Below are 114261 nucleotides of genomic sequence, written 5' to 3'. Positions count from 1 at the left end.
GCCCGGCGGCGCAACCAGTGCGGCCGCCCGGCCGCCCGCCGGAAGCCCCCGCAACGAGGCGGTTTTCGGATTTCTGACCGATTCGTTCACCGCGACCCGGTGGACAACCTGGTGGCGCAAGTAGAGTTTGCCGAGTGACCACCGAATCGACGAATTCCGGGCCGTCGGAATCGCGGCCCTCCGCAGGCGACACCAACGATTCGGCGCCCCGGGGGAACTTAAGGCCGTCGGACGCGCCCGTACTCGGACCGCGCCCGGTCTACCGGCCTCACGTGGACGGTCACACGGCGCATGCGTTCCGCCGCCCCTCGGGCCAGGCCGGTTCATTCGGCGAGCAGCCCAAGTCGACCGGTTCGGGCGTGCCACAGGTCGGCCCGGAACTGCACAACAGCCCGCCCGACGCCGTACTCGCCGAGGCCTTCGGTCGCCCCGAAGGCTCCACCGAACTTCTGCAGCGTGATCCTGACGCCGACGACACCGGCGCACCGGTGGCCGGTCCGGCCGATCCGTGGCGCGATCCCGATGCCGCCGCACGTCTCGGCGCGCCCGCCGTCGCCACCCCGCGGCCCGCACCGCTGCCGCAGGCGCGGAAGCTCTCGGCCAGGGAGGTGCTCTTCGGCTCCCGGGTGGCGCCCAAGGCGCTGGCCCTGCTCGCGGCCGTCGCGCTGGCCATCGGCGTGCTCGGTGGCCTGGTCGGCCGGTTGACCGCGGAGGCGACGTCCCCGTTGACCTCGCGCAAGGTCACCCTGGAGCAGTCCGGCGAGGTCGAGCGCCCGCACGGCCTGATCGCCAAGGTGGCCAATGCGGTGCTGCCCTCGGTGGTCTCGATCCGGGTCACGGTCGGTGACAACGGCGCGACCGGTTCCGGTGTGGTCATCGACGGTGCGGGCTACATCGCGACCAACAATCACGTGATTTCGATGGCGGCACAGGACAAGTCGAACCGAGCCGCCATTCAGGTGACCTTCTCCGACGGCAGCCGGGTGCCCGCGAATATCGTCGGACGCGATCCGAAGACCGATCTAGCGGTGCTGAAGGTCGATGTGAAGAATCTCACTGTCGCCAATCTGGGTAAGTCCAAGGACGTCCAGGTGGGTGACGACGTGCTGGCGATCGGTTCGCCGCTCGGCCTGAGCAAGACCGTCACTTCCGGCATCGTCAGCGCCCTGCACCGTCCGGTCGCGCTCTCCGGTGAGGGCAGCGATACCAAGGCCGTCATCGACGCGGTGCAGACCGATGCCTCGATCAACCCGGGTAACTCCGGTGGCGCATTGGTCGACATGGAGGGCCGGGTCGTCGGCATCAATACCGCGATCCGCAGTGAGACCGGCGGTTCGGTCGGCCTCGGCTTCGCGATTCCGGTGGATATGGTGACCAATATCGCGCAGACCCTGATCCACGACGGTCAGGTGCACCACCCGAAGATCGGTCTCAGTGCCCGCAGCAAGCAGGTCGCAAACGATGTGATGAGCGGCGCGGCGGTCGCCGACGTGGAACCCGGCGGACCGGCGGCCAAGGCCGGAATCGTCGAGAACGATGTCATCGTGAAGATCGGCGATCGCGAGGTGACCGGCCCGGATGAGCTGGTGGTCGCGGTGCAGCAGCGCAAGATCGGCGAGACGGTGAACGTGCAGTTGATCCGCGATGGCAGGCAGGTGGACGTGCCGGTCACGCTGGAATCGGACTGAGCCGCGGATGGAATCCGGAGCGGCCCGGCAACGTCGGCCCAGGTAGCCTGGACCCGTGTTCAGCAACATCAGCTGGGGCGAGATGGTCATCCTCCTCGTCGCCGCCCTCGTGATCCTCGGCCCGGAGCGACTGCCCGGGGCGATTCGCTGGACGACGCAGAGCCTGCGCAAGGCTCGCGACTACGCCAGTGGTGCGACCCAACAGCTGCAGCAGGAGCTCGGACCGGAATTCGAGGACCTGCGCAAGCCGCTGGCCGATCTGAACGAGCTGCGCCAGATGTCGCCGCGCCAGATGGTCACCAAACATCTTCTGAATGGCGACGATTCGGTCTTCCGCGACTTCGAGAAGGCGATCCCGGATAAGCGGGACCTGCTGGGCGCCAGCAGCGGCATGCCGGACTACCCGATGCCCAAGCTCGAAAAGCCCTTGGAGCACAACGAACGTCCGCCGATCGACACCGACGCGACGTAACTGTGTTGGATTGGCCGCGCCTGCGGCGCGGCGTGTTCGCGGCCCCCTGGTGTCTCGAACGTCGCTCGTAAGACTCGCTCTGTTGTGGTTGCTAAGGGCTGCAACGGGTCTGTTGTGTCAAGAAGACTAGACGCTTGATCGTGTCGAGATGTCTAGACTTCGCACATGTCGGCCGATGACGTGGCGCGCGTTTTCGCGATCGAAGATAAAGTCGAGCGACTCAAGGCGGCCACCGATGGGGTGGCGGCGGCCCAGCAGACCATCAACGAACTAACCCGTATCCGCAGGGCGGTGATCAGGGAACTTCATGCCGAAGGCTGGACCTTCGCCAGAATCGGTGCGGCGGCGGGACTTTCCCGCGCGCGGATCCATCAGGTGAGTACCCAGGGTCCCGCACCGGAAGGTCTGTTTTTCGGGCACGGATCGCTCACGGTAATCGCTCCGGAGGTGCGCGGTGGCCGAGTGCTCGGCGCACCGGATCCGAATGCGGCACAACGACTGGTGGAGCTACTTCGCGAACTCGGCTTCACCGCAACGGTCGAACACTTCCTGCCGGGCCGACCCGTCGACCTGAATCGCGACGGACTGATCGTGCTCGGCGGGCCCGAACTCTCGCCGAGCATTCGCCAGCTCATCGCGGCCGATCCGCGGCTGCGGCGCGCGGTGGCGCGAGCCGGGGATGTCCGGCGCGGCATCGAAGATCGGGCAGCCCGGCGGGTGTACCGGCCGGGCGGTCCGGAACCACACGATATCGCCTATGTCGCGCGTCTGCCGCGTCCCGACGGACGCGGCACCGCCCTGATCATCGACGGCCTGCACCCACCCGGCTCGCTCGGCGCAATCCGTTTACTCGCAACGAGATTGGCCACGCTGCACGAACGCGCTGCCACACATCTGTTTTCGGTGCTGGTCGCCGTCCGCTACGACCGTTCCACGGGTGAACCGGTCGATGCCGATCTGCTCACACCGGTGTATCGGCACGACGCCGAGCCCAGATCGATCTCTGGCCTTCGACGCTGAGTTGTTCGACTGCCGGAAACCTTTTGGCAACCAAGCAGAGATCGGTACCGCGCACGGCACCGGGATTCAACGGAGCCGCGCGACATTTCACTCGCACCCGAAGAACCCAGGTAGCTCACATCAGTTCGCAATGAAACCGTGATGTGCCACACATCACCTAGACCTTCCATCTGGGCTCGACAACCGTGATGCTGAGTTAGCTATCCGATAACTATGATGGTAGGTGGGTTTCACATGGAGGTTCCGCGTCCGATGAGCACGCGTACTGCACTCGGGTCGGAGGTCGAGCTCGAAGCGGGCGGTCCGACAGCGGAACCCGTGACCACCACCCATCGGCTCACCTACAGCAATCGACTCGAGGTCTTTATCGGTCCGGACGACTCCGTGCTCAACTTCCTGCGCCCGCTACGCAGGCTGGACGGATTCGATTCCTACTCGGTGAATCTCACGCGGCTGCCGCATCCGATGCCCGCATCGGAGATCACCGCGACGCTCAGCGCCGCGCCGGGCAGGAACTACGTGGAGTGCATAGGGTCGGCCGACGTGCTGGCCATCGAGCTGCGAACCGAGGAGGACGGGATGCCGCGCCGGTACCGGCTCGGCCTGCCCGGCGAGCGCGTCGGCTACCCGGGCGTCGGCGTGCCGAATGGGACCGAGCTGTTGCGCGTGTACCCCGACGAGATTTTCGACGCCGAACATGCGGCGAAGGTATTCGCGACCTACTTCCACACCGGCGATATCCCGGCGGGTTTCCAACTTCGTGAGGTTCTCGATTGATGCGCGACGTCTGGTGTGGACAACCATGAATGTCATCGTGATCGTGAGTGTCGTACTTGTTGTCGTGGTGATCGCCGCGGTGGTCATCATGCTGGTGCGGGCGCGTCCCACCCGCACTCATCTGACCGTTGCCGATCTGCAGGCGCGGCTGGCCGAGGAGGATGAGCGGTTGCATCCGGACGGTGTCGAGCACACCGCACCACAGGAACTCGGGCGCAGCGCATAAGAACTGGTCGGTAGTTAGGCTTGATGCCGGCGACGACGAACGGCTCCGCCCGGGAAAGGATCGGTGGCCGTGCGCACGATGCTCGAACAGTTGGTGCAGCTTGCCGATCGGGAGCCGGTGGCGTTGGCCCGCATCGTGGATGCGACCGGGCCCGGGCCGCGCGAATTGGGCGCGGCGATGGTGGTTACCGCGGGCGGCGAGGTGTTCGGCTCGTTATCGGGCGGATGTGTCGAGGCCACTGTGGTCGAGTCGGCTCGGGAAGTGCTGGCCAGTGGAAATGCGGTATCGGATCGGTTCGGATATGCCGAGGCCGACGGTTTCGCGGTGGGGCTGACCTGCGGAGGTGAGATCGAGGTGTTCGTCGAACGCGTCGATGACTCCCGACTGCCGGTGCTGTCCGCATTGCGTACAGCGATCGCGGCGGGCAAGCCGGTTTCGCTGGCCACCACCCTGGACGCCGCTCCGGACTGGAAACTCTTGCGTCCCGGCGCTTCCGAGCCATGGCGCGGCGTCGACCGCGACGCACGGGCGCTGCTCGCCGCCGGACGCAGCGGCCTGGTCGGCTCGGACGAATGCGAAACGGTCCAGGCCCCGCGCCCCCGCGTCTTCGTCCAGACCTTCGCCGCCCCGGCCCGCATGATCCTGGCCGGCGCCAACGACTTCGTCCGCGCCCTCGCCCGCACCGGCCGCCAGCTCGGCTACCGCGTCACTGTGGTCGACGCCCGCGAAACCTTCACCACCCCGGCCCGATTCCCCTCCGCCCACGAGGTGGTCGTCGACTGGCCCCACCGCTACCTGAGCGCCGAACACGCCGCCGGACGCATCGACGAACGCACCGTGGTCTGTGTCCTCACCCACGACACAAAATTCGATGTGCCGATGATCGTGGCGGCATTGGGCATCCAGGAAATCGGTTTCGTCGGCGCACTCGGCTCCCGACGCACCCACACCGAACGCACCGAACGCCTGCGCGCCGCCGGAATCACCGACGATCAGCTGGCACGCCTGAAAAGCCCACTCGGCCTTGACCTCAACGCCCACACCCCCGACGAGACCGCCATCTCGATAGCTGCCCAGATCCTCGCCGAACGCGGTGGGGCGTCAGCGCAGCCGCTGAGGGACACGCTCGGCCCGATCCATCATTGACCCCTCCGCAATCGACTGTGCCCCTTCCCCAGTCGGATGCCATAGCCGATGCGTGCCGCGAACACCGAATCACCCTCGCTCGCACCGGAGTACGGCTATTCCACCACTGATCGGCGCGCTGTGCGGTTGGGCCGGCCATCCAGCAGTGTCTTCTGCAGCGCGGCGCGTTCGTGCCACGGCAGCAGCGTGGTCACCTCGTGTACAGCGGCGCACAAGCCCGTGATCGCTGTCCTCAGCGTTGGGGCATGCCATCGGTTCAGCCGACTGTCCAGGGCCGCAGTTTTTCCGGATTCCGGATCGCCCAGATGCGAGTGATCCGGCCGTCGGCGATGTCGAAGGCGTACACCGACACGATGGTGTCGGCGAGCTGCGCCACCAGGCCGGGTTGACCGTTTACCGTGCGCTCGAGCAGTGTTACCTCGGGACCTCGGGCGGCGATTTCGATCCAGGCGCGCGCAACCTGCTCGCCGCCGATGATCGGGTGGCGGAAGGCCGGGGCCAAGCCGCCGCTGTCGGCGGTCGCGGTCGCGGTCGGATCGAGTAAACCGATCAGGGCCTCGATATCGCTTGTCTCCCAGGCCCGTTTGAAGTCCCTGACCACCTCGGAGCGCTGGGTGCTCGATGGGCCCCGCGATGTGTCGATGCGGCGGCGGGCAGAGGAAGCGAGCTGGCGGCAGGCAGCGGGAGTGCGCCCAACGATGTCGGCGACCTCGGCGAAGGAGTATCGGAAAACGTCGTGCAGCACGAACGCCACGCGCTCGGCCGGTGTCATGGAATCGAGCACGACGAGGAAGGCCATACTGATCGACTCGTCGAGGGTGACGCGGTCGGCCGGGTCGGCAGGGGCGGGCCCACCGAACCATTCCGAATGGCCGGGAATCGGCTCCGGAATCCATTCGCCCACATACCGTTCCCGCCTGGCTCGCGCCGAGCCGAGCAGATCGAGACAGATCCGGCCGGCGACCGTCGTCAACCAAGCGCCCGGCACCGCCACCTCATGGCGCTGCCGCTCGGATAGCGCGTACCAGCGCACATAGGTTTCCTGCACCACATCCTCGGCTTCGGCGAGCGAGCCGAGCAGCCGATAGGCGAGATTGATCAGCTGACGGCGTTCAGTGATCACGGAGCGCAGTTGTGGATCGGTCATGGTGTTCGGCTCCTTCGGTCGATATGTCTCTCACCGAATCCGACGAAGTAGCGGCCCGAACTGTGAGACGACCTGACATTCCGACCGCCTGCATCGTCGGGAGGTAGTGACAGTTTCAGCAGAGCAGGAGTTGCGAACATGATCAGAATCGCCATTATTCTCGGCAGTACCCGGCCCAATCGCAACGGTCCGCAGGTGGCCCAGTGGGTTCTCGACTCGGCATCGCGCCGCAGTGATGCCGAGTTCGAACTGATCGACCTGCACGACCACCCGCTACCGCATCTCGACGAACCAGTGCCGCCGATGTTCGGGCCGTCGGTCCATGAACACACCCGCGCGTGGGCCGAGCGGATCGCCCCCTTCGACGGCTTCGTGATCGTGACCCCCGAGTACAACCACGGCCTCCCCGGTGTGCTCAAGAACGCCATCGACCACCTGTTCCGGGAATGGGCCGGCAAGGCGGTCGGATTCGTCTCCTACGGTGCGGGCGGCGGCGTCCACGCGGTGGACCAGCTGCGACTGATCTGCAGCACGCTGAGCATGGCTGGTGTGGGCCCCCAGGTCACGATCTCGCTGCACCACGATTTCGAGAACTTCACCACCTTCACCCCCGGCGACCGGCACGTCACAGCCCTGAACACGCTGCTGGATCAGCTCGTCGCATGGAGCAACGCGCTCGCGCCGCTGCGTCAGCCCGGCACCGATACCCCACACACCATTGAAGGAGCCGATCATGACGACACCGAACGACTTTCAGTCACTCGCTGACCGGATCGAAACGCAACGCGAGGTGGACGAGGCCAAGGTTCGCCGGCAAATCGACAAGATAGTCGCAGCACTGCGAGCCAAGGATCTCGAGGCCCTCGAGCAGGTGTACACAACCGACGTCGTGTCATTCGATATCGAGCCGCCGCTCCAGCATGTCGGGATAGTGGCGAAACTCGAGAATTGGGCGAAGGTGTTCGCGGTCTTCGAAAGCGTGAGTTACGAGGTCCGCGACCTGACCCTCACGATGGGCGATGAGGTGGCATTCGGGCACACCTTCGCTCGTCTCAGCGGCACATTGCGAAACGGGACAGCGACGAGCGGTATGTGGGTCAGAGTCAGCTACGGTCTCCGGAAATTCGACGACACGTGGTTGATCGCGCATGACCAGGTCTCGGTGCCGCTCGACATCGCGAGCGGCAAAGGAGTGGTCGACCTCGAGCCGGTGACGAAAGCCTAGGCCGTCCTGGCACGAAACCCACTGCAGCTCAATACATCTGCGACGCCCATCTGGCGCATCGCCGCAAACGAAGGAACCCCGGGCGCGCCCGGGGTTCATCGTTGCTTCAGGCCGCAGCCCAGGCCGGGCGCAGCGTATTCATCGGCGGGCGATCGGCGAGGGAGACCTCCGTGTTGTGCGCGGTGAAAGCATCGCCGATCAGCGGGAACTGGGTCAGCGCCGCACCGGAGTCCTGGACGCCGCTGCGACCGAGCACGGTGCCGAGGATCTGGCGGCTCATTACGCCGAGGTCGGCGAGCGGGCGGTTGCGGTGGGTGCGTACGCCGAGATTCACCTGACCGATCGCGGATAGGCCGCGGCGGTCATAAGTGTCCAGGAGCAAACCGATCTCGACGCCGTACCCGGGGGCGAACGGCACCGAGGTCAGCAGTTCGCGGGTGCCCGCGTATTCGCCGCCGAGCGGCTGCAGCACCTGCGACAGCTCCGGACGTAATGCGGCGAGCAGCGGGCGGGCCACGAGTTCGGTGACACGACCACCGCCGTGTGCGTCCACGGCGCCGGCCTGCCGCAGCGGCCTGCGGTAATACGCCTTCACCAGATGCATATCGTCGACCAGCAGCAGCGGGCCGAGCAGCTTCGGCACGAAGGCCGGATCCGGGTCGATGAGATCGGAGTCGACGAAGGCGATGACATCGCCGCTGGTCACCGCCAGCGAGCGCCACAGCACCTCGCCTTTGCCGGGCAGCGGATCGAGTTCGGGGACGGCCTGTTCCCGACTGATCACCTCGGCGCCCGCGGCCAGCGCACGTTCGGCGGTGGCATCGGTAGATCCAGAATCGAGCACGATCAACTCGTCGACCAGGGTGCCGAGCAGCGGTCGAATGCTGGCCACCACATCGGCGACGGTGTTCTCTTCGTTCAGTGCGGGCAGCACCACCGAAACGGTGCGTCCACGTTTGGCGGCGATCAGTTCGTCGACCGTCCAGTCCGGGGTGTCCCAGGTATTCGTCGTCGCCCAGAGCGGGCTGTCGTGGTGGTGGAAATTCATACCAGACCTCGCAGGGTTCGTGCGGGGGGCCGGATGCCCTGTATCGCGGCGATCATGTCCACGACGCGCCGGGTTTCGGCAACCTCGTGCACTCGGAAGACTCGGGCGCCGGCGGCCGCCGACCATGCTGTTGCTGCCAATGTGCCCTCCAACCGTTCGGATAGACCGACACCTAAAGTCTCCCCGATAAAATCCTTGTTGCTCAGCGCCATCAAGACTGGCCATCCGGTATTTACAAGAACGTCTATTCCCCGCAACAACTCGAGCCCGTGGTAAGTGTTTTTGCCGAAATCATGGGTCGGATCGATCAGAATCGAATCCCTGCGAACCCCGGCCGCGGCCGCATCTTCTGCGGCGCGCAGCACGGTTTGCGTTACTTCTGCCACCACATCGGCGTAGCGCACCCGATGCGGACGGGTGCGCGGGACTGCCCCGCCGGTATGGCTGCACACGATGCCGACGCCGCGATCGGCGGCCACGTGCACCAACTCCGGGTCGGCGCCCGACCATGTGTCATTGATCAAATCCGCGCCCGCGGTGACGGCCGCCTCGGCCACCTCGGCCCGCCAGGTATCGATGCTGATCAGTAGCTCCGGATACTTCTCCCGGATCGCCGCGACGAACGGGACCACTCGACGAGCCTCTTCCGTCGCATCGACCAGGGTGCCCGGACCGGCCTTCACCCCGCCGATATCGACCAGATCGGTGCCCTCGTCGACCGCGCGCGCGACCGCGTCCATGGCGGCCGCGTCGGTGAAGGTGGCGCCCTTGTCGTAGAAGGAGTCGGGGGTGCGATTGACGATGGCCATGACCAGCGCCCGATCCGTCGCCACCGGCTTGCCGCACAAAGTGGGAAGCGGCGCTGCGGTGGGGCTGAACATGCCCCGACTGTACCTAGTCCTGTAACACGGCCCCAGGGAACGGGTTGTGGACGGTGCATTCTTGGGACGCGCAACAACGGATTTCGCCAGTACCCGGGCAACTTGTCGAGTGCGTCCACAGCGCCGCCGCGCGATCGGCGCTAGTTCTTCGGCGCGCGAGCCGCGGCGACGTCGGCGGCGTATTCGTCGTACGCCGGGATGTAGCCGTCGGTCCGACCTGCGAGCACGTACAGCTGACTGTCGGCGTCGGGTGCGTAGCCCTGCTTGCGGAGTTCGACCTTGCGGCTCTTGAAGGTGGAGGTCTGCTCGAGTTCGGCGACGACCCGGATGAACAGCGGGACCGCATAGCCGGGCAACCGAGAGTAGGCCAATTCAGCGAGCGCGCGACCGTCGAACTCAGCATCCGGGTACAGCGTCACCGCCGCCATACCCGCCTTGCCGTCGGTGCCAGGGATATCCACGCCGAAGACGACCGCCTGCGAGATCGGGTCGGATTCGGCGAGCACACCCTCGACCTCGGTGGTGGCGACATTCTCACCCTTCCAGCGGAAGGTATCGCCGAGCCGGTCGACGAAGGCGATGTGATGCCAGCCCTGATCGCGGACCAGATCGCCGGTGTCGAACCAGGCGTCGCCGTCGGTGAAGCCGTCGCGGACCAGCTTCGCCTCGGAGGCGGCTTTATCGGTGTAGCCGTCGGCGGGCGAACGATCGGTGACCTTGGCCAACAGCAGACCGACCCCGCCGCCCGGCACCCTGCGCAGTCGACCGTCCCTGTCGCGCTTGGCCTTTCCGGTCGCATCGTCGTATTCGACGATGGCGTAGGGCAACGGCCCGAAGCCCGCTGTGCGATCCAACCCGAAGGCATTGACGAAGGCGATATTCACCTCGCTGGCGCCGTAGAACTCGACGATCCGGTCGATGCCGAAACGGCTCTTGAACTCATCCCACAGCTCCGGCCGCAGACCGTTGCCGACGGCGAGCCGCACCCGGTGCTGCCGATCGGTCGGCTTGACCGGCTGATTGACCAGGTAGCGGCAGAGTTCACCGATGTAGATGAACGCGGTCGCCTGCTCCCGGATGATTTCGTCCCAGAACCGGGAGGCGGAGAACTGCCTGCCGAGTGCGAAGGCGCCGCCCGCGGCGAGCACCGACGACAGCGCGACGGTCAGCGCGTTGTTGTGATAGAGCGGCAGGCAGCAGTACAGAGTGTCGTTGCCGCGCAGGCGAATTCCGAGTCCACCCAGTCCGGACATGCTCTTGGTCCAGCGCAGATGTGTCATCACGCTGGCCTTGGGCAGTCCGGTGGTGCCGGAGGTGAAGATAAGGAAGGCACGTTCCTTCGCGGCGACCTGCGCGCAGCTCGGCGGATCGGCCGGGTCGGCATCCTCGGCCGCCTTGTGCAGCTCCTGCGAAAAAAGCACATCGGCAAGGGGTTCGGCGAGCGAGTCCAGTGCCGCCTGGCATTCCTCGCCGACCACGTTGAGCACACTGTCGAGCAGTCCGAAGCTGTGGGCGAGTACCTGGTCGCGCTGGTGGTGATTCAGCAGGCCTACCGTCGCACCGAGTTTCACGGTGGCCAGCACCACGAACAGGGTTTCCGGACGGTTGGTCATCAGCACGCCGACCACATCACCGCGCTGCACGCCACGGTCGGCCAGCACTCGCGCGTACCGGTTCACCTGTGCGTTGGCCGCACCGTAGCTGACGGTTTCGCCCTCGTACTTCAAGAACGGCCGGTCCGGATGCCGGTGCGCGTTGCGTTGGAAGTACAGCCCGACCGAAGATTTGTCATCCGGTCGCACCGTCATGCCGAGCGCGCCGCGCAGCATCGATGGTGCGTCGAATGCCATGAGCGGCAACCGCTTCGCGATATCGAATAGGCTGACCTTCTGGCGGGCGGGAGTGCTCAAGCGTCAGTTCTCCTCGTCGAGAGTGGTTCCCGGCTCCGGTGTCACCTCGGATGCCTGCACCGGTTTCAACGCCGCGAAGGCCGCGGGCAGATCGTCGACCACGGTGATCCTGGCCATAGCCGGCTGGGACACGAACTTCCGATCGTAGAGTTGGTCCAGCCAGTCGAACAGACCCCGATAGAAACCATTGGGATCGAGCACAACCACCGGCTTCTCGTGTTGGCCCAGATAACCGCCGGTCCAGGTTTCGAAGAATTCCTCCAGCGTGCCGATGCCGCCGGGCAGAGTGAGAAAGGCGTCGGCGCGGTCCTCCATGACCTGTTTGCGCTGGCGCATGGTGTCGGTGACGATCAGCTCGTCGGCATCGACATCGGCTACTTCCTGGTGCACCAAGTGTTTCGGGATCACCCCGACGGTGTGCGCACCGCCCGCGCGGGCACCGGTCGCGACCGCGCCCATCATCGAGACGTGACCGCCGCCGGAAACCAATTGCCAACCGCGCCTTGCGATCTCGGTGCCGACCCGGGCGGCGAGGGCGAGCATTGCCGGATCGGCGGTGCTGGCCGAACAGTAGACGCAGACCGCGTATCCGGCTTCACTCACCATTGATCCTCCGTCCCGAGAGCATCGGTGTCGGTGGCCCCGTCCGCGGTGGCCAGGATGATCTGCACGACCTCCTCGACGCTATCGGTCACATGCAGCAGGCCGAGGTCGCCGGGTGAGATCTTGCCGGAGCCGCCGAGCGAATCGCGCAGCCAGTCGACGAGTCCGGCCCAATACTTGCTGCCGAACAGGATGATCGGGAAGCGGGTGATCTTGTGGGTCTGCACCAGGGTGAGCGCCTCGAACAGCTCGTCAAGGGTGCCGAATCCGCCCGGCAGGCAGATGAATGCCTGCGAGTACTTCACGAACATGGTCTTGCGCGCGAAGAAGTAGCGGAAGTTGATGCCGAGGTCGACCCATTCGTTGAGGCTCTGCTCGAACGGCAACTCGATGCCGAGTCCGATCGAGTACCCGCCCGCCTCCGACGCGCCCCGGTTCGCGGCCTCCATCACGCCGGGTCCGCCGCCGGTGATCACCGCGAAACCGGCCTGTGCGAGCGCACCGCCGATGGCCATGGCGGCGTGATACTCCGGATGACCCGCCGTCGTGCGCGCCGAACCGAAGACGGTGACCGCGCGCGGCAGTTCGGCCAGCGCACCGAAGCCCTCGACGAATTCGGCCTGGATCCGCAGCACCCGCCATGGATCGGTATGCACCCAATCGCTCGGTCCGTGCCGGTCCAGCAGGTTCTGGTCGGCGGTGCCGCCCGGCTTGCGATCGCGGCGGAACATGATCGGTCCGCGGAATTTGGGTGTCGACTTCGGCGTGCTTGCGATCTCGTTGTCGGCGGCTTCGGTGGACATGGCGCCCACGCTACCGGGATACGCCGGTGAGGTAGCCGCGCAGCACCTCGGCGACCGAGCTGATCTGGGCGACCGGGACGTGTTCGTCGCGCTTATGCGCGAGATTGGGGTCGCCGGGACCGAAGTTCACCGCCGGGATGCCGCGGGCGGCGAAGCGCGCGACATCGGTCCAGCCGTATTTGGCGCGCACGCTGTCAGCGCCGACCACGCTGATCAGATCCTTGGCGGCGGGGGCGGACAGGCCAGGCAGTGCGCCCGCGGCGGCGTCGGTGAGCTCGAAATCGAGCTCGAGTCCGTCGAATACCTCGCGCACATGCTCGGTGGCCTGGGTGACGGTGCGGTCCGGGGCGAAGCGGAAGTTCACGTCGACCTCGGCCTCGTCCGGAATCACATTGCCCGCAACGCCACCGCCGATACGGACCGCGGACAGGCCCTCGCGATAGACGCAGCCGTCGATGTCGACCTCGCGGGCCTTGTAGTCGGCGAGCCGCTGCAGCACCGGGGCCAAGCGGTGAATCGCATTGTCGCCCTTCCACGATCGCGCCGAGTGTGCCCGCATGCCCTTGGTCGCGAGCCGGGCGCGCAGCGTGCCCTGGCACCCCGCCTCGATGACACCACCGGACGGTTCGCCGAGGATGGCCAGATCGCCGACGAGCCAATCCGGGAGGTCGCGCTCGATGTGGTTGAGACCGTTGTACTTCGCGGAGATCTCCTCGCAGTCGTAGAAGATCAGCGTCAGATCGTGCACCGGTTCGGCGATGGTCGCGGCCAGATGCAGGAAGACCGCGTCACCGGATTTCATATCGACGGTGCCGCAGCCGTAGAGCCGGCGCTCCCCCGCCTCGTCCACAAAGGTGCTCGGCACATTGTCGGCGATGGGCACGGTATCCAGGTGACCGGCCAGGATGACCCGAGTCGGCCGACCGAGATCGGTGCGGGCGAGCACCACGTTGCCATGCCGCAGCACCTCGAACCCCGTTGTCTGCTCGCGCATCGCCCGCTCGACGATGTCGGCGATAACCACCTCGTTCTGCGACACACTCGGGATGTCGACGAGAGCCGCGGTCAGCGTGATGGGATCGGCGCGCAAGTCGATGGTCACGCGCCCCAGCCTACGGTTCTCCGGTCGCACCCGTCGCCATCGCGGCGGCGATACGGTGTTCGGTATGCACCCGGCCCATCGGCGCAATCGGTTACCGCGCCGCTATCGGCGACGGCCACACGATACGGCGACGGTTTCGGTCGCCGGGGCCGACATCGTCGTAGTCGGCTTCTTCTCCGCCAGGGAGCCGGACTACGCGACGCGCATGGACGATGCCGCGAGCGCGGTCGCCACCCTCGGCGGTCGGGTCGTCGCGACCTTCACCCAGCGACGCGGGGTCTCGGCTGGCGGCGCCCGCCTGATGGCGCGGCCGTTTTCACCCCGGACGCTGTTCAGCGCCGGAAAAGTCGGCGAGATCGCCGCGGCCTGTGCGGAACTCGCTGCAGATGCGGTAGTGGTCGTCAACCAGCTCACTCCACACCAACGCGCGGTGCTGACCGAGGCTTTCGGGCGCTCGACGATCAGCCTCGCGGAAATGTGACGGGCCGGGTGGTGGGTAGCGGTCGACGTGGCTCACCATGGGCCGCGATGGGTGGGTAACCTCTGATGACGTGAGGGAGCGAAGCGAGCGAACAATCAACACAGCGCGCCTAATGCGCACGACGGAGCCGAGCGCTAGCGAGGCGCAGTCGTGAGCATTCAGGGAGCAGCAGCAGTCGGTATCGCCAATGTGACCGCGGACGGGACCGTATTGGATACGTGGTACCCGAATCCGGAGTTGGGCGCGTTCGGTGACACCGGCACGAAGCGCCTGGACGAGGCGCCCGCGGAATACGCGGCGCTGCTCGGATTCGACGAGGCGCGCGGGGTCGATGTGATCGCGGTGCAGACCACGATCGCCGATCTGTCGGCCGCTCCCGTGGACGCGCACGATGTGTACCTGCGCCTGCATCTGCTCTCGCATCGGCTGGTCAAGCCGCACGAGGTGAGTCTGGACGGGCAGTTCGGGCTGCTCAGCAATGTGGTGTGGACCAACCACGGTCCGGCCGCGGTGGAGGGTTTCGAGGCGACGCGCGCGAAGCTGCGCGCCCGCGGCCCGGTCACCGTGTACAGCATCGACAAGTTCCCGCGGATGGTCGACTACGTCGTGCCGTCGGGTGTGCGCATCGGTGACGCCGACCGCGTCCGCCTCGGTGCGCATCTGGCCTCCGGCACCACCGTCATGCACGAGGGCTTCGTGAACTTCAACGCGGGCACGCTCGGCGCCTCCATGGTCGAGGGCCGCATCTCCGCGGGCGTCGTGGTCGGCGACGGCTCCGACATCGGCGGCGGCGCCTCCACCATGGGCACCCTGTCCGGCGGCGGCACCACAATCATCTCCATCGGCGAGCGCTCCCTGCTCGGCGCCAACTCCGGACTCGGCATCCCCTTCGGCGACGACTGCGTCCTGGAGGCCGGTCTCTACCTCACCGCGGGCACCAAGGTCACCACCCCCGACGGCACCGTGGTCAAAGCCGCCGAGCTCAGCGGCCAGAACAACCTGCTCTTCCGCCGCAACTCCACGACCGGCGCCGTCGAGGTCGTCCACCGCAAGGGCACCGGCATCGAACTCAACGCCGACCTGCACGCCAACGATTGAGCTAGGCTCCCCCGCCTCGCTGCCCCGCCTCTCCGAACCTTTAGGCGCCGGACTCAGTCGCGGCAACAATGACGTTGGCAGGCAGCGGTGGAGCCGTGGGGCAAGTTAGCCCGTCCCCTACGAGTTACCAGTGTGCTCTCTAAACGCACCGCCGCTGGTCATGGTGCCGACAGTACCGAGTGTTCTGTGGCCAATTGCCATCTAGTCGTCAAGAATTCGGCCGACGTGTGTGGGGCCGTGCTGACTGACGCGGTGTCTTGGTCTCGCCCGGTCGGCCGGGGCCATCGAGGAGGGCGGGATGCAGTGAAGACGGGAGCATGGGCCCGGCGCGCGCCGCGTTCGGTCGCGGCCGGTCGTCGGTGAGGTGTGCGGGGTTCCATGCGGCGGCGGAGAACGGTTGAGGGGTGGCACCGCTTGGCGGTGCCCTCCGGGGAACCCTGCCCGCACCCGAACACCCCCTCCACGGCTGAGCAACGCGGTCATCGCCCACTCCTTGACCAACGACGTCATGATGTTCGGGTCCTGTCGCGAAACGGCGTTTCCGAGCCGGAAGCGACCTCACCGACCGACATCAGCATCTCGAATAGCGGCCTGGATTCTGCATGTTCGCCCCTCGATCACTCACGCAAGGACCACACGATGAGCATTGGTAAGAAGATCGCGCACAGGTCGCTCGTGAGTATCTATCCACTGAATTCGCCGCTGCAGGGAGAACCCGAGTGACCGTCCTCCGCCGCTGACACGTCGCCTCTTGGGGACTCGTCTCAGGGTTATGGTGCCGGCGTTGAAAGCTGTTGCAGGACAGCGTGGGCTGCGGTGACACGGGCGTCGATGGGAAAGTTCTTGTTCGCAAGCATGACGATGCCGATCCGTTCGTCGGGCACGAAAGCAGCGTACGCGCCGAACCCGGCAGTGGAGCCGGTCTTGTTGAACAAGGTCGGACGCGAGGGAGATTGCGGGGTGATGGACGTGGCCGGGTTGGGCTTCATAGCCGCGATGGAGTTGCCGACCAGTAGCCGCTCGAGGTCGGTCGGGTAGGGGTATTGCTCCCAGCCGAGCCCTTGGGTCATCTCGCCGACGTCGAAATATCCGACATGCGTTCCCTCGACAGCATCACGCAGGGGCGGTTCGAGGGTATCGGGCGCAATGTTGGCCTCGATGAAACGGAGCATATCGGTGGCAGAGGACTTGACGCCATAGGCTTCGGCATCCAAAACGCCTACGTTCACACGGACCGGCGTGTTGCTGTCGTCATATCCCCATGCGTAATCGTCCATCTTGGCTTGCGGAACGTCGATGTAGCTATGGGACAGCTCCAGATTCGGGAAGAGCTGACCTTGAATCAGGTCGGTGAAATCGCCGTTCATCGCCAGGGCGCTGAGATAGCCGAACAGTCCGATGCTGGGGTTCGAGTACCGCCGCTGCCGACCGGGAGCGGCATCGGGCGTCCACTGCTGGAAGTAGGTCGGCATCTGGGCTTTGTCGGTGACCTCCGGCGGAAATTGCAGGGGTAGCCCACCTGCTGTGTAGGTGGCCAAGTTCAGCAGCGTGGCCTTGTCGGTGGCACTCCCGGCCAATTGCGGCAGGTAGGTACTGGGGTGATCGTCGAGCGAGATCCGGCCGAGTACTCGTGCATAGGACCCTAGTGTTGCGGTGAACGTCTTACTGATCGACCCGATCTCGAAAATGGTGTCGGGTGTAACGGGAGCGCCGCTTTGCCGGGAGGCAACGCCATAACCGAAGTAGTGCTGTTCGCCGTCGACCGTCACTGCTACGGCCATACCGGGTACGTTGTACTTGGCCATGAGCGGTTGAAACGCACGGTCCACGGCGGCGGCGAGAGCATCGGAGCTTCCGGCGCAGGCAGCCGCGCTGACGAGCGTGCAACAGAGGGCGATCACCATGAGCAATGGCGCGACGGCTTTGGTGATGGCCCTCAATCAGTGTCCCTTCCCACAACAAGCAAGCCCGGTGATTTTGGGTCCGCCCGAGTCGAAACCCTACCTAATCTGCCCGCGTGAACCGCGACGACCCAGTCGCTTCCGTAGTACTCGGTAGTCCAAACCAAGACCGCGTTCGTGGCAAGGGCATGGGTTGGCGACGCCGACCATGCCCAGATCATCCGCCGCTAGCCACCTGGCATGTTTTTCCCCGGCTAGAACTTGCGTCGAGCACCGATCGCCTGTTTCAGAATCCTTTTCTCTAGTTCGTTCTGGCTCAGGCGATCCACCCGTGTGAGCTGCAATTCGGCAGCGACGGCGAGCAAACCTTCGCGGTCGAGGTGCTGCGCGCGGAGATATGCGGCCCCCTCCTCCTCGGCCTCTGTTCCCCGCAGGTGCGCGGCGATGCTCGCCACATCCGTGATTGCTGCCGACGGTGCTTCGGTTGGCGGCTGGGCCTGGTGCGAGCTGGCCTGCTCGGCTGCCGCGTCGTCAACCGGATCACGCGGAGCAGTCACTGGAGTTCGCGGCGCAGCCGCGGGCGGCTCAACTCGTGCCGGGCCGTCGCCAGCCAGCCGGTCCACGAGTTGAGCCTTCGGCAGCTTGCTGTAGCCGGTGAAGCCGAGCAGCTTCGCCACCTCCTGCAACCCTTTCACCGGCAACCTCGCCGCGTTCAAGTAGATCTTGCGTTCCGGCCCTGACGGCAGCCGTACAAGGTCCGCCGCGGCCTGCCTCGGCTCAGCTCACGGCGTTATGGTGCCGATGGAAGCCGGGCGCGTATCCGGGCCAGCTGGCGGGACCAGCACCTGCGCGTCGTCGTTGTGCAGGACGGCCAGTTGTGCCGGCCCCGTGGTTGCCAACGGACACTGCGCGATCGGCAGCGCTCAGACCGGATACACCTCCACGATGACCAGGCGTTTTCCGGTTGCCCATGTTTTGCGTTTCCTGCCTAGGGCACGAACCTACAACAGGGCCAACTGCAAGGGTTCGACGCCCATGCGACGGCAAACTGCACGCTTGTCCGATCGGCTCATGTCCGGCATGGTTGCTGGCCAGCCGTCGAGGCTTGTCATCAAACCCGCCATTAACGGCTGACGTCAACCAACGACACCCGCGCACGCCAACGCTAGTAATCGATATCACAGCCAGAATTGGGCAGAATTTCAATGTATCCGCAGCTCAGAGGCTCACGGAGCCAACGACACCCAACGCTGACAACTCTTGACAACGACACCCATCGCACACTATTTCGATGCGAGTACATGGAGTTACCCATGTACCTACGAAACCATTTGTCTCGTTGATCCGGACACAGTACTTGCGCGACAGGCCCTACCCGTGGGTGACGGCGGCCTCCAGGCCGAAGGCGATTACTCGGGTGGGGTGGATGCGGATCTTTTCTCGGGAGACGCCGGAAATGTAGGGCTCTACGTCGGTCAATTGTTCTGCGGTGCCGCGGATTTCGAGGCAGCGGACGCGCCAGGGTTGGACGGAGGCGACGTCGTCGACGACGAAGGCGATGCGGTTGTTGGTGGCGATATTGCGGAATTTCCAGGACTTGCCCATATTCCAGCCCGCGATGTCGATGGTGCCGAGTTCGGCGTTGTAGCGGAAGCCGACCGGGCTGTTCTGGGGTGAGCCGTCGGGGCGTACGGTCGCCAGTCGGCCCAGGCGCTGGGTGGTCAGGTACTCGATCTGTTCGGGTGTCAGTGCTGCGCTCATACCGGCGACCGTAGAACCTGAACCGAAGTAGAGGTCAAGTTGTTCAGCCGAGCAGCTTCTTCTGCACCTTCCCCATGGCATTACGCGGCAGCGAATCCACCACGCGGACCTCGCGCGGGCGCTTGTGCACCGAAAGCTGTTCGGCCACATGCTCGATGAGCGCCTTCTCGATGGAATCCGGTGCGGCACCGCGCAATACGACGTACGCGACGATCCGCTGTCCCAGATCGGCGTCGGGGAGTCCTACTACCGCGACCTCGGCTACATCCGGATGTCCGAGCAGTACGGTCTCGACTTCGCCCGCGCCGATGCGATATCCACCGGACTTGATGAGATCGACCGATTCCCGGCCGACGATGCGGTGGAAACCATCGGCATCGATCGCCGCGACATCGCCCGTCTCGAACCAGCCGTCCTCGGTCCAGCATTCGGCGGTCGCCTCGGCCCGGTTGCGGTAACCGTCGAACAGCATCGGACCGCGAACCTGCAGGCCACCGATGCTCTCACCGTCATGTGGGACATCCGCACCGGCCTCGTCCCGCAGCCGGGTCTGCACACCCGCGACGGGCGTGCCGACCCAGCCGGGACGGCGCTCCCCATCGAACCGAGTGGACAGCGTGATCATCGTTTCGCTCATCCCGTACCGCTCGATCGGCGCGTGCCCGGTGAGTTCGCGCAGTCGCTCGAATACCGGCACCGGCAACGGCGCACTACCCGAGACGAGCAGCCGCGCACCACTCAATTTCCTTGCGGCATCGAGATCTTCGACAACGCGCGACCACACGGTGGGCACCCCGAAATACAGCGTGCCACGCGCGTCCGCATATGCCTGCGGTGTCGGTTTCCCGGTGTGGATCAGCGGGCTGCCCACCCGCAGCGGCCCGAGCACACCGAGGATCAGCCCGTGCACGTGGAACAGCGGAAGACCATGCACCAGAACGTCATTCGGCGTCCACGCCCACGCATCGGCGAGCGCGTCGAGCCCGGCGGCAATGGCACCACGATTGAGCACGACCCCCTTGGGCAGACCGGTGGTCCCTGAGGTGTACAGCACGAATGCCGGTGCGGCGGCGTCGGGTTCGGGATAGGTATGCCATGAGCGCGCGTGTACGCGCACCGGAACCACCGGCAGCTCCGTCCGCTCCGGCGCCTCGCCCAACCACGCCTGCGCACCGGAATCGGTGAGGATATGCGCCAGCTCGGCGGTTCCCGAATCCGGTGGCACCGGCACCACCGTCACCCCGGCGATGAGACAGCCGACCACCGCGAGCACAGTGGTGACGGTCGGTCGCGCCAGTACCGCAACACGATCGGCACGCGCGATGCGCTCGGCCACCGACGTTGCCGCACCGAGCAGATCACTGCGCGACAGTGTCACCCCGTCGATGGTGACGGCATCCGGTATATCCGCTCCTCCGGCGACAGCGAGCGGATTGAGCGAGCGAAGCAGCAGCGGCGGACCGAACGACATTCGCTCACGCTACTTCGGCACCACACCGCACCACCAAGCTCCCCCTCGACGAGAACGTGACGGTTGACACACCCATGAGACGGTGAGAACGTCTAAGCAATTCCTTCTCAACGATGAGTACGGGGTCGACAATGACCAGCCCGTTTCGTAAACCCGAGCCCACACCCGCCGAGGACGCGTTCGATATCGAGCGATACCTCGAGGGTGTCGCCGCATTCTTCGGCGGAACGGCGAATGTCATCATGCAGCTCAGCACGCTGCCGGTCGGCTACGGCGTGCTGGAGAGCACCGTCGACAGCGGCAAGGTCATGCTGCACCCGATCAAGCGACTGCGCACCACCCTTACCTACCTCTCGGTCGCCATGCTCGGCACCGATGACGAACGCGACGCCTACCGCGAGGCCGTGAACCTGTCGCATCACTCGGTCAAGTCGACCGCGGCGAGTCCGGTGAAGTACAACGCCTTCGATCCCGAACTGCAGCTCTGGGTGGCCGCCTGTCTCTATTGGGGCGCCCGCGACCTCTACGAGCGCATGCACGGACCGATGGACGACGGCGACGCGGAGGCCTTCTACCGCTACGGGTCTCGACTCGGCACCACGCTGCAAATGCGTCCGGAAATGTGGCCCGCCGACCGTGTCGCCTTCGACGAGTACTGGACCGAACATCTCGCGAAGACCACCATCGATCCCCCGATCCGCGACTACTTCAACGATCTGATCGATCTGAAGATGCTCCCGCGCCCCGCCCGCTTACTGTTCGCCCGGTTCCAGCGCTTCGTGGTCACCGGCCTGCTGCCCGTGCATCTGCGCGACCAGATGGGCATGACCTGGACCGCGGACGACGATCGGAAACTCGCCAGAATCATGCGCACCACCGGCTCGATCACGGCCCGAATGCCGAAGCAGGCCAGGCTGTTTCCGATCAACGCCTACCTGTGGGATATGCGCATCCGCAGGCGGTTCGGCCTGCGACTGGTGTGATTGTCACAGCCGGAACGAAACGACCACGTGGTCGCGGGCGAACTTGCGGATCGCGGCGTCGTCGTCGAGCGGAAGGACCGTTTGCGGGGTCAGCGCCAAGGACAGCGCCGTTCGCGCGATCATCTCGGCGACCGGCTCCGGATCGTATTCGGGCAACTTGCCCTCCCCCTGCAGCCGGGTGATGAATTCGGCCACATAGTCGCGGCCGAGTTCGAGCACCGGCGCACCCTTGACCGTGAGATACGGCAGCACGATCTCCGGCTCGGTCTTCAACAATCGGTCGAGCAGCTTATTGCCGCGCAGTCCGTTCAGGAAGGCGACGAACAACTCCACGATCTGATCCTCGGCACCGGCGTCGCGATCGACCTGCCGCTGCTGCGCCGCATCCACCTCCGCCACGAATTGCCGCGCCTGCCGCATCCCGACGGCCTGGATCAGATCGGATTTGCTCGCGAAGCGCCGGTAGAGGGTGGCCAGCGACAGGCCACACCGCCGCGCGACTTCCACCATGCTGGTCCGCTTGATACCGAAGTCCAGGAACGCCAGCAGAGCGGCATCCAGCACCCGCGTCTGGTTGCGGTCCTCCGGGCCAGTGCTGCGCACCAGCGCCAGCAGTCTGGTCAGCGTCGCCATAACTTCCACCCCTGTTCCGCTCCGATGACACGATGACACCGCTAGCATCGCATGCCGTCAGTCGGCGCCACCCACAAACGCCCCCGAAAGCGTGATTGACACCACCGCGAGGCAATGAGAAGGTTTATGTAGAACCTTCTCATCCATCCGCCTTGTCGCGGATGGCCACAGAAAGGCGAGGTCAACGATGACCGAACCCCTCCGCAGCGCCGATCACCTGCCGATTCCCGACCGCGTCGGCCCCGCAGCCGTCGAACCCATCACCCCGGAAACCGTCGAGGAGTACGTCGACGGAGTCGCGGCCTTCCTGGGCGGCGCCGCCAATGTGATCATGCAGCTGAGCCTGCGTCCGGTCGGGCGCGGCGTACTGGAGAGCACGGTCGACAGCGGCAAGGTCACGCTGCACCCGATCAAACGGCTGCGCACCACCCTGAGCTACCTCGCGGTCGCACTGATGGGCTCCGATGAAGAGCGTGCGCTGTATCGGGAGGCGGTCAACGAATCGCATCGACCGGTCCGCTCGACCTCGGCGAGTCCGGTGAAATACAACGCCTTCGATCCCACACTGCAACTCTGGGTGGCCGCCTGCCTCTACTGGGGCATCGACGACCTCTACACCCGCATGCACGGACCGATGAATCCCGATGCGGCCGAGGCCCTTTACCAGTACTGCGCCCGGCTCGGCACCACATTGCAGATGCGACCGGAGATGTGGCCCGCCAATCGTGCGGAATTCCAACGGTATTGGGACGAGAACCTGCCGAAGCGAGGTATCGAACCCGCCCTGCGCGACTACTTCGACGACCTCATCGATCTGAAGATTATGCCGCGCCCCGTCCAATTCGTCTTCGCCCGGCTCCAGCGGTTCGTCGTAACCGGCCTGCTGCCACAGCATTTGCGCAATGAGATGCGAATGACCTGGTCCCAGCGCGATCAGCGCCGCTTCGATCAGCTGCTGCGGATGATTTCGGCGGTGCACACTCAGCTGCCGAAGCCGGTGCGAATGTTCCCGTTGAACGCCTACATGTTCGACGTTCGCCGACGCATTCGGCTGGGTAAACCGCTCGTATGAGGGGACCGTTTGACACGCTATCGAGGTGATGAGAAGGTAAATACCAATTCTTCTCATCACCTTTCGATTGCCGCCGATCGACCCCCGTGAAAGACGAGGCCAACGATGACCTTGCCGCTACCCGTGGAGCCACCCGATCCCGGACCGACCTGTCGCTACGGCACCGTCGACAACTTCGCGATGGACGAATTCTGGAGCGGTGTCGCGGCCTTCCTCGGCGGAACGGCGAATGTCATCATGCAGCTGAGCCTGCGGCCGGTCGCGTACGGCGTCATGGAAAGCACGGTCGAATCCGGCCGGATCGATGTGCACCCGTGGAAGCGGACGCGCACCACACTGACCTATCTCGCGGTGGCGCTGATGGGCACCGAAGAGGATCGTGCGAACTATCGCGAGGCCGTCAACGGCTCACATCGCGCGGTGCACTCCAAGCCGGGCGCCGCGGTCAAATACAACGCCTTCGACCCGAAGCTGCAACTGTGGGTCGCCGCCTGTTTGTATTGGGGCTTGGTCGATCTGGAGGAGCGGCTGCACGGACCGATGGACGAGGACACCGCGGATGTGCTCTACCAGTACGCCGCTCGGCTCGGCACCACCCTGCAGATGCGACCGGAAATGTGGCCCCGCGACCGAAAGGCCTTCCAGGAGTACTGGAATGCCACTCTCGCGACCAAAACCGTAGATGCCCGCACCCGCACGTACTTCAACGATCTCATCGATCTGAAGATGGTCGCCTGGCCGTTGCGCATATTCGGCCCGCTGCAGCGGTTCTTGGTGACCAGTCTGCTGCCGCCGCACCTGCGTGCCGAGATGCGCATGAATTGGAGTGAACGTCAGGAGCGCTTCGCGAACCGATTGCTGCGCGCGATCGGCGCCGTGCACCGCATACTTCCCAAGCCCGCCAGGCTCTTTCCGATGAATCTCTGTCTCTGGGATATGCGCAGGCGGCATCGTCTCGGCAAGCCGCTCGTCTGAGCTCACCCACTCCGCCGGCTGCCATCCCGCTGTGCTCACCCACCCCGCCGGCTCCGCCAGCCGCCATCCCGCTGTGCTCACCCACCCCGCCGGCTCCGCCGGCTGCCATCCCGCTGTGCTCACCCACCCCGCCGGCTCCGCCGGCTGCCATCCCCCTAGGACTTGCTGACCAATGCGCGCAGAAAGAATGTGAGGTTGGCCGGACGTTCGGCGAGGCGGCGGGTCAGGTAGCAATACCACTGGCTGCCGTACGGCACATACACCCGCATGGCATTGCCCGCGGCGGCCAGCCGCAACTGCTCGGGATCGCGGATGCCGTAGAGCATCTGGTGCTCGAATCGGTCTGGGCCACGGCCGGTTTCGGCGGCCAGCTGTTCGGCGGCGCGGATGAGCACCGGATCGTGGGTGGCCACCATCGGATAACCGGCACCGCCCATCAGGATCTTCAGACAGCGCAGATAGGAATCTGTCACTTCGGCGGAGCGCTGATAGGCGACAGTATGCGGTTCCCGATATGCGCCCTTACACAAGCGGATTCGCGATCCGGACAGCTCGCGACAGTCTTCCTCGGTGCGATGTAGATAAGCCTGCAATACCGCACCGAGCCAGGGGAATTCGGCACGCACTGCACGAACCGTGGTCAGCGTGGCTTCGGTGGTGGTGTGGTCCTCCGCGTCGACGGTGACCCACACTCCGGCCTGGGCCGCCTTGGTGCACAGAATGCGCAGATTATCGGTGGCGATGGCCGGGCCGTCGGCGGGCAGCGCCTGCCCGAGCGCGGAGAGTTTCACCGACACCTCGGTGCGGGCCGCGGCATCTCGGAAGCCGTTCACGGCCGCCAGATCGTTGATCAGCGAAAGATATTCGGCCACCGTGGCATCTGCCTGCACCCGGTCGATGGTGTTCTCTCCGAGGAAGTCGACGCTGATCAGCCGACGGCTCGCGAGCAGCTCCCGCACCACCGGAATCAACTCGTCACGGCCCGCACCGGCCACGAAGCGCCGGACGATCTCCGCGGTGACCGGCGTCCCGGTGACGATGCGCTTCATCCGTGGCGACGCGGAGGCTGCGAGAATGACCGGCCGCAGTGGATTCATTCCGACCCCATGTGCGGATACCGGTAATCACCCGGCGGCACGAAAGTCTCCTTGATCGTGCGTGGCGCGACCCAGCGCAGCAGGTTCAGCGGCGAGCCCGCCTTGTCGTCGGTGCCCGAGGCGCGCGCACCGCCGAAGGGCTGCTGACCGACGACCGCGCCGGTCGGCTTGTCATTGATGTAGAAGTTGCCCGCGGCGAATCGCAGTGCGGCCGAGGCCTGTTCGACGGCCTTGCGGTCCTGGGCGAAGATCGCGCCGGTGAGTGCGTAGGGTGCCGCCGACTCCACCTCGGCCAATATCGCCGCGTAGGAGCCGGGCTCGGCATCGTCGTAGACGTGCACGGCGAGGATGGGACCGAAATATTCGGTGGCGAAGGCGTCGTCGTGCGGATCGTCCACCACCAGCACCGTGGGCCGGACGAACCAGCCTTCGCTGTCGTCGTATTCGCCACCCGCCGGGATGGCGATACCCGCCGACCTAGCACGTTCGATCGCGGCCACATTCTTGTCGTAGGCGCGCCGATCGATCAGTGCCCCACCGAAATTCGTCAGATCGGCGACATCGCCGTAGCTTAGTCCACGGGTCAGTTGCAGGAAGTCGTCACCGATCGTGCGCCAGACCGAGCGTGCGATATAGGCGCGCGAAGCCGCCGAACATTTCTGGCCCTGATATTCGTAGGCACCGCGAATCAGCGCGGTACGCAAGGCATCCGGATCGGCCGACGGGTGCGCGACGATGAAGTCCTTACCGCCCGTCTCACCCACTAACCGTGGATACGAATGGTATCGGCCGATATCCGCGCCGACCTGGGACCACAGGAACTGAAATGTCTTGGTGGAGCCGGTGAAATGGATGCCCGCCAGCCGCGGATCGACGAGCGCGACCTCCGACAGTTCGGCACCGTCGCCGGTCACCATATTGATCACACCCGGCGGCAGCCCGGCCGCCTCCAGCAGCCGCATCGTGTAGAAGGCCGCGAGCGTCTGCGTCGGCGAGGGCTTCCACACCACGGTATTGCCCATCAACGCGGGCGCCGTCGGCAGATTGCCCGCGATGGCGGTGAAGTTGAACGGAGTGATCGCGTAGACGAACCCCTCCAGCGGGCGGTAGTCCATCTGGTTCCACACGCCTGCGCTCGACTGCGGCTGCTGCTGCAGAATCTGGCGCGCGAAGGCCACATTGAACCGCCAGAAGTCGACCAGTTCGCACGGCGCATCGATTTCGGCCTGCTGGACCGTCTTGGATTGACCGAGCATGGTCGCGGCGGCGATCGTCTCCCGCCACGGCCCGGCCAGCAGATCCGCCGCGCGCAGGAAGACGGCCGCCCGTTCGTCGAAGGCCGTGCTGCGCCAGCCGGGCGCCGCTGCGATCGCGGCCTCGATGGCGCCGTGGGCTTCCGAATGCGTGGTGTCGGTGTAGGTGCCGAGCACCTGCCGATGCCGATGCGGGGCGACGATATCGTGCCGAGCGCCGATGCCCGGCCGGTGCTTGCCACCGACGACCAGCGGAATGTCGATGGATTCGGCGGCGATCTCGGTGAGCTTGGTGATCAGCAGTTCCCGCTCAGGGCTGCCCGGCGCGTAGGAGTGCACCGGCTCGTTGCTGGGGATAGGGACTACCGTGACAGCGTCCATACCCCAAGGCTAACGCCGTTCCCCGGTCATCGGGCACGACCGCGGGACGTGTCAGGCCAGACGTTGCGCGGCGGCCTCGATGCGTTCGTCGGAGGCAGTCAGCGCGATGCGCACGTACTCCCCTGCGCCCGGTCCGTAGAAGTCGCCCGGTGCGGCGAGGATGCCGCGCTCGGCCAACCAGTCCAGGGTGGTGCGGCACGGTTCGCCCCTGGTCGACCACAGGTAGAGGCCCGCTTCGGAGTGATCGATGCGGAAACCGGCTTCCTGCAAGGCCTTTCGCAGCACCTCGCGACGCGCACGATAGCGCTCACGTTGCACGGCCTCATGGGCGTCGTCACCGAGTGCGGCGGTCATGGCCGCCTGGATCGGGAACGGCACCATCATGCCGGAGTGCTTGCGCACCTCGAGCAATTCGGCGACGAGTTCCGCATCGCCCACCACGAATCCGGCTCGGTAGCTGGCCAGGTTGGAGGTCTTCGACAGCGAGTGCACCGCTAGCAGGCCGGTGTGGTCGCCGTCGCACACCTCCGGATCGAGGATCGAGACGGCGCGACCCTCCCATGCCAAGCCCAAGTAGCACTCGTCGGAGGCCACGATCGCGCCGCGCTCACGCGCGAACTGAACCACCTTGCGCAGATGCTCGACACCGAGCACCTTCCCCGTCGGGTTCGATGGGGAGTTCACATAGATAAGAGCGGGCGATTGCGGACCCAACTGGGTCAGGCCATCCGCTCGCACCACTTTGGTCCCGGCCAGCAACGCACCCACCTCGTAGGTCGGGTAGGCGACCTCCGGGATGACGACCAGATCGTCCGCGCCGAGCCCGAGCAGCCGCGGCAGACCGGCAATCAGCTCCTTGGTGCCGATCACCGGCAGCACCGCGGCCGGGTCGAGTCCGGTGATCCCGTAGCGCCGCTTCAGTGCATCGACGGCCGCGACCCGCAGTTCGGGCGTGCCGTGCGTAGTCGGATATCCGGGCACGTCGGCGACCGAACTCAACGCCGCCCGGATCAGCGGGTCCACCGGATCGACCGGGGTGCCGACCGAAAGGTCGACGATCCCGTCCGGATGCGCGGCGGCCTCGGCCTTCACCGATGCGATGGTGTCCCATGGAAAATCGGGCAGCAGAGCGCTGACCCGGCGACGCGGTGACACAGAACTCACTCAGTACCTAATTACTCATTCAGTCGCCATCGGCGGCAGCTCTTTGATGAACGGCGGGTCGTAATCCACCTTGCCGACCTTCGTCGCACCGCCGGGCGAACCCAGCTCGTCGAAGAAGTCGACATTGGCGTTCACGTAGCCGCCCCACTGGTCCGGGGTGTCGTCTTCGTAGAAGATCGCCTCCACCGGGCACACCGGCTCACATGCACCACAGTCCACGCACTCGTCGGGATGGATGTACAGCATGCGACCACCCTCGTAGATGCAGTCCACGGGGCATTCTTCGATGCATGCCTTGTCCTTCACGTCAACGCACGGTTCAGCGATGATGTACGGCACTGCCGCTCTCCTAGTCTGTCCTCACGGGGATAGTCCGCCCAGCGTCACACTAGCCCGGCAGCCCAGGTTACTCCCGGCCAGCCTGCCCTAACCAACTTCGTCCCGAATACCACTCGCTGGATATGAAACGCCGCTGACATCCGCGCCTTTGCGAATCGTCCGAGCGCGACGACCGGGAATCTGGTATCGACTAGCCCACCGTCAGTGGCAACACCGCGGAGATCTTCCGTGGTGGTACCCCATAAGTAGTGGTCCGTTCGCGCACCGGGCGACCGATACCCTCGGCGATCTCGGCGAGTTCCGCGACGGTCTTGGCGGAACCGTGTTGCGATCCGGCCATGCGGGAGATGGTCTCCTCCATCAAGGTACCGCCCAGATCGTTGGCGCCGCCGTTGAGCATCATGCGGGTGCCCGCTGTGCCGAGTTTCACCCAGCTGGTCTGAATGTTATCGATGCGGCCGTGCAACATGATCCGCGCGAGGGCGTGCGCCGCTCGGTTGTCCCGGATGGTCGGGCCCGGTCGCGCGGCACCGGCAAGGTACAGCGGTGCGCTCTGGTGCACGAACGGCAGCAGCACGAACTCGGTGAAACCGCCTGTCGCGTCCTGGATTCCGCGCAGCACCCGCAGATGTCCGACCCAGTGCTTCGGGTTGTCGACGTGGCCGTACATCATCGTGGAACTCGAACGCAGGCCGACCCGATGCGCGGTGGTGATCACCTCGACCCATGCGGAGGTCGGCAGTTTGCCCTTGGTGAGCACCCAGCGCACCTCGTCGTCGAGGATTTCCGCGGCCGTGCCGGGAATCGTGTCCAGCCCGGCTTCCTTCAACGCGACCAGCCAGTCGCGAATGCTCTGCCCGCCGCGGGATGCGCCGTTCACGATCTCCATCGGGCTGAACGCGTGCACATGCATCGATGGCACCCGCTGTTTGATCGCGCGCACCAGATCCGCATAGCCGGTGACCGGGAGGTCCGGATCGATGCCGCCCTGCATGCAGATTTCGGTCGCGCCGTCGACGTGCGCCTCCCAGGCGCGGTCGGCGACCTCGTCCATGCTCAGGGTGAAGGCGTCGGCATCGCCCTTGCGCTGGGCGAACGCGCAGAAGCGGCAGCCGGTGTAGCAGATATTGGTGAAGTTGATATTCCGGTTCACCACGTAGGTGACATCGTCGCCGTTGACGTCGCGGCGCAGTTGGTCGGCGAGAGCAGCCACCGCATCCAGCGCTGGTCCCTCGGCCGTTGCCAGCGCCAGGTACTCGGCGTCGGTGAGCCCGGCCGGATCGTTTTCGGCGGTGTGCAGCGCGGCGAGCACATCGGAATCCAATCGCTCTGGTGCCGCGACGGCGAGGTCACGAGCCTGTTCGCGAATGGTGTCCCAGTCGCCGAAGGCCCCGACGACATCGGTGTCTGATCGGCGGCCCTCGGCTCCGTCGGGCGCGAAGCGCGCTGTGCCGATGGCTCGCTCGCTGCGCTCGCTCACGCCGCGGCCGAGTGCGGAATCGCTGCGGCTCTCGGTGTTTCGGCCCTCGGTATCGATCGAGGTGTTGAGGTCGACGCGGCCCGCGGATTCCCACGACTCGTCCGGTTCCTGCCAGGGCAGGCCGACTGGGAGCGCATCGGGATTCGCCAGACCGGTGTTCGGATCGGTGAGTGCGGCGACGTGTGCGCCGATGCGCGGATCGACCCACGGGTTGCCCGCGCGCACGTATTTCGGATGCGCCGAGGTGCGTTCGACGAGTCGGTAGCCCGCGGCCTCGGTGATTTCGCGCAGCGTATCGAGGTTCGGCCAGGGCCGTTCCGGATTCACATGGTCGGGGGTGACCGGCGAGACGCCGCCCCAGTCATCGATTCCCGCATCGATCAGCGCCTGGCATTCGGAGTGCGACACCAGATTCGGCGGCGCCTGCACTGGAACGTCCGGGCCGAGCAGCAGCCGGGTGACCGCGATGGTGGCCCGGAACTCCTCCATGCCGGCGTCGGGAACATCGCGCATGGCGGTGTCGTCCTTGGCGCGGAAGTTCTGGATGATCACTTCCTGGATATGCCCGAATGCCTTGTGCTGCTTGCGAATCGCCATGATCGACTCGGCGCGCTCGGTCAGCGTTTCGCCGATGCCGACCAGAATGCCGGTAGTGTAGGGCACCGAAAGCCGGCCGGCGTCGGTGATAGCGCGCAACCGCACCGCCGGATCCTTATCCGGACTTCCGTAGTGGCAGTTGCCCTTTTCGGTGAACAGGCGGGTGGCGGTGGTCTCGAGCATCATGCCCATGGACTGCGCCACCGGTTTGAGCCGCGAGATTTCCTCCCAGCTCATGACGCCCGGATTCAGATGCGGCAGCAGACCGGTCTCCTCGAGCACCATGATCGAGACGGCGCGCAGGTAGTCCAGCGTGGAGTCGTAGCCGCGTTCGTCGAGCCACTGCGCGGCCTCCGGCCAACGGTCCTCAGGCCGGTCACCGAGGGTGAACAGGGCTTCCTTACAGCCGAGCTCGGCACCTCGGCGCGCGATTTCCAGCACCTCGTCGGGCTCGAGGAACATGCCCTTGCCCTCGGCGCGCAACTTGCCCGGAACCGTGACGAAGGTGCAGTAGTGGCATTTGTCCCGGCAGAGTTTGGTCAGCGGGATGAAGACATTGCGCGAATAGCTGATGGTCTTCGGCCGGCCCGCCGATTCCAGTCCGGCATCGCGCACCCGGGCGGCACTGCGAGTCAGGTCGACGAGGTCGTCACCGCGTGCATGCAGCAGTACGGCCGCCTCGTCCACATTCAGTGTCACCCCGTCGCGGGCCCGCCGCAGCGCACGGCGCATTGCCGACGGCGTTGGCGGTGCGGACGGGACGCTCGGGGTCGCTAGCTCGGTCACGCCCTCGATCATGCGCTACACATCCTGGGCTGTCTCCCTCCAGTGCTTGTGAGCGGTGATAACTGTGCGGTCTCACGCAGTATTCCGATACATCCGGGCGAATTATTCCCGTGCAGGTAGGCGGGTTGCGGCGGACGAAGAAGACGGCCGCGCCGTGACGTGGAACCATGGCAAGCATGTCGCAGCCGCGCACGATCATGGCCGACCCGGCCTGGCGTCCGAGCACCAAGGCCAAGCTCTTGTGGACGATTCAGGCCGCGGTCGGCTGGGTGATTCCCGTCGTGGCGCTGATCTTGTGGGTTGTCGTCGACTCCGGGCATCGCGGTGCGCAGCTGGTGGTCTTCGCCGTGGCGCTCGTGCTCGCGGCGGTGAGCATCGGGGTGGTGCCGCTGTGGCGGTTCGCGGTGCATCGGTGGGAGGTGACCGATGAGGCGGTGTACACCCGGGTCGGATGGTTGACGGTGGAGAGCCGGGTGGCGCCCATCTCCCGGGTGCAGACCGTCGATACCGAGCGCGGGCCGCTGGAGCGATTCCTCGGGCTGGCGACGGTGACCGTCACGACGGCGTCCTCGGCCGGTGCGGTGCGGATCTCCGCGCTCGATCTGCCGGTCGCCGAACAGATGGTCACGCGGTTGACCGAGATCGCCGCCTTGCACCGCGGGGATGCGACGTGAGTTCGTACGAGACCGATCTCGCGCCGGAGACGGAGCAGTCGTGGTTGCGGCTGGATAAGCGAATGTTGTTGGTACACCCCGTCAACGAGGTCGTAAGGTTCATTCCGGTGCTGATCGGGTCGGTGATCCTCGGCACCAATACCGGTAACCCTGTCTGGGGGCTCATCGCGTTGGCGGTGATCGTCGGCTTCGCGCTGACGCGCTGGTTCACCACTACCTATCGGGTCGGGCCGACAGACGTCGAGTTGCGGACCGGGTTGATTCAGCGCAAGAAGCTGTCGGTACCACGGTCGCGGATCCGATCGGTCGATATCGAGGCCGATCTGTTGCATCGGGTGCTGGGACTCGCGGTGTTGGCGATCGGGACCGGGCAGCACGCGGATTCGGGTGAGAAGTTCAAGCTCGATGCGTTGGATGCGGATGTGGTGCCGGAGTTGCGGGCGGCGCTGCTCGCCCATACCTCCGGTTCGCCGGAATCTACTGCAGGACCAAAGGTTCCAGATCTACGGAAGGACCGGCCGGTGTCCGGGAACGCCCGGGAGATCGGTCATTGGCAAGCGAGCTGGGTGCGTTACGCGCCGCTGTCGCTGACCGGTTTCGCGATCATCGCACCCGTCGTCGGTTTGGCAATTCAGTACGGGTTCGACCAGATCGTAGTCAGTTCGGACGCGGTGCACAGCATCGAGGACGGTAGTGCGGCGCTCATCGCCGTCGCCATCGGACTGCTTGTCGTCGCGATCGTGGTGATCGTGAGCCTCGCGGCCTGCGCACGTTATCTGACAACGTATTTCGGGCTGCGGGTGCTCGATGACGACCGCACATTGCAGCTGCGCCACGGACTGTTCACGACCAGACAGATCACCCTGGATCTGGCTCGTTTCCGCGGCGCGACCGTCAACGAGCCGCTGCTGCTCCGCATGGCCGGTGCCGCCGAACTCGAAGCCATCATGACCGGCCAGAGCCCGCGCCAGAAGATCCTGCCCCAGGCGCCGCGCTCCGCGATCGAACGCACCCTCGCGGAATTGCTCGCACCCCGAGGCGCCCGACGTCCCGGTGCCACGAACGAACTCGCGTGGGCCGAAGATTCGGTGGGCCGAGCGCCGCAGCCGGCGCCGACCGCGAGCCACGCGTCGCGCGCAACGGTGAGCACCGCGCCGCTGATCGCGCACGGCCCGGTCGCGCGCCGCCGCCGGTATACCCGCGCGCTGAGCCCGATCGTGATCCCCGCGGTCGCGATGCTGTACTTTTCCCTTGCCGGAGTGGACTTTTCAGCATGGTGGTGGCTGCTGCCCGCACTCGCGGGCCTGATCGCCGCCGCGCTGGCCGCCGACCGTTACCGCGGCCTCGGCCACGCCGTTCTGCCCGCCACCGACAGCAGTCCGGCGTGGCTCATCACCCGTTCCGGCTCGCTCGACCGCGATCGCGACTGTCTCGAAGCCCCCGGCATCATCGGTTGGACTGTCCGCCAATCCTTTTGGCAGCGCCGCTCCGGCATCGCCACCGTGGTTGCCGCCACAGCAGCCGGTAAGAAGCGCTACCTCGTCGTCGACATCCCCCTCGAACAGGCCTGGGACCTCATCGAATCGGCAACGCCTGGCCGCCTGGGCACCCGCTGACCCCGCCGATCGAGTTCACGCATACCCGGTGAGCGCCGCGCACAGGCCATAGCTCTTGCGAGGTGCTCACGCGCTGTGCGGCAGGTTGCCTCCGGGATCGAATTGGCCTTGCGGCCGGGCAGGTCGGCGAGTCCGAGCGCGCTGTCCGCACCCCACGAATGTCCGATCGCGGTGGCATCGGTGAGATCGAGCTGTCTGAGACCGTTCGCTCCGAGAATTGAGCGCGACCGCGCGCCGATCCGACTCGCGCGGTGTCGCTGACCGATTGCCGGCACCGCGCCGAGTTCAATGGTGAGCGTGGTCGAGACCCCGATATCACCGACGCGGGAGTTGCCCATCGCCGATCGCCGCGTGCGGCGGATGCAGCGGGGCGACAAATATCGACTGACCGCGATCGGCGGTTTGGCGGCGTTATCGCTGGATGCCCTGTCGAGCGTGGCATACGGTCCCGAGGCGATCGTGCTGGTTCTGGTTGCGGCGGGCGCGGCGGCGGTGTCGTGGACATTGCCGGTGTCGCTGGCGATCGCGACACTGTTGCTGGTGTTGGTGCTGTCGTATCGGCAGGTTATCGCCGTACATCCGGATGGCGGCGGTTCCTATGCGGTGGCGAAGAAGGATCTCGGTCGCGGTGCCAGTTTGCTCGCGGCGGCGAGTCTGGTGGTGGACTATGTGCTGACCGTCGCGGTGAGTCTCGCGGCCGGTGCGGCCAGTTTGGCCAGTGCGTTTCCGGTGCTCGCCGATCATCTGCTGCTGATTACGCTGAGCGGGCTGGCGCTGCTCACCGTGATCAATCTGATCGGGGTGGCCGAATCGGCGAAAGTGCTGATGGGGCCGACACTTCTGTTCATCGTCGCGATTCTCGCGGTGATCGTGGTCGGGATGTTCCGCGCGACACCGGTCGCGGTGATCGGTACCGATCCGGGGCCGATCGTGCCATACGACACCGTCGGAATTCTGTTGCTGCTCAAGGCATTTTCGGCCGGGTGTTCGGCGTTGACCGGGGTCGAAGCGATTGCCAATGCCGTGCCGTCGTATCGGTCGCCCGCGGTGCGACGGGCCCAGCACACCGAGGTCGCGCTCGGCGTGCTGCTGTGCACGATGCTGCTCGGTTTGGCGCTGCTCATTCGTCGCCATCACGCAGTGCCGCGCGGCGGCGTCACCCTGCTCGCGCAATTGTCCGCGGCGGCATTCGGGACCGGATGGCCATTCTACGTGACCAGTCTGGCGGTCACGCTGGCGCTGTGCCTGGCCGCGAATACCAGTTTCGGCGGACTGCCGGTGTTGCTGTCACTGCTGGCGAAGGATCATCGGGTCGCCCACTTGTTCGCGCTGCGCTCCGAACGTCCGGTGTTTCGCTATGGCGTTGCGGCCCTTGCCATTCTGGCCGCCACCGTGTTGCTGGTCGTGCATGCCGAAACCCACCGCGTGCTACCGGTTTACGCCGTCGGCGTCTTCATCGGGTTCACCATCAGCCAGACCGGGCTCGTGCGGCACTGGTACGAGCAGCGTGGAGCCGGTTGGATTCCGCGCGCCGTCCTCAACGGCTTCGGTGCGGTGCTCACTGCCGTCGCCGCCGTGGTTCTGCTCATCGAGAAGTTCAACGAAGGCGCGTGGCTACTGCTGATCATCGTGCCCGCGTTGATAACCCTGTTCGCTCGCACCGAAAACTACTACCGCAGCGTCGCCGATCAACTCAGCCTCGGCCGAATCCCTTTCCTCCCACCGCAATCCCCGGATCAAGAACCGATGCTCATCGTGGTTCCGGTGGTCGCGGTCAGCGAGGTCACCGCTCGCGCCCTGCGCACCGCGCAGGCCTTCGACGGCGAAATCGTCGCCGTCGCAGCCGAAATCGACCACGCCGCTACTCGGCGACTCAGCGCCCAGTGGAAGCAGTGGGATCCAGGTGTCCCCCTCACCGTCCTCCCGAGCCCGCGCCGCAGTCTCATCACCACGCTCGTCGGCTACGTCCGCGCCCGAACCCGAACCGGCCGCCAAGTCACCGTTCTCCTGGCCCAGGTAGAAGCCGCCCACTGGTACCACCGTCCGCTCCACAACCCACGCGGCCCCGTCCTGGCCGCCGCCCTCCGCGCCCGCACCGACGCGGTAATCGCCACCCTGGCCATTCGCCTCGACTGAGTCCGCGTTGCGCCCGCAGGCGTTGCCGCGATACCCGAATGTCAGGTCCGAATGAACCGGGGGGTTAGACATGATTCGACGGCGGTCCATCCATGCCACGGCGATCGCGGCGATGCTGCTCGGCGCGGTCGGCTGCGGGGCCGACGACCCGGCGCCGCAGCACCCGGACCTGTACGCCTACGGCAGCGACCGCGAATTGATCGTCGCGGACGGGACGACGGTGCTCTCACGAACGCCCGGGCAGTTCACCTCCGCCGACGAGATCCGTTTTACTCGAGACGGCAAATACGTTGTCCGCAACGAGTTTCCGGGCAGCAACGATCCTGCCGGGATAGTTGCGGTGAATGTGGCGGAGCCCGGCGAGGTGCGGCGATTGCAGTGTGGGTGCGACAGAGTCTTCCCGACGCAACTCGGCACCATCGCGTGGCAAGCGTCCAACGGCTCCATCATGCGTGCCGATCTCACCGCGCCGAATCCGGAGCCGACGGTCTGGCGCACCCTGCCCACCGCCGTCCCACCGGAGGGCTCGCGCTACAGCGTCCGACTCCTCGCCACCGAGGGCGATCGACTCATGTTCAGCCGCACCGAATTCCGCTTCCTCGACCATTCCGTCCACCACGAATTGTTCACCATCGAGCCCGACGGCACGACCGGCTCGCTCGGGGAGACACCAGCGGGGACCGAACGCGTCATCGACGCGGCCTTCAGCCCCGACGGCACCTCCATCGCCGTCTCCGGCGATGCCCCGTCCCCCGGCCGAAACCCCTACCGCTGCCGCCGAACCACCTTCACCCTCGTCAGCACCAAGCAAGTCGGCATGACAACCAGAATCCCCGACTTCGAGAACTGCACCACCCCGACCAAGATCCGGTGGGATAACAACACCGGCGCAACAGTCACCATCACTCAACGCGCCGAATCGGAAGACCTGACGGCCGGACAGACAACACGCTGGCAAGCCCGAGGCGGCCTCTGGTTCCCCACCGGCACCCCAACCGCCGATACAACGTCAACCGCCACCGGCGCAGAACTCGAACTCACCCAGCCCAGCACCGAATCCGCCCACACCCTCTACCGCACAGTCGACGGCACCCGAACCGAACTGGCCGGCAACATCACCGCCATAGCCGTCCCCTAGCCGCGACAGAAGAGTCAGTGGGTGCTGAACAGACCAGCGTTGCTTCGGATGTAAATGTAGAGGAGGGGCGGGACAAGGCCACAGAACAGGAGCAGCAGGGTGCGCCAGTCGCTGCCCAGCATGATGTCGCCGCCGGGGCCGGTTATGGAGCAGGTCAGGAAGCCGAGGGTCCAGGCGGCCACGGGGAGGAACATTGCGCTTACGCGGTGGGTGATGGAGCGGACTCCCATTACCAGGAGGACGTTCACTACACCGGCCAGCACTGCGGACAGGGGGAAGGCGACGGTGTTGATATAGATCGGAAGGTAGAGGACCTCGAGGGCGAGGGTGATCAGGGCGTCCAGGACCAAGACCGCGATGATCACCGGACCCAGGGACAGGTTTTCGTGGGCGCCGTAGGTGCGGTCCGGTGCCTTGTCGAAGGTGACGCTCACAGCTCCGCCTCGCCGGCGTTCGGCTCCGCCGTGCGCGGCGGCGCGCTGTGTTGATGGTTCACTCGCTGACGCTCGCTCACGCGACCGGCGGGAAACCGAGGAGGGTCAGCAGGTGGCTCTGCATATCGACGAACGCGTACAGCACCGACATGTAGAGGTCGTGCTGTTGCTGCGCGCCAGGGCGCAGGCTGTCCACGAAGGCAGCGATGGCGTTCTGCAGATCCCAGTTGTACATGGTCGGAGTCTAAGCCGAAATCACTCGCCTTCAATCGGGATGTTCGCGACGACCGGGAATTCTCCGGTATAGCCCTTGCGCATCTGGGCGATCGCGAGCACCCGTTTGCGGGCGGCGAACCATCCGATGATCAGCGCCGGGATGAGCACCACGAGCGAGGCGACGGTCCAGGTGCCGACCGGATAGTCGACGCCGGTGAGCACCACCACGAAGAACAGGAATACCAGCGTGATCAGACCGGTCCACGGCGCACCCCACATGCGGAACTGCGGCCGCTGGAGTTTGCCCTGCTTGCACCGGCGCCACAGCTGCAACTGGCACAGCACGATGGTGGCCCAGGACGCGATAATGCCGAGCGAGGCGATATTCAGCACGATCTCGAACGCGCGCTCGGGCACGATGCCATTGAGCGCGATACCGCAGAGCGCGATCAGGCTGGTCAGCATGATGCCGCCGTAGGGCACGCCGTTGCTGCCCATCACCCCGGTGAACTTGGGCGCGCTGCCGTTCATCGACATCGACCGCAGAATGCGCCCGGTGGAATACAGGCCCGCATTCAGACTGGAGAAGGCGGCCGTCAGCACGACGACATTCATAATGCTGCCGATGCCGGGCACCCCGAGCATGGTGAAGAAGGTGACGAACGGGCTCTCGCCGGACTTGTAGCTGGTGTAGGGCAGCAGCAGACCCAGCAGCACGAGCGAGCCGACGTAGAAGACCGCGATCCGCAAGATGACCGAATTGATCGCGCGCGGCATGATCTTCGCCGGACTCTCCGTCTCCCCCGCCGCGGTGCCAACCAATTCCACGGCGGCATAAGCGAATACGACACCCGAGGTGACCACGACCAGCGGCAGGATCCCGGTCGGGAACAGTCCGCCGTGATCCGCGACGACGCTCGGACCGGTCGCCGCACCCTTGACGGTGAATCGGCCGATCAGGAATACCGTGCCGATGATCAGGAACGCACTGAGCGCGGCCACTTTGACCAGCGCAGCCCAGAATTCCATCTCACCGAACCACTTGACCGAGACCAGATTGACCCCGAGTACGAGCACCAGCGCGATGAGCGCGAGCACCCACTGCGGTATGTGAGTGAATCCGGCCCAGTAGTGAAAATATTGGGCAATCGCGGTGGTGTCGGCGATACCGGTCATCGACCAGTTCAGGAAGTACATCCATCCGGCGATGAATGCGGCCTTTTCACCGAAGAATTCGCGGGCATAGGAAACGAACGAACCGGACGACGGCCGGTGCAGCACCAGCTCACCCAGCGCGCGCAGAATGAAGAATACAAATACACCGCAGACCGCGTAGACCACGAAAAGCCCTGGTCCCGCACTCTCGAGCCGACCACCCGCACCGAGGAACAGACCGGTGCCGATCGCGCCGCCCATGGCGATCATCTGCAGCTGACGCGGTTTGAGACTCTTGTGGTACCCGTGGTCCTCGATGCTGAGGTGAGCTTTGTCGCCGACCGCTGTCATGAACCGCTATGCCCTTCGCATCGATGTCCAAAATCACAAAGACGGTACCCGCCGCCGAAAACGGCAACGACAGCAACCCTCAGGCAACGATCAGGGATTACAGGCCCGCGTACAAGTCGTGTTCACGGCCGTCGGCCCCGACCGGACCGCGCGTACCACGGACCAAGATGAAGTGCTCCTCCGGAACTACCGGCTGCGCAACATTATTGGACAGCGCGAACTCGCGCCCCGACGGCGCGACCGTCACCTGCGTGGCATGCGCCCGCAATGCCGCCCGCTTGGCGGCCAGCGAATCGGATACGTCGATGGTGGTCGTCACCGTGTGACTCGGCACGCTCGCGAGTTCTCCCGCAGCGGGCAAGCGCCAGCCGCGCGGCAATGCGCCGGGCAGCCCCTCCACGGTGCGCCGCGCCAGCGCCTCGGTATGCAGACGCAACATATCGGCGTCGGTGACCGTCCAATAGAGCTTCGGGGTGTCCCAGCCCTGCTCGGCCGCCGCGGTCACCGCCGCCGAGGTGACCCAGTGCGCCCGGATATGGTCCGGATGCCCGTAACCGCCGCGCGGGTCATAGCTGATCACCACCTCCGGCCGCAGTTCCAGCACGATCGCGGTCAGCGCCTCCACCGCAGCGGCACCGGAATGTACGAAGGCCCGCGGATTCTCAGCCGCCGCCGTGCCCGCCATACCGGAGTCGCGCCAGCGGCCCGCACCACCGAGGAACCGCGGCGGTCCGGCCTTCAGTGCGGTCAGCGCCTTGGCGAGCTCCGCGATCCGGTAGCCGCCCAACTGATCGGCGTGCTCGGCGGCCAGCTGTGCCCATTCGTCGCCGATCACCTCACCCTCTTCACCGAGAGTGCAGGTCACCACCGTCACCGGTACGCCGCGGCGGCGGTAGTGCGCGATGGTGCCCCCGGTGGTGATGGACTCGTCGTCCGGATGGGCGTGCACCAGCAGCAGTCCACCGGTCATGGGATCCTGCGCCACATCGCCGCATCGCCGAAGATGCCGACCTGAATGGCACCGCTCAACGACGCACCGTCCACGCGCGGGCCGGATGCGGCGACCACATTGTCCTGCACGATCGGCAGCACCGTCGCCAATGCCCACAGCCGCGGCTCGGCATCGGCCAGCGCCCGGCCGAGCTCGACACCGCGCAACGATTCGTCGATCGAGGGCTGCAGTCCGGGATCACAGATGCCGGACAGATTGCTCGGTGCCTTCTTGGCCGCCTCGATGGCGGTCTGCGAATCCCCGTTGGCGGCACCGGTATCCACCGGCGGGCAGCCGTAACGCGATGCGAGCACAGTGGCCGGATCCGAACCGGCGACCTCCCAGCCGACGATGGCGTCCACGCCGCTCTCGGTGAGTTCCTTGCCGTAGAGAGCATCGGCCGCGAGACTGCGCACGCTGGCATCGATTCCGGCACTGCGCAATTGGTCCGCGGCGGTATTGGCGACGGCGAGCGCGGTGGCGTCACCGGTTACCGCGCCGATCCGAATCGCAAGTGCCTTACCGTTTTTCGCGACCGAACGGGGCTGCGGTGCGGGTGAGGTAGGCGACTGCACCGGCGGCGTCTCCGGCGCCCGACCGTAACCCGCCTCAGCCAGCAGTGCGAACGCCTCCTCGGCGGACGGCCGCGGCGGCGCGGTCGGTGCATATCCGGGATCCGACGGTGTCAAGATCTGCGCGCGCACCGGCTCGACCCAGCCGCCGGTCTGCCCGGCGACGGTGGCCAGCAGCGTCGGATCCATCAGCGCGGTCACCCCGCGCCGCACCCGCGGATCACTGAGATCGCCACTGCGCCCATTGATTACGAACTGCAGCTCACGCGACTGCGGCATGATCACGGTGCGCACCGACGGGATCGCCGCCAATTGCGCCTGGGTCGCGACACCACCGTGCACCAGCGCCATCTGCGCGTCACCGGTGCGCAGCGAATCGGCCAGCTGCGCGGGAGTTCCGCCGCGGCGCAACAGAATCTGATCCGGAGCCGCGGGTGTACCCCAGTACCGATCATTGCGTTCGAGCAGGATCTCGTCGCGTCCGCGGTCGGTCGATTTGATCCGGAAGTTGCCGCCCGACACCTGAACGCCCTCGACCAAACCGGTGGCGAACCCGCCGGGCTGATCCTTGATCAGATGCGAGGGCAGCAGATTCGTGAACAGCTCACGCCAGGCCGGATACGCCTCGGTCATCGTGACGGTGACCGTCTTGCCGCCACCGGAGGAGCTGATATCGGCAATGTGCCGATAACCCGCCGGATCTACGACACCCGGCTGGGTGATCATCTGCTGCCACAGGAACCGGAAGTCCTCCGCCGCGATCGGCGCGCCATCGGACCAGTTCGCCTGATTGCGCAGCGTGTAGGTGATGGTGAACGGTTCCTGCGCGGTCACCTCGGCCGAGACCACCAGTGCGGTATCCGGCACCCATTCGGTGGCGCCGGGCACGCCCGGATTCGGTACCGGCCGGAACGGACTCGGCAGAACCATCGAACTCACCGCGGCGGTGGCCGGTGACTGATCGGAACGCAGGTGCGGATTGAACCCGATGCCGATGTCGTCGATGGCCACCACGACGGTGTTCTTGCCGGGTTTGGCCGGTGTCGTCTTCGGGCTGTCGGTGCTCTCGATCGGCGGTGGCGGATTCGCGGTGCAGCCGGCGAGCACCACGGAGGAGGCCGCCATCATGATCAGCATCGCGCGTCGTATAGCCCCCGAACTCACGTGCGGCACTCTACTTGGCCTCGCTGTCGCTCGGCCAAGTAGACCGTGACCTTGCCGAAATGGCCCCATGCCTTACAGCGCAGCCCGGTCCCGAGCCTTCCGTCGCGACAGTTCGCGACCGCGTTCGGTGGCACCGAGGATGACCTTGCGCACCCGCACGATCTCCGGCGTGACCTCGACACATTCGTCGGCGGCACAGAACTCCATCGCCGCCTCCAGGTCGAGCTGCAGCGGCTTGGCGAGCGTCTCCATCACATCTGCGGTCGAGCTGCGCATATTGGTCAGCTTCTTCTCGCGGGTGACATTGATATCGAGATCTTCGGCGCGCGGGTTGATGCCGACGACATGACCCTCGTAGGTGTCCGCACCCGGCTCCACGAAGAACTGACCGCGATCGGCCAGCTGGATCATGGCGAACGGGGTCACCGAGCCCGCGCGGTCGGAGACCAGCGAACCGGTGTGGCGGGCGCGGATCTCACCGGCCCACGGGGCGTAGCCGTGCGAGACCGCGTTGGCGATACCGGTGCCGCGGGTTTCGGTGAGGAAGTCGGTGCGGAAGCCGATCAGGCCGCGCGAGGGAACGATGAACTCCATCCGCACCCAACCGGCGGCGTGGTTGTTCATCTGGACCATCTTGCCCTTGCGGGCGGCGAGCAGCTGGGTGATCGCGCCGAGGTACTCGTCGGGGCAGTCGATGGTCAGCTCTTCGTAGGGCTCGTGCACCTTGCCGTCGACCTGCTTGGTGACCACCTGCGGCTTGCCGACGGTCAACTCGAAGCCCTCGCGACGCATCTGCTCGACCAGGATGGCCAGCGCCAGTTCACCGCGACCCTGCACCTCCCAGGCATCCGGGCGGCCGATATCGAGGACGCGCAGCGAGACATTGCCGACCAGCTCGGAGTCCAGGCGCGACTTCACCATGCGGGCGGTCAGCTTGTGGCCCTGCACCCGGCCGACCAGCGGCGAGGTATTGGTGCCGATGGTGACCGAGATGGCGGGCTCGTCGACCGTGATGCGCGGCAGCGCAACGGGATTGTCGATATCGGCGAGGGTGTCGCCGATCATGATCTCCGGGATGCCCGCGATGGCGACGATGTCACCGGCCACCGCGACCTCACCGGGCTGCCGCTCGACACCGATGGTCTGCAGCAGCTCGGTGATCTTGACCTGCTTGACGCCGTCGGCGTGCATCCACGCGACATTCTGGCCCTTGCGCAGCTCACCGCTGTAGATGCGGACCAGCGCGAGGCGACCGAGGAAGGCCGAGGCGTCGAGGTTGGTGACGTGCGCCTGCAGCGGCGCGGTCGGATCGCCCTTGGGCGCCGGGATGTTCTCCAGCAGCACGTCGAACAGCGCGTCCAGGTTCTCCGCGGCCGGCGCGCTGCCGTTTTCGGGACGTTCCTTGGACGCCTTGCCCTCACGGCCGGAGGCGTAGAGGACCGGCAGGTCCAGCGCGAGTTCGGCGGCCTCGGCGGCCTCGTCGTCCAGATCGGAGGCCAGGTCGAGCAGCAGATCGTGGCTCTCCTCGACGACCTCTTCGATGCGGGCGTCGGGACGGTCGGTCTTGTTCACCACCAGGATGACCGGCAACTTCGCGGCCAGCGCCTTGCGCAGCACGAAGCGGGTCTGCGGCAGCGGTCCCTCGGACGCGTCGACCAGCAGCACGACACCGTCGACCATGGACAGACCGCGCTCGACCTCACCACCGAAGTCGGCGTGGCCGGGGGTGTCGATGACGTTGATCACGGTGACCGAACCGTCCTGGTGGTGCCGGTGCACCGCGGTGTTCTTGGCGAGAATGGTGATGCCCTTCTCGCGCTCCAGGTCACCGGAGTCCATCACACGATCGACGAGCTCGGCGCGTTCGGCGAAGGCGCCGGACTGGCGCAGCATGGCGTCGACCAGCGTCGTCTTACCGTGGTCGACGTGGGCCACGATGGCGACGTTGCGAAAATCGCGTGCAGACGACACGCCTCAATCCTCCTGCTGTTGGTATAGATGCCGGCTGCATCCGATTTCGGCGTGATCGAGACCCTGCGTGGTTACGCAGGCTTCCACCTCCGGGTTCTGACGATCCCGCCAGGCACCCTGCAAACAGGTGGAGAATCGATACTCACCGGGCATTGCGGCCAGTTACACAGTACCGGCATCCGAGCGGCTCGCAGACCACGCACTCCGCTAAGGGTATGCTAACCAATCATGGGCAAGGTCAAGGCGAAGAAGGTTTCTAGCCTCAAACCGAAGAAGAAGTGCTGTCGCAAGAAGACGCGCTGCTTGAAGTGCCCCGTCGTCATCATGCGGATGAAACGCTTGGAAGCGGCCGGTTGCTGCGGTAAGGAACTGAAGAAGGGCCTCAAGAAGGCCCGCGCCGCCTGAGCGACGAATGCGGATTCCCTGATGCCTTTGCGCCCCTCGGGGTACAACTCGGATATGAGCGAACGCAGTGAGCGAACAGACAACACAGCCGCCCGAGCGGTCATGCTGGAGCCGAGCGCCAGCGAGGTGCAGGCCCTAGTGAGCGAACGTAGTGAGCGAACAGACAACACAGCCGCCCGAGCGGTCATGCTGGAGCCGAGCGCCAGCGAGGTGCAGGCATGAGCGCTCCGAAACTAACTGAGGCAGAACTCGCCGAAGCTTTGACCGAACTGTCGGACTGGACCCGATCCGGCGACACCATCACCCGCACGATCGAGGCCGCGACCTTTCCCGCGGGCATCGAACTCGTGCGTCAGGTCGCCGAAGTCGCCGAAAAAGCGAACCATCACCCGGATATCGATATCCGCTGGCGTCGGGTGACCTTCGCCCTCTCGACCCACGACTCGGGCGGACTCACCGCGCTGGACGTGTCGCTGGCTCGCGAGATAGATCGGCTTGCGGCGCAATCCGATTGACCATGCGCCCGGACCAGATCACCCAGCCCAAGAGCACCAGCACGCCGAGCACGTCCACGGCGCCGAGCCAGGACAGCACCCCCGGCCGCGAGATGGTCCAGATCGACGGCTGGGCGAACGAGAGCACCCACGGCACGCCGACGAGGGTGGTAACCAACCAATATCCGGCGAGTATCCGAGCGCCGGGCGCCTGCCGCAGCGGCCCGTACACCAACCACATCACCGTGGGCAGCAGCCACACGAAGTGATGCGACCAAGAGATGGGCGAAACCATCAGCCCGAACAGCTGCACGATGATCAGGGTGCCCAACCGATCGTCGGGACCCAGTGCGCGCCAAGCGAAGAAGGCCAGGACCGCGACCACCACGACGGACGCCAGCCACCACGGCCCGGATTGGACGTCATGACCGAGCAGACGGCTCAGCGCACCGCGTAGGGACTGATTCCAGACCGAGCCCACCGGACCGATCCGATCCGCATCACCGAGCAATGTGCCGAAGTACCGCTTGGCCTCCTTGTGGTTGATCAGGAAGCTGACCCCGACCGTCGCACCGAAAACCACCGCCGACCACACCGCGGTCCCCCACCGCCGCCGCGCTACGAAGTACAGCCCCGAAATCGCCGGTGTCAGTTTGATTCCCGCGATCACCCCGATCAGGCCGCCGGACAGCCACCATCGCGAACTGCGCACCGCGAGCATGGCCCCGACCACCAGGAAAACATTGACCTGGCCGTAGTCGATGGTGGTCCGCACCGGCTCCATCCAGATGCCGATCGCGGTCCACCAGACCGCGGCGGTGCGCCACCGCGGCTCGCGCATCCGCTCCGCGCCGAGGATCAATTCGAAGGCGATCCACACCACCACATACAGCGCGACGACAATGGCCAGCAGCCAGAGCACCGCTATCACGGTGAACGGAAAATAGTGCAGCGGGAAGAAGACCAGCGCCGCGAACGGCGGATAGGTGAACGGCAGCGGGAAGTCCGGGGTCTTCTCGGCGTAGGTGAAGTCGTAGAGGCGGTCGGTGAGCAGGGCCGCCGAACCGTCGACATAGACGTGCAGATCGACGAGATTCATCCCGTTCTTCGTCAGCAGCATCCACAGCAGCCTGGCCAACACGGACAGACCGAGCACCGGCACAGCCAATCGGAGACTTCGGTTCAATTCGCAGGCTTTCGAGTCGGTTCCGGGAAGGCTGCGACTAGCCTAACCGGCGCCGTGAGAGATCCCATCAATCCCCTGGACCGACCCCGGCGTGCGCGCCGAGCCCGGAGACGGTAACTTGCGTACCGCAACCGCCGATTATCACTGATAACATTTGCATCACCTTTCACTCTGGCAACAGGGGAAAAGCGCTAGCGTCTGATAACACTGATCGTCCACAACAGAAGTAGGGGCACGGCGGCTGTACAACACGGCAGTCATGTCCCTAGAGTGACCCCGAAACGATGGCTTTTTGCATCGCTCCTGTGATGTACCCGAGGTTAAGGACGGCTAGACAAGTGCTTCGCACCCGAGGAACGCGGATTGCCTTGTCCGCGCTCGCCATCGCAGCGAGCGCGTCGCTCGTTGCGCCGTCGACGGCAGTCGCGGCACCGGCCCCCGCGCCCGTTGCACCGAGGAACACCATTCCGATGGTTCCCGAGGGCGTCCCGATCGATACGCTCGCCTCGCTGGCCCCGGCCATTGTCGGCGCCATCGCCGGGCCAGCCGATGCCAAGCCCATCGCGGATGCCCCGAAGAACGCCATCCTCGACCAGGTCCGGGCGCTGCTCAACGCGCTGAACCTGCCGCCGCAGATCAAGTCCACGCTGGAACGGATCATCACCTTCCTGGACGGCAGCGGCGGCGGCGGCCCCGAGGTCCCGCAGGGCGGCCCGGCCATCGCCCAGTTCCTCTACCCGAGCATCGGCAAAGGCTGCATCGGCGACGGCGCCGATTCGATCGGCACCGCACTCGCCGTCCCCGGCCCGGCCGAGCTGCCGCCGCCGGGACCGCAGGCCGGTCAGACCGGATTCGTATTCACCGCGCTCGGCACCAAGTCGCCGACGCCGGAGCAGAATCCGCCGATGACGGTCCAGTGGCTGAACCTCGACACCCGTCAGTCCGGCGTCCAGCCGCTGACCGATGAGGCGCACATCAACCCGGACGGTCCGGCCACGCTTTCGGCGATCGTCAATACCGGCTCGGGCCGGGTCGTCGCGGTCGTCGGTGGTTCGCTGACCACCCAGGCCGCAGACGCCGCCCCGCGGACCTGCTCGTTCCTGCCGATGCTCGGCTTCTTCACCGTCGCCTAGCTGGTGGTTTTCGAAGCCCGGTGCACCTGAGGGGTCACCGGGCTTCGCTCTTTGTCGACACACGTGGTGCGAATCGCCGCGATAACGCGCCGTCTTGCAGGGACTGTGGTAGACCGAAGTCATGGCGACTGTCGATGATTCGCTTCGGGCCGGTCCCTCGATCCATCCGGGTCATTCGATCCGGAGCAGGCGTTCGCGTCGATCGATCCTTTCCATCCGCTCGGAAGGCTCGATTCTGTCCATCGGCTCGGCCTACTCGATCCTATCGATCGGCAGCGTGGGCTCGGTGCTGTCCATCGGGGCCGTCGGATCCTTCGGATCGGTGATCTCGTCCTTCTCCATCGGCAGCCTCGGCTCCGCCTTCTCCGGCATCTCCCGCTGGTCGTTGTTCTCCTGGCGCGGCGACCACGAGGCACCCGACAACCGGCCCATGCTCCGGGTGGTTCCCGACGACGAACCCGAACTCCGCCTGGCGCCCACCTGCCACTGCCAGACCTGACGCACCGTCACCACTGGCCGTATTCGGCGGCGAGGATGTTGTTGACGTCGACGCCGATGCCGTCGATGGCCCGTTTGTCGATCTCGATCTGGTGCAGATGCGCGGACGGGTGTACGAACCCCTTGGGCGTCCCCCAATTGTGCTGCCAGTACCAGGAACCCAGGCCCGCGGCGCGTGCCAGTTCGATGGTCGGCGCATTGGCGTAGATGCCGACGTTCTGTTTGCCGAGCACCGACTCCCAGCCGAGGATGTACGGCGCGATCATGGTCGCGAAATCGGCCGGGGTCGGATTGTCGTCGATGGAGGCGTAGATCGGCCGGTTCTCCGGACCGCCCGCGGCCAGATGCAGTTCCAGGCCACGATCGGCATGCTTCTTGCCCGCATCCAGGCCACCGCGCCAGTCGGCGGTCGAGCCCTTGCCGAACTGGTAGTTCGACACGATCGTCAGCCCGGCGGCGTGCAGTTGATCGACCTCCTTGGCGCGCAATGGCTTCCCCTCCATCCATTCGGCGCCCGGACGACGATCGGAGACGTAACGGATGACGCCGAGGTGACCGTCATCCAGGATCGCGCCGGCGGACGGAACACCGCCCGCGTAATCGACGAGGGTGCCGAGCACACCGGCCGCCGAAGCGCGGGGCGCGGCGATCCCGACGGCGGCGGCCGCGGCGGTGTAGGCGAACAGCTGGCGGCGAGACACAGAAATGGAACGCATCGCAGGACTCCTTCGCGCAAACCCGACATGGACAGGTAGCGTGCCCGGCGCACCTTCCCCAAGGTTCACTCGAGCGCCGGGAGCCTCGAACGTGCACTCATTTCACCATATTCACATTGGAACCGCCAGACCCACTGGAAACAGAATTCACACTTGTCACACAGGTCAAGGACTGGTCTAGGCGATGCTGTCGAGCCGCGCCGCGACATCGATCGTGCGACCCGAACTGTCGCTGAGCTCCTCGCGCACCACCCCCGCAACCTGCGCGACGACCTGCTTCTTGATACCGGCCAGCACACCGAGCGTCGCCGCCCGCATCCCGCGCGCCTTGAACTCCAGCCGCAGGTCATCGGCCGCGGGCGGCGGCACATCGACGACGATCAGCAGCGGATCGGCCGCCCGCGCGGTCAGCACCAGTGGAATCTCGACATCGGCGCGATACTGGTTGGCCTTGAGCACATCGACGGTGATATCCAGGCTCACCGGCAGTGTCAGATCGAAGGACACCGGCTCATCCGAACGATCCGTCAGCTGCGGCGTTCGAACATTGCCCTGCACCGTGACGGTGGCGGAGTCGCGCGGTCCGGCGCGCAGCGGCCCGACCTCGATGGGACGGCCCGCCATCCGCTCGACGAATTCGAAGACCCGATCGCGCGTCACGATGCGGGAGAAGAACTGATGCCCGAATTCGTCGTAGCCGATCCAGTCGAATTCGGCCTTGCCGACGTGCTCGGAACGGACGCCGTCGATGATGGCCTCGACGTCGAAGACCCGGCCGCGCCGCGCCTGCGGTTCGGCGAGCATCGCGTTCACCCGATTGGCGACCTCACGCTGCACCACCCCGGCGATCGGATCGAGCAACCATTCCCAGGCCGAATCGATGGCCTGGGCGCGCAGCACGAAGCTGACATCACGCGAGGTGATCGGCGGGATATCGATGACGATGAGCAGCGGATCCGCGGTGCGCGCATGCAGCGTGAGATCGATTTCGGCGACCGCCTCCAGCCGCATTTTCCGCCCGCCGAGCAGCACCTTCACCGACATCGTCAGCGGCACGGTCACCTCGAAGGTGATATGCGGGCCGTTGCGCAGAATGACCGGCTTGCCTACCTTGCCCTCGGCCATGAATCCGGCCAAACCCACTGGTCCGAGGGAGAACGGGCCGATTGTGATGCCGTGGTCGGTCATCGCGGAAACGGCGGCCTCGATCCGTTCGGCCGTCACCGCGTGGGTGACGAACCGTTCCCCGAAGTCGGCGTAGTCGATCCACACGGGATTGTCGGTCTTTTCCTCGATTGGCAGCATCAGAGTTTCCGAAACCCTCACCTCTCAACGGACAACCGACACGGTACGCGACGCAGATTTCGGCGAGGTCGGGCCGACATCCCCCCACCCAGAGGTCCCTGTCCTGCTGATGAGGGGGTAGCAGGACAGGGACCGGAAGACGGCGCTGCCGGGCGCCGCCTAGTCAATGGTAAGTGCTAGCGGAGGACCCGCCGACAATGCATAGCCACTGGGAAGACCGGCTGAGTCCCAACACTATTCACAAACGACCGAATCCCACCACCTCCGGCACCTCCACCAGTGCGAAACGATGGATCGCGACCTCCCCGAATTCGTTGCCGCCGATGGTCGTCACGGTCCCGTTCGCGGCCGTGAGCACGAAATTCGTGTGCTGGCCGAAGGCGCTTTCCCCGGCGTAGAGCAGCACGTCACCGGTGCGCGGCTGATAGCCCGAACCGGTCGGCGTGAAGCGATCCGCCCCCCGGTAGTACTCCTGCAGCGTGTACACACCCGGAATCCGCCACGATCCGGAATTCGGATTGGCCAGCGGCGCACCTGCCTCCCGCAGCACCCAGCTGACGAAGTCGGCGCACCATGGTTCATCGGAACCTTCGCTGTACTTAGGACCGTCGCCCTGTGCGTTGAATTCGCGTTCGAGAACCGCGACGATCCGTCCCTGCACGGGGTCCAGCCCGGATCTGTCGATCGCGGGAAATACGGTCACGCGATCTCCAGCGATTGCGGGTTGTGCGCGATCCTGCCACCAGCGCACCCCGGCCACACCTGCCGCGACCAGCGCAACCACCAGCAGGCCGAGCACCGGCCACACATACCGTCGCCGCTCGGCCACCGCATGCTCCGTCATAACTCCCCCTCCAGTTTCAGCTCTTGGTCATTAGGACGAACGGTCCCGGCCCGCGGTTCCCGCGAATGTGGTTGGGGTTTCAATTGGATGGGTACCGGGCAGTCTCTCGAAGGCATGACGGCGGTTGACGATTGCCGCACCGCGAATTCTGTCCCGGTCGAGCGGCCGACGCGATAGTCTCCGAGGACACCGGGCGACGGGGAGGTAAGGCCCTGGACACACTGTGGACATTCGTGGTGCATCGGCGCGCACAGCTGGTCACCGATTCGTATTTGCATGTCTCGGCGGTGCTGCAGTCGATATTGCTCGCGACGATCGTGGCCGTGCTGATCGGCATCCTGGTCTACCGCAGCCCATTCGGATCCTCGGTGGCGACGGCGCTGGCCAGCGCCATACTCACCGTTCCATCGTTCGCGCTGCTCGGGCTGCTGATTCCATTCCTCGGACTCGGTGTCGGACCGACGATTACGGCGCTGGTGCTCTATGCCCTGCTGCCGATTCTGCGCAACACCATCATCGGGTTGGCCTCGGTGGATCCGGCGATCGTGGACGCCGCGCGCGGGGTCGGCATGAATCGGCTCCGGGTGCTCGCGCGCATCGAATTGCCGCTGGCCTGGCCATCGATCCTGACCGGGATGCGAGTCAGCACCCAGATGATCATGGGCATTCTGGCCATTGCCGCCTATGCCAAGGGACCCGGACTCGGCAATCTGATCTTCTCCGGCCTGGCCCGGCTCGGTAGTCCGAACGCGGTGCCGCAGGCGCTGGTCGGGACGATCCTGATCGTCGTACTCGCGCTGATCCTCGATGGGATCTTCGTCATCGTCGGGCGACTCACCACCTCGAGGGGACTACGTGACTGATACCGAAATCCGCGGCGACAGTACGGCATCGGCGGTATCCGGCGTCGAGATCGTGCTCGACGATGTCACCAAACACTATCCTGGCCAACGTGATCCGGCCGTCGACCGGGTTTCGCTGACCATCCCGGCGGGCGAAATCGTCGTCCTCGTCGGGCCGTCCGGCTGCGGTAAGACCACCACCATGCGCATGATCAACCGCCTCATCGAGCCGACCTCGGGCACCATCACGATCGGCGGACGCGATGTCACCGGAGTGAATCCGGACCAATTGCGCAGGGGCATCGGCTATTCCATCCAGCAGGCGGGGTTGTTCCCGCATCTGACGGTCGCGAAAAACGTTGCGACAGTGCCCGGTCTGATCGGCTGGGACCGCAAGAAGGTCGCCGCGCGGACCGACGAAATGCTCGAGCTGGTCGGCCTCGATCCCGATACCTACCGCGGCCGCTATCCCAGGCAGCTCTCCGGCGGCCAGCAGCAGCGCGTCGGGGTGGCCCGCGCTTTAGCGGCCGATCCGCCGGTGCTACTGATGGACGAGCCGTTCGGCGCGGTCGATCCGATCACCCGCGGCCTGCTGCAGGACGAGCTGCTGCGCCTGCAATCCGAACTGGGTAAGACCATCGTGTTCGTCACCCACGATTTCAACGAGGCGGTGAAGCTCGGCGATCGAATCGCGGTCCTGGGCAACCAGTCCCGCATTCTGCAGTACGACACCCCGGCGGCGATCCTGGCAGATCCCGCGGATGAGACCGTGGCCGGTTTCATCGGCGCGGATGCCTCGCTCAAGCAGCTCACCCTCACCCGGGTCCGCGATGTCGAACTCGGCAGTTGCCCGACGGCACTGGAGACCGATTCGGTCGACAGTATCCGTGCCGCGCTGGCGGGCCGGGATTGGCCGTGGGCGCTGATTCTCGACGCGCAGCAGCGGCCATTGCGTTGGGTGTCGAGCGAGCAACTGGCACAGGCGAATTCGTTGCACGATGTCGGGTCTTCGGTCGGTGAGCAGCTGTCACTGCAATCGACACTCCAGGATGCGTTGGAGGCCTTGCTCGCCGAGCAGACCGCAACCGCGGTCGTCACCGGTCGGCGCGGTGAATACGCCGGTTTGATCACGATCGACACGCTCGTCGGCCATCTGTCGGCCATGCGCGCCACGCATGCGGGCGCGGAGACGGATGCGACGACATGACCACGGCGACCACCGCACCCGCCGCTACCTCGCCGACGACACTGCGTCGGGCCGAACGCATTCGGCTGCTGGTCCAACCGGCGCTCGTGCTCGTGCTCACCGCGGGTGTGCTGATGTGGGCATTCCGGCGCGATCTCACCGTCACCCAGCAGGCCAGTATCAGCGTTTCCAATATCGCGACCGTCACCTGGCAGCATGTGTTGATCACCGCGACGGTCGTGGTGATCGTCGTCGCGGTGGCGGTACCGCTGGGCACACTGCTCACCCGCCCCGGATATCGCCGTCTGGCACCGCTTTTCGTCGGCATCGCCAATATCGGCGCTGCCGCACCCGCGATCGGTCTGATCGTGCTGTTCTACCTCGCCACCCGCACCACCGGGTTCTGGATCGGCGTCGCGCCGATCGCCTTCTATTCGCTACTTCCCGTACTGCGCAATACGATCCTGGGCTACCAACAGGTGGATCCCGCGGTCATCGATGCCGGACGCGGCCAGGGCATGTCGGCGCTGACAGTATTGCGCCGCATCGAATTTCCACTCGCCATCCCCTATATCCTTGCCGGGCTGCGCACCTCGCTGGTGCTCGCCGTCGGCACGGCGACGCTGTCGTTCCTGGTGAGCGCGGGTGGTCTCGGCATTCTGATCGATACCGGGTACAAGCTGCGCGATAACGTCACGCTGGTGGTCGGAGCCGTCCTCGCGGTCGCGCTGGCGCTGCTCGTCGACTGGCTGGGCGCGCTGGCCGAACAGTACTTGGGGCCGAGGGGGTTGAAGTGAGGGCGTGGGTGCTGGGTGTTGCGGCCGTATTCGTGTTGAGCGCCTGTGGATTGCAATCCGGGAGCGCGGTGCCGCTGCGGGTGGGTCCCGGCAGCATTCGGCCGGTACCCGCGCTCGACGGTGTCTCGATTACGGTGGGCTCCAAGGACTTCACCGAGCAGAACATCCTCGGATATCTCATCGAATTCGCGCTCTCGGCGGCGGGCGCGCAGGTCCGTGATCTGACGAATATCCAGGGCTCCAATAGTGTTCGCGATGCCCAGCTGCATGGTCAGATCGATATCTCTTACGAATACACCGGCACCGGGTGGATCAACTATCTCGGCAACGAGACACCGGTTCCGGATGAAGTCGGGCAGTTCGAGGCGGTTCGCGACGCGGATCTGGCCGCGCACGGCATCGTGTGGACGGATATGGCCCCCATGAACAACACCTACGCGCTGGTGATGAGCACCGATACCGCGAAGCAAACCGGTGTTGTCACGCTGTCCGACTATGCCCGGCTGATCGCCACCGACCCGGCCGCGGCCGCGACGTGCGTCGGCACCGAATTCAATGTGCGCCAAGACGGTTATCCCGGAATGGCGCGCAAGTACGGGATCGATGTCGGGAAGGTGCACAAGCAGATCGTGCAGGATGCGGTGGTCTATCAGGCCACCGCCGATGCCAAGCAGTGCCGGTTCGGTTCGGTCGCCGCCACCGACGGGCGGATTCCGGCGCTCGGGCTCGTCCTGCTGAAGGACGATCTGGGTTTCTTCCCGAAATACAATGCGGCACTGGTGATGCGGAAGTCTTTCGCCGATGCGCATCCACAGGTCGCCGACATCATGGCGCCGATATCGAAGAAGCTGACCAATGAGACGATCACCGAATTGAATCGCCAGGTCGACGTGGATGGCCGCGAACCCGCTGAGGTAGCGCGGGATTGGATGGTGGCCGAAGGGTTCGTCACGGCCCGGTGACGGGTCTGAGCTGCACTTCGCACGCTCAGACCCGGTCGAATCAGGCTTGCGGATCGCGACCGAGGTAGCGCAGCAACTCGGCGACGGCCGTGTCGTCCGCCGCGCCATCGACGATCGCGGCGTAGGCACCCCACTGACGCAGCGGCTCAACGATTTCCGCCTCTGGACCGCCGCCCGGCGCCGGGTTCATGGTCTGCGCGGCGGTGAGCAGGTGTCCGGCGAGCTCGTCGTTCAACGGGGACGGCTGTCCGGTCGCGATCGCGATATCCCAGGCGTGCACGGCCGCGTCCAAGGCGCACATGACCGCGGCGACCGGGGTCGGCAGCACGCCGTGCGGCAGCGGCGTGGGGACGGTTTCGGTCTCGTCGGTGACCGTGGCCCAGGCGGTCGCGGTCTGCTCGACCGCATCGCGGACCAACTCGGCGGCCGTGCCGTCGATGGCGCCGGATGGGGCGAAGGGGTTGTAGGAAGGGCCGATTCCGATACCGAGCGCCTTGGCGAAGGCGAGCTGATCGCCCGCGGCGTGCTGAATCACCTGCGTGACATCCCATTCCGAGCATGGGGTCGGCAGCTGCCACTGGTCGTCGCCGATACCGGCGACCACTTCGGTCAGAGCGCGGTAGGAGGTGGCGAGGACATCGCGCCAGACGGGGCGCAGGGTCGCGGTGGCGTCGGCGGCAGTGGTGCTGTTCATGGCTGGCCTTTCTTTTTCCTTCTTGCTGATGTCACCAAGCCTATGAGGGCATTAGGCTAGTTTCGTTCCTAATACATCGGCTTCATCCCAAAAGATTTCCGGAGGCGACGGTGGCGGCCACCACAACGCGAGTTCTGCGCCTGCTCTCGCTACTGCAGGACCGCGCGCATACCGGCCGTGAACTGGCCGAACGGCTCGACATCACGGATCGGACGCTGCGCAACGACATCCAACGACTGCGCGAACTCGGTTATCCGGTGCACGCCGAGCGGGGTGCGATCGGCGGTTACCGACTCGGCCGCGGTAGCACCATGCCGCCGCTGCTGCTCGACGACGATGAGGCTGTCGCGGTGGCCGTGGCCATCGGCCTGGCCGAGGACGGCTCCACCGGCATCGCCGATATCACCGAGAACGCCGCACGCGCGCTGGCGAAGCTCGAACAGATCCTGCCGAAACGCTTGCAGCGCAAGGTGACCGCACTGCGCAACGCGACTGCCATCGGACCGGCGACCACCGGTTCACGCGAACCGGATGCCCCGGTCCCGGCCGCGATACTGACCACGCTCGCGAGCGCCATCCGCGATGGCGCCACCGTGCACATCGCCCTGGATCCAGACGCGGACAACGAAATCGAGCCCTACCGGCTCATCAACTGGCAGCGCCGCTGGTATCTGGTCGCCTACGACCTCGAAACCCATTCCTGGCGTGCGATTCCCGTCGCCCGGGTACAGCGCGCCGTCGCGGGGTCGCGCCGCTTCGCCGCACGGTCACTGCCCGATGGCGATCTGGTGGCGTTCGTCATGCGCCACATCGCCAGCACAGGTTGGAAAGTGCATGCCCGGGTGACGGTTCTGGCGCCCGCCGAGACGGTGATCGCCCGCATCAACCCGGCCGTCGGCGTGGTCGAGGCCGTCGACGCCGATACCTGCATCCTGCTGACCGGCGCGGATGCCCTGGAGACCATTGCCATCTACCTGAGCATGCTGATGATGGACTTTCGGGTCGACGGCCCGCCGCAACTGGTTGCGCACCTTCGCACCCTCGCGCGGCGTTATACCGAGTCCGTCGAAATGGCGCCGTAGCGTTATCCAGCGTCGCGGCAAGGTTTTTCGGTCGAAGTTAGGTTGGAGCGGGTATGTGAACGGGGGGATCAACTCTTGATCCCGAGGGAATCAGGAGGCATATCACCATGGCGGAGACCCGCCCTTCGATCGCCCGCTATCTGCGGGAACGCCGGGAAGCCGCTGGGCTGACCCAGGCCGCGATGGCGATGGCCACCGGATTTCCGCAGACGGTGATCCAGGATTTCGAACAGGGCGTGGTCGCGCCGACCTCGGCGACGCTGGGCCGGTTGTTCGATGCACTGGGTGTCCCGGTGTTCTTCCGCGACCACATCGTGAGTCTCACCCAGGCGAGCCAGTTTCCGGAGACCTTCGGCCCGGTGCCGAGCGTGCCGCTGCCCACCGATCTGCGCACTTTGCGCGGCCTTGCCCAGCCCGCCTGGTTCCAGATCGTGCCCACCTTCGATCTGGTCGCCGCGAACTCCGCTTACCTGCGGCTATTTCCCGGGCTCGAGCCCGGCGACAATATCCTCGAGTGGACGATGCTCAATCCGGCGGCCAGGCAGGCCGTGCACGAGTGGCACAAGGAGGCGCATCTGATGGTCTACGCGCTGCGGATGATGGCGCCGGGCCTGGTGCCGCAGGAGCGGCTGGACAAGATCATCTCCGCCTGCCGGTCGGCGCCGGAGTGGGAGCAACTGTGGCTCACCGATGTCACACCGGCCGATATCGCCAGGCCATGGATCCACGTGCGCGATCCGGCACGCCGCGAACTGCGCCGAATGACATTGAACGTCTTCATGTCCGAATTCCCGCGGCGGCCATGGTGGATGTACACCCTGGTGCCGATCGACTGAAGCATCCCGCGGCTAGGGTCGGATTGATGACATCCGACGAGTTGTTCCTCGAGCCCAATATCGGTAAGCCCGACGAAAAGGTCGGCTACTTCGCGAACCGAGCCGGTTTCGACCGCTTCGCGGCGGCATACCGCGCCGGTATGGCGCAGTTGCCGGAACCGGCCGAGCGGGTCGCGGTGTCGACTTCGTTCGGGCCGGTGCGCGGCTATCGCTTCGGCGACAAGCCCGGGACACCGCTGGTGCTGCTGTCCGGTAGGCAAGCGTCGACACCGATGTGGCGGGCCAATCTGCCTGGGCTGATGGCCCAACGCACCGTGTGGTCGATCGATAGCATCGGCGAGCCCGGCGCGAGCACCCAGCGCAAACCGCTTGTCGATGCGGCGGACCAGGCGACGTGGGTCGCGGAGGCGTTGGCAGGGATCGGTCTGGAGCGGGTGCATCTGCTCGGCGTGAGCATCGGCGGCTGGCTCGCCACCCAGGTGGCCATTCATCGGCCCGAATGCGTGGCCTCGGTGACGGTGCTCGATCCGGCGAATACCTTTGCGCCGCTGAGCTGGAAAATGATCACGGTATCGCTGGGCAGTGTCATTCCCGGTATGCCGATGAAGGTCCGATACCGGCTGTTGAGCTGGATTTCCGGCGGCGCCCGTGCCGATGATTCGGTGCCCGAGGGACGGCTGATCGCTTCGGCCATGCGGGATTTCACCGGAACCCAGCCGATGCCCGCGCGACCGACCGAAGCCGAACTCACCGGCATCGAGGTGCCGGTACTGGCAATCCTGGCCGGGCGCAGCATCGTTCACGATGCCGAGCGCGCCGCCGCGACCGCGCGCACCATTCCCGGCGCTCAGGTAGAGGTGTGGCCGCCGGCCTCGCACGCCGTCAACGGCGAATTTCCGGATCGGATCGCGGCACGCTTCGCCGAATTCACCGCTGAGCAGGCAAACGGGACCGATCCTCTTCGTTGAGGATCGGCCCCGTGGCCGTTCGGGCTCGTGACCCGATGATCAGGCGTGCCCGGTCTTATCTGCGGCATCGGCTGCCTTGCGCATCGGAATCACCAGCGTGAGCACGATGGCGACCAGGGCCGCGGCCGTGGCGATCAGGAAGGTGGTGTGGAAGCCGTCGCGCGAGGGCAGTACATGCGAGCCGAGCTGCATCGTCATGTGGGCGAGCACCACGCTCATCACCGCCGCCGAGGTCGACGTACCGATCGAGCGCATCAGCGAATTGAGGCCGTTGGCCGCGGCAGTCTCGGTGAGCGGCACCGCACCCATGATCAGCGCGGGCATCGCGGCGTAGGCCAGACCCACACCGCCCGCGACGATCATCGCCGCGATCATCAGCTCCCAGACGCTGTTCATCAGCACTACGGCACACAGATAACCGACCGCGATCACCGCCGAACCGAGCGCCAATGTGACCTTCGGGCCGCGCGCCGCCGACAGCCGCGCCGACACCGGCGACAGCAGGATCATCACGAATCCCGTTGGAGCCAGTGCCAATCCGGCATTGACCATGGACAGGCCGAAGCCGTATCCGGTCTGCTCCGGCGCCATCATCAGCTGCGGGAAGGTCAGCGACATACCGTAGAGCGCGAACCCGACCGCGATGGAAGCGAGGTTGGTGAACAGTACGCGCGGCCGCGCCGAGACCCGCAGGTCGACCAGCGGTGAGCGCTGCTTCAGTTCGAAGTAGCCCCAGATGAGGAATGTCACGAGGGAGAGCGCGAACAGGCCGAGCGTGCTCGCACTGCCCCAGCCCCAGTCCGCGCCCTTGGTGATCGGAATCAGCAAGGCCAGCAACGCAATCGACAGCCCGACCGCACCACCGAAATCGAAACGCGCAGGTGTGCGCACCGGCGACTCCGGTACGAAGACGAAAACCAGTGCGGCACAGACGACACCGAGCCCGGCCGCGGTCCAGAACAGCATGTGCCAGTCCGTATTCTGCGCGATCGCCGCCGCCAGCGGCAGGCCGAGCGCACCGCCGACACCGAGTGTCGCACTCATGATCGCCATCGCGGAACCCACCTTCTCGGCGGGCAATTCGTCACGCATGATGCTGATGCCGAGCGGGATCGCGCCGACCGCCGCACCCTGCAGCGAGCGCCCGATGATTTCGGGCGCCAGCGCGGAGGACAGCGCGCACACCACCGAACCGGCGACCATTGACACCAGATTGGCGAACAGCACCCGGCGCTTGCCGAACATATCGCCGAGTCGGCCACTGATCGGGGTCGCGACGGCACCGGCCAGCAGGGCCGCCGTGATCACCCAGGACGCATTGGACGCCGAGGTGTCCAGCAGCGTCGGCAGCGTGGGAATGATCGGAATGACCAGCGTCTGCATCAGCGATACGACGACACCGACCATGCCGAGGGTCGCTATGAGTAGGCCGGATGCGGGACGGCGCCGGGCGTCGTTCTCGGTGACGGTCGAAGACGCGTCGGCTGCAACAGTCATGAATATGTACGGTACATATCCTATGTATCGTGCACAATTTGCAATCGGCGTGATTCAGCCGACATAGTGTGGGCCATGCCCGAATCAGGTCCCGAGAATGACGATGAACTCACCCGCCTCGTCTTCGAGTTGACCCTGCTCTCCCGGCACTTCCCGGCCTCTCTCCTGCGTCGGCCCGGATTCCAGCTCGACCGGTCGGCGTATCTGATCCTGACCAGACTGGAGATGGACTTCCCGCTCAGCCTGCGCGAGCTGTCGGAGGCCTTCCAGCTCGATATCTCCACGATCAACCGGCAGGTCGCCGCGATGCTGAAGCAGGGCTTGGTCGAGCGCGTCCCCGATCCGGACGGCGGCATTGCCCGCAAGATCCGGGCCAGCGCCAAGGGCCTGGAATTGGTGACCGCCGATCGCGAGCAGAGTCAGGAGGGCATCGGCGCGGTCGTCGCCGACTGGACGGCCGCCGATATCGCGCAGTTGAGCGGGCTCATCTCTCGGTTCAACATGTCGATAGAGCATCTCGAGGAGAATCCGTGGCCGCGTCCGCCCGCTCGGTAGGCCACCGAGTGGCGCGGCACCCGGAGCGTCGGGCAATATCGCTGCGGTGAGGTTCGGATTCGGGGTGGTCGCGGCGTCACTGTTCGTGGCGTCGCCACTCGCCGTCGGCTGCGGACTCGATACCGAGGCCGACGAATGGAACGGCTGGACGGTGACGGTGTACTACACCGCCGTCGAGTCCTATCACTCCGGACCGGGCGAAACCGTACGCGGCTGCGGTGATCTCGAATGTACCGACGCCGATGTCGAAATAGGCTCGCTGCCAGAGGATTTCATCGACGTGGTGCGCGATGAGGGCACTGGCCGGATCACCAGCGGCGAGCACGCGGGTCGATATCTGAACTGGTCCTACGATGTCGGCTTCTGGCTGGATACCGAACCGCGGGACACCCGAGGCGAGGCGCTGCGTCCGTTCGAGAGTGCGGCCGCCGATGGCATCGAGCCGGGAACTCGATTGCGGCTCACCGGTTGCGGGAGCGCAAGGCCGGACAGCGTATGCGGCAAATTCAGTGCCACAACGTGGACGATCGGCGACGAATTCACACCCGGGCTCGGCGGCCCACGGCATCTGGACCTCTACATCGGCGAGGAAAATTCCGAAAGTTTCACCGAGGGACCGGATTTCGTGACATTTACCGGCGCGACGCTCGAACCCGTCGAGCCCTGACCCCCTTCGAAATACACGCCGGGCGTAATGCCGTAGCAGCGCCGGAACCAGCGGGTCAGATGGGCTTGATCGGCGAATCCGGCCTCGATCGCCGCCTGGCTGATCGGGCGGCCCGCGGCGATCAATCTGCGCGCCGTGCGCAGCCGCAGCAATCGTTGGTAATCGCTCGGCGCCAGACCGTAATTGGTGCGGAAGGCGCGATACAGCGCGAATCGGCTGCATTCCGCGGCTTCGGCCAGATCGTCCATGGAGATGGGGTCGAGATAACGATCGTGCAGTACCGCGCGGACCCGTCGCGCGATATCGGCTGCCGAACCAGCTTGTACCGCAGCGGTTCTCGTCGGCGTTCGGGTGCCACGCTGCACCAGTGCCGCGACCGACGCGGCCAGGGCCTCGTCGGCGGCGAGTTCGGTGGCGGGGCCGATCAGACTCGCACAAAGCCTGCGCAAGGCCGATGAAAGCACCGGATCTCGGAGCACCGGGTCGGTGAACAACGGCAGACCGGTCGGGCGGCCCGCGCGGTCGGAGAGCAGATCGGTGATCAACTCGGACCCGATATGCGCGATCCAATAGGTGAATCCGAGTTCGGTCGTGCTGTGGCCGTCGTGCGGCTCGTCCGGATTGAAGGCCATCACCATGCCGGCCGCGCTGGTGCGCGTTGCGCCGCGGCAGTCGAAGGTCTGCGCGCCGAATTCGGTCAGTCCGAACGAGTACGTCTCGTGACTGTGCAGGTCGTAGACGTGCCGTTCGAAATGCGCGTGCATGACCTCGACCGGGCGATCCGCCATTCGCCGGTAGTCGACCCATTCACGCTCGGTCACCTGTCCATTGTCACCGCACCAGCGTTCAATACTCGGGCGCGACCCCCGCCGATGATCGACCGGTGCGTATCCGATTGCTATTGGTCCTGGTCATGGCGTTGTGGGGCAGCGCGTTCGCCTCCTCGAAACTTGCGGTGAACGAGGTGCCGCATGCGGTCGCCGGATTTCTGCGATTTCTGATCGGCACGGTCGTACTGCTCATCGTGCTGCGAGCACCACGACTGCCGGCCGCCGATGCCGCTCGCGCGGCCGGGCTCGGGTTGGTCGGCGTATTCGGCTATAACTTTTTGTTCTTTCTCGGGCTCGCCCTGGCCCCCGCGGCGGACGGCAGCGTGATCGTGCCGATGGCCGCACCGATTTTCACGGTAGTTGTGACGGCGGTGCTCGGCCGCACACGGCTGTCTCGCATCCGAATGGTGGGGCTGACCGTGGCGATCGCCGGTGCGGGCGTGTTCTTTCTCGGCATCCCCGCGACCGGATCCCATCGGCTGCTCGGCGATCTCGTTTTCCTTGCGGCGGCGGCCTGCTGGGCGAGTTACACGATGCTCGGAGCGCCGCTGTTGTCTCGGCTGTCCGCCCCTACCGTCACCGTGTACGCCACTGCTGCGGGCACACTCGCGCTCGGGCTCATCGCCGCTCCTGAATTTTCCGGCGTTCGGTGGTCCGAGCTGGACCTCGGATTCTGGCTCAATCAGGCCTATCTCGGCGTGCTGCCCACCGCTCTCGCATATGTCCTCTACTACCGCGCGGTGAGTCAGGTCGGACCGGCGACCGCGGCGGCGGCGATGTTCCTCGTGCCCGCCTTCGGTCTCAGCTGCGCGTGGATGTGGCTCGGGGAGTCCATCTCGCTGACGCAGGCCCTCGGGGCCGCACTGATGTTCGTCGGTGCCTGGCTGAATAGTCGCCGCGCCGCGCCGCGCGCAACGACGCCCGCGCCGGAGCCGGTCGACGTCCGTTCCTGAGGTTTGGATGGCCGTCGGCGAGGCATTACGTGGATGACACGACCGTCTGAGCTAGGAGGATCGCGTGTCTTCTGCAGTGATAGCAGTAGTGGTCGTCGTGGTGGTGGTTTTGGTCGTGGCCGGGTTGCTGGTCGCGGCTTGGCCGATGCTGCGGAGAAAGCGGCTGCGCAAGAAGTTCGGGCCCGAGTACGACCGGACCAGGGAAGAGCTGGACAGCCGGAAAGCCACCGACCGGGAGCTGTCCGAACGGGAGCGGCGCCATGCCGAACTCGATATCCGTGAGCTGTCGGAGCAGGAGAAGCAGCGGTATCGCACGGAGTGGGCGCAAATGCAGGAGCGCTTCGTCGACGCTCCGGCGGATGCGGTGACCGCGGCCGATGTGCTGGTGGCCGACATCATGGCCGAGCGGGGCTACCCCACCGAAGGGTATGACCAGCAACTCGCCGATCTGTCCGTCGAGCATGCGGCGACGGTGGGCCACTATCGCGCCGCGCACGAGATCGCGATCCGGCGCTCCGATACCCGAATCTCCACCGAGGACATGCGATTCGCGGTGGTGCAGTACCGCGAGTTGTTCGAGGACCTACTCGGCGGCGCGCCGGGCGAGAAGAAGGATGTAAAGCAATGAGCACGGGACAGGAGCGGGAGCGGAGTCTGGAAGGCGAAGTGCCGGAAGGTGTTTCCCCGACCGGGACACGCACCGGGACCGAGGGCGATTCGGCTGCGTCGTATGGACCGGCGCCGATATCCGAAGCCGAGGCGAGCGGGGCGGAGGGTACGGCGGGCGAAGGCTCGGCTGAGAGTGAGCGGGCGACCAGGGGCGAGGGTGCAGCCGCAGACCAGCGCACGACCACAGGCGAGAGCGCAGCCGCAGACCAGCGCACGCCCACAGACCAGCGCACGGCCGCAGACCAGCGCGCGGCCACAGGCGGGGGCACGGCGGCGGACAAGAGCGCGGCCACAGATGAGCGCACGGCCACAGGGCAGCAGGAAATCGGCGATCAGCCGCTCTTCGGGGCCGCCGATGTCGAGCGCCTGCGCACTGCATGGCGGCAGTTGCAGGGCAGTTTCGTGGACAGCCCGCACGACGCGGTGACACAGGCCGACGATCTGGTCATGGCGACAGTTCAGCAGTTGTCCGCCACTCTGGCCGAGCGGAAGCAGTCATTGGAACGACTGTGGTCGCGCGAGGAGGACGGCGATACCGAGGATCTGCGGCTGGCGCTGCGCAGCTACCGCGCCTTCTTCGACCAGTTGGTCGGCACCGGGAAGTAGCACGGTTCAGGCCGAGGCGGCGAAGGAGTCCAGCTGCAGGCTCTTGTATCGAGCCCGGATCTTCTCGTATCGGAATCGGTTGTGGGCCAACGACGTCAGGGTGAGCCTGCGCGGCAGGTGTTGCCAAGCGAGCGTGGCAACCGTTGTGTACAAGGCGAATTCGAAGCGGTGCCGGGTCTTCCAGTCCGGGCCGAGCAGTTCGCGCATTTTCGGATGCGCCGCGCCTGCCGAGCAGATCAGGACCGGACGGGTCGCGACCGGCAGAGTGGCACGCCAACATCCTCGCCGGACTGGACCGCCTCATCTCCGCCGATCGTGACGCATGTGAAACACGTATGTCGTGTGGGCGCGCCGATACCATAGGCTTGCGCCGTGATTTCCGAGCGTGCAGTGGTCGACGGGCGTTTCGAGTTGCTCGAGCCGCTCGGTAGCGGCGGTATGGGGACGGTGTGGCGTGCGTATGACCTCGCGCTGCATCGTGAGGTCGCGCTCAAGGAGGTGCGGGCGGAGACGGATGGCGCAGGCTCGCCCGGCGTGCACCGCGAGCGGGTGCTGCGGGAGGCCAGGGCGCTGGCCCGGATCGGTCATCCGAATGTCGTTGCCATCCACCACATCGTGGATTCACCCGAAGTGGCGCATCCGTGGATCGTCATGGAACTGGTTCGCGGACAAAGTCTCGCCGATCACCTGGCGAGTGGACCGATGCCGCCTTTGCAAGTGGCGCACCTCGGCCGGGGCATCCTGGCCGCCCTCCGTGCCGCGCATCAGGTGGGTGTACTGCATCGCGATATCAAACCCGCGAATGTGCTGCTGCGCGAAGACGGTTCCCCGGTTCTGACCGATTTCGGTATCGCAGCGCTCAACGATATGACCGGGCTGACCTCCACCGGAAGTGTGGTCGGCTCGCTTGATTATGTTGCGCCGGAACGGCTCAGTGGTCAGGAGGGGCACACGGCCTCCGATCTGTGGTCGCTCGGTCTGCTGCTGTATTTCGCGGTTGAGGGTTTTCACCCGATGCGGCGGGAGTCGACTGTTGCCACGCTGGCGGCGGTGATCAGCGGGGCAGTGCCGCCGCCGCAGCGAGCTGGGGTGTTGACTGCGGTTTTGACGGCGCTGTTGGTGCCTGATCCGAATCGTCGGCCGAGTGCCGAGCAGGTGGATCTGATGCTTGCGCGGGCAATTGGGTTCGGTGCTGCGCCGGGAGTGTTTGGTGGGGCGGGTGTGGGTAGTGGGCCGGGAGCTTCTGATCGGCAGGGTGGGAGCAGTGATCCGGGGGCTCTTGGTGGACCGGGCGCGGGCAGCGGCCCAGGAGTTCTTGGTGACCCCGATGCGGGCAGCGGCCCACAGGCTTTTGACGGGCAGAGTGGGTTCGGAACGCCGAGTGCGGCCGATGCGCCGGGTGGATTCAATCCCCCAGGTGCGACCCATGGACCCGGCTTCAGCACGCCGGGCGCAGGCTATGGCCCCGGCGGATACCGCACTCCCAGTGCATTCGACACCCCTGGCGCAGGAAATGCGCGTGGCGGATTCGACACGCTGAGCGCGGCCAACACACCTGGCGGATTCGGCACGCCAGACGCAGGCAACGCGCCGGGCGCATTCATGGCACGCGGCGCAAGCAATACACCCGGCGCATTCAGCACACCGGGCGTGCGCAACACACCCGACGCAGCCTATGCACCCGGCGTATTCAATTCGCGAGGCGCGGGCAGTGCATCCGGTGGGTTCAATTCGCCTGGCTCAGTCGACGAGTTCCACGGGTCCAGCGGCGTGGCACCCGCCGCGCACCCATATGGCTCCATGAATCCCCCTGCGCACAAACCACTCTCACGCGGGATGGCCATCGGCCTCGCGGCTGCCGCACTCATCGCTGCCGTCGTCGCCACGATCACGATAGTGGCCCTGCGCCCCGATTCGACCGGAAACCAGGCCGATCCGGGCAATCCCCCCACCACCGATGAATTCCCCGCCACAAGCCGAGCCGCACTCCCGACATCCGGAGCACCCGTAACCGGCAAAACCGTCGACCTCCTGACCCCGGCCAACATCCGCCAGGCGATCACCGCACTCGAAAAGGTCTCCGGCAGCGACGAATTCAACGAAGCAACGTTCTACCCGACCTACGCCAACGTCGGCGCACCGGTCAAAAACAAACCCGACCTCTACGACCTCTTCGTATACCGCGACGGAACAGCCACCAGGAAAGGCGCGGGCGGCCCACTCTCGGACAAGGCCACCGTAAAGCTGAGCTCGATCAACTGGGACATCCTCCCCGACCTATTCCGCACCGCCGACGAAAGCCTCGGCATCCCCAACCCCACCCTCCGCTACGTAATCGTCGACCCGGCCTGGACCTTCAACAACGACCAACCAACAGTCATGGTCTACCTGACCGACGACTACGGCGGCGCCTACCTGGCCGCCGACACCGACGGCACCGTGGTAACCAAATACCCCAGAGGCCGCTAGCCTCGACAACTTTCCCCCCGACCGACACGAAACCCCCTGCACCTGACTGGAATTAGGTGCAACCGTGGATTCAACAGCCTCAAATATTCGTACCGGGAATAACACACCGCCCATCGGGCCCGATATTCCCGATGATCATCCCATCCGACAGCGTGCAAAAGCTGCCGATCTGAACGCACTCCCGATGCGTATTCATGACCATCTGGTCCCCACACGGCGTCCCAGGATCATCCGGACCAGCCTGCGCACTCACCGGAAAAAGCGCCGCGCCAATCGCTGCAGCACCGGTAGCAACCAATAGCGAAATACGAAGCATGATCAATCCTCCAAACCGATGACGGATCGCGAGCACTCCTCTATTCAAACCGTCCGATCGTCGGCATTTCACACCGAACAAACCCATCCCCGACCAGCACGATCCTACTCTCCAGCACTCCCGAATACCCACCCGCGGACACCCACTGGCGTCGACTGGCCACAGCCGGCTATCTCGGCTCGAGTGCCGGGGCGACCCAGGTGGTGAGGTAAGTGCGAAGTTCTGCGCCGCGGCGGGGCGGGCGGCCGGGGTCGATGACGAACGACTGGACGATGCGCAGCATGTGCTCGACGAGCTCGTCCAGATCGGTGTCGGAGATCCCGGCGGCCGCCCAGTCGACAGCGAAGCGTTGCAGGATCGAGCGGCCGAATGCCAGTGCGGTGTCGGAGGTTACGCCCGCGGAGAAGGCGCTGGCGCGGCCGGGGGTGAGCAGCAGGTTGAGGTATTTCTCGTGAGGCAGACGTTCGAGGGTGTAGGCGATGGCTTCCACAACGGCGGTGGCGGGGTCATGGATCTTGCTCACGTGCTCGGCCAGGACGTCGAGGAAATGCGTGGTCTGCGCGATGGCGGTCGCGGTCAAAAGTGCTTCCGCACTGGGGAAATAGCGGTACACGGTCTGGCGGGTGACGCCGAGGGCGCGCGCGACCTCCGCGATGCTGTAATCGCTGCCTGATCGGTCGATCGCTCGACGCGCGGCGGCCAGGATGCGCTCGACGGCTTCGTCGTCGTCCACGGGCGCCGTCCCCGACCATCCATGCGTGCGCACCGGCTTGCTCACTCCTTCGTCCGCGCGGTCTCGACCGGGTCATCGCGATCGCTTGACCATACACATGTGACAAGATGTATGGTCAAGCCAGTCGGCCGGATCGAAGGAACGCAATGACCCCTCCACCACGTCCCAAACAGCTCGACTCGCCCGTATTGCCGAAGATCTTCAAATACACAGGCAAAATCCAAGTTTGGGTCTACAAACGCACCGGTGGACGCATCGGCGGGAAATGGCGCATCGGCGCCGGATTCCGTAAACCGGTACCGACTCTGCTGCTCGAGCATCGAGGCCGGAAATCCGGGACCACCCACACCACACCGCTGCTCTACATCACAGACGACGCCGACACGGTTATCGTCGCGTCCCAGGGCGGCCTCGCCAAACACCCGCAGTGGTACCACAACCTGCGCGCCGCCCCCGACACCCACATCCAGATCGGCCGCGAACGCCATGCCGTGCACGCGGTTACCGCCGACCCCCGACAACGCGCACGTCTATGGCCGAAGCTCGTCGATGCCTATGCCGACTTCGACACCTACCAAGCATGGACCGAGCGCGAAATCCCGGTCGTCATCCTCCGCCCCCGCACCGCCCCCGACTGATCCCTGCCGACCGATCGATCCGGACGCACTGTAGCGCCAGGCCGAAGACAGGTAGGCGAGTCGAAATGCCTACACCGCCAACGCCCGGCGAAGACCGAGGCTGACCTCTCCGCGCTCACGGGCAACGGCGGCGAGCCGCGAGATCGTCTCTGCGCGCCGTGCGATCCGGATGTCTTTGTGGCCGCGTATGTTGCGACCGATCCGCCGAAGGCGGGTGCGAGAATGCTTGCGCGACAGGCCATGTCCGCGACAATGCTCCGTCGGCGACTACGCTCGCCGCAATATCGGCATAGGTCATGTGATCGACGAGAGGAAGGCGTAATGGAGGATCTCGCCGCGCGATTCGAGGAACTGGGTCGCCTGGTACCGATCCCCCACCCATGGAACATGGCGGAATATATCGCGCGGGTGGCGGAGTACCGGGAACGGCCGATCACGTTGTGCCCGATCGACGTCGGCGCACTCTTGGGGGACGGATGCGGCACCGGAAGCGGCCTGTGGATTGCCCGGGAAGGCGACGACGTGATCATGTACGGGGCCGACACCGAATGGCATGCCGATCACATCATCGCCCATGAGATCGGTCACATGCTGCTCGGCCACGGAGGGACTGCGAGCGGTCCCGGTGGTGCCGCGGCTGATCTGCCGTTGCGCGAATTGATGCCCTCGCTGTCGCTGGAAACCATCCGCAGCGTACTGCGCCGCCAAGACTACGGCAGTGAGCGCGAGCGCACCGCCGAAACCTTCGCCGACCTGCTGCTGGTCGAAGCGATGCTGCCGAAGCGGTCGGCGAGCCGGTTCCGCTCGACGTTCTTCCGAAACCGGCATCGATGAGATGACCTCCCCGATCCCGGGTCTGATCACCTGGCCCGTCCTGACAGGTATGACGTTGGTGCTCGCCGGTCGGTGGTGGTTGTTGCGGGACGGCATCGTCGACCGGCTCATCAACCGCGCGCTCGCCGCCGCTCTCTTCGAAAACCTGTTGCAGGAGGCGTGGTTCGAACAGTCACTGGCCTGGCTGCTGCCCGGCGACGACAGCGACGTGGTGAACATCGCCGGACAGCTCTCGCTGGGAGCAGCCGTGTTGACCATCTCGAATATCTACGGCATTGCCAAGTTGTGGGCAGGCGCCGATCCCGCCCACACGTGGCGCAGGCAGCGGCGCTATTACCTCGTCACGATCACCGCCACCGCCGTCATCCTGATCGCAGGGACGCCCGCCCGCCGCGCCGACCAGTTGATCGACCAAACCCTGGGCTGGCCCGCTGTCGTGGTCTGGGTCGCGTTCTCCCTGCCGCTCGGCGCTACGGCCCTGCTCATCGGCCGGGTATGTGTGCGCGAGATGCGCACCGGAGGCGACAGCACTTGGCAGGAACGCGCACTGTACACGGTGTCCCTGTGCAACACGGTTGGCCTGGGGTTCGTAGCGGTCGTAGACCCGCTCGAGACCGCCATCAGTGTCATGACAGGCCAACCTTCATTCGATCCCGAGATGCACTGGAAAGCATGGAGCGGCTTCTTTCTCTCGGCCGTCGGCGCCCCCGCCGCGGTCACGGTGCCGCTGATCAGCACCCTGCTCACCCACATCGGATGGGACCGCACCGGGCGATACTGCCGCCGCCTGCGGCCGATGTGGGCCGATCTCACCGCGGCCGTACCCGAAATCGTCCTGGAGATGCGGCGCGACCACAACGGCCGGACAGACCCGGCCATCCGTCTGCACCGCATGACGGTCGAGATCCGCGACAGCCTGCTGCATCTCAAGCGCTACAGCGACAGCCCCGACGATCTGGCCGCCACCGGCGGCGACCCACATACCTACGCCCGCCGCATCGCCGAGGCCATTGCCACCAAAGCTGCCGGACACCCGCCGACCGCAACCCGGTTCACTCCCCGGCACCAAGTCCTACCGGGGGCACGGGACCTCACCGCGGAGCTGCGCCAGCTACTCGCACTTGCCAAGGCATGGCCACACGTTCGCATTCCGACAACGTCGCCGTAGCGTCGCGCAGTCAACCTCGAACCCGACGCCGATCGTCGCGGTGCGCCTCATCACTGCACCGACCGACACCTCGTATCTGCGATTCGGGCGTGCGTTTCGGTGGTGGCGCACCCTCGGCCCCGAGGACACGGTCACCGTGGCGTGGCAGTTCACACCCGATCCTGATGGTGAGATCACGTTCTCCGCGCCGCTGTCGCTACGCCGAGGCCGATCGTGGCAGCACATCGTGGCTGCGACGGCCCCACGACAGCCTCGGAATGATCGAAACCTGTTGGGCAGTGCGGTCTGCGGTCCACACCGCATTCCCGACCTATCGCATCGACTGGCGCGATCGGCTTCGGGAGAACGAGCCCGAGAGGAGTCCGCACGCAGATGCGGACTTCCTCGAGCCTCAACGCACCAACATGCCGATGACCGCGCACGCCGAAGGGCCGCAGTCTCGGGGTCGGTGTACCGCGGCCTGGCGCCGTGACAGGGCTCGAAACCACAGAGATCTCTCACAAGTCATGGGAGCGGGGCCGGACCCGGCCCAGTAGCGTCCAGGGCGAACGAAGGAGATCGAACATGACTGGTGGGCGCAACGGATTCCTGCTGCTCGGTGGTGCGGCGTCGGTCGGGGCGGGTGCGTTGCACCTGTTCGCCGCGGGACTGCATACCGAGCACGCCACCCTCGCCCGGCTGATGGTCGTGCTCGCGGCAGCACAATGCGCGGCCGGGCTGCTGGCGTCGGTGAGCACGCGAAAGGCCGTGCCGGTCACGGTGATCGGGGTGAACCTCGTCGCGATGGTGATCTGGGGGTACACCCGGTTCGCGGGGCTGCCATGGCCCGACGGCCTCGATACGGCGGAGGCGCCGCAGTTCCTCGACAGCACGTGCGCGGCGCTGGGGCTGCTCGCGATCGCCGGTGCAACCGTCGCCCTGGCGCGCCCCAGGGCGACACTGCCCACGGCACCGACCGCGACCGCTGCCGGTCTGGCCGGCGCCCTCGCCGTCGCGGCGATGCTCGGCGGCGCCGGACACGCGCACAGCCACGACGCTGGCGACCATACCCATGCCGGCGGCGACCACACCGACCATGGGACCGGCACCGCATGGCCGCGGCCGTGGGATCCGGCGAGCCCGATCGATGTGTCCGGCGTGCCGGGCGTGACCGCCGCGCAGGAGCGGCGCGCGACCGCCCTGATTCGCAGCACCCTCGACCAGCTACCCGCGTTCGCCGACGTCAGTTCCATCGGCGCACTGGGCTTTCGCTCCATCGGCGACTCGGCCACCGGTTACGAGCACTACATCAACACCGGCTACATCCGCGACGACCGATTCCTCGACGCCACCCACCCAGAGTCCCTGGTTTACCGGGTCGACGGCACCGATCGGACCCTGGTCTCGGCGATGTACATCGCCAAGGGCAAGAAGATCGACGACACCGAGCTGGTGGACTACGGCGGGCCCCTGATGCAGTGGCACGTCCACGACAACCTCTGCTGGAAGAACAGCGCCGACGGTCCTCAGGTCGCTGGTGTCACCGACGCCCAGGGCACCTGCCCGCCCAACTCGATCAACCCCGGCGCGGGGAATCCGATGGTCCATGTCTGGATCACCGCCAACCAGTGCGGACCGTTCGCGGCCCTGGAAGGCCACGGCGCGGGGCAGGCAGCCACCACTGTGGACGGCCGCCGCACCGACACCTGCTCCCACGATCACACCGGCGGGCACCGCTAAGTGGCCCCTCGCCCCGGCGTGAACTCCTATGCAGCCCGTTCCTCCCGAAAAGGCCAGCGCTGCTGCGGAACTCACTAGATCAACGAGTGACAGGCTGTCGGCGTCGCCTGCAGCGGGAGCACCCCGGAACTCGCCAGAGGTTGGACTGCGGCGCGACACCAGGCACCGGCACTCCCCACGCTGACGGCGAAAGCACCCTCATGCCGGATGCAGTCTGTCGCGTAGATGGTTCCCCCGTCCGGCAGGTTCGGCTTCGGCGCATTCGTGATCACTTTGCCGTCTGCTGAGCCGCGATCCCGGTGAGGATGCGACGCAAGCCGTACGAGAACTGTTCGGCCGGGCTCAGGTCGACGGACTTGGTCATGCGCGAAACCTGGGGATATGCGCCGCTCTCGATGACCTTGCGCATATAGGGGGCGACGGCGGCGCGCCACTGGTCCTCGGTCTGACCGGTGCGCCGCTGGGTCTGTTTCTCGGCGAGCTCGCGCATGACCGCGCCGCGCACGTAGTCCCTGATCAGCCCGACGGCCGAGGCCGCGTCGGCGATGTCGGAGGTCAGCGGCGCGGCCGCGGTGAGGGCGTGTTCCAGGCCGCGCAGCCAGTTGGGGCCGAGCGATGGTCGGGTGGCCAGCAGTGGGGCGAGCCAGGTGTGCCGCAGCCACAGCTCGCGCTCGTGGTGGGCGTGCGCCTCGAGGTCGGCGCGCCAGTCTCCCGTCAGCGGCACGTGGTCGCCCTGTACCGCATCGGCCATCAGATCGAGCAGGTCGTCGCGGCTGTCCACGTAGCGGTAGAGCGAGGTCGTGCCGGTCGACAGCTCGGCGGCGACGCGGCGCATCGACAGCGCGTCGAGCCCCTCGGCGTCGGCGATGGCGACGGACGCGTCCACGATGCGCTCCAGGCTCAGGGCCTGCCTTTTCGACCGGTACGGGTCACGCTCCCAGATAAGCGACATGGACAGAGTCTACCGAAGCGGATACAGTGTGCCCATGAACGGGCACGCTGTATCCACAGATGTTTTGATCGCCGGCGGCGGATCCGTCGGGCTGATGCTCGCGGTGCTGTTGCGACACCACGGCGTCAAGCCCCTCGTCGTCGAGGAGAAGCCGGAGCTGTCGCCTCACCCCAGGGCCACCGGCATCGGGTCGCGGACGATGGAGATCCTGCGCGAGGTCGGCCTGGATCACGCGGTCAACGAGGCCGCGGTCGACTTGCGGGCGGGGAAGATCAGAGGACGCACACTCGCCGAGGCCGACTTCACCGAAAGCGCGGAGTGGAAGACGAGAACCGCGGCCGAGCTCACCTACACACCAGCCCGGATCCGCGGCACCTGCGCACAGAACCGGCTCGACCGTGTGCTGATCACCAAGGCCGGCGACGTGGAGTTCGGCGTGGCGCTCGACTCGTTCGAGCAGGACTCCGGCGGCGTCACGGCGACCCTGTCCGACGGGCGTGTCGTGCGGGCGCGCTATCTGGTGGCGGCCGACGGTGTGCGCAGCCGGGTTCGGCAGATCCTCGGCATCGGCCTCACCGGTCCCGGTGTGATCGGTCAGGAAACGACGAGTGTCCTGTTCGACGCTGATCTGCGTCCGTGCGAGCCGTTCGCGATGTGCAATATCGAGCATCCGGACGCGACCGGCCTGCTGGTGACCGTCGACGGCGAACGCGAGTGGGTCTTCCTCACCCGCCTCGACACGGAGCCGACTCCGGAGCTCATCCGCACTGCGCTCGGCGACCCGTCGATCGAGGTGGAGATCCGCAGCGTGCTGACGTTCCGGGGGCGCGGCCAGGTGGCCGATCGCCTCTCCGTCGGTCGGGTCTTCCTGGTGGGAGACGCGGCGCACGCCATCCCCCCACTGGGCGCGTTCGGGCTGAACGCCGGCATCGCCGACGCACACAATCTGGCGTGGAAACTCGCACACGTGCTGCGCGGTGAGGCCGGGCCCGAACTGCTGGAGACTTATCACGCGGAGCGCCATCCAGTGGCCCTCATGACGATGGCGCAGGCGCACCTGCGGTTCAACAATCCGTCCCTGCACTGGGGGAAAGACATGGCAGAGGCGCGCAAGGCAGCCGGGGCGATCAACGCGCCCGTGGTGCACATGGGCTACCGGTACGGCGGCGCGGAACTCCCCTCCACCGAGGACCTCGACCTCGACCTCGACGGGTCGCCGGGATCCCGCCTGCCGCACATGTGGGTGGCCGACGGGGTGTCCACGCTAGATCTCGTCGGATCGCAGTGGTGCGTACTCACGGCCGATCCCGACGTGGAGGCCGACGTTCCGGTGCACCTCGTGGACGGCTGGCCATACGGGACGGTGCTGATCCGCCCTGACGGTTTCGTGAGCCGCTCGTACGACTAGCGCGCCCTGTGCTGTCGCAGCCCGCGCGGCTCGAACCGGCCTCCGCAGTCTCTCGAAGACCAACGCCGCCAGCACGCACCGTAATGCCGCATACCGCGCCAACCGAACCAGCGATCGCACGGCGTCAACCAAACGACTGAGCCCCAACCGGACACCGGATCGGGGCTCAGCAGAGTCTCTACCAGCAGCGATACACGCACCGCCCTACTTTCTTCGCAGAGGCTGATCCGCTGCGGGGCGGATCAATCTGGTCGAGCAGCTGCGAGATCTTGATGTGAAGTCAGCCGTGACTTGACGAACCTGGGGAGGCGACGGTCGTGGCCTTTCATACCCACCCGGACGACGCCACGCACTGGACCGACGAACATAGGTGGCGTTCGGTTCGGTGTGCGGTGGCGGTCAGCACTGTACGTCCACATCAGGGGCATTCGCGGCGAAGGATACGTGCACGTGGTCGTAGTGATTTGCGGTCGGGCTCCCCTTGTCTTCCATGTACGACCAGCCGTTGCCGTCGTTGTATCGCTGCTGCCAGATCACGTAGGTCACACCGAAACGCTGCTGATTGGCCAGCACGAATTCGGCGATCGCATCGCCGCGTGCGGAATCAGATGTCATCAAATCGACTGCCAGGCCGGCGCCATGATCGTCGTTGCCACGACCCAAAGCACCGCCGATGTCGGTGATCCCGAACATCTTTCCGAGGAAGTGGCCCACCTGTGCCACATGCGGTCGGGTGCCGGCGAGTTCGGTCGAACACGGGACGCGTAGGTGTTTGATGTATTCCTCGGCCGACGGTCCTAGTTGCTCGGCCGCAGCTGCCGGTGCCGGCTGTGCCGTCGACGGCGCGGCGGCAGGGGCTGCTTGGACCGCGGCATGCTGAGCGGTCGGGCTCGCCACCCACAGCACGACTGCGACAAGGGCACCGATGCCACACGCAGCCACAACTACAGCTAGCGGAGTGCGCTTGCGGCCGACCGGACGTCTGCGGTGTTGACCAGGCATAATCTCGAGTACTGGCTATCGTTGGGGACGCGTCACCGATACATTACGAAATGATCTCGGAAATGTCACGCAGACATGGCCGGGTGCCGCTGACTCGCAGGACCCATCTCGGTGGTCCGTCCATCGGCTTCGGCCCGAACGCGATCACCCCCCTTGTTCGTGGTGCCGACCGAGAACCGGGGCGGGAGTTCGGCGGCTGCTTTGAGCAACCTCGGTACGCTCGCCGACCGGGGTCATGTCCACGCTCGTCCAATACCGGGCCGGCTGCGCTCTTGGAAAATCGGCCACTTGATGGTGAGTCTGCCGTCGGTGCGATGGCTTGGCAGTGTGTCGATTTCGGTGTTTCCGAGTCGGTAGCTCCCCTGCCTTTCAGGGGAGGACGTCGGCGTGGTCGACGATGCGGTCGATCATCGCAGCGGGCACGACGTGGTCGCTGAACACGTCTCCCCAGCGCGGTTAATTCTGGCAGACCGGGTAGGCCGCCGCGGGATGGCAATGCGCCGGGCAAGCCAGAATGTAGACGACATTGCCCAACAGCAGCCCATCATCGAAGGCCGGACAATCGACAGACTCATCCAGATCATTGAGGTAGTGATAGAACTCGAAATTCTCGGGAACCTGGCAGAGGAAGCTCAGTTCGCTTCCGCACGGGCAGCGGTAGCGCTCGGGTTCCTGCACCCAGAACGGCTCACCGCCCACCTTGAAACCCTGCAATGGACCCTCGCCGTTGTCGTGGTCCAGGTCCTCGGTCCGATGCAATTCCAGACGGTGCGGTCGTAAATAAGGGTCGGCGGTGCGCGCGGCAACACCATTACGCTGCAGCAGGATTCGCCAGAATGCATGGCTGTTCTCGGGAGGAGCGTCCCAGAACTCGGCAGGCAGTTGGGGGTCGGCAGGGAAGCAAGCATCGCTTTCGGCCGGGCACTGGAAGACCAGCAGCTGGTCGCCGCCAAAGTGCGGAACGTCGGCGGGTACCCGCAGCTGGAAGTAGAGGGACATCCGCTGACCGCAGTTGCATACCGGCCATGGCTGATCCGCATCCAGGACGGGCCAACCTCCGAGCGTGTCACGGTCACCGGCGATGCCGGCATCGGAGCTGACGTCGATCGAATAACTCAGCCGCGCAGTCGAACTCATGATCTCCTCCATGTCATGGCTCCAGGACGGTAGCGCGGACATGCCACAAGGCCACAAGCCGGATCGGGCCACACTGTCGAACGCACACACATGCCGCTTACCGCGCTGACCGAACCGGCCATCGCGCGGTGCCGATGAAAACGACTGAGCCCCACCCGGACACCGAATGGGAGCTCAGCAGAGTCTCTACCAGCAGCGATACGTGCGCTGGCCTACTTCTTCGCAGAAGGTGAAACGCTATACGTTGAAACGGAATTCGACCACGTCGCCGTCGGCCATGACGTAGTCCTTGCCTTCCATGCGGACCTTGCCCGCGGCCTTGGCGGCGGCCATGGAGCCGGCGGCGATTAGGTCGTCGTAGGCGACTACTTCGGCCTTGATGAATCCGCGTTCGAAGTCGGTGTGGATTACCCCGGCGGCCTTGGGGGCGGTGTCGCCCTGGTGGATTGTCCAGGCGCGGGCCTCTTTCGGACCTGCGGTGAGGTAGGTCTGCAGGCCCAGGGTGTGGAAGCCGGTGCGGGCCAAGGCGTGCAGGCCGGGTTCGGTTTGGCCGATGGATTCGAGGAGTTCGAGGGCGGATTCGTCGTCGAGTTCGAGGAGTTCGGCTTCGACCTTGGCGTCGAGGAAGACCGAATCCGCCGGTGCGACAGCAGCTTTCAGCTCGGTCACCTTCGCCTCGTCGGTGAGCACCGACTCGTCGGCATTGAAGACGTAGAGGAACGGCTTGGTGGTGAGCAGCGAAAGTTCTTTCAGCAGTTCGCCGTCCAGTTGGGCGCGGGCGGAGAACAGGGTTTTGCCGCTGTCGAGAACTTCCTGGGCGGCCTTGGCCGCGTCGAGCAGCGGCTTGCGGTCCTTCTTGACCTTGGCTTCCTTCTCCAGCCGCGGGATCGCCTTCTCCAGGGTCTGCATATCGGCGATGATCAGCTCGGTTTCGATCACCTCGATATCGGCGAGCGGGTCGACGCGCCCGTCGACGTGCACCACATCATCGTCGGCGAAAACCCGCACCACCTGGCAGATGGCATCGGCCTCGCGGATATTGGCGAGGAATTTGTTGCCGAGTCCAGCGCCCTCGGATGCGCCCTTCACGATGCCCGCGATGTCGACGAACGACACCGTGGCGGGCAGGATGCGCTGGGAGCCGAATATCGCGGCCAGCTTGTCCAGTCGCGGATCGGGCAGTGGAACCACCCCGACGTTCGGCTCGATAGTCGCGAACGGATAGTTCGCGGCCAGCACGTCGTTCTTGGTCAGCGCATTGAACAGCGTCGACTTTCCGACGTTGGGCAGGCCGACGATTCCAAGGGTGAGACTCACGCGGCTACCTCGCTTCGCTCGGCCGCCGCGTACGTCTCAGACGCTGTGTTGGATGGTTCGCTCGCACACTCGCTCACGAGGAAGAGAGTCTACGCGGCGCACGCGGTCGGCTTGCCCGCAGGCCATCGCGGTATCGGCTGGCTGCGACGGCACGGGCGCTGAATCGAGCAGTCGCGGGCGGTCGTCAGGGAATCAGGATGACCTTGCCGAGGTTCGAGCGGTTCTCGATGACGGCGTGGGCCTCGGCGGCGTTTTCCAGCGGGAATTCCGCGTGGACGACGGGGCGGAGTAGACCGGAGGCGAAGTATTGCCAGAGTTCTTGGCGCCAGTGTTCGCACAGGTCCGGGGAGTTGCGGGCGATGCGGGCCATTTGGAAGCCGATCACCGATTTGGCGCCGACGAGCAGGTCGTAGGCCTGGATGGTGCCCCCGCCCGAGCTGTATGCGACGAGTCGGCCGCCGGGAGCGAGGGCCGCGATGGCCGGGGTGAGGAGGTCGCCGCCGACGGCGTCGAGTACGTAGTCGACGGGCTCGCCCCAGGATTCCTGGTCGTAGGCGACGACCTCGTCGGCGCCGAGGCCGCGGAGGAAGTCGGCCTTGGCGAGGTCGGAGACCGCCGCCACCACACGCAAAGCCCCGCGCACCCGCGCCAATTGCACAGCGAGGTGGCCGACACCGCTGGCGGCGGCCGTGATCAGCGCCGACTCGTCCGGCTCGGGATTCGCGGCATCGAGGGCGCCGAGCGCGACCAAACCGCTGCGGACCAGCGCGACCGCATCGACAGCTGAAGCACCGTCGGGAATCGGCGAGGCCATGGCGGCGGAGAGCAGCGCGTAGTCGGCATAACCGTGGCCGAAGACCAAACCGGTGACACGGTAGCCGGGCATACAGCTGGTCACGCCGTCACCGACCGCGACCACCTCGCCCGCGACCTCGCCACCCAGCGCGATCGGCTCCCGCGGCTCACGTACCTTGCGAACCACCGGCAGTGTCACACCAACCGCCTCGACCCGGACCAGCAGTTCCCCGGGGCCCGGCGTCGGCACCTCGGCCGACACCAGCTCGAGGACCTCCGGACCACCGCTGCGCTGGTATTGCACCCGCCGCATCACACCTCCAAAAATCCTTAGGAGGGGTAAAGGTAGCCCGACGCTGCGACAACCCTCACCTATTTACCGCGCCGAGTGCGATATCTCACCGCCGCGGCCGTCCAGGTGAGAGGCGCTACTCGTCGGATGATCCGAGCCCGCGCACGAGCGTCCGGGCCAGGCTGTCGGCGAACTCGTCCGGGGCGGCAGCCGCGTCAGGCCCCTCCTCGTAGAACCGCAAAAAGGCCTGGTGGAAGCAGGTGCCGTCGAGGAGCGCAGCTGCGGTTTCGACATCGGCTTCGGGGCCGAGTCGGCCGAGTTGCTGTTCGGCACTCAGATAGGCGGCGATTCCGGCGATGGCGTGGCCGGGACCCGCACCGTGCCGACGCATCGAATCGCGATGTGCCGCCATGCGTTTGGGTTGCGCGAGTAGTCCGCCGAGGAGGGGCAGGGACTGCTGGTAGAAGGTCAGGGCGGCACGGGCGAGGGCGGCGAGGTTGGCTTCGACCGTGGCCGAACCTGGTTCGGGTCGGCTCGCGGCGGGTCCGGGCATGCGGTGTTGGAGGACATTCAGAATCAGGTCCTCTTTATCGCTGAAGTGCTTGTAGAGCGCGGCCTCGGAGTAGCCCGCCGCCTTGGCGATCTCCTTGGTCGTCGCCTCGACGACGCCACGGTTGCGCATGATTTCCGCCGCGGCATCGAGAATCTGGTCACGCGTGCCCATGCGGCCTTCCGGTTGACAGGTTAGTAAGTACTCACCCATCCTAGGTTAGTAAATACTCACCAACCTGAAGGGATCGACATGCGACTCACGATCTTCGGAGCGACCGGCCGCACCGGCGAACACCTCGTGCGCCAGGCACTCGCCGCCCGACATGAGGTGACCGCGGTTGTGCGCGGTCAGCACGCACTCGCGGATCACCCACGACTGCGCGTGATCAAGGCCGACGTCATGAATCCCAATGACATCGAGACGGCCATCCGAAGCGCCGATGCCGTGCTCGACACCATCGGTTCACGGGACAAGGGCCCGACGACGGTCGCCACCGATGCCGCACTCGCCATCACCAAGGCCATGGCATCGGTGGGCGTGCGACGCCTGATTCTGATCAGCAATAGCGCGAGAATCGCTGGGCCGGGCGACGATTGGTGCACCCGCTTCGTGGTGAAGCCGCTCATTCTGCGGCCGCTGCTGCGGCACAGCCTCGACGATATGGCCGCTGCCGAGCAGGCGACGCGGGACACCGAACTGGATTGGACCATCGTGCGAGCACCGCAGCTCACCGACCGTCCGGCGAAGGGTTCCTACCGAACCGCCGTCGATCGCAACGTGACATTCGGCATCCGGATCAGCCGCGAGGACCTGGCCACCTGCCTGCTCGAGCTGGCGGCGGATCCGCGGTCGATCCACCACCACATCAACGTTGCCGGCTGACTCGCCTTGCGATAGCCGATCGGCGGCGTAGCGTTGGCGGGCATGGAGCCGACCACCGAAGTGGTGACGGCACGTCCGGCACCTGCGCTCGCGGCGTTCATCGATGGATACCTCGGGTATCGGCTGAGCGGTTTCGCGCCCGGGTTGCATCGGGGGCTGCCGTCGCGGCATATGACGTTCATCGTGTCGATCGGACCGAGTATCGACGTTGTGGCGCAGACGGATTCGCGGCAGTCGCCGGAGGATTACCGGTGTGTGCTGAGTGGGTTGCAGGCCAGTTCGGCGGTCATCTCGCACAACGGTTATCAGGAGGGGATCGGGATCGAGCTGACGCCGCTCGGGAGCCGGGCCCTGTTCGGTATGCCCGCGAGTGCGCTGTGGAACACCTCGGTGGAATGCGCCGAGGTGGCGGGGCCGGTCGGTCGGCAGCTGTGGGAGGAATTGCAGGAGCTGTCGACCTGGCCGGAGCGGTTCGCCGCCTGTGATCGGGTATTGACCAGGCTGGCCTGTCACGATCGCCTGGTGACGCCCGAATTGACCTGGGCCTGGCGCACTTTGGTCGAATCCGATGGTGCGGCCCAGATCGGCCCGCTCGCCGAGGAGATCGGTTGGAGCCGTCAACATCTGGCCCGCCGCTTCGGCGCCGAGTTCGGGCTCGGTCCCAAGCTCGCCGCTCGGATCGCCCGCTTCGAACGCGCCAGGCGGATGATCGGACACACGCCGTCCTATGTGACGATCGCGCAGGTGGCCGCGACCTGCGGATATTACGACCAGGCCCACCTCGACCGCGACTTCGCGGAACTCGCCGGTTGCAGCCCGACCGCATGGCTCGCGGAGGAGATTCCATCTGTCCAAGACCCGGAGGGGTCCGGCGGGTGAGGCTGAATCCATGACAACACCAACGGATTCACCGCAGACCACAGCAACTCGCACCGCCGTATGGCCGTGCCTCAATTTCACCGACGCTCCCGCGGCAGTGGCCTTCCTGACCAGCACGTTCGGCTTCCAGGAGGTCGCGCTCTACGCGAGGGAGGACGATCCGTCGTTCATCGAGCACGGCCAACTGCGCTGGCCGCTCGGCGGCGGAATCATGTTCAGTTCCATCGGCAAGGGCGACAACCCGTTCTGTGAGCGCGGACCGGGCACCGATTCGATCTACCTCGTCTGCGAGGAACCCGACGCCCTGCACGACCGCGCGGTCGCGGCGGGCGCGGAGGTGGTGCGCGGCCTGCGCGATGAGGACTATGGTTCGCGCGGCTTCACCGTCCGTGATCCGGAGGGCAACCTCTGGAGCTTCGGCACCTATTGGGGCGAGTAGTAACGACGGCCGCCATCAGCGCGGCCGTCAACGCCCGCCGAGACCCGATGCTGCGATACCGCGCACGAACGCCCGCTGCGCGATCGCGTAGACGACCACCAGCGGCAGCAGGATGACCACCGCCGCGGCCATGAGAATCGGCCATTGCGTGTGGTACTGGCCTTGCAGCCGCACCAAACCCAATGTGGCGGTGGCGATGTCGTTGCGCTGGATCATGATCAGCGGCCACAGGAAGTCGTTCCAGACCGTGATCCAGGTCAGTACCCCCAGCACCATGAGCCCAGGACGAGTGTGCGGCAACAAGACTCGCCAGAACACCTGCCAGGTGGTGCACCCGTCGATGATCGCAGCTTCCTCGAGTTCGGCGGGCAAGGTCCGGAAGAACTGGCGCATCAGATAGGTGCCGAATGCGCTGCCGAACAGGCCGGGGACGATCATCGCCCACGGTGTGTCCACCCAGCCGAAGGCGCGCATGATCAGGAATTGCGGAATCACGGTAACCGTCAGCGGCACCATCAGCGTGCCGAGGTAGGCGAGGAAAAGTACGTCCCTTCCACGAAATCGCAAGCGCGCGAACGCATATCCGGCCAGCGAACAGAAGAAGACCTGCCCCGCCGTGACACATAGCGTATAGAACGCGGTATTGAGCAGCATCCGCCCCAGCGGCAGCAGGTCGAAGACCTTCCCGTAGTTGGACCACTGCGGACGCGCGGGAACCAGTGTCGGCTCGGTGATCTCGCCATCGCGCTTCAACGAACCCGACAACGCCCACAGAATCGGAAACAGCGCACACCAGGCGACACCGACGAGCGCCACATAGATCAGGACGCCGCGCAGCGTCCGGCGCAGAATGGCCCGCTCCACCCGGCCGGTACTGCACGCCCGCACACCGATCCGCACCGGAAGCGATCGAACCGCCTCGTACGCGTTCACAACTCCACCTCCGCCCGGCGCGCGAACCGCAGCTGCAATAGCGTCAGCACCAGCAGGATCGCGAAGATCACCCAGGCCAGCGCCGCCGCATAGCCGACCTCGTAGAACCCGAAGGCGTTCTGGAACAACATGATTCCGAGCAGATAGGTCCCCGTCTCCGGCCCACCGTTGCCGCCTGTCAAGGCATAGGCCTGATCGAAGGCCTGCACCGAGTTGATGATGGTGATGACGAAGACGAACGACAGTGGCCCGCGAATCAACGGCAGCGTCACCGACCAGAAGCGCCGCAGCGCCCCAGCCCCGTCGATGCGCGCCGCCTCGTACAACGTCTCCGGTACCCCCTGCATCGCCGCCAGCAGGATGACCGTCGCGAAAGGCACGCTCTTCCATACGGTCACAATGCTCAACGAGACCAGCGCCCAATCCGGGTCGGTCAGCCACGGCACCGGATCGATGCCGACCCAGCCGAGCATGATGTTGAGCAGCCCGTCATCGGTGGTGAAGATGAAGCGCCACACCACCGCCATGGCCACGGTCGAAGCGACCAGCGGTAGGAACGTGATGGTTCGAAAGATGCCGATACCGGCCAACTTTCGATTGAGAACCGCTGCAACCGCGAGTCCGATCACCACTGTCGGCACGAGCGTCGATACGGTGAACACCGCCGTATTGCGTAATGCGATGAGGAACAACGGATCCGACACGAACAGCCGTCGATAGTTCGATACCCCCACGAACCGTGGCGCACTGAACAAGTCCCACGAGTGCAGACTCAGATACAACGAAACTCCGAGCGGGAACAGCAAGAACACCAGCACGGCCGCCAGATTCGGTGCCACGAAGACCCAACCCGCCCGCTCACGCCGCCGCGCAAGCCGCCCCTGCTCGTATGGCGCACGCATCCGGCTACCGAACAGTTTCATGAGGATTCCAGAAGGGTATTGATATCGGCTGCCAGGGACGCGCTCATGGATTCAGCGGTTGCGGCACCGCGTAGCACCCGATTCCCACCGCGCTCGAGCAACGCGGAAACCTTGCCCCACACCGGAGTAACCGGCAGCGCCCGCGAATTCTCCGGCCCCTCCGTGAACACCTGGAGGTTGCGTATCTCGCGATGCGCGTCGGCGAATCCAGCGGAGCCCATTGCGGATTTCAGCACCGGCACGAAGAGTCCGGAGGCGGCGATAATGGCCTGTCCCACCGGCCCGGTCGCGAATTTCACGAATTCCCAAGCTTGTTCGATGCGCGGACTATCGGCGGCGATCGACAACCCGGTGCTGCCCACATCGGTAATCGCCCCCGGGCCGCCATGCGGACCCACCGGCAGCACCGTGACATCGATGGGCAGATCATCCTGTCCGGCGAACTCGGAATACAGCCAATGCCCACCCATCGCCATCGCCGCCCGCCCACGGCGGAACAGGTCGGGTGCCGAAACCGACTGCTGGTCGGCAACTTTCGGTGCAATCCGATGGCGAACCGCGAGATCGGCATAGAACTGGAATCCCTCGGCGAACCGCGGATCACCGAGATTGGTTCTCGTCGGATCCACCGACGGCGAGAACCACTCCGCCCCATTGTTCATACCGAAACACGCGGCCGAGAAATACGGCACCCAGGCGTCGGCAAAGCCCCACTGCCGGCTCCGCTCGGATGACTCATGCCGCGTGAGTGCCTTTGCGGCATCGAGGAATTCGGTGAAGGACCAGGCATCACGCCACCGGGTCGGCGCGGTCACTCCGGCTTCGGTGAACAGGTCCCGGTTGTAGTACAGAAACACCCCTGACCACTGTTCCGGCAGCGCATACTGCCCACCGCCGTAGGTGAAGGTGTCGTAGAGCGCCGGATAACTGTCGGCACGCAGTGCGGCAGCGTATTCGGGCTCCCGATCGAGCAGCGTGCGCAGATCCAGCAGCACCCCGCGCTCGGCGAGACCGGCATAAAGCAACTCCCACGCCATCATGACGTCGGGACATTTGCCGCCCGCACAGTAGGTCAGCATCTGCTGCAGCGGATCCGGCCCGGACATGATGGTGCGAATCCGGATCTCCGGATGCTGCCGCTGGAACTCGTCGATGATCTTCAGCCGGACCCGCGCCTCCTCCGGCCTGGCCTGAAAGAAGAAAGTCAGGGCGTCGTCATCGGCCCCGCAGCCGGTCCCGGCGAGCAGCGGCGCGGCGAGCACCGAGCCGAGCAGCGTGCGCCTGCGCAACGAGGCCCTCCTCCAGGCGGGTGTGGAGCTTGGCGGAATCGCATGGCAGCATACGTTCGGCAACACCGACGTGATGGCCGACACACGAACAAAACTTAACGTTGTCCAAAGCCGATCGGAAACGAGCCCGATCGACATCACCAATCGGATACGTTGTCAGATGTTTGAGCAGGATCCTGCGCGTTTTTCAGGAGAGTAAGCGGATGGCGACAATCGAATATTTGCGGACGGATCCCGATCTGCCGCCCGTCGGGGTGGTCGATCACTCCCCGATCACGCCACGGAAGAAGGCGATCTTCGGGGCGATCGCGGTCGTCGGAGCGATAGCCTGGGCCATCCTCGCCATCTCCCGCGGTGAAAACGTCAATGCGGTGTGGATCGTGATAGCGGCGGTCTGTACCTATGTGACCGCCTACCAGTTCTACGCCAGGCTGATCGAATACCGGATCACCAAGCCGCGCGACGATGTGGCCACGCCCGCCGAGGAATTGGAGAACGGCAAGGACTACATGCCGATGGACCGGCGGGTGCTCTTCGGGCACCACTTCGCCGCCATCGCGGGCGCCGGTCCACTGGTCGGACCGGTGCTGGCCGCGCAGATGGGTTATCTGCCGGGCACCATCTGGATCATCGTCGGCGTTGTCCTCGCCGGCGCGGTGCAGGACTATCTGGTGCTGTGGGCCTCGTCGAAGCGCCGCGGTCGTAGCCTCGGGCAGATGGCCCGCGACGAACTCGGGCCGATCGGCGGTGTCGCCGCGATCGTTGCCGTGCTGGTGATCATGATGATCCTGCTCGCGGTGCTCGGCATCGTGGTCGTGCAGGCGCTGGCGGCGGTCAAGGGTCCGGATGGCGCGCTGCACGGCGGTAGCCCGTGGGGTGTGTTCTCCATCGGCATGACCATCCCGATCGCCCTGTTCATGGGTCTGTACCTGCGCTTCGTGCGGCCGGGCCGGGTCGGCGAGGTATCGGTCGTCGGCTTCGCACTGCTGCTGTTCGTGATCATCTCCGGCCGGTGGGTTTCCGAATCCGGTTGGGGCCGTGACCTGTTCACGCTGTCCGGCACCACGATCGCCTGGCTGCTGATCGTCTACGGTTTCATCGCCTCGGTACTGCCGGTGTGGTTGCTGCTCGCACCGCGCGATTACCTGTCGACGTTCATGAAGATCGGCACCATCGGCCTGCTCGCGCTCGGCATCGTGTTGACCATGCCGGTGCTGAAGGCGCCCGCGGTGTCGCAGTTCGCGCACAACAGCAACGGTCCGTCCTTCGCGGGCAGCCTGTTCCCGTTCCTGTTCATCACCATCGCATGTGGTGCGCTGTCCGGATTCCACGCCTTGGTCTCCTCCGGCACCACGCCGAAACTGCTGGAGAAGCAGTCACATGCGCGGATGATCGGCTACGGCGGCATGCTGATGGAGTCGTTCGTCGCGGTCATGGCGATGATCACCGCGAGCATCATCGACCAGCACCTGTACTTCGCCATGAACGCGGGCGCGGGTCTCACCGGCGGTACCGCCGAGAAGGCCGCCGCGTACACCAATTCCCTTGGCTTGAGCGGTGATCCGATCACCGCGGGTGAGTTGACCCAGACCGCCAAGGATGTCGGCGAGACCAGCATCATCTCGCGCACCGGTGGCGCGCCGACGCTGGCGATCGGCATGTCCCAGGTGATGTCCGGATTCCTCGGCGGCTCCGGGCTGAAGGCGTTCTGGTACCACTTCGCGATCATGTTCGAGGCGCTGTTCATCCTCACCACCATCGACGCCGGTACCCGCGTCGCGCGCTTCATGCTCTCGGATTCGCTCGGCAATCTGGGTGGTCCGGCGAAGAAGTTCAAGGATCCGTCGTGGCGGCCCGGTGCGTGGCTGTGCTCGGCCATTGTGGTCGCGGCCTGGGGTTCGGTGCTGCTCATGGGTGTCACCGATCCGCTCGGCGGCATCTACACGCTCTACCCGCTGTTCGGCATCTCCAACCAGCTGCTGGCCGCGATCGCGCTCACCGTCGTGCTGACCATTCTGATCAAGAAGGGTCTGGTGAAGTGGGCATGGATTCCCGCGCTGCCGCTGATCTGGGATCTGCTGGTCACGATGACGGCATCTTGGCAGAAGATCTTCTCCGCCGATCCGAAGCTCGGCTACTGGAAGCAGCACAGTAACTACAGTGCCGCCCGCGATGCCGGAAAGTTGTTGGCGCCCGCCAAGAATGCCGACGATATGGACAAGATCGTGCGCAACACGTTCATCCAAGGCACGTTGTCGGTCATCTTCGCGGTGTTGGTGTTGGTCGTCGCGGTGGTCGGTGTGGTGGTCTGCTTCCGTGCCTGGCGGGCAGGCGGCGGACCGAGCAGTGAGACGCCGGACGAACCGTCGAAGATCTTCGCGCCGCGCGGCTTCATCGCCACCGCGGAAGAGAAAGCGGTGCAGAAGGAATGGGATGCCCTGATCGAATCGGGGCAGGTCCGGGCACCGGGTGCTGCCCATGCCAGGGGCGCGACCGCGGATACCGTGGAACATTGACCGCGGCAGCGCGGCCGGATGACGGCCGGTCACCTCGACCGGCCGTCATCCGGCGTCTGCGGGTGGCCGGAAGTGCCTGTGCGGCAAGGGTTCGCGCATTCGGTTCATGGTTCAACGCGGTGCTCGGCGGTCAGGATTACCAGCGCTATGTGGACCATCTGCAGCGCAATCACCCCGGTTGCGAGATTCCGTCGGAGCGCGACTATTGGCGGCGGCGACATGCGGATGCGGATACCAATCCGCAGAATCGTTGCTGCTGAACGATCCGACTATGCGATGGTCGACTGAGCTTCGCCACGCTCGTGATCCAACAGCCAACGCTTGACCGGCAGCCCCCAGCGGAACCCGCCGAGCGCTCCCCCGATGCGCAGAACCCGGTGACACGGTACGAAAAGCGCTGCGGCATTGCGGGCGCAGGCATTGGCGGCGGCGCGGGTGGCGTCGGGGCGGCCGGAGATGGCGGCGTATTCGGTGTAGGTGACCGGATCGCCCGCCGGGATTTTGCGCAGCACTTCCCATGCGTGCATGAGGAATTCGCCGGATTGCTGACGCACCTCGATCGCGTCGATCGCGGTCAGCTCGCCGCGATGGTAGGCGGTGATCGCGTGGGTCACCTCGCCGAGGTCAGCACGTCTGCGCAGCTCGCTGGGCCGCAGCCTCGGGTGGATCAACTGCCGCAAGTTCTCGGCGTCGTCGGTCCAGCCGGCGGCGAGTACCGCACCGTCCGCGTCGACAAGTGCGGTGAACGGGCCGATCGGAGTGTCGGAGGTCGCGAAATCGGTTGTCACGATCGGGTTTTCGCTTTCGTTGCGGCGACGGCCTGCGTCGCGGTTGCTTTCGGCGGTGTGGCCTTGCGACCGGCGAGCGCGGCCTTCCACAGGTGCATGGACAGATACGAACGCCACGGGGCCCAGCGCGCGGTATCGGTGAGATCGACGCCGAGCAGAGTGGCGCCTTGGCGGACGACGAGATCGGTATCGAGCAGCACATCCGGATCGGCGAGCAGTCGCATGGTCACATAATCGGCGGTCCACGGTCCGACACCTTCCAGCGCCAACAGGTCGCGGCGCAGGTCGGTGGCGGTGCGGCCCTGGTGCAGCACCAGATCGCCGGAGGCGAGAGCCGAAGCCGCGCCGATAATCGAGCGGATCCGCCGTGCCGGACCGGTCAATACCTCGGCCCCGCGTTCGGCGATGGCGGCCGGTGTCGGGAACAGCCGTGCGACCGGTCCGTCGATCGTCTCGCCGAGCGCCTCGACCAGTCGAGCGGTGTGGGTCGCGGCGGCGGATACCGAAATCTGCTGACCGATCATGGTGCGCAGCAATAACTCTGGACCATCGAGTGCGCCGGGCACTCGGATACCGGGAGTGAACGGCGGGCGGGCTCGGCCACGGCGGGCGGTGGCCGCACCGACATTGAACGGATGGTCGGCCGGTGCCGCACCGGCGTCCGGGAGATCTCGTCCGGACGTCTCGATGACTTCGGTATCGGCGGGCACCACACCGAGCGCCTCGTCGATGCCGACCGGGTCCGCGTCCAGGTCCAGCAGATGCCGCAGCCGTGCGACGGTCGGTGCGAGGTCACGCATATCGTGCAGGGACAGTTCGGCGCGGACGTGATCACGTTGGAAACTCAGCCGCGTGGTCGCATGTCCGTGCGGGGTGCGCAGGCTCCGGGTGTAGGCGCGGTCCTCCCATAGCTCCATGCCCGGCACGACGTGCGAGGAGAGGAACCACTCGAGCCAGCCGCGGTCCAGCGGTTCCCGGAAAGGCAGCCGCAGCGTCAGCGATCCATTGGTGGCGGGCACCAGGTGGCTGCCGGAGCGGGCCACCCGCTGCGCCTCGGTGCGCATGGTGGTCGGACTGACCGCGAATACCTCGCGGACGGTGTCGTTGAACTGGCGAATGCTGGCGAATCCGGCCGCGAAGGCGATATCGGACATCGGCATATTCGTGGTCTGGATCAGCAGCCGCGCGGTGTGCGCGCGATGCGCCCTGGCCAGCGCCAGCGGACCTGCACCCAGTTCGGTGGTGAGCACCCGGGTCACCTGGCGCTGCGAATAGCCCAGCGTGGCGGCCAGTGCGGGCACGCCGCCGCGCTCGATGACGCCGTCGCCGATGAGTCGCATCGCCCGTGCGGCCAGATCGGCGCGGGTATTCCACAGCGGCGAGCCGGGGGCGGCATCGGGCAGGCAGCGGCGGCAGGCCCGGTATCCGGCCTGCTGCGCGGCCGCGGCCGTCGGCAGGAATGTCACATTCGAGGGCTTCGGCGTAATCGCTGGGCATGAAGGGCGGCAATAGATTCCGGTCGTTCGCACCGCGGTGAAGAACTGGCCGTCGAATCGGGAGTCCCGGGTCGACACCGCCCGATAGCAGCGTTCGAAATCCAAAGCCGTGATCGTCACCCAATCCACAATGGCAGCAACCCACACCTGGCGCTAGCGGAAATCCGCCACAAACCCCCGTGGCGGCCACGGACGAGACCGACCAGAACAGAACGCGGTGGGCACGAATTGTCGAGCAGCACAACGGAATGTAGCCCTGAGCGTTACACTGCGTTCGCGAGATTTGGGCCGGAATATCGGGATTTGGGCCGAATTACGAGGGCGGGCGCATGGTTGGCGTCGGAGGCCGCATCGCGGGCCGGTACACGCTGCGGGAGCTGTTCAAGCTCGGCGGCGAGGGTATGGCCTGGCGGGCGACGGATGATGACCTCGGCCGCGACGTCGTGCTCAAATGTCCACGCCCGGACGATCCGGACAGCGCCCAGCGGCTGCGCACCGCCGCGCGCAATGCGGCAGCCCTGCGACATCAGCACATCATCGGCGTCTACAACATCTTCGAACACGACGATGTGTGCTGGCTGGTAACGGAATACGTGCCGGGCTACTCGCTCGCCGAGGTAGCACGCGAGCAACGCAAACTCGGCCCGGCCCGGGCGGCAATAGTCGGCGAGCAGATCGCGAGCGCGCTCGCACACTGCCACGATCGCGGCATCCTGCACTGCGATATCTCCCCGGAGAACATCATCCTCGCCGACGACGGCGACGCCTGGCTGACCGACTTCGGCAGCTCACTCGACCTGCGCAATGCGGGCACCGGTGACACACCGGATATCGCGCGTGGCAAATGGCGGTATCTGGCACCAGAGGTCGCAGCGGGCGGTCCGGCCGGTCCCAAATCGGATGTCTACGCGCTCGCGGCCACACTGCTCGCGGTGACCGAACGGCAGCGCCGTCCGGGGCCGTTCGAGGCCCTACTCACCCAGCTGACGCTGCCCAACCCGATCCACCGGCCCACGGCCGCCACGGCCGCGACCCGCTTCGCGCGCCTCGACCAGACGCCGCGCGGCTGGGATCGCACCCTAGTGCGACGGGCTGCGGTGGGCGCCGCAGAGGTTAGTCGCGATGGCGCTGATCATCGCGGCCAGTGTGGTGATGCCCGGTGCCGCGGCGCTGGACCCCATCCCCGATCCGCGGGCGGCCGACCCGTGCGCGCTGCTCGACCCGGCCGCACTGGCCGAATTCGGTCGTATCGATCTGTCCACCGATGGCGGCAACTTCGGGTCGGCCGTTCGTCGACCCCGAGCGATGAAAAGTGCTGCGGCCGTGCAGATGCCCGCCGCAGCGATCCCGCCGGTCGGCACGACATAGCCGCTCCGATCCTGCTGCGGTACATGAAGTTCCTTCTCTCCCACTGAAATCGGGATACATCAGCGTATGGACACCTGCTCCGGACCGGTCCGGAGGTGCCCGGGAGAGCACGTGCGCTCAGGCGACGGTGGCACGGAGTTGGGAGCCGGCTCGACCACGGATGACGTGCAGACGGCTCGGAATACGCTGGCGCATTTCGTCGACGTGACTGACCACGCCGACCACGCGGCCGCCCGCGCGGAGTTCGTCGAGCACACCCATGACCGCGTCGAGGGTGTCGGCATCGAGTCCGCCGAAACCCTCGTCGATGAAGATGGTGTCGAGCACCACGCCGCCGGATTCGGCCGCCACGGTATCGGCGAGGCCGAGGGCCAATGACAGTGCGGCCATGAAGGATTCGCCACCGGAGAGGGTTTTGGCCGGGCGGACGGCGCCGGTGTAGTCGTCGCGGATATCGAGGCCGAGGCCGCCGCGTCGACCGCGTGGGCCCGCCTTGTCGGAGTGCACGAATTCGTAGCGGCCGCCCGACATCCGGCGCAAACGAACCGAACCCGCCAATGCCACCTCCTCCAGCCGGGCGGCAAGCACGTAGGAGCGCAACGACATTCGGCGATTGTTCTCGCCTCGGCCCGCGACGACCTCCGCGAGCGCGGCCAGTTCCTCGTGGGCGCGCTGTACCGGGGCGATCCGATCGACCGCGGCCCACAGCTGACCACCCAAATCCTCCAGCAGATTCACCCGCCGAGTGGCCTCCGCGTGCGCGGCGACGGCTGCGTTCAGCTGGGTCTGCGCGGCGGCCACCGCGGACTCCAACTCCTCGAGATCGCCGGGTTCGGTCGAGGCGGCGGCTTGGATCTCCGGCTCCGCCAGGACGGCCTCGGCATGCGCGCGAGCCCGATCCGCAGCCACCAATTCCGCTTCGATCTCGGCCTGCCGCTGCGCAGTTCGCGAGGCGGCGGTGACCACTCGCGCGTATGCCGTCAACAAAGCCACGTCATCGCGCGGTTGCGTGCCGTCTTCGGCTGACCTCGAACCGACTGCGCCCCTGGTGGTCTCCGCATTATCGAGGCGCGTCTCGGTCGAATTGCAGACCGCGCCGTCGCCGTCGCCGTCGGCATCGGCATCGGCATCGGCATCGGCATCGGCATCGGCATCGGCATCGGCATCGGCATCGGCATCGATGACCGCATTACCGCTGGCCGCGCCGCGTGGATCGGCGACCCGCGAAGCATTCGGGCCAGCCGCCCGACCGGGCATTGCCCCCGGACCGGATGCGACGGAGTCCTCGGCCTGCTCGATGACAAAACCTACTGCCAGCGCGAGACTTTCGACTCGGTCAGCGATCACGGTGACCTGCTCTACTGCGGCCGACTCGTCGTTGCGGGCATCGCGGAGGGCGCTGGCGTCACCGATCAGGGTGTCGAGGCGGATGCGGCGGCGGTCGATAGTTTCGTCGGCGCCCGCGGCGGTACGCAGGCGGTCGGTGAGTTCGGTGAGGCGCGCGGTGGCGGCGGCGATGCGGGTGGTGACGGTGCTGCGGCGGGTATCGGATTCGCGGAGTTCGTCGTGCAGACGCGATTCGTCGGTGCGCAGGCGGGACAGTTCGGCAGTGAGGCTGTCGGAGAGGGTGGCGAGTTCGGCGGCGTCTTCGTAGCGGTCGGTCGCGGCGCGCAGGGTGGCGGCCAGTTCGACGCGGTCGGCATCGCCGCCGCGGGCGACCAGCGCGTCGATTTCGCGTTCCAGATCGGTGATTCGGGCCAGCACCCGGTCGCGGGCGTCCTCGGCGGCGCGCTCGGCGGTGGCCGCCGCATCCTCGGCGTCCTTCGATACCGCGCTGGCCGCGGCGCGAGCCGGTGCCGGATGGTCGGCGGAGCCGCATACTGTGCACGGCTCCCCGTCGGTGAGCTGACCGGCGAGTTCGGCGGCCATCCCGGCCAGCCTGCGCTCGCGCAGGTCGAGCACGCGTTCCTTGGCATCGAGGTGCGCCGCGCGGGCCGACTCCATTTCGATCCGGGCGTGGTCGAGAGTTGTGCTGCGAACAGCGAGTTCGACCGCAGCCGTCGCCGCGGCCTGCAGGCGTTCACACTCGGCGGTCAAGGCGGGCAATCTGGCCGCGGCCTCGGTGGTTTCACGCAGCCGAGCCTCGATGATGGCGATCGATTCGGGCAGTTGCCGACGCATTCGGGTCAGCTTGTCCACGCGGCCGGTGAGTGCGGTGTCCTCATCGCGCAACGTGGCCAGTTCGGAGGTGAGCCGGGTGGCGGTGGTCGCATCGGCGCTCACCTCGTCGAGCGCGCCAATCTGGGCGCTCCACCGTCGAATCGCCGCATCGGCATCCGCGCCGGCAACGACGGTCGGCTTTCCATCCGGCCCGCGTTCGACCGCGATCAGCTCATTACCCGCGATATCCGCGCCACCGGGTTCGGCGAGCAGTGCGGCCAATCGTGCGGCGATGCGGTGGGTTTCGTCCGACTTGCGCCTGGCGTGCATCACCGCCGCGCGAGCCTCATCGATGGCCTCGGCCACCGGCGCGGCACGGCGGGCCGATTCGAGTTCGGCCTGCAGGTCGGCGCGGTGGTCAGCGGCGGCCGCGTATTCGTCGAGCTGCTGGCGGGCCGCGGTCATGCGGCGGCGCAGTTCGTGCAGGCGGCGTTGCTCCTCGGCACGGGACCTGATACGAGCCGATTCCTGTTGGCACCGTTCGGCTTCGGCCGCCGCCGTGGTGAGTGCTGCACGCGCGGTCGCGAGCAGATCCTGCGACCAGCCGACTGCCTCGAGTGGCCCGACGGTCTCAGCCGCCGTCTCCCCCGCCGCCACCGCGACCTGTGCGATCAAACGATCGATGCCTTGCTTGCGCGATTCCACGTCCGCGGTCGAGGCCCGGCGCTTGTCTGCCAACCACTGCTCGGCACTGCCGAAGCGTCCAGTGTCGAAGAGCTTCTCAAGAAGCTTCTCGCGCTCCTCGTTCTCCGCGCGCAGAAATCGCGCGAAATCTCCCTGGGGCAGCAGCACGACTTGGAAGAACTGGTCCGCGCTCATGCCGAGCAGGCGGATGATCTCGTCGCCGATATCGGTCAGTCGAGCGAGGTTCGCGCCGCGCCCGTCCAACCATTCCAGCGTCGCTGCGGCATTCTCTTTGACCCAGCCGCTTTTGGCCCGTTTGCTCGGCCGCTGGAATTCCGGCGAGCGCGTCAACCGCACTCGTCGGCCACCCAGCGTCGCCTCCAGCACGACCCGGGGCGGCGTCTGCTCGTCCGCATGATCGGAATGCAGGCGCTTACTCTCGCCACGTGCGCCGGGCACGCCGCCGTACAACGCGAATGCGATCGCGTCCAGCACCGTCGTCTTTCCGGCCCCGGTCGGCCCGTGCAGCAGAAACAGCCCGTCCGCGCCGAGCGCGTCGAAATCGACAACCGTGGTCTCGGCGAAGGGGCCGAATGCGGTCATCTCCAGCCGGTGCAGCCTCATTCGGCGGCCCCGTCGAGCGCAGTCGCCGTCGCGGGCATACGGTGCGTCGTCCGGCGAACCAGGAAACGTCCACCGAGCGCGCCCCCGGTGCAAGAACCCACGCCCGAGGCAAAGCTGTCCCGATAACCGATGGCGCGAAGGGCGTTCGGCATGCCCGGCACGGATTCGCCGAAGCGGTGTCCGCTGGTGACCGGTCTGAGCGCACAATTGCCGCTCATGCGGACAGTTCCCCGGCAAGCGTGACCGCTGCGGGCACCTCTCGGTCGGGTTCGCGTATCGCGGCGGCGAGTGCCTGTTCCAGCCACGCCATTTCACCCGGGGTGGGTTCGCCGCGGACGTCGGTGAGGAAGCTCTGCGCTACTTCGGTATCGCGGCGACCGTGCACGCGTTCACGGTAGCGCAGTTCCGGGTTTCCTTCCGGGCGCGACCATTCCACATGCACCGCATGCGGGAAGCGTTCGCGCAGTTTGCGCATGGCGTCGACGGGGCGGGCGTAGTCGGTGAGCGTCGCCGAGACGTAGTGCTCCTCGGCCTCGGAATAGGCTGTGTCGCTGAGCAATTCGTCGAGGGTACCGGTGAGACGACTCAGCCCGCGCACGAGCGGAAGGTCGCGGCGCTGCACCGAACGCAGGCCGGTGGCGTCCAGGTCGACGAGCCAAACCGCCTTGCGATGCGAGGTCTCGGCGAAGGAATACGGTAGCGGGGAACCGGAATAGCGCACCGATTCCGAGAGCGTCTGCGGTGAATGCAGATGTCCGAGCGCCACATAGTCGATGCCGTCGAATGCCGAGAGCGGCACCGTCTCCACGCCGCCGACCGAAATCGAACGCTCGGACCCGGTCGCCTCGCCACCGACCACGAAGGCATGGGCGAGTACCACGGTGCGGGTGCCGGGACGCTCGCCGATATCGGCCCGGATTCGGCGCATTGCCGCGTCCAGGATGTCCGCATGTGAACGTGCTTGCGGCACACCGAGTTCGGCGCGAGTGATTTCCGGCTCGAGATACGGGATGCCGTAAAAGGCGATCGCGCCGTGCTCGTCGGACAACAGCACCGGCTGATCGGCAGCGGCGACCGTCGTGCGCAGATGCAACCCGCCCGCCGCCGCGAAACTCGCACCGGCACCCAGCCGCGTCGGTGAATCGTGATTGCCGGAGGTCACGACGATCTGCGCCCCGGCCGCGCGGATGGCCTCGAATCCCTGGATACACACCGCGATCGCGTCGGCGCTCGGAATGGATCGGTCGTACACGTCTCCCGGCAGTACGACGACGTCAACGGATTGCGCCGCCACCAATTCGGCAATGGCCGCGAGCGCGGCGGCCTGATCGGCGAGCAGATCGACCCCATGAAATGTGCGCCCGATGTGCCAGTCCGAGGTGTGCAGCATCCGCATGCCGCGAAACCGTAGGCGATCGCACCGACACACTTCAATATCTTTGGCCGCGCCTTCGGCGCGGCGGGTTCGCGGCCCCCTGGTGTCTCGCGTCCGAGTCGTCGAGACTTGCGCCTGCGGCGCATGCGCTTCGACGACTCGGACGCAACACGGGCCACGAACTCCTCGCTCGTAAGACGCGCTCCGTAGTGGTCGCCGAGGGCGGATCGCTCGGCGCCTCATGGGTACGTGCCAGGCGGGCGGGGCCCGTGCCTGCGGCGCATGCGCTTCGACGACTCGGACGCAACACGGGCCACGAACGGGTCGCTCGTAAGACTCGCTCGCCAATGCAGAATGCGCGACCCAGCCACATTGATTGCTGGGCGCTGGTTGGTGGTCGGCTGCCCGGTAGAAATCCGCGGGCTCCGGCTGTTTGTCGACTCGCTGCTGTCCGATAGCTCGCGGGTTTCGAACTTGTCGGTGACATGCGGCACTATCTGCGCTATGACCGCACCGATGCTCCTCGCACTGATGCTGGTGTTCGCCGCCGGGGTAGGGCTCGGCTGGCTCGGGCATGCCGCGCGCGCCGGGCAGCGCGCGACGGCCGCGGAGGCGAGACTGGCCGCCGCCACCGACAATGAGCGGCTACTGCGGCAATCGCTCACCGCGGCGAATGAGGATGCGGCACGCCGACATTCGCACGCCATCGGCGCGATGGTGGATCCGCTGCGCGAGGCCGTCGGCGCGCTGAACCAGCACATCCAGCAGGTCGAACATCACCGGATCAACGCCTATTCGAGTCTGCGCGAGCAGGTCGCGGGGATGCAGCGCACATCACATCAGCTCACAAGCCAAACAAGTCAGCTTGTCGCAGCATTGCGCGCACCACAGGTGCGCGGTCGCTGGGGCGAGATCCAACTGGAGCGGGTGGTCGAACTGGCGGGCATGACCCGGCACTGCGATTTCGACACCCAGGTGAGCCGGGCCGCGCGCAGCGACGGGGCTACCGAACGTACCGGCATGGTGCGGCCGGACCTCGTGGTCAATCTTGCAGGCGGCAGGCAGATCGTGGTCGACGCCAAGGTGCCGTTCACCGCCTACCTCGACGCCACCATGACCGACGACCCGGACGAGCGCGCCGAACTGCTCGGCCGCCATGCCAAACATCTGCGTGCCCATATCGATCAGCTGGCTGATAAGGCCTATTGGCTGGCCTTCGATCCCGCGCCGGAGTTCGTGGTGCTGTTCGTACCGGGCGATCCGTTCCTCGATGCCGCACTCACCACCGATTCCGGCCTGCTCGAGTACGCGTTCGGCCGCAACGTGATCCTCGCTACTCCGACGACTTTGATCGCGTTGCTGCGCACAGTCGCCTTCGGCTGGCGACAGGAAGCGCTGTCCCGCGATATGGCTACCGTTCAGCAATTGGGTCGCGAGCTCTACAACCGGCTCGGCATGACCGGCCGACATCTGGACCGCCTCGGCGCGCAACTCGGTAAGGCCGTAGACGCTTTCAACTACACCGTCGCCTCGGTCGAGTCGCGGGTGATGGTCACCGCCCGCAAACTCCACGATCTCGAAATAGCCGAGCAGGAGGTGCCGGCAATCCATCGAGTCGATTCATTGCCGCGGGCGGTCGGCTTCGCCGACGCCGACGATTAGCCCTGCGACGGCCGTGCCGTAACGCCGCCGAGCGCGGCGGCAGTTAGTGTCATGGTGTGGCTGCTTCCCAACGTGTGCGAACCCGGGTGCCCGCGCCGCATCGTTCGATCCTGCCCTCGGTGCCGGGGATTCCGGCCGGGGCGGCGGTTCTGATCGCGGTGGCGTGCACGTTTCTGGGGTTCCTGATCGATGCCCACGGCGAGAACAACGAGCTGACCGCGACGTTCAACACGTTATACGTCCTCGGCTGCGTCGCGGCGGTGCTCGCCGTTCGCTATCGCGGACTCTTCACGACGATGGTGCTGCCACCACTGTTGCTGTTCGTCGCGGTGCCGCTGGCTTATCAGCAGCTCACCGATGGCGCTTCGACCGGCCTCAAGGACATCCTGCTGAATCTGGCGATCCCGCTGGTGAACCGGTTCCCGATCATGGCGCTGGCCACCGTGCTGGTGCTGGCGATCGGCGGCGGGCGGATCCTGCTGCACAGGCGCGAAGAGGCCGCGGGCCGTTCCGACGAATCTCGTCGCGGCACCAGCTGGGGCCGCAGCAACGCAGCCAAGCGCACCAAGTCGGAGCGCACCGGCGCCGGCTCGCTCGCCGATGCCGCGCGCCGCCGCACCCGCCGTCCCCAGGCCGATACCTCCGACCTCGATACCGATCTGCATCTGCCGCGACCGAGTCGGCGCGGTAGTTCGGAAGTAGCGGACACTCCGCCGCGCGTCGGCGGCGCAAAGAGCGCCCGTGGTGACGAACGCCCGAGCCGCGAGCGCCGATCGAGCGCCCGCCCCGCCACGGCAGCGGCCCGCAACGAGGGCGAGCCGACCCGGGCCGTACGACCCGCTGCGGCAGCGGCCCGGAGCGAGGGCGAACCGACTCGGGCCGTACGACCCGCCGCGGCAACCCCTCGGGCCGATGGAGATTCGGGCCGGGCGGCAGCGACCAGGCGGCGCGGTGAAGCCCCACCGCCACACCCGCAGCCCAATGTCCGCTACCGCGAACGTGATTCGAGCCGCACTGAGCGCCGTCGACCGGAAAACCTCTAGCCGGGCGACTGCTCGACAGCAGCGACCGTCACGCGTGACAGCGGCCACGCGCAGCTCCACGACGCGAACCGGGCAGCGCCCAGCGTTGTGGCGCGCCCAGGAAATCCTTGGCGCAGCTCAGTGACGCGACGCCCGCAACTCCCTTGGCAGTGCGAATACCAGCGTCTCATTGGCGGTGGTCACCGGCTGCACCTCACCGAAACCGTGCTCCGCCAACATATCCAGCACACCGCGCACCAGGATGTCGGGGACGGACGCACCCGAGGTGATGCCGACCGTGCGCACACCTGACAGCCACGCCGGGTCGACCTCGCGGGCGTAGTCCACCAGGTACGCGGCCTTCGCGCCCGCGCCGAGCGCGACCTCGACCAGGCGCACGGAATTCGACGAATTTCGCGAGCCGACCACGATCACCAGATCGCATTCCGGCGCCATCGCCTTGACCGCCACCTGACGGTTCTGGGTGGCGTAGCAGATGTCATCGCTCGGCGGATCCTGCAGTCCAGGGAACCGCTGGCGCAACCGCTGCACCGTCTCCATGGTCTCGTCGACGCTGAGTGTGGTCTGGGAGAGCCAGATAACCTTGGCCTCGTCGCGCACGGTGACCCGGTCGACCGCATCCGGACCGTCGACGAGCTGCACATGCTCGGGGGCCTCGCCCGCGGTGCCCTCGACCTCCTCGTGCCCCTCGTGACCGATCAGCAGAATGTCGTAGTCGTCGCGGGCGAAACGCTTGGCCTCCTGATGCACCTTGGTCACCAGCGGACAGGTGGCATCGATCGTGCGCAGATTGCGCGCCGCCGCCGACTCGTGCACCGCGGGGGAGACACCGTGCGCGGAGAACACGACCAGCGCACCCTCGGGCACCTCGTCGGTCTCATCGACGAAGATCACACCCTGCTCACGCAGCGTCTCCACCACATGGCGGTTGTGCACGATCTCCTTGCGCACGTAGATCGGGGCGCCGTGCTTCTCGAGCGCCTTCTCCACCGTCTCGACCGCGCGGTCCACGCCGGCGCAGTAGCCACGCGGTTCGGCTAGCAGCACGCGCTTACCACCATCGGCATCGGCGGATCCGGAACCGGCCGAGCGGGCGATTCCGACGTTCAAGGGGATGGCCGAAGACATGCCCATCAGCTTACGTGCGACCGACGAATGCTGGACGGCCGGTCACGTCGTTCTCGACACACTCGCACCGGGCGAAAAACGCCGCCGGATGATGCAGAACCCCCGGCGCGCGTGGTCAGGCCCGCAGCAGGGAGCCCGGGTAACCACGCAGGGCCCCGCGCGCACCAAAGTAGATTCCGTGTCTGTGACACCAGTGCTTTGCATAACATCCCGTATCGGGCAGGCTAGAAGCATGTTTCGACCACCGTTCCTGGCCCGGGTCGCCGCCGGCGCCGCCGTATACGCCATCGAAGAAACTCGTCGGCTACCAACTGCCGCAATGAATTTCCCGATCACCGCGATCAGCCAGATGTTGCAGACAACCATGCACGTCCAGCAATTCGTGACCAGCCTCGCCCTCAAGGGCGACGGCGTATTCGACCGTCTCACGAACACCCCCGTCGAACAGCCTGACTGGGCCACCTTCGACGAGGACACCGAGCCGGAGTTCACCGCTCCCGCCCGCACCAGCAGCTTCGACCTGTACGCCGACGACGAACCGACCGACTTCGCCGCCGATGCCGCCCGCATCGGTGAGACCAATGGTCACGCCGCCCCGGTACAGACCATCGCCGTGCCGGAGACCGAGGTTTCCGTGGCCCCCGAACCCCAGCCCGAGCCCGAACCAGAGGTCGTCGAGCCCGAGGTGGCCACCCGCTACGACTACGCCAATATGACCCTGGCCCAGCTGCGTGCCCGCCTGCGCATGCTGACCGTCGAGGATCTGAACGCTCTGCTCGAGTACGAACAGCAGACGCGTGCCAGGGCGCCGTTCGTGACCATGCTGACGAACCGAATCGCCACCGTGCGGGCCCAGTGACCGAACCCCCCGCGTCTTCGCCGGCGGTTGGCCGGGAACCCGCCGGCCAACCCGACCGAGCGGCTCCGGCCAACTCCGCCGAACAGCCGTGGCCGGTGCGATCGGTGGCAATCAAGGTCGCGCAGTGGATCGATCGACTCGGCAGCATCTGGGTGGAGGGCCAGATCACCCAGATCAATCTGCGTCCCGGCACCAGCACCGCATTCCTGGTGTTGCGCGATACCGCCGCCGATATGTCGCTGTCGGTGACCTGTCATCCGGATCTCATCCGACGCTCCGCCGTCCCGCTGCAAGAGGGCAGCCGGGTCGTGGTGTACGGCAAACTCGCGTACTTCACCGGTCGCGGCACGATTTCGTTGCGCGCCATGGAGATTCGCCCGGTCGGCATCGGTGAACTGCTGGCCCGCATCGAACGGTTGAAGGCACTGCTCGCCGCGGAGGGACTATTCGATCCCCGGCTGAAGCGGCCGATCCCGTTCCTGCCCAAGACAATCGGCCTGATCACCGGCCGAGCCGGCGCCGCCGAGCGCGATGTGCTGACTGTGGCCCGAAATCGTTGGCCCGCAGTACGTTTCGAAATCCGCAATACCGCGGTGCAGGGCCCGACCGCGGTACCACAGATAGTGCAGGCGCTGGCCGGACTCGATCGCGATCCGGCTGTCGAGGTCATCGTGCTGGCCCGCGGTGGCGGCAGCGTCGAGGATCTGCTGCCCTTCTCCGATGAGACGCTGTGCCGCGCGATCGTCGCCGCGACCACGCCGATCGTCAGCGCGATCGGTCACGAACCCGATAACCCGCTGTGCGATCTGGTCGCCGACCTGCGCGCCGCCACCCCCACCGACGCCGCCAAGCGCATCGTGCCCGACGCGGCCGCCGAACTGGCCGGGGTCCGCGATATGCGCACCCGCGCCGCCGCGGCACTGCGCGGCTGGGTCGACCGCGAAACCAGGGCACTGGCCCAGTTGCGTTCCCGGCCGGTGCTGGCGGACCCGCTGCGCGAACTCGACCGCCGCTACGACGAGATCGAACGCCTGCGCACCGCCGCCCGCCGCACCGCCGACCATCTGATCAGCACCGAAAGCACCGCAACCCGGCACCTGCGCGAAAAACTCACCGCGGTGGGACCGGCCGCGACGCTGGCCCGTGGCTACGCTGTCGTGCAGCGCGTCAGCGGTAAGGAGCGGCATGTGGTCCGCTCGATCGAGGACGCGCCCGCGGGTAGTCAGCTGCGGATCCGGGTCGCCGACGGTGCAATCTCCGCCGCCGCACTGGGCACCCAAGAGTTGGGTACCCGAGCACTGGGCAAGACCGACACAGGGAGGAACTGACCTTGGCCGACCCCGGCAAGGACGACGAGCTGGCCGAGATCTCCACCTTCGGCTACGAACGCGCCCGCGACGAACTGGTCAACGTCGTCAAGATGCTCGAACAGGGCGGTCTCGACCTGGACGAATCCCTCGCGCTGTGGGAGCGCGGCGAGGCGCTGGCCATCCGCTGCGAGGAACATCTGGCGGGCGCGCGTCAGCGGGTCGAAAACGCCCTCTCCCGCACCGACCTCGAAACCGACGAATGACCATCCGCCGCGCCACCGTTGTGTCACAAATTTGTGACACAATGGGCTGATGACCGCTATCCCCATCCGAGAACTGTCGCATCACACAGCGCGATGCCTGGCGCTGGTCAAAGCGGGGGAAACCATCGATATCACCGAGCGCGGCACCATCATCGGCCGGATCGTGCCAGTCGATCCCGAGCGAGACGTCCGGGCGCGGTTGCTCATCGAGCGCCGGATGCGCCCGGCCACCAGGGGTCGTGCGGATCTGCTTGCTGAGGTACGCCGACGACTGAACGATGCACCGATCGATACCGAGGGCAGCGTGAGCGCGGCACTGCAGGCTCTGCGCGACGACGAGCGCTACTGATGATCTATCTGGACACCAGTGCTCTGGTGAAGCTGATTCATCTGGAATCGGAATCCGCCGCGCTGGCGAGCTGGCTCGATGATCGCCCCGAAGAGCCCTGGGTTGCTTCGTCGCTGGTGGAAGTCGAACTGGTCCACGCAGTGCGGGTGGCCGACCCGGCCGACCTCATTCACGTACCAGCCGTCCTCGCTCGCGTGGACAGACTCGAAATGGATGGGATCGTACGAGCCAATGCCGCAGCGGTGTCACCCGCAACAGTCCGGAGCCTCGATGCGCTCCACTTGGCCACCGCACAGGAACTAGCCACCGATCTGATCGCATTCGTCACGTATGACAAGCGCCTCGGCGCGGCGGCAGAGGCCGCTGGTTTGACGTGGGTGGCGCCGCTCTGACTAGCGTGTGAGTGGCTGAGCTGCGCCGATGGCCGCGGCCAAGGTGGTGAACGCAGCGTGATTGCCTGCGCCGGTGATGAGCACTCGGGACTGGCCGAAGTCGCCGATCCACGCCGTCTCGGAACCTTGCTCGGCATAGACGACCCACTTCTGGTCGCCGACCTGCTCGGTGCCGGTGCCGTAGCGGGAGCCGAGCACGAAGCGCGACAGCGACTCCTCGGTCGCGCTGCTCTGACTCATCCGCATATACGTGCCCTGCGGTGTGATGAAACCAACAGTGCTGACCGGCCCGCCGCCGGTGGTGGTGATCGTGTCGCGGCTACCGGAGTTCGGGGTCCAATGTTCGGGCAGGCTGGGATTGCGGATCGGGAAGGGCATGGTCTTGGCGTCGTTGGCGAGTGCCGCCGTCACGTCGAAGTGCGGAATCTGCCCCTCGGTCGGCCCTTTCCCCGCGAAGCTGCACTGGCTGGCGAGCCCGGCGAAGACCACGGCGATCAGCACCAACGGGATCAGTGACCAGAACAGATCCCGGTAGTCGTTGAGAATTCGCGGCTTTTGGTACGACACGCTCCCAGTATCCACGCCGGTTGCGGCACACTCCCGCACAGGTAGCCGGAGATCTGGAGCTGACCTTTTCGAGCGACCTGCGAGCAATCGCTACGGGTAGTACCTGATCGAGAACGGTCACGCTTCTGAGAGAATCAGCGGTAGCAACGACCGTAGGAGGCACACCGTAATGACGGCATCTTCGCCCGCACCCAGCCGCCGCGAGGCGCCGGACCGCAACCTCGCGCTCGAACTGGTCCGGGTCACCGAGGCCGGTGCGATGGCCGCGGGCCGCTGGGTCGGCCGCGGCGATAAGGAAGGTGGCGACGGTGCGGCCGTCGACGCCATGCGGCAGCTGGTCAGCTCCGTTTCCATGCGCGGCATCGTGGTCATCGGTGAGGGCGAGAAGGACGAAGCGCCCATGCTCTACAACGGTGAGCTGGTCGGCGACGGCACCGGTCCCGAGGTCGACTTCGCGGTCGACCCGATCGACGGCACCACGCTGATGTCGAAGGGTTCGCCCGGCGCCATCGCGGTGCTCGCGGTCGCCGAGCGCGGCGCGATGTTCGACCCGTCCGCGGTGTTCTACATGCACAAGATCGCGGTCGGCCCCGACGCGGCGGGCGTGATCGATATCTCCGCCCCGATCGGTGAGAACATCAGCCGGGTGGCCAAGGCCAAGAGCCTGTCGAAGTCCGATCTCACCGTCTGCATCCTGGACCGGCCGCGCCACGCGGACCTGATCCAGGAGGTCCGCGACGCCGGCGCCCGCATCCGCCTGATCTCCGACGGTGACGTCGCGGGCGCCATCGCCTGCGCCCGCCCCGACTCCGGCACCGACATCCTGGTCGGCATCGGCGGCACCCCTGAGGGCATCATCGCCGCCGCCGCGATGCGCTGTATGGGCGGTGAACTCCAGGGCATGCTCGCCCCCAAGGACGAGGCGGAACGCCAGAAGGCCATCGACGCGGGCCACGACCTCAGCCGCATCCTCACCACCGATGACCTGGTCGCAGGCGACAATGTGTTCTTCTGCGCCACCGGCGTCACCGACGGCGACCTACTACGCGGCGTCCGCTACTACCCCGGCGGCGCCTCCACCGAGTCCATCGTCATGCGCTCCAAGTCCGGCACCGTCCGCATGATCGACGCCTACCACCGCCTCACGAAACTCCGCGAATACTCCTCGGTCGATTTCGTCGGCGACGAGGATGCGGTGCCCCCGATGCCCTGATCTTCTCGAACGAGTCGAGCCCGGTCCGCTTCGGATCGGGCTCGATTTTTCGTCATGTGCAGCGCTCGTGCTACGACGGTAAGCTCCGGAATCCCCAGTAGACCAAGGAGATCCGATGGCAATCATCGGTAAGCTGTTGAAGAACCGGCGCGCCGGAGAGCATGGCCTCGCCTGGCATCTGCCGAACCTCGCCACCGACGCGACCTTCGAAGTCACCAGCCCGGATTTCGCCCACGAGTCACCACTGCCAAAGGTGCACGCGTCCAAGCGGATCGGTGGCCGAGACGCATCCCCCACGCTGGCGTGGACCGTGCCCGACGGTACAGCGCAACTGCTGCTGGTCGTCGAAGATCCGGACGCACCAACGGGATTGCCATTCGTGCATTGCGTAGCCCTGCTGGAACCGACGCTCGCCGAACTGCCACAGGACGGACTGCGCGCCGACGATCCCGCGCCCGGCGTCAGCATCCTCCGCTCCGGCTTCGGCCGCGGCTACCAAGGTCCGGCCCCGATCAAAGGGCACGGAACGCACCGCTACGCCTTCCAACTCTTCGCCCTGACCGAGCCGATCACCACCATAGGCGGCACGCCCGCCGCGAAAGCGAAACCGCGCGACGTACTTTCCGCCGCAAAGGCAGTTGCCCGTGGCCGGATCGACGGATTCTACGAACGGCCGTGAACGAAACCGTGGGACGCAGTCGAGCCCGCCTACTGGGACACCGTCATGGACGGATCGGTGCGGGAGTTATTCCCGGGGCGGGTCGAGGGCACTGTGCGAATCGCCTCAGGCGTGGCAGCCCCACGGTCGGCGTATGCGGCATAGGGTCGGGATTATGACGACCGAGGAGACGCAGTTCCGGATCGAGCACGACACGATGGGGGAAGTTCGGGTTCCCGTGGATGCGTTGTGGCGGGCGCAGACGCAGCGGGCCGTGGAGAACTTTCCGATCAGCGGGCGCGGGTTGGAGCGGGCGCAGATCCGGGCGCTCGGCCTGCTCAAGGCCGCGTGCGCCAAGGTGAACAAGGATCTCGGGCTGCTCGATCCGGCCAAGGCGGATGCCATTATCGCCGCCGCGAACGAGATCGCCGACGGTCTGCACGACGAGCAGTTCCCGATCGATGTCTTCCAGACCGGCTCGGGGACCAGCTCGAATATGAATGCCAACGAGGTGATCGCCTCGATCGCGAAGGCCAACGGCGTGACCGTGCACCCCAACGACGACGTGAACATGTCGCAGTCGTCGAACGACACCTTCCCCACCGCGACCCATCTCGCCGCCACCGAGGCCGCGATCAAGGATCTGATCCCGGCGCTGGAACATCTGCGGCTGGCGCTGCTGGACAAGTCGACCGAATGGCGCACCGTCGTGAAGTCCGGGCGCACCCACCTCATGGACGCCGTGCCGGTGACCCTCGGCCAGGAGTTCGGCGGCTATACCCGCCAGGTCGCGGCGGGTATGGAGCGCATCATGGCGGTGCTGCCCCGGCTCGGTGAGCTGCCCATCGGCGGCACCGCGGTCGGCACGGGTCTCAACGCACCCGCGGGTTTCGGCGCGAAAGTCGTGTCCGAACTGGTGCTGTCGACCGATCTCGATGCACTCTCCGAAGCGAAGGATCACTTCGAGGCGCAGGCCGCCCGCGACGGTCTGGTGGAGGCGTCCGGCGCGGTGCGCACCGTCGCGGTGAGCCTCACCAAGATCGCCAACGATATTCGCTGGATGGGTTCGGGTCCGCTGACCGGTCTCGGCGAACTCCAGCTGCCAGATCTGCAGCCCGGCAGTTCGATCATGCCCGGCAAGGTGAATCCGGTACTGCCCGAGGCGGTTACGCAGGTCGCCGCGCAGGTGATCGGCAACGACGCGGCGGTCGCGTTCTCCGGTGCGAACGGCGCATTCGAGTTGAACGTCTACATCCCGGTGATGGCGCGCAATCTGCTCGAGTCGATTCGGCTGCTCGCCAATGTGTCCCGGCTGTTCGCCGATAAGTGCATTCGCGGTCTGATCGCCAACGAGGATCATCTGCGCACCCTCGCGGAATCGTCACCCTCGATTGTGACGCCGCTGAATTCCGCCATCGGCTACGAAGAGGCGGCCGCGGTCGCGAAAGAGGCGCTGAAGGAAAAGAAGACCATCCGTCAGACCGTGATCGATCGCGGTTTGCTCGACGAGAAGCTCACCCTGGAAGAACTCGATCGCCGCTTGGATGTGCTGTCGATGGCCAAGGTCGAGGACGGAAAGTAAAAAACCGGTCGGCGCACAAACCGTGCGCCGACCGGACTCGAGAATCAGGCAGGCAATCCGGCCCGCAGGCCCGCGAGTTCCGCGCGCGCCTTCTCACCGTCCGCACCGAGACCGGTGCGAGTGAAGAACTCCCACCGCTCCAGCAGCGGACCGAAGACCAATTCGTTCTCCTTGGCTCGGTCGTAGATGCCCGCCTCGGCGAGCACATCATCGCTACTGCGCCCATCGGGCAACGCCACCGACGGCACCTCGAACCGCGCGACGCTGTCGGCGATGGCGCGCATCGTCTGATCCGGTGCGACATCGAACGCCGCGCTGATCAGGTCGGCGAAGAAGATCGACTGCAGTTCGTCGTCGATCGCGATGCGCTCGGCGATGGCGGTGACCATCTTGTTCTCCCCGAGCGCGGCGGTGTTGCGATGCCGGATGGCGGCGGCCGCTTCCTCGAACGCGCAGGTGGCGAGCACGTCGAGCAGGTGCAGCGCGGGACGCCGGAAGCCCTTGGTCATATGGTCCATCCGCAACCGCTCCAACTGCACCGGGTCGACCGACCGGGTGACCATGAGGTAGTTGCGGATCATGATCTCGTGCCGGTTCTCCTCGGCCGTCCACCGGCCGACCCAGCGCCACCACGATCCGGTGCGCAGGTACTTACCGACCTCACGGTGGTACGAGGGCAGATTGTCCGCGACGAGCACGCTGACCGTCAGCGCCAGCTTGGCGGTCTCGCTCAACTCGGATTGCTCCGGCGCCCAATCAATTCCGCCGAGGAAGCCGAAATTACGGCCGTCGTCCCACGGCACGTAGTCGTGCGGCTGCCAGCCGTCGGCGGCGGCGATGTGACGGCGCAGATTCAGCTCCACCGCATCGGCGAGGGACGCGAGCAGTTCGCGATCGGTCAAGAGAGTTTGCACTAGCACAACCTAGCGGCTGGGCCCCGCGATGCGGGGATCTACGAATAGGAATCGGTACCGGCGTCCGAGCGTACAAGCACCAGCTCTTTCGAGCGAACCGCGAGCACTCACCAATAATGGCATGTGAGCGCCCGGACGCCGGTGCGGATCAGGACTTCGGCGTGACGGTCGTGTTGCCGTCCACCCAGGTGATGGTGCCGCCGACGAAATCGCTCTCCTTGCCGCCGGGGATGTCCTTCTCATCGCTGGTCGGGTAGCCGATCTTGCCGCTAGGGCCGCCGTTGTCCTCCCACGCCTTGCGGACTTCGCCCCAGACGATGTGCGCGCCGCTGTCCTTGCTCCAGACGATCGCTCCGCCGGTGAAGTCCTGCCACTTGCCGTCGTCGGGGGCATCCTCCTGCGACTTCAGCGGAGCGCCGAGCGGACCCGTCGGGCCGCCGGACTGCACGTACTTGTCGAAGATGATGCCGGAGACGGTGATATCGCCGCCCTGGGTGGCGATCTTGGTCTCCTCCGCCGCGCCGGACATATGCTCTTCGCCGTGGGCGGCCGCAGAGGTGGTCGTCATGGACACGGCGGAGTTCTTGTCCTTGTCGTCGTCATTGCCGCAGCCGGTGGCCAGCAGCAGTGCCGCGGTCGCGGTGACCGCGGTGAATCCAGCCGTTCGTCGAGCGAAGTGGTGCATTTCCATCCCTCTCGTCGCGCGTAGCCTGGGCCGATGTTCGGCAACGGCCCGGCGAATCGATATGAGACTCGCCGGGCCGCCGCTGAACAGGTATCACACGGATACTACCCGCTTGATTGTGACAGGAAACACACCCTGGGTAGTTGCTGCTACCCGCTATGCATTCGGGCCGTACTCCTCCAACATCTCGGTCACCAGCGCCGCGATCGGCGACCGTTCGCTACGGGTCAAGGTGATGTGCGCGAAAAGCGGGTGCCCCTTGAGCTTTTCGATCACCGCGGCGACACCGTCGTGCCGACCGACACGTAGGTTGTCGCGCTGGGCCACATCGTGGGTCAGCACTACGCGCGATCCGGTGCCCAGTCGGCTGAGCACCGTCAGCAGCACGTTGCGCTCCAGCGACTGCGCCTCGTCCACGATCACGAACGAATCGTGCAGTGAGCGACCGCGAATGTGGGTGAGCGGCAAGACTTCCAACATGTCGCGGCTGAGCACCTCCTCCATCACCTCGCGACTGGCCAACCCGTCGAGCGTGTCGAAGACCGCCTGCGCCCACGGGCCCATCTTCTCGCTCTCCGATCCCGGCAGATAGCCGAGATCCTGCCCACCGACCGCGTACAGCGGACGAAACACCACCACCTTGCGCTGTGTGCGACGCTCGAGCACCGCCTCCAAACCGGCCGTCAGGGCCAGGGCCGACTTGCCGGTACCGGCCCGGCCGCCGAGCGAGACGATGCCGACGCTCTCGTCCAACAGCAGATCCAGTGCGATGCGCTGTTCGGCCGAGCGGCCGTGCAGTCCGAACGCCTCGCGTTCACGCACCAGCTGCACCCGCTTATCCGGCGTGACCCGGCCCAGCGCGCTGGAGCTTGCCCCGAGCAACCGGATTCCGGTGTGGCACGGCAGTTCCCGCGCCTCGTCCAGATCGATCACGGCCTCGGTGTAGAGCTGATCGATCTGTGTCTTGGAGACATCGATCTCCACCATTCCGGCCCAGCCGGAGGTCACCACGTCCTGGGCGTGGTATTCGTCGGCGTGCAAACCCACCGCACTCGCCTTGACGCGCAAGGGAATGTCCTTGGACACCAGCACCACCTGACGGCCCTCGGCCGCCAGATTGAGCGCACAGGCCAGGATGCGGGAATCATTGGTGTCGGTGCGGAATCCGACCGGGAGTACCGCGGGGTCGGTGTGGTTGAGTTCCACCTGCAGCGTTCCGCCCTCGGTGCCGATCGGCACCTGCTGATCCAGCCTGCCGTGTTGCAGACGCAGATCATCGAGGTTGCGCAGGGCTTCCCGCGCGAACCAGCCCAGTTCGTGATGGTGGCGCTTACCTTCGAGTTCGCTGATCACGACCAGCGGTAATACGACATCGTTTTCGCCGAACCTGGTGAAAGCCCAGGGATCCGACAATAGAACCGACGTGTCGATGACGAAGGATTTCGCACCGGAATTCTGGGAATGCGAGGGGCGGGCCCCCTTCGCGGCGGCTTCGCCTTTCGCGGAGCTGGAGTGCGCCGAGGGAGCGGGAACGGAGCGTGCAGCAGTCACGGTGGGCTCCTTTGTGTTCGCGCGGCACCCGCACGAACGATCTCGCTGGACCGGTCCGTCCTGATGGGATCCGACTTGCGTCAGATGCCCAGAGGGCCGGGTGCCGGCCCTCTCGTACTGAGTAGCTCAGTCACGGTTCAGGACCTCCCGTACGAGCCACACCGACGCGGCCCGCACCAACGACGCTACCGCCGACTACCCGGTCTCCGCTCGGGCACAGGTAGGCGTGTCCGTGAATTTGTCGTTAACCCCGCATTGGTGCAGGGGATAGAGTCGCAGGTATGGCCGGTAACGAGGAGTTGGAGAAGCTGTCGTCGAAGGAACTGCACGACCGTGCGGTCCGGCTCGCGGCGCGACGCGGCGACATCAAATATCTATGGCGGCTACTGAAGTCGATTCCGGCCGCCGAGGCCGCCGCGGGCAATCTCGGCGAGAGCGAGGCCGATATCAAGTACGTGCTGCCGATGATCGACGACTACATCCACGCGGGCGACGGCAAGATAGCCGAAGTCCTGCGCCCCTACTACCTCGAATACCTCGCCAAGCACACCTGACAGCCCGCGGCGAAGGCACCGACGGTAGTCGAATGGCGGCTGTCGCGGCGGCCCGGAGCCACCGTTCGACTACCGTCGACGGCCCCCTTCAGCGCTGGGGCAGTGCGGCGCGGAAGAGTCCGACGGCGGTGCCGCGCAGGAAGTTCTCCCAGCTGAAGTGGTCGTCCCACAGGATGATTCGGCCGTCGCGCAGTTCGAAGGTGCCGCAGACCCAGAACGCGATCCGCAGCGGGCCGACGCGCAGGATATCGGTGCGGTCGGTCAGCACGAAGGCGCCGTCGGCGGCGATGTGATGCATTTCGGCGGCGAAGCCGATGGAGTCGCGGTTCATCCCGCGCAGTATCTTGCGCGTGAGACCGCCGCCGACCGTCGGCAGTGAGGTGTTCTTCCAGACGACATCGGGATGCAGGAGGTCCAGTGCCTCCTCCACCGCGCCGATCTCGAGTGCGGCGAAGAACTCCCGCACCGTGGTGATCGCGTCCTGCTCCAGTTCCAGTTCGTCGGTCATGCACTGAGCCTAAGCGGTGGTCTCGCATTCGCTCGTCCAAGCGCAAGAGACCAATGGCCGGACGTTGTCCGGCTGCGCCCGATTGTGCCGCTAGGGTCGGCGGCGGTCGGCGATGAGGACACCCAGGCCATCGAGAATTCGGTCGATACCGAAGCTCAGCGCATCGCCTGGGCCCTCGTTCGCGGGTGGTGCACCGGTCGCGGCGGCCTCCTCGGCGAAGGCGGCGGAAACCAGGGGAAACCGGTCGCCCGCGACGGCCATCATCTCGGCGAACTGGCCCGCGATCTGCTGCGCCGTTTCCTGCCGGTCCCCGGTCGTCACCTGCTGCACGAGGCTGCGGATGTGCCCGTTGAGCAGCACGATGGTGTCCAGCCGCTCCGGTCCGGTCAACCCGGTGCCGTCGAGCGCGGTCAGTGCGGCGTTCATCCAGCCCATTTCATTGGGACCGAACGTACGCACGCCGATCGTCAGGCTTATCGACCAGGGGTGTGCGGTGTAGCGCTCGAAGATCGTCTCGGCCCATCGGCGCAGTCCGGCTCGCCACGGTTCTTCATTCGAATTCTGGTGCGCCGCGACAACATCCGGCGGGTCACCCATCGCGGCATCCACCATCAACGCAGTGAGCTGTTCCTTGCCCGGCACATATCGGTACAGCGACATCTTGGTGAAGCCGAGGCGTTCGGCCAGGCGCTGCATGGACAGATTCGCCAGTCCTTCGGCATCGGCGAGGGCGATGGCCTCCGCGACGATCCCCTCCAGTGACAACGCGGGCTTGGGTCCGCGCTTGGGCCGCTGCTGGGTGCCCCAGAGCAGTTCGACGGTGGTCGGTGCAGGCATTTCCACATCCTTACGCATTGCGTGTTGACAAGTAACTGCGTCCACCATACTCTAATTCGTGTCCAGCGGATACAGATTCCATCGGACACAGATAGGGACCTCAGGAGACATCATGCGCAACAAGACCGTTCTCATCTCCGGCGCGAGCATCGCCGGCCCCGCACTCGCCTACTGGCTCACCCGCTACGGATTCACCGTCACGGTGGTCGAGCGCGCGCCGCAGTTGCGACCGGGCGGCCAGGCCGTCGACTTCACCGGCGAAACACACCACAAGGTGCTCGAGCGAATGGGCATCCTGGACGAGATCTACGCGCACCGCACCGGCACCACCGATATCGCGATCGTGGACGGCAAGGGCGAGCAGCAGGCGCTCATCTCCGGCGATTTCACCGGCGGCGACGTGGAGATCCTGCGCGGGGATCTGGCGCGGATCATGTACGAAAAGACCTACCAGGACTGCGAATACGTATTCGGCGACTCGATCAGCGCGCTGACCGAGACCGACGACGGTGTCTGGGTCGAATTCGAGAAGGGCGCGCCGCGCGGCTTCGATCTGGTCTTCGGCGCCGACGGCATCCATTCGCGGGTACGGCGTCTGGCGTTCGGACCGGAAAAGGAATTCGTCAAGCACCTCGGCCACTACTACTGCGTCGCCGGCGCGAGCCCGTGGGCGACCAAGTCCGAGGGCACCCCCGAGCGGATGACGGCATACGGCTACAACGAGCCGGGCAAATGCATCATCAGCGGCGGCTCGAAGGCACAGCAGCTCTACATCTTCGCCTCGCCCGAACTCGACTACGCCCGTGACGACATCGAGGCGCAGCGACACATCATCGAGGAGACCTTCGCCGACGTCGGCTGGGAGGCGCCGCGCATTCTCGCCGAACTGGCGGAGTTCGACGACTTCTTCCTGGACTCGATCAGCATGGTGCGCAAGATGAAGAGTTACAGCCGGGGCCGGGTCGCGTTGGTCGGCGATTCGGGCTACGGAAACACCCTGGGCGGCTTCGGAACCGGACTCGCGGTGCAGGGCGCCTACATCATGGCCGGTGAACTCGCGCTCGCCGAGGGCGACTACCGGATGGCCTTCGCGCGCTACGACGAGCTCATGCACTCGCTCGGCAAACTTGCGGACTACAGCAATGCGGGCCGCTTCTTCGCCCCGAAGACCGCGCTCGGCATCAAGTTCCGCAACTGGTTCCTGCACTCGTGGATGTTCGACAAGATGGTGAAAATGACCGAGAACGTCAAGACCATCGAACTGCCGGACTACCCGGCGCTGGTCGCGGCCGCGAATGCGAACTGACACCGGTACCAGCGGCACCCTTCAGCGGACCGAATGGTCTGGCGCGGCGAGATCGGCTGTGTTTCGATGGAACCGAGGTGGGGTCGAGTGCGTCTATAGAGTCAGACGGCACTGACGGAAGGGGCTGGCTCGGCCATGACAGCACAAATGGACGGCCGCGCGATCACCAATCCAGAGAACGCGCAGAACTTTTCGCACGCGGAGATCAAACAGGCGGCCGACCAGATGAATCCGGACGGACTGGACGGCGCGTTCGATGCCTGGGCCGCCATCGCGGCAGCGGTGACCAAGGCCGGACAGCAGTTCGAAACCGCGATTCAGCAAGCAGTGGATCAACATTGGGAGGGCGCGGCGGCCGACCGGGCGGTGCGCGGCATTCGGGAGTATGCCGCCCGCGTCGGTGAGCTGGGTGAGTCGCTGGATCAGCAGTCGACACCGCTGTCGGCGGCGGTGAGTGCGGCGGGGCGGTTCAAGGTGGCGGTGCCGCCGGTGGTGGATAGTTCGGATAGTGCGCGAGGGCCCGAGCTGCGGAATTCGCAGGAGGAACAGGCTCGGGATGATATGAGCACGTTTTATATCCAGCCCTATGGGAGTACGGCGCCGTTGATTCCGACGTTGCCGCCGCCGGCTGATCCGATTTCTGGGGTGTCGGGGGTTCCGGGGACGGGGGTTTCGCCCGGTGCGAGTGGGGAGTCCGGTATGGCGGGGGATACAGGTAAAGCGGAGGGCACCAGCGGGGTTGGGGATACGAGCCCGGCGGAGGGCGCCGGCAAGGGTGGGGAGTCCGGCAAGACCGGGAATACAGGCACGACCGAGGGTTCCGGCGGGGCTGGGGATACAGGCAAGGCGGAGGACACCAGCGGGGCTGGGAATTCAGGCAAGGCAGAAGCGACCAGCGGCGCCGGGGATGCAGGTAAGACAGAGGACACCGGTAAGGCCGGGGATCCGAGCAATAGCGCGGACACCGTCGAGCCGGATACGTCAGGTCGATCTGAAACTGTTGCCTCGCAATCTATTTCGTCGGCTCAGAACAATGGCTCGTCGACCATCCCCGCCTCCTTTACACATACATCCACAACTTCGGCCATCCCCTCGGCCGGTACGCAGATTTCACCGACCAGCGTCACGTCCGGCGGGATCGGGCCGGGGACCTCGACCCCGACGGGTGCCTCGCCCGGTTCCGGCAGTGCACCCGGTCCGGGTAGCGCACCCAGCCTCGGTGGTGTGCCCAACACCGGCGAGAATCCGAGTCCTGGCAAGTCGGTGCCGGGCACCACACCGGGAGCGACGACTGCTCAACCGACCACCAGTACGCCGAGCCGGGTGGGCGCGACGGGTGCCGCCGGATACTCGGGGATGTTCCCGCCCGGCGCGCGTGGGCGACGGGGTGCCGACGGTGAGCACAAGTCGGCGAAGTACCTGCGGACCGAGGAGCACGGCGAGGAGCTCATCGGCGAAGTGGAGAAGACCGTGCCGCCCGTACTCGGGGCGCAATGATGACGCAGTGGACCCTGTCCGCCGAGCAATT

At 66.0% G+C, this 114261-nt stretch carries 113 protein-coding genes (2 of these 113 running past the window's edge); 61 read left to right on the top strand and 52 right to left on the bottom strand.

What is annotated here, in order from left to right; translation table 11 throughout:
- The 7 genes from ACIBW7_RS23615 to ACIBW7_RS23585 all read left to right on the top strand — a co-directional run.
- Positions 1-124, top strand: the end of a protein-coding gene (locus ACIBW7_RS23615) for a hypothetical protein (protein ID WP_040695126.1). Its footprint begins 263 nt before the window's first position; the window shows 124 of its 387 coding nt (coding positions 264-387); its start codon lies off the left edge, out of view; it ends in the stop codon at positions 122-124.
- A gap of 10 nt (positions 125-134) precedes the next feature.
- Positions 135-1688, top strand: coding sequence for a trypsin-like peptidase domain-containing protein (locus ACIBW7_RS23610; RefSeq protein ID WP_397049633.1), 1554 nt, complete (start codon positions 135-137; stop codon positions 1686-1688).
- Between the two features lie 55 nt (positions 1689-1743).
- Entirely contained in the window at positions 1744-2160 is a 417-nt protein-coding gene (gene tatB / locus ACIBW7_RS23605; protein WP_397049631.1) for a Sec-independent protein translocase protein TatB, read from the top strand.
- A 165-nt stretch (positions 2161-2325) separates the two neighbouring features.
- Positions 2326-3180, top strand: a complete 855-nt coding sequence (locus ACIBW7_RS23600; protein ID WP_397049629.1) for a hypothetical protein — start codon at positions 2326-2328, stop codon at positions 3178-3180.
- A 252-nt stretch (positions 3181-3432) separates the two neighbouring features.
- Positions 3433-3957, top strand: coding sequence for a hypothetical protein (locus ACIBW7_RS23595; RefSeq protein WP_397049627.1), 525 nt, complete (start codon positions 3433-3435; stop codon positions 3955-3957).
- A gap of 25 nt (positions 3958-3982) precedes the next feature.
- Positions 3983-4183, top strand: coding sequence for a hypothetical protein (locus ACIBW7_RS23590; protein WP_397049625.1), 201 nt, complete (start codon positions 3983-3985; stop codon positions 4181-4183).
- 69 nt (positions 4184-4252) lie between these two features.
- The gene (locus tag ACIBW7_RS23585; RefSeq protein ID WP_397049623.1) at positions 4253-5329 is read left to right on the top strand and encodes an XdhC family protein; all 1077 of its coding nucleotides are present in this window, start codon (positions 4253-4255) and stop codon (positions 5327-5329) included.
- Between the two features lie 256 nt (positions 5330-5585).
- Here ACIBW7_RS23585 and sigJ read toward each other — a convergent pair whose 3' ends face one another.
- Entirely contained in the window at positions 5586-6476 is an 891-nt protein-coding gene (gene sigJ, locus ACIBW7_RS23580) for an RNA polymerase sigma factor SigJ (protein ID WP_397049621.1), read from the bottom strand.
- A 138-nt stretch (positions 6477-6614) separates the two neighbouring features.
- On the opposite strand from sigJ, the gene ACIBW7_RS23575 reads away from it, so the two are divergent.
- On the top strand, positions 6615-7244 hold the full coding sequence (locus tag ACIBW7_RS23575; protein ID WP_397049619.1) for an NADPH-dependent FMN reductase: 630 nt from the start codon (positions 6615-6617) through the stop codon (positions 7242-7244).
- Entirely contained in the window at positions 7210-7701 is a 492-nt protein-coding gene (locus ACIBW7_RS23570; RefSeq protein ID WP_397049617.1) for a YybH family protein, read from the top strand. Before ACIBW7_RS23575 ends, ACIBW7_RS23570 begins: the two co-directional genes overlap by 35 nt.
- Positions 7702-7807: 106 nt before the next feature.
- On the opposite strand, the gene ACIBW7_RS23565 is transcribed toward ACIBW7_RS23570, so the two are convergent.
- The 6 genes from ACIBW7_RS23565 to dapE form a co-directional block, all read right to left on the bottom strand.
- On the bottom strand, positions 7808-8749 hold the full coding sequence (locus tag ACIBW7_RS23565) for a glucosyl-3-phosphoglycerate synthase (RefSeq protein ID WP_397049615.1): 942 nt from the start codon (positions 8747-8749) through the stop codon (positions 7808-7810).
- The gene (gene folP, locus ACIBW7_RS23560; RefSeq protein ID WP_397049612.1) at positions 8746-9630 is read right to left on the bottom strand and encodes a dihydropteroate synthase; all 885 of its coding nucleotides are present in this window, start codon (positions 9628-9630) and stop codon (positions 8746-8748) included. The genes ACIBW7_RS23565 and folP overlap by 4 nt, the downstream gene beginning before the upstream one ends.
- A 140-nt stretch (positions 9631-9770) precedes the next feature.
- Positions 9771-11540 (bottom strand): long-chain-acyl-CoA synthetase, encoded by a 1770-nt coding sequence (locus ACIBW7_RS23555; RefSeq protein ID WP_397049610.1) that lies wholly within the window; start codon positions 11538-11540, stop codon positions 9771-9773.
- Positions 11541-11543: 3 nt separating this feature from the next.
- Positions 11544-12146, bottom strand: coding sequence for a TIGR00730 family Rossman fold protein (locus ACIBW7_RS23550; RefSeq protein WP_397049608.1), 603 nt, complete (start codon positions 12144-12146; stop codon positions 11544-11546).
- The gene (locus ACIBW7_RS23545; RefSeq protein ID WP_397049606.1) at positions 12140-12946 is read right to left on the bottom strand and encodes a TIGR00730 family Rossman fold protein; all 807 of its coding nucleotides are present in this window, start codon (positions 12944-12946) and stop codon (positions 12140-12142) included. Before ACIBW7_RS23545 ends, ACIBW7_RS23550 begins: the two co-directional genes overlap by 7 nt.
- A gap of 10 nt (positions 12947-12956) precedes the next feature.
- Positions 12957-14048: a succinyl-diaminopimelate desuccinylase gene (dapE, locus tag ACIBW7_RS23540; protein ID WP_397049603.1), complete on the bottom strand. Its 1092-nt coding sequence runs from the start codon at positions 14046-14048 to the stop codon at positions 12957-12959.
- Between the two features lie 64 nt (positions 14049-14112).
- On the opposite strand from dapE, the gene ACIBW7_RS23535 reads away from it, so the two are divergent.
- Together ACIBW7_RS23535 and dapD are read left to right on the top strand one after the other, a co-directional pair.
- Positions 14113-14529, top strand: coding sequence for a hypothetical protein (locus tag ACIBW7_RS23535; RefSeq protein WP_397049601.1), 417 nt, complete (start codon positions 14113-14115; stop codon positions 14527-14529).
- 150 nt (positions 14530-14679) lie between these two features.
- The gene (gene dapD, locus ACIBW7_RS23530) at positions 14680-15627 is read left to right on the top strand and encodes a 2,3,4,5-tetrahydropyridine-2,6-dicarboxylate N-succinyltransferase (protein ID WP_327093565.1); all 948 of its coding nucleotides are present in this window, start codon (positions 14680-14682) and stop codon (positions 15625-15627) included.
- A gap of 770 nt (positions 15628-16397) precedes the next feature.
- On the opposite strand, the gene ampC is transcribed toward dapD, so the two are convergent.
- From ampC to ACIBW7_RS23510, 4 genes are all read right to left on the bottom strand, one after another.
- Positions 16398-17531 carry a class C beta-lactamase gene (gene ampC, locus ACIBW7_RS23525; protein ID WP_397049975.1) on the bottom strand — a complete coding sequence of 378 codons (1134 nt, stop codon included), beginning with the start codon at positions 17529-17531 and terminating at the stop codon, positions 16398-16400.
- A gap of 251 nt (positions 17532-17782) precedes the next feature.
- Positions 17783-18205, bottom strand: a complete 423-nt coding sequence (locus ACIBW7_RS23520; RefSeq protein ID WP_397049598.1) for a hypothetical protein — start codon at positions 18203-18205, stop codon at positions 17783-17785.
- Between the two features lie 694 nt (positions 18206-18899).
- Positions 18900-19289: a PPOX class F420-dependent oxidoreductase gene (locus tag ACIBW7_RS23515; RefSeq protein WP_397049596.1), complete on the bottom strand. Its 390-nt coding sequence runs from the start codon at positions 19287-19289 to the stop codon at positions 18900-18902.
- Between the two features lie 43 nt (positions 19290-19332).
- On the bottom strand, positions 19333-20760 hold the full coding sequence (locus ACIBW7_RS23510) for an acyl-CoA synthetase (RefSeq protein ID WP_397049594.1): 1428 nt from the start codon (positions 20758-20760) through the stop codon (positions 19333-19335).
- A gap of 131 nt (positions 20761-20891) precedes the next feature.
- On the opposite strand from ACIBW7_RS23510, the gene ACIBW7_RS23505 reads away from it, so the two are divergent.
- Positions 20892-21743 carry an oxygenase MpaB family protein gene (locus ACIBW7_RS23505; RefSeq protein ID WP_397049592.1) on the top strand — a complete coding sequence of 284 codons (852 nt, stop codon included), beginning with the start codon at positions 20892-20894 and terminating at the stop codon, positions 21741-21743.
- Between the two features lie 3 nt (positions 21744-21746).
- Here the strand turns inward: ACIBW7_RS23505 and ACIBW7_RS23500 are convergent, their stop codons facing one another.
- Positions 21747-22376 (bottom strand): TetR/AcrR family transcriptional regulator, encoded by a 630-nt coding sequence (locus ACIBW7_RS23500; protein ID WP_397049590.1) that lies wholly within the window; start codon positions 22374-22376, stop codon positions 21747-21749.
- A gap of 187 nt (positions 22377-22563) precedes the next feature.
- On the opposite strand from ACIBW7_RS23500, the gene ACIBW7_RS23495 reads away from it, so the two are divergent.
- Positions 22564-23448, top strand: coding sequence for an oxygenase MpaB family protein (locus tag ACIBW7_RS23495; protein ID WP_397049588.1), 885 nt, complete (start codon positions 22564-22566; stop codon positions 23446-23448).
- Between the two features lie 105 nt (positions 23449-23553).
- The gene (locus ACIBW7_RS23490) at positions 23554-24423 is read left to right on the top strand and encodes an oxygenase MpaB family protein (protein WP_397049586.1); all 870 of its coding nucleotides are present in this window, start codon (positions 23554-23556) and stop codon (positions 24421-24423) included.
- A 155-nt stretch (positions 24424-24578) separates the two neighbouring features.
- Here the strand turns inward: ACIBW7_RS23490 and ACIBW7_RS23485 are convergent, their stop codons facing one another.
- The 5 genes from ACIBW7_RS23485 to cofH form a co-directional block, all read right to left on the bottom strand.
- Positions 24579-25520, bottom strand: coding sequence for a proline dehydrogenase family protein (locus tag ACIBW7_RS23485; protein WP_397049584.1), 942 nt, complete (start codon positions 25518-25520; stop codon positions 24579-24581).
- Positions 25517-27154, bottom strand: coding sequence for an L-glutamate gamma-semialdehyde dehydrogenase (gene pruA, locus ACIBW7_RS23480; RefSeq protein WP_397049582.1), 1638 nt, complete (start codon positions 27152-27154; stop codon positions 25517-25519). Before pruA ends, ACIBW7_RS23485 begins: the two co-directional genes overlap by 4 nt.
- Before the next feature lie 51 nt (positions 27155-27205).
- Positions 27206-28309 (bottom strand): succinyldiaminopimelate transaminase, encoded by a 1104-nt coding sequence (gene dapC / locus ACIBW7_RS23475; RefSeq protein WP_397049973.1) that lies wholly within the window; start codon positions 28307-28309, stop codon positions 27206-27208.
- Between the two features lie 24 nt (positions 28310-28333).
- Entirely contained in the window at positions 28334-28657 is a 324-nt protein-coding gene (gene fdxA, locus ACIBW7_RS23470; protein ID WP_063046612.1) for a ferredoxin, read from the bottom strand.
- Between the two features lie 190 nt (positions 28658-28847).
- Positions 28848-31532, bottom strand: coding sequence for a 5-amino-6-(D-ribitylamino)uracil--L-tyrosine 4-hydroxyphenyl transferase CofH (cofH, locus tag ACIBW7_RS23465; protein WP_397049579.1), 2685 nt, complete (start codon positions 31530-31532; stop codon positions 28848-28850).
- 164 nt (positions 31533-31696) lie between these two features.
- Between cofH and ACIBW7_RS23460 the strand changes: the two genes are divergently transcribed.
- The 4 genes from ACIBW7_RS23460 to ACIBW7_RS23445 all read left to right on the top strand — a co-directional run bounded on the left by ACIBW7_RS23460 (position 31697) and on the right by ACIBW7_RS23445 (position 37084).
- On the top strand, positions 31697-32194 hold the full coding sequence (locus ACIBW7_RS23460; RefSeq protein ID WP_397049577.1) for a PH domain-containing protein: 498 nt from the start codon (positions 31697-31699) through the stop codon (positions 32192-32194).
- Between the two features lie 62 nt (positions 32195-32256).
- Entirely contained in the window at positions 32257-33810 is a 1554-nt protein-coding gene (locus ACIBW7_RS23455; protein WP_397049971.1) for a PH domain-containing protein, read from the top strand.
- Between the two features lie 297 nt (positions 33811-34107).
- Positions 34108-35946 (top strand): APC family permease, encoded by a 1839-nt coding sequence (locus ACIBW7_RS23450; protein ID WP_397049575.1) that lies wholly within the window; start codon positions 34108-34110, stop codon positions 35944-35946.
- A gap of 70 nt (positions 35947-36016) precedes the next feature.
- Entirely contained in the window at positions 36017-37084 is a 1068-nt protein-coding gene (locus ACIBW7_RS23445) for a hypothetical protein (protein WP_397049573.1), read from the top strand.
- A 14-nt stretch (positions 37085-37098) separates the two neighbouring features.
- On the opposite strand, the gene ACIBW7_RS23440 is transcribed toward ACIBW7_RS23445, so the two are convergent.
- The 6 genes from ACIBW7_RS23440 to typA all read right to left on the bottom strand — a co-directional run bounded on the left by ACIBW7_RS23440 (position 37099) and on the right by typA (position 43938).
- Positions 37099-37518 (bottom strand): hypothetical protein, encoded by a 420-nt coding sequence (locus tag ACIBW7_RS23440; protein ID WP_397049571.1) that lies wholly within the window; start codon positions 37516-37518, stop codon positions 37099-37101.
- 76 nt (positions 37519-37594) lie between these two features.
- A complete protein-coding gene (locus tag ACIBW7_RS23435) occupies positions 37595-37753 on the bottom strand; it encodes a hypothetical protein (RefSeq protein ID WP_169338103.1) in 159 nt (52 codons plus the stop codon).
- 20 nt (positions 37754-37773) lie between these two features.
- On the bottom strand, positions 37774-39240 hold the full coding sequence (locus ACIBW7_RS23430; RefSeq protein WP_397049569.1) for an amino acid permease: 1467 nt from the start codon (positions 39238-39240) through the stop codon (positions 37774-37776).
- Positions 39241-39337: 97 nt separating this feature from the next.
- A complete protein-coding gene (mshB, locus tag ACIBW7_RS23425) occupies positions 39338-40210 on the bottom strand; it encodes an N-acetyl-1-D-myo-inositol-2-amino-2-deoxy-alpha-D-glucopyranoside deacetylase (RefSeq protein WP_397049567.1) in 873 nt (290 codons plus the stop codon).
- A complete protein-coding gene (locus ACIBW7_RS23420) occupies positions 40207-41940 on the bottom strand; it encodes an ABC transporter family substrate-binding protein (protein WP_397049969.1) in 1734 nt (577 codons plus the stop codon). The genes mshB and ACIBW7_RS23420 overlap by 4 nt, the downstream gene beginning before the upstream one ends.
- A gap of 99 nt (positions 41941-42039) precedes the next feature.
- Complete coding sequence (typA, locus tag ACIBW7_RS23415; RefSeq protein ID WP_397049564.1) at positions 42040-43938, bottom strand: translational GTPase TypA; 1899 nt, start codon at positions 43936-43938, stop codon at positions 42040-42042.
- Positions 43939-44166: 228 nt separating this feature from the next.
- On the opposite strand from typA, the gene ACIBW7_RS23410 reads away from it, so the two are divergent.
- Together ACIBW7_RS23410 and ACIBW7_RS23405 are read left to right on the top strand one after the other, a co-directional pair.
- Positions 44167-44343 carry a hypothetical protein gene (locus ACIBW7_RS23410; RefSeq protein WP_085998628.1) on the top strand — a complete coding sequence of 59 codons (177 nt, stop codon included), beginning with the start codon at positions 44167-44169 and terminating at the stop codon, positions 44341-44343.
- A gap of 218 nt (positions 44344-44561) precedes the next feature.
- The gene (locus tag ACIBW7_RS23405) at positions 44562-44858 is read left to right on the top strand and encodes a 4a-hydroxytetrahydrobiopterin dehydratase (protein WP_397049562.1); all 297 of its coding nucleotides are present in this window, start codon (positions 44562-44564) and stop codon (positions 44856-44858) included.
- Here ACIBW7_RS23405 and ACIBW7_RS23400 read toward each other — a convergent pair.
- Positions 44797-46023, bottom strand: coding sequence for a mannosyltransferase (locus tag ACIBW7_RS23400; RefSeq protein ID WP_397049560.1), 1227 nt, complete (start codon positions 46021-46023; stop codon positions 44797-44799). The two genes, ACIBW7_RS23405 and ACIBW7_RS23400, sit on opposite strands and share 62 nt — an antisense overlap.
- 338 nt (positions 46024-46361) lie before the next feature.
- Between ACIBW7_RS23400 and ACIBW7_RS23395 the strand changes: the two genes are divergently transcribed.
- On the top strand, positions 46362-47156 hold the full coding sequence (locus ACIBW7_RS23395) for a hypothetical protein (protein ID WP_397049558.1): 795 nt from the start codon (positions 46362-46364) through the stop codon (positions 47154-47156).
- A gap of 121 nt (positions 47157-47277) precedes the next feature.
- Complete coding sequence (locus tag ACIBW7_RS23390; protein WP_397049556.1) at positions 47278-47655, top strand: hypothetical protein; 378 nt, start codon at positions 47278-47280, stop codon at positions 47653-47655.
- Between the two features lie 7 nt (positions 47656-47662).
- On the opposite strand, the gene ACIBW7_RS23385 is transcribed toward ACIBW7_RS23390, so the two are convergent.
- From ACIBW7_RS23385 to ACIBW7_RS23375, 3 genes are all read right to left on the bottom strand, one after another.
- A complete protein-coding gene (locus tag ACIBW7_RS23385; protein ID WP_397049554.1) occupies positions 47663-48370 on the bottom strand; it encodes a DUF1906 domain-containing protein in 708 nt (235 codons plus the stop codon).
- 177 nt (positions 48371-48547) lie between these two features.
- Positions 48548-49675: a hypothetical protein gene (locus tag ACIBW7_RS23380; RefSeq protein WP_397049552.1), complete on the bottom strand. Its 1128-nt coding sequence runs from the start codon at positions 49673-49675 to the stop codon at positions 48548-48550.
- A gap of 238 nt (positions 49676-49913) precedes the next feature.
- The gene (locus tag ACIBW7_RS23375) at positions 49914-50519 is read right to left on the bottom strand and encodes a CHAP domain-containing protein (RefSeq protein WP_397049550.1); all 606 of its coding nucleotides are present in this window, start codon (positions 50517-50519) and stop codon (positions 49914-49916) included.
- Between the two features lie 212 nt (positions 50520-50731).
- Here ACIBW7_RS23375 and ACIBW7_RS23370 point away from each other — a divergent pair, with 212 nt between their 5' ends.
- Genes ACIBW7_RS23370 through ACIBW7_RS23355 form a run of 4 tightly spaced genes read left to right on the top strand, consistent with a single transcriptional unit; the run spans position 50732 to position 54306 of the window.
- Positions 50732-51382, top strand: coding sequence for an ABC transporter permease (locus ACIBW7_RS23370; RefSeq protein ID WP_397049966.1), 651 nt, complete (start codon positions 50732-50734; stop codon positions 51380-51382).
- Positions 51375-52568, top strand: a complete 1194-nt coding sequence (locus ACIBW7_RS23365) for an ABC transporter ATP-binding protein (RefSeq protein WP_397049547.1) — start codon at positions 51375-51377, stop codon at positions 52566-52568. Before ACIBW7_RS23370 ends, ACIBW7_RS23365 begins: the two co-directional genes overlap by 8 nt.
- Positions 52565-53344, top strand: coding sequence for an ABC transporter permease (locus ACIBW7_RS23360; RefSeq protein WP_397049545.1), 780 nt, complete (start codon positions 52565-52567; stop codon positions 53342-53344). Before ACIBW7_RS23365 ends, ACIBW7_RS23360 begins: the two co-directional genes overlap by 4 nt.
- Entirely contained in the window at positions 53341-54306 is a 966-nt protein-coding gene (locus tag ACIBW7_RS23355; RefSeq protein WP_397049542.1) for a glycine betaine ABC transporter substrate-binding protein, read from the top strand. The genes ACIBW7_RS23360 and ACIBW7_RS23355 overlap by 4 nt, the downstream gene beginning before the upstream one ends.
- Before the next feature lie 40 nt (positions 54307-54346).
- Here the strand turns inward: ACIBW7_RS23355 and ACIBW7_RS23350 are convergent, their stop codons facing one another.
- The gene (locus ACIBW7_RS23350) at positions 54347-55000 is read right to left on the bottom strand and encodes a TIGR03086 family metal-binding protein (protein ID WP_397049540.1); all 654 of its coding nucleotides are present in this window, start codon (positions 54998-55000) and stop codon (positions 54347-54349) included.
- A gap of 110 nt (positions 55001-55110) precedes the next feature.
- Between ACIBW7_RS23350 and ACIBW7_RS23345 the strand changes: the two genes are divergently transcribed.
- The 3 genes from ACIBW7_RS23345 to ACIBW7_RS23335 all read left to right on the top strand — a co-directional run bounded on the left by ACIBW7_RS23345 (position 55111) and on the right by ACIBW7_RS23335 (position 57886).
- Entirely contained in the window at positions 55111-56082 is a 972-nt protein-coding gene (locus tag ACIBW7_RS23345) for a helix-turn-helix transcriptional regulator (RefSeq protein ID WP_397049538.1), read from the top strand.
- Between the two features lie 107 nt (positions 56083-56189).
- Positions 56190-56918 (top strand): helix-turn-helix domain-containing protein, encoded by a 729-nt coding sequence (locus ACIBW7_RS23340; RefSeq protein ID WP_397049536.1) that lies wholly within the window; start codon positions 56190-56192, stop codon positions 56916-56918.
- 26 nt (positions 56919-56944) lie between these two features.
- The gene (locus ACIBW7_RS23335) at positions 56945-57886 is read left to right on the top strand and encodes an alpha/beta fold hydrolase (protein WP_397049534.1); all 942 of its coding nucleotides are present in this window, start codon (positions 56945-56947) and stop codon (positions 57884-57886) included.
- A 39-nt stretch (positions 57887-57925) separates the two neighbouring features.
- Here the strand turns inward: ACIBW7_RS23335 and ACIBW7_RS23330 are convergent, their stop codons facing one another.
- Positions 57926-59383 carry an MFS transporter gene (locus ACIBW7_RS23330; RefSeq protein WP_397049532.1) on the bottom strand — a complete coding sequence of 486 codons (1458 nt, stop codon included), beginning with the start codon at positions 59381-59383 and terminating at the stop codon, positions 57926-57928.
- 75 nt (positions 59384-59458) lie between these two features.
- On the opposite strand from ACIBW7_RS23330, the gene ACIBW7_RS23325 reads away from it, so the two are divergent.
- On the top strand, positions 59459-59938 hold the full coding sequence (locus ACIBW7_RS23325) for a MarR family winged helix-turn-helix transcriptional regulator (protein WP_387296057.1): 480 nt from the start codon (positions 59459-59461) through the stop codon (positions 59936-59938).
- A 46-nt stretch (positions 59939-59984) separates the two neighbouring features.
- A complete protein-coding gene (locus ACIBW7_RS23320; protein WP_397049529.1) occupies positions 59985-60605 on the top strand; it encodes a hypothetical protein in 621 nt (206 codons plus the stop codon).
- Here ACIBW7_RS23320 and ACIBW7_RS23315 read toward each other — a convergent pair.
- Entirely contained in the window at positions 60515-61426 is a 912-nt protein-coding gene (locus ACIBW7_RS23315; protein WP_397049527.1) for an AraC family transcriptional regulator, read from the bottom strand. The two genes, ACIBW7_RS23320 and ACIBW7_RS23315, sit on opposite strands and share 91 nt — an antisense overlap.
- 62 nt (positions 61427-61488) lie before the next feature.
- Here ACIBW7_RS23315 and ACIBW7_RS23310 point away from each other — a divergent pair, with 62 nt between their 5' ends.
- The 3 genes from ACIBW7_RS23310 (at position 61489) to ACIBW7_RS23300 (ending at position 63663) form a co-directional block, all read left to right on the top strand.
- Entirely contained in the window at positions 61489-62388 is a 900-nt protein-coding gene (locus tag ACIBW7_RS23310) for a DMT family transporter (RefSeq protein ID WP_397049525.1), read from the top strand.
- Between the two features lie 64 nt (positions 62389-62452).
- Entirely contained in the window at positions 62453-63016 is a 564-nt protein-coding gene (locus ACIBW7_RS23305) for a hypothetical protein (RefSeq protein ID WP_397049523.1), read from the top strand.
- A complete protein-coding gene (locus ACIBW7_RS23300) occupies positions 63013-63663 on the top strand; it encodes a hypothetical protein (protein WP_397049521.1) in 651 nt (216 codons plus the stop codon). The genes ACIBW7_RS23305 and ACIBW7_RS23300 overlap by 4 nt, the downstream gene beginning before the upstream one ends.
- Positions 63664-63669: 6 nt before the next feature.
- Here the strand turns inward: ACIBW7_RS23300 and ACIBW7_RS23295 are convergent, their stop codons facing one another.
- Positions 63670-63870, bottom strand: coding sequence for a hypothetical protein (locus tag ACIBW7_RS23295; RefSeq protein ID WP_397049519.1), 201 nt, complete (start codon positions 63868-63870; stop codon positions 63670-63672).
- Between the two features lie 165 nt (positions 63871-64035).
- Between ACIBW7_RS23295 and ACIBW7_RS23290 the strand changes: the two genes are divergently transcribed.
- Positions 64036-66132, top strand: a complete 2097-nt coding sequence (locus tag ACIBW7_RS23290; RefSeq protein ID WP_397049517.1) for a protein kinase — start codon at positions 64036-64038, stop codon at positions 66130-66132.
- Between the two features lie 485 nt (positions 66133-66617).
- Here ACIBW7_RS23290 and ACIBW7_RS23285 read toward each other — a convergent pair whose 3' ends face one another.
- On the bottom strand, positions 66618-67214 hold the full coding sequence (locus ACIBW7_RS23285) for a TetR/AcrR family transcriptional regulator (protein WP_397049514.1): 597 nt from the start codon (positions 67212-67214) through the stop codon (positions 66618-66620).
- Positions 67215-67327: 113 nt separating this feature from the next.
- Here ACIBW7_RS23285 and ACIBW7_RS23280 point away from each other — a divergent pair, with 113 nt between their 5' ends.
- The 5 genes from ACIBW7_RS23280 to ACIBW7_RS23260 all read left to right on the top strand — a co-directional run bounded on the left by ACIBW7_RS23280 (position 67328) and on the right by ACIBW7_RS23260 (position 71540).
- A complete protein-coding gene (locus ACIBW7_RS23280; RefSeq protein WP_397049512.1) occupies positions 67328-67819 on the top strand; it encodes a nitroreductase family deazaflavin-dependent oxidoreductase in 492 nt (163 codons plus the stop codon).
- 321 nt (positions 67820-68140) lie between these two features.
- Entirely contained in the window at positions 68141-68653 is a 513-nt protein-coding gene (locus ACIBW7_RS23275) for a hypothetical protein (protein WP_397049510.1), read from the top strand.
- A gap of 1 nt (position 68654) precedes the next feature.
- Entirely contained in the window at positions 68655-69821 is a 1167-nt protein-coding gene (locus ACIBW7_RS23270) for an MAB_1171c family putative transporter (RefSeq protein WP_397049508.1), read from the top strand.
- A gap of 40 nt (positions 69822-69861) precedes the next feature.
- On the top strand, positions 69862-70293 hold the full coding sequence (locus ACIBW7_RS23265) for a DUF5984 family protein (RefSeq protein ID WP_397049506.1): 432 nt from the start codon (positions 69862-69864) through the stop codon (positions 70291-70293).
- A gap of 92 nt (positions 70294-70385) precedes the next feature.
- Positions 70386-71540: a hypothetical protein gene (locus tag ACIBW7_RS23260; RefSeq protein WP_397049503.1), complete on the top strand. Its 1155-nt coding sequence runs from the start codon at positions 70386-70388 to the stop codon at positions 71538-71540.
- 268 nt (positions 71541-71808) lie between these two features.
- On the opposite strand, the gene ACIBW7_RS23255 is transcribed toward ACIBW7_RS23260, so the two are convergent.
- On the bottom strand, positions 71809-72492 hold the full coding sequence (locus ACIBW7_RS23255) for a TetR/AcrR family transcriptional regulator (protein ID WP_397049501.1): 684 nt from the start codon (positions 72490-72492) through the stop codon (positions 71809-71811).
- A gap of 34 nt (positions 72493-72526) precedes the next feature.
- Between ACIBW7_RS23255 and ACIBW7_RS23250 the strand changes: the two genes are divergently transcribed.
- Positions 72527-73900 (top strand): FAD-dependent monooxygenase, encoded by a 1374-nt coding sequence (locus ACIBW7_RS23250; protein WP_397049499.1) that lies wholly within the window; start codon positions 72527-72529, stop codon positions 73898-73900.
- A gap of 399 nt (positions 73901-74299) precedes the next feature.
- Here ACIBW7_RS23250 and ACIBW7_RS23245 read toward each other — a convergent pair whose 3' ends face one another.
- The 5 genes from ACIBW7_RS23245 to ACIBW7_RS23225 form a co-directional block, all read right to left on the bottom strand.
- Positions 74300-74902 carry a hypothetical protein gene (locus ACIBW7_RS23245; protein WP_397049497.1) on the bottom strand — a complete coding sequence of 201 codons (603 nt, stop codon included), beginning with the start codon at positions 74900-74902 and terminating at the stop codon, positions 74300-74302.
- A 456-nt stretch (positions 74903-75358) separates the two neighbouring features.
- The gene (locus tag ACIBW7_RS23240) at positions 75359-76051 is read right to left on the bottom strand and encodes a hypothetical protein (RefSeq protein WP_397049495.1); all 693 of its coding nucleotides are present in this window, start codon (positions 76049-76051) and stop codon (positions 75359-75361) included.
- 225 nt (positions 76052-76276) lie between these two features.
- Complete coding sequence (gene ychF / locus ACIBW7_RS23235) at positions 76277-77356, bottom strand: redox-regulated ATPase YchF (protein ID WP_397049493.1); 1080 nt, start codon at positions 77354-77356, stop codon at positions 76277-76279.
- A 184-nt stretch (positions 77357-77540) separates the two neighbouring features.
- Complete coding sequence (locus ACIBW7_RS23230; RefSeq protein WP_397049491.1) at positions 77541-78464, bottom strand: zinc-binding alcohol dehydrogenase family protein; 924 nt, start codon at positions 78462-78464, stop codon at positions 77541-77543.
- Between the two features lie 115 nt (positions 78465-78579).
- On the bottom strand, positions 78580-79167 hold the full coding sequence (locus tag ACIBW7_RS23225) for a TetR/AcrR family transcriptional regulator (protein WP_397049489.1): 588 nt from the start codon (positions 79165-79167) through the stop codon (positions 78580-78582).
- A gap of 78 nt (positions 79168-79245) precedes the next feature.
- Here ACIBW7_RS23225 and ACIBW7_RS23220 point away from each other — a divergent pair, with 78 nt between their 5' ends.
- The 3 genes from ACIBW7_RS23220 to ACIBW7_RS23210 are packed head-to-tail and all read left to right on the top strand — an operon-like array spanning position 79246 to position 81196.
- Complete coding sequence (locus ACIBW7_RS23220) at positions 79246-79878, top strand: NAD(P)-dependent oxidoreductase (protein WP_397049487.1); 633 nt, start codon at positions 79246-79248, stop codon at positions 79876-79878.
- Between the two features lie 42 nt (positions 79879-79920).
- Positions 79921-80757, top strand: a complete 837-nt coding sequence (locus tag ACIBW7_RS23215; RefSeq protein ID WP_397049485.1) for a helix-turn-helix domain-containing protein — start codon at positions 79921-79923, stop codon at positions 80755-80757.
- Positions 80758-80767: 10 nt separating this feature from the next.
- Positions 80768-81196: a VOC family protein gene (locus ACIBW7_RS23210; protein WP_397049483.1), complete on the top strand. Its 429-nt coding sequence runs from the start codon at positions 80768-80770 to the stop codon at positions 81194-81196.
- Between the two features lie 27 nt (positions 81197-81223).
- Here ACIBW7_RS23210 and ACIBW7_RS23205 read toward each other — a convergent pair whose 3' ends face one another.
- From ACIBW7_RS23205 to ACIBW7_RS23195, 3 genes are all read right to left on the bottom strand, one after another.
- Entirely contained in the window at positions 81224-82060 is an 837-nt protein-coding gene (locus tag ACIBW7_RS23205) for a carbohydrate ABC transporter permease (protein ID WP_397049964.1), read from the bottom strand.
- A gap of 65 nt (positions 82061-82125) precedes the next feature.
- Positions 82126-83052 carry a carbohydrate ABC transporter permease gene (locus tag ACIBW7_RS23200; RefSeq protein ID WP_397049481.1) on the bottom strand — a complete coding sequence of 309 codons (927 nt, stop codon included), beginning with the start codon at positions 83050-83052 and terminating at the stop codon, positions 82126-82128.
- A complete protein-coding gene (locus tag ACIBW7_RS23195; RefSeq protein ID WP_397049479.1) occupies positions 83049-84341 on the bottom strand; it encodes an ABC transporter substrate-binding protein in 1293 nt (430 codons plus the stop codon). Before ACIBW7_RS23195 ends, ACIBW7_RS23200 begins: the two co-directional genes overlap by 4 nt.
- 203 nt (positions 84342-84544) lie before the next feature.
- Between ACIBW7_RS23195 and ACIBW7_RS23190 the strand changes: the two genes are divergently transcribed.
- On the top strand, positions 84545-86857 hold the full coding sequence (locus tag ACIBW7_RS23190; protein ID WP_397049477.1) for a carbon starvation CstA family protein: 2313 nt from the start codon (positions 84545-84547) through the stop codon (positions 86855-86857).
- Positions 86854-87117, top strand: coding sequence for a YbdD/YjiX family protein (locus ACIBW7_RS23185; RefSeq protein ID WP_397049475.1), 264 nt, complete (start codon positions 86854-86856; stop codon positions 87115-87117). The genes ACIBW7_RS23190 and ACIBW7_RS23185 overlap by 4 nt, the downstream gene beginning before the upstream one ends.
- Positions 87118-87126: 9 nt before the next feature.
- Here the strand turns inward: ACIBW7_RS23185 and ACIBW7_RS23180 are convergent, their stop codons facing one another.
- Both ACIBW7_RS23180 and ACIBW7_RS23175 read right to left on the bottom strand, forming a co-directional pair.
- Positions 87127-87645: a methylated-DNA--[protein]-cysteine S-methyltransferase gene (locus ACIBW7_RS23180; RefSeq protein WP_397049473.1), complete on the bottom strand. Its 519-nt coding sequence runs from the start codon at positions 87643-87645 to the stop codon at positions 87127-87129.
- Positions 87642-89270 carry a DNA-3-methyladenine glycosylase 2 family protein gene (locus ACIBW7_RS23175; RefSeq protein WP_397049471.1) on the bottom strand — a complete coding sequence of 543 codons (1629 nt, stop codon included), beginning with the start codon at positions 89268-89270 and terminating at the stop codon, positions 87642-87644. The genes ACIBW7_RS23180 and ACIBW7_RS23175 overlap by 4 nt, the downstream gene beginning before the upstream one ends.
- A gap of 200 nt (positions 89271-89470) precedes the next feature.
- Here ACIBW7_RS23175 and ACIBW7_RS23170 point away from each other — a divergent pair, with 200 nt between their 5' ends.
- A complete protein-coding gene (locus tag ACIBW7_RS23170) occupies positions 89471-90556 on the top strand; it encodes a serine/threonine-protein kinase (protein WP_397049469.1) in 1086 nt (361 codons plus the stop codon).
- Between the two features lie 70 nt (positions 90557-90626).
- Here the strand turns inward: ACIBW7_RS23170 and ACIBW7_RS23165 are convergent, their stop codons facing one another.
- Both ACIBW7_RS23165 and ACIBW7_RS23160 read right to left on the bottom strand, forming a co-directional pair.
- Complete coding sequence (locus ACIBW7_RS23165; protein ID WP_397049467.1) at positions 90627-93977, bottom strand: AAA family ATPase; 3351 nt, start codon at positions 93975-93977, stop codon at positions 90627-90629.
- A 214-nt stretch (positions 93978-94191) separates the two neighbouring features.
- Positions 94192-95373, bottom strand: a complete 1182-nt coding sequence (locus ACIBW7_RS23160; protein WP_397049465.1) for an exonuclease SbcCD subunit D — start codon at positions 95371-95373, stop codon at positions 94192-94194.
- 483 nt (positions 95374-95856) lie between these two features.
- On the opposite strand from ACIBW7_RS23160, the gene ACIBW7_RS23155 reads away from it, so the two are divergent.
- Together ACIBW7_RS23155 and ACIBW7_RS23150 are read left to right on the top strand one after the other, a co-directional pair.
- A complete protein-coding gene (locus ACIBW7_RS23155; RefSeq protein WP_397049463.1) occupies positions 95857-97014 on the top strand; it encodes a DNA recombination protein RmuC in 1158 nt (385 codons plus the stop codon).
- Between the two features lie 56 nt (positions 97015-97070).
- Positions 97071-98057, top strand: a complete 987-nt coding sequence (locus tag ACIBW7_RS23150) for a DUF6542 domain-containing protein (RefSeq protein ID WP_397049461.1) — start codon at positions 97071-97073, stop codon at positions 98055-98057.
- A gap of 117 nt (positions 98058-98174) precedes the next feature.
- Here the strand turns inward: ACIBW7_RS23150 and ACIBW7_RS23145 are convergent, their stop codons facing one another.
- Positions 98175-99185, bottom strand: a complete 1011-nt coding sequence (locus tag ACIBW7_RS23145; RefSeq protein WP_397049459.1) for a 4-hydroxy-3-methylbut-2-enyl diphosphate reductase — start codon at positions 99183-99185, stop codon at positions 98175-98177.
- 232 nt (positions 99186-99417) lie between these two features.
- On the opposite strand from ACIBW7_RS23145, the gene ACIBW7_RS23140 reads away from it, so the two are divergent.
- From ACIBW7_RS23140 to ACIBW7_RS23120, 5 genes are read left to right on the top strand one after another with little or no spacing between them, the layout of a single operon-like run.
- The gene (locus ACIBW7_RS23140; RefSeq protein WP_397049457.1) at positions 99418-100044 is read left to right on the top strand and encodes a lipid droplet-associated protein; all 627 of its coding nucleotides are present in this window, start codon (positions 99418-99420) and stop codon (positions 100042-100044) included.
- Positions 100041-101372, top strand: coding sequence for an exodeoxyribonuclease VII large subunit (gene xseA, locus ACIBW7_RS23135; RefSeq protein WP_397049455.1), 1332 nt, complete (start codon positions 100041-100043; stop codon positions 101370-101372). Before ACIBW7_RS23140 ends, xseA begins: the two co-directional genes overlap by 4 nt.
- A 2-nt stretch (positions 101373-101374) precedes the next feature.
- The gene (locus tag ACIBW7_RS23130; RefSeq protein ID WP_397049453.1) at positions 101375-101617 is read left to right on the top strand and encodes an exodeoxyribonuclease VII small subunit; all 243 of its coding nucleotides are present in this window, start codon (positions 101375-101377) and stop codon (positions 101615-101617) included.
- A gap of 49 nt (positions 101618-101666) precedes the next feature.
- Entirely contained in the window at positions 101667-101966 is a 300-nt protein-coding gene (locus ACIBW7_RS23125; RefSeq protein ID WP_397049451.1) for a type II toxin-antitoxin system Phd/YefM family antitoxin, read from the top strand.
- The gene (locus ACIBW7_RS23120) at positions 101966-102358 is read left to right on the top strand and encodes a type II toxin-antitoxin system VapC family toxin (RefSeq protein ID WP_397049449.1); all 393 of its coding nucleotides are present in this window, start codon (positions 101966-101968) and stop codon (positions 102356-102358) included. Before ACIBW7_RS23125 ends, ACIBW7_RS23120 begins: the two co-directional genes overlap by 1 nt.
- Here the strand turns inward: ACIBW7_RS23120 and ACIBW7_RS23115 are convergent, their stop codons facing one another.
- Positions 102359-102925, bottom strand: a complete 567-nt coding sequence (locus ACIBW7_RS23115) for a DUF4245 domain-containing protein (protein WP_397049447.1) — start codon at positions 102923-102925, stop codon at positions 102359-102361.
- Between the two features lie 169 nt (positions 102926-103094).
- On the opposite strand from ACIBW7_RS23115, the gene glpX reads away from it, so the two are divergent.
- The 3 genes from glpX to ACIBW7_RS23100 all read left to right on the top strand — a co-directional run bounded on the left by glpX (position 103095) and on the right by ACIBW7_RS23100 (position 106378).
- The gene (glpX, locus tag ACIBW7_RS23110) at positions 103095-104138 is read left to right on the top strand and encodes a class II fructose-bisphosphatase (RefSeq protein ID WP_397049445.1); all 1044 of its coding nucleotides are present in this window, start codon (positions 103095-103097) and stop codon (positions 104136-104138) included.
- 115 nt (positions 104139-104253) lie between these two features.
- Entirely contained in the window at positions 104254-104817 is a 564-nt protein-coding gene (locus ACIBW7_RS23105) for a YbhB/YbcL family Raf kinase inhibitor-like protein (RefSeq protein WP_397049443.1), read from the top strand.
- A gap of 154 nt (positions 104818-104971) precedes the next feature.
- Positions 104972-106378, top strand: a complete 1407-nt coding sequence (locus ACIBW7_RS23100; protein ID WP_397049441.1) for a class II fumarate hydratase — start codon at positions 104972-104974, stop codon at positions 106376-106378.
- 44 nt (positions 106379-106422) lie between these two features.
- Here ACIBW7_RS23100 and ACIBW7_RS23095 read toward each other — a convergent pair whose 3' ends face one another.
- From ACIBW7_RS23095 to ACIBW7_RS23085, 3 genes are all read right to left on the bottom strand, one after another.
- Positions 106423-107292, bottom strand: coding sequence for an acyl-ACP desaturase (locus ACIBW7_RS23095; protein ID WP_397049439.1), 870 nt, complete (start codon positions 107290-107292; stop codon positions 106423-106425).
- A gap of 148 nt (positions 107293-107440) precedes the next feature.
- Entirely contained in the window at positions 107441-107983 is a 543-nt protein-coding gene (locus ACIBW7_RS23090) for an LGFP repeat-containing protein (protein ID WP_397049437.1), read from the bottom strand.
- A 150-nt stretch (positions 107984-108133) separates the two neighbouring features.
- A complete protein-coding gene (locus tag ACIBW7_RS23085; RefSeq protein WP_397049435.1) occupies positions 108134-109528 on the bottom strand; it encodes a PhoH family protein in 1395 nt (464 codons plus the stop codon).
- A gap of 281 nt (positions 109529-109809) precedes the next feature.
- Here ACIBW7_RS23085 and ACIBW7_RS23080 point away from each other — a divergent pair, with 281 nt between their 5' ends.
- On the top strand, positions 109810-110082 hold the full coding sequence (locus ACIBW7_RS23080; RefSeq protein ID WP_063036470.1) for a hypothetical protein: 273 nt from the start codon (positions 109810-109812) through the stop codon (positions 110080-110082).
- 88 nt (positions 110083-110170) lie between these two features.
- Here ACIBW7_RS23080 and ACIBW7_RS23075 read toward each other — a convergent pair whose 3' ends face one another.
- Together ACIBW7_RS23075 and ACIBW7_RS23070 are read right to left on the bottom strand one after the other, a co-directional pair.
- Positions 110171-110590, bottom strand: a complete 420-nt coding sequence (locus ACIBW7_RS23075; RefSeq protein ID WP_397049432.1) for a limonene-1,2-epoxide hydrolase family protein — start codon at positions 110588-110590, stop codon at positions 110171-110173.
- A 90-nt stretch (positions 110591-110680) separates the two neighbouring features.
- Positions 110681-111427, bottom strand: a complete 747-nt coding sequence (locus ACIBW7_RS23070; protein ID WP_397049430.1) for a TetR/AcrR family transcriptional regulator — start codon at positions 111425-111427, stop codon at positions 110681-110683.
- 112 nt (positions 111428-111539) lie between these two features.
- On the opposite strand from ACIBW7_RS23070, the gene ACIBW7_RS23065 reads away from it, so the two are divergent.
- The 3 genes from ACIBW7_RS23065 to ACIBW7_RS23055 form a co-directional block, all read left to right on the top strand.
- Positions 111540-112733, top strand: a complete 1194-nt coding sequence (locus ACIBW7_RS23065) for an FAD-dependent monooxygenase (RefSeq protein WP_397049428.1) — start codon at positions 111540-111542, stop codon at positions 112731-112733.
- A gap of 135 nt (positions 112734-112868) precedes the next feature.
- Positions 112869-114230 (top strand): hypothetical protein, encoded by a 1362-nt coding sequence (locus ACIBW7_RS23060; RefSeq protein ID WP_397049426.1) that lies wholly within the window; start codon positions 112869-112871, stop codon positions 114228-114230.
- Positions 114227-114261, top strand: the beginning of a protein-coding gene (locus ACIBW7_RS23055; protein WP_397049424.1) for an ESX secretion-associated protein EspG. 706 nt of this gene lie beyond the right edge of the window; the window shows 35 of its 741 coding nt (coding positions 1-35); the start codon lies at positions 114227-114229; the stop codon falls past the right edge of the window. The genes ACIBW7_RS23060 and ACIBW7_RS23055 overlap by 4 nt, the downstream gene beginning before the upstream one ends.

The sequence above is a fragment of the Nocardia sp. NPDC049526 genome, assembly GCF_044465765.1.
In the GTDB taxonomy this organism is placed as follows: domain Bacteria; phylum Actinomycetota; class Actinomycetes; order Mycobacteriales; family Mycobacteriaceae; genus Nocardia.
Note: the sequence above shows the minus strand (reverse complement) of the source record. Positions and strands in the feature narration are given on the sequence as shown.

Coding starts and splice junctions, on each gene's coding strand:
- ACIBW7_RS23410 (WP_085998628.1), top strand. CDS start 44,167: ATGGGCAAGGTCAAGGCGAAGAAGGTTTCTAGCCTCAAACCGAAGAAG.
- ACIBW7_RS23080 (WP_063036470.1), top strand. CDS start 109,810: ATGGCCGGTAACGAGGAGTTGGAGAAGCTGTCGTCGAAGGAACTGCAC.
- ACIBW7_RS23100 (WP_397049441.1), top strand. CDS start 104,972: ATGACGACCGAGGAGACGCAGTTCCGGATCGAGCACGACACGATGGGG.
- ACIBW7_RS23210 (WP_397049483.1), top strand. CDS start 80,768: ATGACAACACCAACGGATTCACCGCAGACCACAGCAACTCGCACCGCC.
- ampC (WP_397049975.1), bottom strand. CDS start 17,531: ATGGTGATCGCCCTCTGTTGCACGCTCGTCAGCGCGGCTGCCTGCGCC.
- ACIBW7_RS23490 (WP_397049586.1), top strand. CDS start 23,554: ATGACCTTGCCGCTACCCGTGGAGCCACCCGATCCCGGACCGACCTGT.
- ACIBW7_RS23430 (WP_397049569.1), bottom strand. CDS start 39,240: ATGACAGCGGTCGGCGACAAAGCTCACCTCAGCATCGAGGACCACGGG.
- ACIBW7_RS23245 (WP_397049497.1), bottom strand. CDS start 74,902: ATGCCTGGTCAACACCGCAGACGTCCGGTCGGCCGCAAGCGCACTCCG.
- ACIBW7_RS23165 (WP_397049467.1), bottom strand. CDS start 93,977: ATGAGGCTGCACCGGCTGGAGATGACCGCATTCGGCCCCTTCGCCGAG.
- folP (WP_397049612.1), bottom strand. CDS start 9,630: ATGTTCAGCCCCACCGCAGCGCCGCTTCCCACTTTGTGCGGCAAGCCG.
- ACIBW7_RS23190 (WP_397049477.1), top strand. CDS start 84,545: ATGGCGACAATCGAATATTTGCGGACGGATCCCGATCTGCCGCCCGTC.
- glpX (WP_397049445.1), top strand. CDS start 103,095: ATGACGGCATCTTCGCCCGCACCCAGCCGCCGCGAGGCGCCGGACCGC.
- ACIBW7_RS23375 (WP_397049550.1), bottom strand. CDS start 50,519: ATGACGGAGCATGCGGTGGCCGAGCGGCGACGGTATGTGTGGCCGGTG.
- ACIBW7_RS23300 (WP_397049521.1), top strand. CDS start 63,013: ATGAGCACGGGACAGGAGCGGGAGCGGAGTCTGGAAGGCGAAGTGCCG.
- ACIBW7_RS23590 (WP_397049625.1), top strand. CDS start 3,983: ATGAATGTCATCGTGATCGTGAGTGTCGTACTTGTTGTCGTGGTGATC.
- ACIBW7_RS23160 (WP_397049465.1), bottom strand. CDS start 95,373: ATGCGGATGCTGCACACCTCGGACTGGCACATCGGGCGCACATTTCAT.
- ACIBW7_RS23140 (WP_397049457.1), top strand. CDS start 99,418: ATGTTTCGACCACCGTTCCTGGCCCGGGTCGCCGCCGGCGCCGCCGTA.
- mshB (WP_397049567.1), bottom strand. CDS start 40,210: ATGACCGGTGGACTGCTGCTGGTGCACGCCCATCCGGACGACGAGTCC.
- ACIBW7_RS23200 (WP_397049481.1), bottom strand. CDS start 83,052: ATGAAACTGTTCGGTAGCCGGATGCGTGCGCCATACGAGCAGGGGCGG.
- ACIBW7_RS23250 (WP_397049499.1), top strand. CDS start 72,527: ATGAACGGGCACGCTGTATCCACAGATGTTTTGATCGCCGGCGGCGGA.
- ACIBW7_RS23120 (WP_397049449.1), top strand. CDS start 101,966: ATGATCTATCTGGACACCAGTGCTCTGGTGAAGCTGATTCATCTGGAA.
- ACIBW7_RS23260 (WP_397049503.1), top strand. CDS start 70,386: ATGACTGGTGGGCGCAACGGATTCCTGCTGCTCGGTGGTGCGGCGTCG.
- ACIBW7_RS23155 (WP_397049463.1), top strand. CDS start 95,857: ATGACCGCACCGATGCTCCTCGCACTGATGCTGGTGTTCGCCGCCGGG.
- ACIBW7_RS23505 (WP_397049592.1), top strand. CDS start 20,892: ATGACCAGCCCGTTTCGTAAACCCGAGCCCACACCCGCCGAGGACGCG.
- ACIBW7_RS23145 (WP_397049459.1), bottom strand. CDS start 99,185: ATGTCTTCGGCCATCCCCTTGAACGTCGGAATCGCCCGCTCGGCCGGT.
- ACIBW7_RS23350 (WP_397049540.1), bottom strand. CDS start 55,000: ATGAACAGCACCACTGCCGCCGACGCCACCGCGACCCTGCGCCCCGTC.
- ACIBW7_RS23455 (WP_397049971.1), top strand. CDS start 32,257: ATGTTGTTGGTACACCCCGTCAACGAGGTCGTAAGGTTCATTCCGGTG.
- ACIBW7_RS23460 (WP_397049577.1), top strand. CDS start 31,697: ATGTCGCAGCCGCGCACGATCATGGCCGACCCGGCCTGGCGTCCGAGC.
- ACIBW7_RS23420 (WP_397049969.1), bottom strand. CDS start 41,940: ATGCTGATCATGATGGCGGCCTCCTCCGTGGTGCTCGCCGGCTGCACC.
- ACIBW7_RS23500 (WP_397049590.1), bottom strand. CDS start 22,376: ATGGCGACGCTGACCAGACTGCTGGCGCTGGTGCGCAGCACTGGCCCG.
- ACIBW7_RS23220 (WP_397049487.1), top strand. CDS start 79,246: ATGCGACTCACGATCTTCGGAGCGACCGGCCGCACCGGCGAACACCTC.
- ACIBW7_RS23325 (WP_387296057.1), top strand. CDS start 59,459: ATGCCCGAATCAGGTCCCGAGAATGACGATGAACTCACCCGCCTCGTC.
- ACIBW7_RS23335 (WP_397049534.1), top strand. CDS start 56,945: ATGACATCCGACGAGTTGTTCCTCGAGCCCAATATCGGTAAGCCCGAC.
- cofH (WP_397049579.1), bottom strand. CDS start 31,532: ATGATCGAGGGCGTGACCGAGCTAGCGACCCCGAGCGTCCCGTCCGCA.
- ACIBW7_RS23065 (WP_397049428.1), top strand. CDS start 111,540: ATGCGCAACAAGACCGTTCTCATCTCCGGCGCGAGCATCGCCGGCCCC.
- ACIBW7_RS23595 (WP_397049627.1), top strand. CDS start 3,433: ATGAGCACGCGTACTGCACTCGGGTCGGAGGTCGAGCTCGAAGCGGGC.
- ACIBW7_RS23385 (WP_397049554.1), bottom strand. CDS start 48,370: ATGCGTTCCATTTCTGTGTCTCGCCGCCAGCTGTTCGCCTACACCGCC.
- pruA (WP_397049582.1), bottom strand. CDS start 27,154: ATGGACGCTGTCACGGTAGTCCCTATCCCCAGCAACGAGCCGGTGCAC.
- ACIBW7_RS23380 (WP_397049552.1), bottom strand. CDS start 49,675: ATGCTGCCAATCGAGGAAAAGACCGACAATCCCGTGTGGATCGACTAC.
- ACIBW7_RS23495 (WP_397049588.1), top strand. CDS start 22,564: ATGACCGAACCCCTCCGCAGCGCCGATCACCTGCCGATTCCCGACCGC.
- ACIBW7_RS23090 (WP_397049437.1), bottom strand. CDS start 107,983: ATGGAAATGCACCACTTCGCTCGACGAACGGCTGGATTCACCGCGGTC.
- ACIBW7_RS23170 (WP_397049469.1), top strand. CDS start 89,471: ATGGTTGGCGTCGGAGGCCGCATCGCGGGCCGGTACACGCTGCGGGAG.
- ACIBW7_RS23575 (WP_397049619.1), top strand. CDS start 6,615: ATGATCAGAATCGCCATTATTCTCGGCAGTACCCGGCCCAATCGCAAC.
- ACIBW7_RS23105 (WP_397049443.1), top strand. CDS start 104,254: ATGGCAATCATCGGTAAGCTGTTGAAGAACCGGCGCGCCGGAGAGCAT.
- ACIBW7_RS23510 (WP_397049594.1), bottom strand. CDS start 20,760: ATGTCGTTCGGTCCGCCGCTGCTGCTTCGCTCGCTCAATCCGCTCGCT.
- ACIBW7_RS23275 (WP_397049510.1), top strand. CDS start 68,141: ATGGAGGATCTCGCCGCGCGATTCGAGGAACTGGGTCGCCTGGTACCG.
- ACIBW7_RS23435 (WP_169338103.1), bottom strand. CDS start 37,753: ATGTACAACTGGGATCTGCAGAACGCCATCGCTGCCTTCGTGGACAGC.
- ACIBW7_RS23230 (WP_397049491.1), bottom strand. CDS start 78,464: ATGCGGCGGGTGCAATACCAGCGCAGCGGTGGTCCGGAGGTCCTCGAG.
- ACIBW7_RS23240 (WP_397049495.1), bottom strand. CDS start 76,051: ATGGAGGAGATCATGAGTTCGACTGCGCGGCTGAGTTATTCGATCGAC.
- ACIBW7_RS23405 (WP_397049562.1), top strand. CDS start 44,562: ATGAGCGCTCCGAAACTAACTGAGGCAGAACTCGCCGAAGCTTTGACC.
- ACIBW7_RS23075 (WP_397049432.1), bottom strand. CDS start 110,590: ATGACCGACGAACTGGAACTGGAGCAGGACGCGATCACCACGGTGCGG.
- ACIBW7_RS23255 (WP_397049501.1), bottom strand. CDS start 72,492: ATGTCGCTTATCTGGGAGCGTGACCCGTACCGGTCGAAAAGGCAGGCC.
- ACIBW7_RS23360 (WP_397049545.1), top strand. CDS start 52,565: ATGACCACGGCGACCACCGCACCCGCCGCTACCTCGCCGACGACACTG.
- ACIBW7_RS23535 (WP_397049601.1), top strand. CDS start 14,113: ATGCACCCGGCCCATCGGCGCAATCGGTTACCGCGCCGCTATCGGCGA.
- ACIBW7_RS23215 (WP_397049485.1), top strand. CDS start 79,921: ATGGAGCCGACCACCGAAGTGGTGACGGCACGTCCGGCACCTGCGCTC.
- ACIBW7_RS23570 (WP_397049617.1), top strand. CDS start 7,210: ATGACGACACCGAACGACTTTCAGTCACTCGCTGACCGGATCGAAACG.
- ACIBW7_RS23340 (WP_397049536.1), top strand. CDS start 56,190: ATGGCGGAGACCCGCCCTTCGATCGCCCGCTATCTGCGGGAACGCCGG.
- ACIBW7_RS23125 (WP_397049451.1), top strand. CDS start 101,667: ATGACCGCTATCCCCATCCGAGAACTGTCGCATCACACAGCGCGATGC.
- ACIBW7_RS23330 (WP_397049532.1), bottom strand. CDS start 59,383: ATGACTGTTGCAGCCGACGCGTCTTCGACCGTCACCGAGAACGACGCC.
- ACIBW7_RS23545 (WP_397049606.1), bottom strand. CDS start 12,946: ATGTCCACCGAAGCCGCCGACAACGAGATCGCAAGCACGCCGAAGTCG.
- ACIBW7_RS23550 (WP_397049608.1), bottom strand. CDS start 12,146: ATGGTGAGTGAAGCCGGATACGCGGTCTGCGTCTACTGTTCGGCCAGC.
- ACIBW7_RS23565 (WP_397049615.1), bottom strand. CDS start 8,749: ATGAATTTCCACCACCACGACAGCCCGCTCTGGGCGACGACGAATACC.
- ACIBW7_RS23280 (WP_397049512.1), top strand. CDS start 67,328: ATGACCCCTCCACCACGTCCCAAACAGCTCGACTCGCCCGTATTGCCG.
- ACIBW7_RS23485 (WP_397049584.1), bottom strand. CDS start 25,520: ATGAATCCACTGCGGCCGGTCATTCTCGCAGCCTCCGCGTCGCCACGG.
- ACIBW7_RS23445 (WP_397049573.1), top strand. CDS start 36,017: ATGATTCGACGGCGGTCCATCCATGCCACGGCGATCGCGGCGATGCTG.
- sigJ (WP_397049621.1), bottom strand. CDS start 6,476: ATGACCGATCCACAACTGCGCTCCGTGATCACTGAACGCCGTCAGCTG.
- ACIBW7_RS23060 (WP_397049426.1), top strand. CDS start 112,869: ATGACAGCACAAATGGACGGCCGCGCGATCACCAATCCAGAGAACGCG.
- ACIBW7_RS23600 (WP_397049629.1), top strand. CDS start 2,326: ATGTCGGCCGATGACGTGGCGCGCGTTTTCGCGATCGAAGATAAAGTC.
- ACIBW7_RS23295 (WP_397049519.1), bottom strand. CDS start 63,870: ATGCGCGAACTGCTCGGCCCGGACTGGAAGACCCGGCACCGCTTCGAA.
- ACIBW7_RS23515 (WP_397049596.1), bottom strand. CDS start 19,289: ATGAGCGCAGCACTGACACCCGAACAGATCGAGTACCTGACCACCCAG.
- ACIBW7_RS23270 (WP_397049508.1), top strand. CDS start 68,655: ATGACCTCCCCGATCCCGGGTCTGATCACCTGGCCCGTCCTGACAGGT.
- ACIBW7_RS23225 (WP_397049489.1), bottom strand. CDS start 79,167: ATGGGCACGCGTGACCAGATTCTCGATGCCGCGGCGGAAATCATGCGC.
- ACIBW7_RS23070 (WP_397049430.1), bottom strand. CDS start 111,427: ATGCCTGCACCGACCACCGTCGAACTGCTCTGGGGCACCCAGCAGCGG.
- ACIBW7_RS23390 (WP_397049556.1), top strand. CDS start 47,278: ATGGCGACTGTCGATGATTCGCTTCGGGCCGGTCCCTCGATCCATCCG.